Origin of the sequence: Rhodococcus sp. NyZ502 (assembly GCF_041464245.1) — a bacterium.
Classification (GTDB): Bacteria; Actinomycetota; Actinomycetes; order Mycobacteriales; family Mycobacteriaceae; genus Rhodococcus_F; species Rhodococcus_F qingshengii.
The window spans coordinates 5,376,856-5,488,667 of sequence record NZ_CP167155.1; the positions used below are offsets into that span (position 1 = coordinate 5,376,856).

Consider the following 111,812-nt stretch of genomic DNA (forward strand, 5'->3'; position numbering starts at 1 on the left):
GCGCCTGCACAGGCCTACCGCGACGGCATTCCGGTCGGGCATTCGAGCGTGATCGATCTGCGGGCTGGGCAGACCGTCCGCCTGGACTACGCACCGAGTGGACTGCGGACGTATCTGACCGTCCGAGGCGGCATTGTGGTTCCCGAGATCCTGGGATCGCGCAGCACCGACACGATGTCCGGGATCGGTCCGGCGCCTCTCGAGCCTGGTGTTTTTCTCCCGATCGGGCCATCGCCGACCACGTTCTCAGCCGTCGACCTCGCACCGGTGCCGCCGATGGCAAACGAGACTCTCGCCATTCGAGTGGTGTTCGGTCCTCGCGCAGATCGATTCACCAACCCCGAAACACTCCTCCATGGCCGATGGGCGATCTCGACCGACTCGGACCGAATCGGCGCACGCGTCGATCGCGTCGGCGCCGACGAACTACTTCGAAGAACAGACGACACCGAACTGCCCACCGAAGGCGTGGCACTCGGATCGATCCAGGTCCCACCCAGCGGCCAACCTGTCGTGTTTCTCGCCGATCACCCCATCACCGGCGGCTATCCGGTGGTGGGAGTGGTCGCGGACGCAGATATCGACCGACTCGGCCAAGCCCGCCCGGGTCAACACATCCGGTTCGTCAGGGCCTGAGCACGCCGAGCGATGGCGTGTCGGACCCAGCCGTCACACTGATGTCGTGCGAGTTGTCCTGGTCCCCGGTAGTACGACGTCCACGGGAGCTGTGACGGCAACTGTCCTACGGACCGATCCCGCTGGAACGCCGCTCGCCGATCCCGTCGAATACCCCGCCCTGATCGCAGCGGTACGCACCATCGAGGAAGCCGAGCACCCGCGGTGGGTGTGGCCGAGTACGGCGACCGTGTACCCACCGCTACTGCGGGCAGGCGTACGGGTTCAACGGTGCCACGACATCTCCCTGACCCGCGCGATACTCGGAATGCGCGCCGGCAAACCGTCACCGCCCGCCGAGGAGTTCGACGACGATCGACTCGGACTCTTCGACACTGCACCCGTTCTCGATCCCCTCGCCGTCGTCACCGAATTCGCCGAGCAGCGCGCAACCATCGGCACGGACGCTCGACTGGACTTGTTGATCGCAGCAGAATCGGCCGGCGCTCTCAGCGCCGCCGAGATGACGCACACGGGCCTTCCGTTCTCGACGCAGAAGCATCGCAAACTCCTCGAAGAACGGCTGGGGCCGCGGCCGACGGGATACGACCTCCCCGCACGCATGCAGGAACTTGCCGCACAGATCAGTGAGGTCTTCGGGCGCACCGTCAATCCTTCGTCTTCGGTGGAGATCACCGAGGCGTTCGGGCGTCAGGGCATCGAACTTCCGTCGACGCGCAAGTGGTTTCTGCAGGAGATCGATCATCCGGCTGTGCCGCTACTCCTTCGTCATCGCGAACTCGCCAAGCTGTACAGCACCAACGGTTGGCAGTGGATGGACAGTTGGGTGCGGGGAGATCGATTCCGTCCGATCTACGTTCCTGGTGGTGTCGTGTCCGGCAGGTGGGCGAGTCGAGGCGGCGGGGCCCTCCAGATTCCGAAGACAATGCGCTCGAGCGTCGTCGCCGATCCGGGCCACGTGTTCGTCGTCGCCGACGCCGGTCAGCTCGAGCCCCGAATTCTGGCCGCCATGTCCGGCGACCGCCGCATGATGGCCGCCGCCGGGGACGACGACCTGTACGCACTTGTCGGTGCCGAAGCCTTCGGCGGTGATCGCGCAAAAGCCAAGGTCGCAATCCTCGGAGTCCTGTACGGGGCGACGGCGGGTGAAGCCAAAGCACTGCTCATCTTGTTGCGGAAGCGATTCCCGGTCGCCGTCGAGTACGTCGAGCAAGCTGCCAAGGCAGGTGAGCGCGGCGAGGTGGTGAAGTCACTGCTCGGCCGGGCCTGTCCCCCACCGTCTCCCGACTTCTACTCCCACGGCGACGCTCACGCCCGCGGTCGTTTCACGCGCAACTTCGTCGTGCAGGCCACTGCGTCCGAGTGGGCGCTGTGCCTCCTGGCCGACCTCAGGCGCCGCCTCGCCGAAGACCCGGACGGCGAGTTGGTCTTCTTCCAGCACGACGAGGTAGTCGTGCATACCCGCAACCCCGAAACCGGTACCGCGCACGTGCTGGCCGCAGCTGCTTCGGCAACTCGATTGTTGTTCGGCGACACAGTCGTCCGTTTTCCCATGGACGTCGCAGCCCGCGAGACATACGGCAAAGGCACTTCGTAGCGTCGTCAATTCCACGCCAAGTGGTTCCACCGCGCCCGTATTGCGTGTTCTACTGGAAAACGTTGCTTTGTTGGTGCTGGTCGACTGCGTTCGAGGAGAACCATGACCAAGCTGGACACAACTGACGCAGAACGGAACGAGCGCGGAGCCGTGAAGCGCCTTCGCGTGCCGATCTTCACCGTGATCGCCCTTGCGATCTTCGCCTTCTTCGCAGGCGGATTCGGCGGTTCTTTCCAGGGCAAACTCGCCGAGGTTCAAAAGAACGACAACGCCTCGTACCTCCCGAGTTCCGCCGAATCGACAATCGTCAGCAACCAATCCGCGAACTTCCTCGCAGTCGAGACGATCCCTGGATTTGTTCTGTTCCATCGAGATTCGGCCCTCACCGAGGCGGACAAATCTGCAATCAACTCGGCCTACGGCGCCATTGCCGGCATCTCCGGGGTAGACGCCGACGGTATGCAGCCCACTCAGTACTCCGCCGACGGCACAACTGCGTCGATCTTCGTGCCACTCGTCGCCAAGGACGGAGACACATCCGTGGCAGGCGATGTCCTGGCGACCACCGAGCAGAACGTCATCGACGCCGCAAAACAAGCAGCTGGTGATGTCGAGGTACTCCCAGCCGGGCCAGGTGGGCTACTCGTTGCGTTCATCGACGCCTTTGCCGGTCTGGACGGAGCGCTCCTTGGCGCGGCACTCCTGGTCGTGATCCTCATCCTGCTTGTCGTGTACCGATCGCCGGTGTTGTGGTTCTTCCCGCTGTTCTCCGCGCTCCTCGCCATCGGTTTGTCGTCGATGGTGATCTATTTTCTCGCGAAAGCCGAATTACTCACTCTGACCGGACAGTCTCAAGGCATCCTTTTCGTGTTGGTGATCGGTGCCGGTACCGACTACGCCCTACTCTTGATCTCTCGCTATCGCGAAGAATTGCACACGTATCCCAACCGCTTCGACGCGATGATCAAGGCCTGGCGCGAGTCTGCGCCGGCCATCACCGCTTCGGCTGTCACCGTGATTCTCGGTCTGCTTTGCCTGACGTTCTCTCAACTCAACTCCAACAAGAGCCTCGGACCCGTCGCCGCCATCGGGATCGCCTGCACCTATCTGGTGATGATGACGTTCATGCCGGTCGCTCTGGCCGCCACCGGACGGTGGGTCTTCTGGCCGCGCAAGCCCAAGGTCGATCACGCCGCAGACCTTACGACGCACGGGATGTGGGGCAAGATCGCCGAGGCCGTCGGTAGCAAGGACCGCCCACTGTGGATCGGCGCCACAGTGTTGTTGATCATCCTGTTCGCGGCCGGGATCGGCAGTCTCAAAACCGATGGCCTGACATCCACCGAAAGCTTCACCAATCGTCCCGACGCTGTTGTCGGACAAGAACTCTACGACTCGAAGTTCGATCCCGGAGCCGGCGCACCGGCCGTGATCACCGCAAACGCCGACCAGGCCGACGCCGTCATCAAAGCAGCCAGCGGCGTCGAAGGTATCTCGCAGGATCCCGGCGCCGTCTGCACCCAGGTGGACGTCGCAAAGGTCAGCGATTTGATCAAGACCAACCCCGCTGCCGTCGCACAAGCCGCCGCTGCGGGTTGCGCCCCTGCGGCTTTCACCGTTGCACCGATCGACGGCCGAACCATGATCAATGCAACCCTCGCCGACTCCTACGATTCGCCGCAGGCACTCGAAACTGTCAAGCGACTGCGGACTGCCGTCCACGACGTGCCCGGCGCCGACGCGCTCGTCGGCGGCAGCACGGCCACCACCCTTGATGTCCAGGCGGCCTCGGTCCGCGACAGAAACCTGATCATCCCGATCGTGCTGGTGGTGATCTTCCTGGTTCTGGCCGCTTTGCTCCGTGCTCTGCTGATCCCGGTGATTCTCATTGTCACCGTGGTGCTTTCCTTCGCGGCGACCCTCGGTGTGAGCGGATTCTTCTTCACACACGTATTCGGGTTCGCCGGGGCGGATCAATCGTTCCCGCTGTTCGCCTTCGTCTTCCTCGTCGCGCTGGGTATCGACTACAACATCTTCCTGATGACCAGAGTCCGGGAGGAGACCGGAGAATTCGGCACCCGTGCAGGTGTACTGCGCGGTCTTGCGGTGACGGGCGGCGTGATCACGTCAGCCGGAATCGTCTTGGCCGCAACGTTTGCCGTACTGGGAATCCTGCCACTGGTCTTCCTCGCCGAGATCGGATTTGCCGTGGCCTTCGGCGTGCTGCTCGATACGATCATCGTGCGCAGCGTCCTGGTGCCGGCACTCTCTCACGACATCGGGAAACGTATTTGGTGGCCGTCCGAACTGGCCCGCGCGAAAGACTGACCGACTACAGAAACGCTTCCTTGGTCCACAGATGAAAGAGCGCGTAGGCTCGCCAGGGTCGCCAGCGCTCGGACAACGCTGTGGCTTCTTTGGCCGTCGAGACCCCCAGCGCACGTTTCAACACCAGATCATCGGGTACGAATGCGTCGCGATCACCGAGAATCCGGACGGTGAGATAGTCAGCGGTCCACGGTCCGATCCCCTTTAGCGCCAACAGCTCTCGCCGAAATTGGACAGGATCCGCATTCCAGGAGAGGTCGAGGCCGTTCGCTGCCGCAGTTGCCAGCGTGTGCACTGTTCTTGCGCGCGCTGTGGTCAATCCGACGGCTTTCTGTATGCCCTCGGTTGATTGCGCTGCAACCACGTCCGGATCAGGGAAGGCAAGAAAATCCCCTTGCACCGGCGCTCCGAATGCGCTGACAAAACGACCACCGAACGTCCTCGCCGCGCCGAGCGAAACCTGTTGTCCCAGAACAGTGAGCACTGCGGTCTCGAACCCGTCCACCGAACCGAGCACACGCAATCCTGGACGGGCGGCAACAAGTGGGGCCAACAACTCATCACTACCGAACGCCGCTTCGACAGCAGTGTGATCGGCGTCGAGGTCGAGCCAACGGCGCACGATCACCTCCAGCACTGCGGAATCCGCTACCGGCACATCGGAATCCACGACGACACCGTCGTCGGTCCACGACACCGACACGACAACGGGTCCGGAAGGCAACGGTACGACTCTGGTGTGAACACCGTCGTCGTGACGCTCGAGGCCTGCGACGCAGTGAGCCCGCAGGGCACCGGTGAGCGGTTCGACTGCATAGGGCGCCTGAAAGCGCAGCGTCACTGCGCTCACCGGCCGGCTTCCAGATCCAGCAGAATCGCTTTCAGTTCGGGGCCACCCGCGTACTGCCCGAGGCTGCCGTCGCTGCGCACCACCCGGTGACACGGGACCACCAACGGCAGCGGGTTCTTTGCACATGCGGTCCCGACGGCACGCACCGCACGTGGGCTTCCCGATGCTGCCGCGACCACCGAATAGCTTGCAGTGTGGCCGTATTCGATCTCGGGAAGATGACGCAACACTTCGCGTCGGAACCCCTTCGCGAGTTGGAAGTCCAAGCGCAGATCGAATTCTCGACGCGCACCGGCAAAGTACTCGTCCAACTCGCGAGCGACAGTGTCCAGCCTGCGCGGGTAATGAAGCACACGGGGGCTGACGGTGTCCGCCAAACGTTCCAGAACGAGGTCGTGCCCTTCGACGGCAAAGGCAACCCGCACCAGGCCGACATCGGTCGCCGCCAGGAGCAGCTTTCCGACCGGCGAATCGACGGTTCGATATGCCACGTCGATCAATTCAGCTTCGGACGCCTGAGCAGCCAGGCGCGCCCGTAGGCGGATCATGGCGTCAGCGTCAACGGCTGGAAGCGCCTCGAACACATCGTTACTCATGAGTGACTCCCTTCCGCAGCGGTAGCGGACAAGTAGGTTCTTCGTAGGGTGGCGATACCGTCGGCACCCGCGCGTCTGGCGGCCGCCGGGGTGTTGCCGAGGATGTCCGCGATCTCTGCGTACGGCAGCCCACCCAGAAAGTGATAGGCGACTGCCGCACGTTGTTTGAGCGGTAGCTGTTCGAGTGCGTCCCAGAGTTCGTGATCCCACGTTCCGGGTACGCCGATTCGCGTCGGCAACTCCGGAACCTCGTCTGTCGGCACGGCCACGCGGGCGCGCACTCGGGTGATGTCGATTGCCTTGCGGTGCGCGATGGTCACCAGCCAGGCTTCGATGTTCGCGTCCGGATTCAGATCCGGATATGCCCGCATCGCTGCGATGAACGTCTCGGACCACGCGTCCTCGGCGTCGACGGGACCGACCACCGCGCGGCAGACACGGAGGACCACTGCACCGTATTCGGTCACGACGTCTTCGAACGGTTTGAGTCTCACGATCGGTAGACGTTCCCGATCACCGAATTGTGAGCCGAGCGCATCAGAAGAGGACATCCGATTCGCCGCCGTGCTCGCGGTCGAGCAGGAACCGCTTGCGTTCGAGGCCGCCGGCGAAACCGGTCAGACTTCCGTCGCTACCGACCACGCGATGACAGGGAACGATGATGCTGATCGGATTCTTGCCGTTTGCCGCGGCGGCAGCACGGATCGCAAGCGGGTTACCCAAAGTTTGCGCGAGCTCCATGTAGGTCCAGGTTTCGCCGTACGGGATCGTTCGCAAGGTATCCCACACCCGCTTCTGGAACTCGGTACCCACGGGCGCCAGCGGCACGGAGAACTCCGTGCGATCACCCTCGAAGTACTCGGTGAGCTGCGATTCGACTTCACCGAAGACCGCCGAGGAACGATCACCGAACGTGGACTCGTCCGGCTTGTGGCGATGCTCCGCCATGTACAGACCGCAGAGGTCGTCACCTGCTGCTACCAGCGTCAACGCTCCGATCGGCGAGTCGATCACAGTGTGCGTACGGATAGCCGTCATGTCTCGATCCTTCCAGGTTGCGCGGTGCGGCAGGCAGCGGGTGAATTGATTGTCCGCGCCGGCACCGACACCTCGAAGACGCCGCTGGCCTCGTGAATGTGAGATTTACCTGTACTTTGACGTCACATCAGGCAGTATCGAGGGATGGCTCTAGTTTTGCCCGGCAGCTCCACCGTCGTCCGCTCCGTCGGCGACGTGGTGCACTGGTCCCTGTCCACGGTCGCTTTTGCGGTCACCCTGCCCACTCGACTCGAGGCGCTCCTCTTCTCGGTCGAGAGGTTGGTGGCACGCATCAACCAGATCGCCGACAACGCCGACCGCGTCGTCATCGGAGCCGCCGCCGTGACCGTTCGCGCTGAGACGCTGGTCGAGGCCGTCGAGCAGACCTCGGACATCGCGGGACAACTCCTCGAGATCTACGAGCCCATCGCCCTACAGCTCGCGCCGCTGGCTGCCAGGTTCGCCGACGACCTTTCCGAGGCAGAGGTCAGCGCCGCGATCAAGCTGATCGACCAACTACCGGAGCTCACCGACCGGGTGGCCGCGGTGCTGCCCATCCTCGGAACCCTCGACTCCGTCTCACCCGAGATCCACGAACTCCTCGGAGTGGTCAAGGACCTGCGGCAGGCGATCGTCGGAGTGCCCGGCTTTCACTTCTTTCGCAAGCGGGGCGAAGCCAAGCTGGATTGAAATTTCAGGCGGAGTAGCCGTTGGTCCCAGCACGCGTCATGACGACCTTCGGAACTACCGCTCGAGACGAGAGCTTGAGCAGACCGTCCACCAACTCCACGATGTCGTCGACCTTGATCATGGTGTCCGGTGTGATCCGATCGTGCGTCCACGCCGACATGTCGGTATCGACGTAACCGGGAGCGATGGCCGTCGCACTGACGCCGTTTCCGGATTCCTCGGCGTTGAGTGCTTCGACCATCGAAATGAGTGCAGCTTTGGTGGCTCCGTAGACGGCCAGACCGCTCTCGGCATACACACCGGCCATCGAGGCGAGAGCGATCACCTTCGCTCCGCCGGCAAGGTCCGCGTCCGCCGCTGTACGCAGGAGCGGCAGCGACGCTTGCAATAGTGCAAACGGTGTTCGGAGATTGACGGCAACGGTCTTGTCGAAACGTCGCATCGGGTAATCCGCTACTCGCCCACTGGTTCCCACTCCGGCGTTGAGGACGAGAGCCCTCATGGAGCCGAATCGCTCATTGTGTGTGGCGACGAGTGCTGCGGCGAAGTTCTCGTCCGCCATGTCGCCGGCCGAGACGACGACGTCCGGCGATCCGGCGCGCGTAAGTTCTTCGGCGACAACGGCGAGCCGTTCGGCATCACGCGCCGTGATGGTCAGCCCGTACCCTTGCGAAGCCAAGCGTGTTGCGATGCCGAGCCCGATTCCCTTGGAGGCGCCGGTGACCAGTGCTGATCGAGTCATTCGAATTTCCCTTGCAGTGCATTGAGTCCGGCCGAGATCAGTTCCGGCACAGAAGATCCAGCCTTGTCGAATCCCCCACCGACGGTGGCGCCTGCTCGGTATCGGTGATCGATGCCCTGCGCCACGACTGCGAGTTTGAAGAACCCGAGCGCCATGTAGAAGTTCCAGTGCGCCAGCTCTCGACCCGAAACGGACGAATACCGTTGCGCCAGATCGACAACGGACGGTAGCGACGGGCTCGTCCACGCGGCAGGCTCACCCAGAACCAGATCCAGCGCGGGATGCCGATAGACGCACATCATCGCGATGTCCGCCAGCGGATCTCCCAGCGTCGACAGTTCCCAGTCCACCACTGCGGCAACCTTGGTGACGTCGTTCGCCGCGAGAATCGTGTTGTCGATCCGGTAGTCGCCGTGCACGATCGACGAAGCCGATTCAGCCGGAATCAATTCCGCGAGGCTCGACGCCAACCTGTCCACATCGGCCGAGTCCTCGGTCTTGACGCGTGACCATTGACCGGCCCACAACTTCACCTGGCGGGCTACGTAACCGTCGGGTCGGCCGAGTTCGCCGAGACCCACTGCGTTGTAGTCGACGTCGTGCAGGGCAGCGAGAACACGCACCAACTCGTCGGTGCACTGCGTGACCAGCTCTGCCGGAACAGCTTCCAACTCGGTTTTGGTCCGGATCACTTGACCGGTGACGAACTCGACCACCGTGAACGACGCACCCATCACCGAGGCGTCCTCGCACAGCACGACGGTCGGCGCGACCGGCACGGCGGTGTTCTGCAACGCCGAGGTGATTCGGAACTCACGCGCAACGTCGTGCGCCGACGGCGTGAGGCCGGCCGTGGGTGGACGACGGAGAATCCACTTCGAGTTGTCGTCGAAGATTCCGTAGGTGAGATTGGATTTGCCGCCTGAAATCAGTTCGGCTCGCAACTCTCCGCTCACCTCGACGCCAGCGGCTTGCAGATACTTGTGGAGCGCCGCGAGATCGAGTCCTGGAAAGTCCGTCACTTCGACTCCTCCCGAGCAGCGCGCTTCGCAGCTCCGACAACACGTTTCGCAATTGCCCAGCGATGAACCTCGGACGGGCCGTCGTAGACGCGGAAGGGACGCACTTCGCGGGACAAGCGTGCCAGCGGCAGATCGCCGGACACGCCCATTCCGCCACACATCTGAATGGAGCGGTCCACGATCCGGAAGATCGCCTCGGCAGCGTAAGTCTTGGCGATGGACGTCGCGTTGCTCGCGTGCCCGCCCTGATCGAGTTCGAAGCAGGCCTGCACCAGAAGTGCGCGGCTGGCTGCGATGTCGATCTCGTTGTCGGCGACCATCTTCTGGATCATTCCGAGATCACCGAGTTTCGAGCCGAAGCCTTCTCGTTCGGCAACTCTGGCCACGGCGACGTCGTGGCCGCGGCGCGCTGCACCGAGCCAGCGCATCACGTGCGTCATGCGGGCGGGACCGAGGCGAACCTGCGCGTAGGCGAAACCTTGATCGACCTCACCGAGAACGGCCTCGTCGGGTACGAAGAGATCCTCGAACGTGACCTCGCAGTGCCCGCCGATCATGGCCTTGTCGAGGGTGTCGATGTGTCGACCCACTACCAGGCCGGGAGTGTCCGTCGGCGCCAGGAACATGGTCGCTCCGCCGCGCTGCCCGGGCTCACCGGACGTGCGCGCCATGATGATGAAGAACCCGGCGCCGTCGGCGCCGGTGATGAACCATTTCTTACCGTTGATCTTCCAGCCACCGGGGACTTTCTCGGCGCGGGTGTTCAAAGCCGAAGGATCGGATCCCGCTCCCGGCGCGGGTTCGGTCATGGCGAATGCCGACCGCATGTCCCCGCTTGCGAGCGGCGCGAGGAACTGCTGCTTCTGTGCTTCGTTCGCCACGTGGGCCAGCATGTGAACGTTGCCCTCGTCCGGCGCCGCGATGTTGAGCGCCGTCGGCCCGAATAGCGAGTAGCCGGCTTCCTCGAAGACCGGCGCGCGATCACTCATGTTGAGTCCGTGTCCGCCGTACTCGATCGGCGCATGCGGGGCGAAGACACCGGCTTCTTTTGCTGCCGACTGCATCTCGATGCGGATTGCATCGCCACCCGCTACAGCGATGTCACCGGCGTGTTCGTCTTCGATGGGGAGCACTACGTTGCGCGTGAAGTCGCGCGTCTTCTCGATCAGCGCCACCACCTCGGGCGCGTACGTCAGATCGATTGCCACCAGCCACCTCCGAAAGAACATCCCGACCGAGCGATCGCTCGGTATCAGCACTCTCGCACACGCCGACGCGTCGGGTCAACAATCCTCGAGCATTGCCTGGCCCTGATCGAGCCGGCCGGCAACCACCATGTCGCGGTACAGATCGTCCTTGTCCATGAGCTCGTCATGGTTGCCGATGTTGCGGATCCGACCGTCTTCCATGACCACGATCCAGTCGGCGTCACGCACCGTCGAGAGCCGGTGAGCGATAGTCACCACGGCCCCGGTGCGCGCACGTTCGTTGATCGCGTCGACAATCGCGGCTTCGGTGAGCGTGTCGACCTGGGCAGTGGCTTCGTCGAGCAGAAGCAAAGCACTCGGCCGCAGAACTGCGCGCGCCATCGCGATCCGCTGACGTTGGCCGCCCGACAGCGAGGTGGCCGTCAGAGCGGTGTCGAGTCCGTTGGGCAGGGCCTCGATCGCGTCGTCGAGCCGGAGCAAGCGCAGAACGGCCTGGACTTCTTCGTCCGTCGCATCGGGATGGCTGAAGACGACGTTCTCCCGAATCGTTCCGGGCACCACCGGTGTCTCCTGCTCCACGTACGCGAGACTCTCGCGCACAGCGCGGTGATCGAGCGCGTCGTAACCGACTCCATGCAGGAGAACCTCACCCGATCGAGGTTCGACAAATCGCAGCACGGTCGAGAGCAAGGTCGTCTTTCCTGCACCCGACGGGCCGACGATGGCCATGTGCCCACGCGTCGGAATGACCAGCGAGACATCGCGCAACGCCGGCTGGTTCGATCCGTGGTAGCTCACGGTGACGTCGCGCAACTCGATCAGCGGCGCGGCAGCGCTCGTTTTCGCGACCACGTCCACGACCTCGTCGTACTGCTCGGTGGGCAACGACTGCATCTCGCGAATCCGGATAGCTGCCGCGATTCCCGACTGAACGGAGGTCACGTTCTGCGCAAGCTCCGACACCGGCCCCATCAGGGTGAAGGCGTAGAGCAGAAACGCGATGAGCGTCGAGACTGCCATTTCGCCGTCGGCGACTCGCCACGCACCAAAGCCGAGGATGGCAATGATCGATCCTTGAATGGCGGTCCACGCGACAGTCCACGCGGTTGCCGACACTCGAACTGCCGTGATCGCATGCTTTTTCGCATCGGACGCATTGTTCGTCACCAGAGCGCCGACGCGATCCTCGGCGAGGGAAACTTTGACCGTCCGGATCGCACGCAAGCCACCCTCGAGTACGCCGCCGAGCTGACCGAGCGATTCCTGGGTTCGCGCTTCGGCTGCGGAAATCCGAGGCATCAGAACGGCAAAGAGTATGGAGGCGAACACGATTGCCACCATGGTGACGCCCAACAACGGCAGATCCAGTACGCCCATCAGAACAATCGTTCCGATGGTCAACGCGGCTGCGTTCAGAATATTCACCGCGGCCGACGACGCAGCCTCCCGCAGCAGCAAGGTGTCAGACGTGACCCGGGTGACCAATTCACCCACGGATCGCGATTGCAGCGAAGGTACGGTCGCCGCCAGGAATCGCTTCACCAGCGACGACCTGGCGTCGAAGACAACCTTCTCGGCGGCGGTTCCGAGAACGATCCACTGAGCACAACCGAGCACGGCACCGACGATCAGAAGGACGACGAGCGTGAGGATAGGTCCTTTCAGCGACGCACCGGTATCGAGGGTGTCGAGAACCCACTTGGTGACCATGGGCGTTGCCAGCGTCGCCGCGGAGCCGCACAGCGCCAGTACCAATCCGAGAAGGAGCGACGGCAGATGCGGTCGAGCGAACTCCGAGAGGACGCGGAGATTGCTCCATTTCGGTGCGGGCTGAGAAGCGTCGGATTCAAGCATGAATTTATGGAACACGAATGTTCCATAAAGGGCAAGAGAAATTCCGATTCGGAAACACTGGATACCGAAACCGGACACGGCTACGCTTCGGATTCGTGACAACGATCCACAGCGCACCAGAACAAAGCGCGACCCGCGAGCGCACACGGAAGGCCATCCTCGATGCTGCCGTTTCGGTGTTCGCATCCAAGCCTGCTGCGACCCTCAGCGAGATCGCTTCGGCCGCAAAGGTCGGCCGGACCACTTTGCACCGCTACTTTCCCGAACGGTCAGACCTGGTCGACGCAGTCGCGGCCGAGGCCACCCGCGCCGTCGGAGAGGCAGCAGCAGCAGCTCGACTCGGCGAGGGCACCGGAGCCGAAGCACTGGTTCGCCTGTGCCATGAATACTTCGAACTGGCCGACCTCTTGACGGTCCTGTTCTTCACTCCCGGTGTGTATCAAGAAGATTCGTTTGCCGAGTCCGCGTCGAACGACGACTCAGTCACCGATGCCATCGAGCGCGGACACTCCGACGGTTCCATCGACCCCGACATGGGTTCGGACTGGGTGCAGAACCTGCTGTGGTCACTGCTCTACACGTCGATGGACTACGTGAACCGCGGTTCCGGGACGCGACTACAAGCCTTGGATCTGACGGTTCGCAGCCTCCGCCGCGGAATCGCCCCCGATCCCGCGGTCTAGGTTGTCGGCTGCTTGAACAGCGGCACGCCGTTTGGTCACGCCTAGTTTGCGGTAGATCGAGCGAATGTGAGTCTTCACAGTGGGATAGGCGATGCCGAGGTGCGCAGCGATCTCGTCTGCAGTCATCGTAGTTCGCAGAAAAGTGAGGATCTCTTTCTCACGTTCCGTCAGGACTCCGGCGAGCTTGGCAGAGAGCTGGCCCCGTTTTTCCAGAATCGTGCGTAGGAGCTCCTGGTGTCTCGACCCCTGTGTTGCGTGCGCGTTCAACAGATCGACGACTACCGGATCGCCGCTCAGAAATGGGGCGAGAATCCGCTCGGGGATTGCTTCCGCCAGCGCACGATCCAACTGCTCGTGCGCCTGCGGTCCACGCCCGGCGACGGAGCTCAGGGCGGCAGACGTGACAAGGGTGCTCACCAGCGCATATCGCGGCAGCGCGGCCGAGGTTGCCAAGCGAAGCGCTTGAGCCGACGGTTCCGGATCCCCCATGACTCGGTAGAGCTCCGCGAGAAGCGCGTGAGCGACCGCAGCACCTGTTCTGGTCAGCGTGGGCATTGCGATGCGGCGAGCTTGCTCGTCCTGTCCTTGAGCGTGGGCGAGCCAGGCCGTGGTGACGCGCCGCAGCGTATCCCAAGGAATGCCGTGCTTGTCCGCAGTGCTCACGCCTCGCAGCAGACGAGCGGCGTTGTGGTACCGGTCTTCCCGGTTCAGAGCGATCAGGCTCATCACCAGGTACAGACGGGCGAGCGCCTCGAAATTGGTTCCGGGGCTGCCCTCCTCGATGATCGAATCGAACTGAGCGATCGCCTCCTCGAAGTCGCCACGCCAGTAGGCGATGCACCCCCGATTCGACTGTGGGAGCCCACCTTCGAAGCGTTCCCAATCGGACGCCACCTCTCGCGCAGGAAGGCCGTCGAGGATCTGTTCGGCTTCCGTGAATGCTCCCGCGTGGGTCAGCGCAAAGGCCAAGTTGGACTGTGCAAGACGCAATGTCTCCGTGCGCGACTGCAACTGCGCCTCGTCGCCGGCGGAGCGAAGTAGCGCGATGGCACGAGGAAGGTCACGACGAAGCCTGACCTCGGTCCATCCGAGGAGGAAAAGCGCGGACGGGTAATCGTCCTCGGGCTCGCACTGGGCGAGCGCGTGACGCGCGCGATCGGCGATGACGGCCTTGGTCGAGGTGTCCGGAGCGAGCAGCAGGTCGGTGAAGCAGACGACAAAATCGTCGGACGCCACCCGCAGACCCTGCCCGCGGAGAAACTCAGCGCCGTACGGATCACCGCTGAGATCGCGGCAGCACGCTCGTATCAGCAGGATGTGCGGATCGTGGGGATCGGGATGAGCAAGGCAGAGCTGCTCGAGTTCCCTGGTGTGAGATTCGAGAATCAAACGAAGCCAGTTTTTCCGCAGGACTCGTCGAGCCTGCTCCGCCTCACCAGAGGCGAGTGCGTCACGCACGGCTTCGATCATGTGTCGAAGATACTCGAGACGTTCGATGTCCGTGGAAATCCGGTCTCATCCGCTTCGGATTAGGCCGCGATCGAAGCCCGCCGATACCGGTGAGAATTGCCGGAATCAACCGAAATGCGTGAGTCAGCGGAATACCGTGTGCGCAGGCCTTACACGAAACGGATAAGACACATGAGCTTCTGGGAAAGCCTCGGCTGGATGCTGTGGGCGACCGTCTTCATCGGATATCTCTTCGCACTGTTCGCGATCATCGCCGACCTGTTCCGCGACCACAAGCTGAACGGCTGGTTGAAGGCCGTTTGGGTGTTCTTCCTGCTCTTCCTACCGATCCTGACCGCCCTCGTCTATCTCGTCGCCCGCGGCGAAGGGATGACGGAACGCAGCAACAAGGCCGCACGCGACGCCGAGAAGGCCGCCGAATCGTATATCCGCGAGGTCGCGGGGAAGAGCCCCAGCGAGGAGATCGCCGCAGCCGCAGCACTGCTCGAAGCCGGAGCGATCAGCGAGGACGAGTTCGCCGCACTCAAGCTGAAGGTCCTCTCGTGAGTGCCGCGCGTTTCGGCCCCGTCGACTTCTACCTTCTCGGCCTGCCTGGGCAGAGCCTCGACCCGGCCGCGCTCTCCGCACTGACCGACCTTACGGATACCGGCCTGGTGCGGCTGCTCGATCTGATCGTCATCTCCAAGTCCGAGGACGATGAACTCACCCTCATCGAAGTCGAGGAGTTGCCGAACGGCTTCGAGATCAACGTCGAGATGCTCGGCGCGTCCGGTCTGCTCGGGCATGAGGACATCACCGAACTCGCGGCAGCCATTCCCACCGGCGCTGCAGCGCTGCTGGTCGCGCTCGAGCTGGTCTATCAGCGCGAACTCGCCGCCCGCACCGCTGCGTCAGGCGCGGTGCTACTGGGTTACGAGCGGATACCCGCACCCGTCGTCAATGCCCTCATGGACACGATCATCCCGGAATTGGAGGTCTGACATGCCGTACATCCCGAGACGAGGCCGCCCCGGACTACTGGGCCTCGCCGCCCGCACCGCGGTCGTCACCGGTACCGCGACCGCCGTCAGCGACGGTATGGCCACCCGCCGGCAAAGGAGAGCTCAGGCCGACTACGAGCAGGCGCAGTACGAATTCGCCCAGCAGCATGCCGCACTCCCGATGCCCACACCCGCACCCGCGGCCCCGGTCGATCTCGTCACCGAGTTGCAGAAACTCGGCGACCTCAAATCACAAGGCCTGCTGAGTGAGGCCGAGTTCCAAGCCGCCAAAGCGCGACTGCTCGGCTGATTCACCCCGACAGAGGCGAGGGATTCCCGCTCTCGCTTCCATACCCGACACCGAATGGAACCCGCTATGTCCACGATCGCCGTCAACGTCCTGAACTTCAATCGGGCAGAATCCGATCTCATGTTCGCTCGCCTGGCCGCGGGCGTCGGCCTGGGCACGTGGAACCACACTCGTGATCTCGGGTCACTCGACAACCAGCCGATCATCCGCCAGAACCGCGACACTCTGTACAGCAGCGCGATCATCGACGTGCGCGAGAACGTCACGATCACGGTGCCCGATACCGGCAAGCGCTACATCTCCGTGTGGGTGGTCAGTCAAGATCATTACGGTCCCGTCATCCTGCGCGACCCGGGAGAGCACCTGCTCACGCGTGAATTGGTCGGGACCGACTACGCCGCACTGATCGTGCGCATCCTCGTCGATCCGAACAGCCCCGAAGACGTCGCCGAGGTGAACCGGTTGCAAGACGCCCTCAACATCGACGGCGGCGGAACGGGAGAGTTCCCGTTGCCCGACTACGACGAGCAATCGCAGACCGAGACCCGCGACGCACTCCTCGCACTCGCGCGTGGCATCACCACGTACGACCATTCATTCGGTACCGCTGCGGAAGTCGATCCGATCAGGCACCTGCTCGGTACCGCATCCGGCTGGGGTGGCCTTCCCGAGTACGAGGCCACCTACGTCAACTTCGACGAACGTCTCCCGGTCGGGGAATACCGTCTCCGCCTGAACGATGTTCCCGTGGATGCGTTCTGGTCGGTCTCGCTGTACAACGCGGCCGGATACTTCGAAGAGAACGCTCTGGGCGTCAACAGCATCAACAGCCTCACGGCCACCCCAGACTCCGACGGCAGCACCACCATTCGCTTCGGGGTCCATCTCGACGGCGTCGCGAACGCACTGCCCATCATGCCCGGGTGGAACTACGTACTGCGCCTGTACCGCCCCCGTCCCTCCGTGCTCGACGGCACCTGGACGGCGCCTCGTCCCGAAGCCCTGCAGCAAAGCGTTCCCCACGCACACACCACTCTCGGGTGACTCGACCTGATCACGGAGGTACAAGCCATGCGTCTGTTATTTCAGCTCGTTTCGCAATGTGTTCTCGGCGCGATCGCGCTGATCGTCGTGCATTTTGCTCTTCCCGGGGTCAGCCTGAGCGTGAACGGCTTCTTGGCCGCTATCGGTGTATTCACCCTCGCACACATGATCCTCGGCCCATTCGTGCTCAGCGTGGCACTGCACTACGCGGCTCCGCTCGCGGGTGGTGTCGGCTTGGTCGCCACACTGCTCGCGCTCTGGGTTGCGACCCTGGTCCCCGACGGTATCGAGATCAGCGGCGTCGGGTCCTGGATCCTCGCCCCGATCATCGTGTGGGTGATCACGGCATTGGGCGGGTGGATCTTCATGGCTCTCGTCATCGACAAGTGGATCAAGAGACGCAATGCCGAAAAGCTCGTGCGCAGTGTACAGAAGGCATGAATGATCAGTTCGGAAACGGAACCCACAAGGAGTCAGCCATGCCAACTCACCCGCTCGATCGCCGCGTTCTCCTGAAGACCGCTCCGAACTTCCGGGACCTCGGTGGCATTCCTGTTGCGGCCGGCACCGTCCGCGCGGGCGCGCTCTATCGTTCGGCGACTCTGGCGAAACTCGACGGCGACGACCTTGCCGCGGTCGCCGACTTGGACGTCCGGACGGTATACGACCTGAGGACCGCCGCCGAGCGCGACGGCGCACTCGACAATCTCCCTGACTCGACGCGCACAGTCTGGCTCGACGTACTTGCCGACAATGCCCAAAACGCCGCGGCCACTGGACTACTCATGACGGACCCGGTCGCATACGCCGAGACCATCAGCGATGGACGTGGGATCGCACAGATGGAGGAAGCCAACCGCAACTTCGTCAGCCTGCCGTCCGCTCTCGACGCCTATCGCACGTTCTACCTCGACCTCATCGACGAAAAACGCACCGGGGCAGCACTTTTCCACTGCACCACCGGCAAGGATCGAACCGGGTGGGCCGCGACCTCTTTCCTACTCCTCCTCGGGGCCGACGAAGCCGATGTACGCGCCGACTACCTGGAGACGAACACCGATCTGGCCCCCATGACAGAACCGATCCTCGACTTCGCCGCGAGCAAAGGCGTTGACGCAGAAGTGCTACGACCCCTCCTCGGAGTCCGTGACAGCTATTTCGACGCAGCTCTCGACGAAATGCGCACGCACTTCGGCACCGTCGAGGACTACGCAATCAACGGACTGAAGCTCACCGCAGAGCAACTCACCGCGCTCCGCGAGCGGTTCACATCCCGATCGGCCTTCATCAGCGCGACGTGATCGAAGCTCTCGGCGGGCAGGAATCCGTGCCCTCGTCCTGCTTCTTCGGGCGATTGCCCACCCGGGTGACCACGACGACGGCGACGATGCCCACCGCCAAGCCGAGCGCGGTGAACGGAGTGAAGGATTCTCCGAACATCAGTGCACCCCAGACCGCGGTGACGGGGGCGATCAAGAACATCAGGGTGTTGACGGACGTAATGCCGATGCGGCGGAGCAACAGCCAGTACAGCCCGTAACCACCGAAGGTGGACAACACGATCAACCAGAGCAACGCGATCCAGAATGTGCTGACACTCGGCGGTACGGCAGCATCCGAGACGATCGCCAGAGTTGTGAAAACTATTGCGCTGGTTGAGCAGTGGATGACCAAAGCCTGCAGTGGCGGTGTGGACGTGGGAGCGCGTTGCTGGACGAAGGTGGATGCAACCAGGCTGAGCATCCCCAGGAACGGAATCGCGTACGCCCACCACTGCGCCGATGTGCCGGCCCCGGCATCGGCTGCCGTGACCATCACGACGCCGCCCATTCCGATGGCCAACCCGATCCACTGCATACGCGGGACTGCGACACCGAGGACCGGACCGAGCAGTGCGGCAGCCACCAGCGGCTGAATACCGTCGATCAGCGCTGTGGTTCCGGTGTTCACGCCGAGATCGACTGCCCAGTACACCGACAACAGGTAGCCACTCTGGGAGAGCATCCCGATCACCACCTGCCTGCCGAGAGCCCGCGGTGCGGGCATCGTGTTCCGGCGCCGGGCGGAGAGCCAGACAATCGGGAGCAGTACCACCGCGAGCGGGAGAAAACGCCACATCAGCAGTGTGGGGACCTCGGCACTGCCGGCGCCGAGTTTGGCCCCGATGAATCCCGAACTCCAGCACGCGACGAACAGGACCGACAAGGTAGCCGTCACGGCAGATCTCGAGGTCACGATCCGAGGTATACCGATCTGTTTACTCATGAGCCCGACTATACAGATCGGTATACTTTTGTCCATGGCAGAGGAATCCACACCCGAATTGACTCCGAAAGCGCGTCGCATTCTGGAGTCTGCGTCGAAGCTGTTCTACGAAAAGGGGATTCATGCCGTAGGCGTGGATACCGTCGCACTGGACGCCGGGGTCACGAAGAAGACTTTGTACGAACGGTTCGGCTCGAAAGACGGTCTCGTCGTGGAATACCTGAGGGCTCGAGATCGGCGGTGGCGAATCTTTCGCGACGAGAAGCTCGCATCAGCCGGAGCTAGCCGCGCCGAACAGTTGAGTGCGGTATTCGACGCTTCCGCCTCCTGGTCCAAGGCGAGCGGAGGCAAGGGGTGCAGCATGATCAACGCGCACGCCGAGTTCAGCGATCACTCACATCCGGTGTTCGCTGTCATCGCCGAACAAAAGCGGGAGATGTCAGACCTTTTCCGGCGCATTCTGGCGACGGACGGACTAGCCGACGAACGTCTCGTCGAGGCAATCATGCTGCTTCACGAAGGTGCCCTCGTCGCAGACGGGATCGGTATCGGCACCGACCCCTTCGGTGCCGGCCGGAACGCAGCGCTCGAATTGCTCAAAAATTCAGACTGATTCGCGCAGTTGCGTCAACAGATCACTCCCCCATCCGCTTCGCCCCCACAGTCACTCCCTCACCCGCTTCGCCCCCACCATCCGACGCGCTATCTCCAGATACCTCTCCACCAACTCGTCCGGAGACAACTCACCGTCCGCTCGGTACCAGACCGCGACGGCGACGCACATCGTCACCACGGCTCGGCTGGCGTCCTCGGGATGGTCGGCTTCGAACACGCCCGAGGCGACGCCGTCGAGGACGATCCGGTCCACCTGCTTCTGCTGTTCGTCGCGCTGGGCGATGTAACCAGCCCGGCTGTCGGGCTCCATGCTGCGGATCTCGGAGGAGGCGACGAACGACTGCTCGCGTCGAAACATGTGGAACCGCAACAGAGATTCGATCACCGCGTCGAAGCGATCAGAGGGATCGTCCCCGGCATCGAGTTCGGCGGCGCGGCTTCGCTCCAACAACTCCGTCATCACAACGGTCGCCAGACCGATCAGCAGAGCCTGCTTGGACGGGTAGTGGTGGTAGAGCCCCGGCACCGACAGCCCGGACCGCGACGCGACGTCACGGATCGAAGTCCCGTGATAGCCCTGCTCGACGAACGCCTCCAACGCCGCAGCGAGCGGTTTCGGTAGTCCCAGGTCTTCGTAATCGCGCCAGGACCCGCGTACCGGAAGCTCGTTCGTCATACCGATACCGTAGATCGCTCTTGCGCCGCCGCCGAACACGTCGGAGCCATTGGTTAGAGTCGGTGTTCACCGAAAGACAGGGACCAGTCATGATCCATGTTCGCCACACCGCGGTTGCTGCCGTGCCGGTTGATGTCGCCTTCGACTACATCGACAACTACCGCAATGTCCCGACGTGGATGTTCGGTGTTTCCGAGTTCACCCCGTTCGGAGAGTTCGATCAGGGACTCGGCGCCACGTTCGACGCGGCCATGCAGATCGGGCCGAGCACGTTGCGCTCCAAACTCGAGGTCACCGAGTGGGAGAAGAATCGGATCATCAAGCTGTCCTCGCTCGGCGGTGTATCCAACTCGTCCACGTGGGAGTTCGCCGCGATCGACGATTCCAAGACCGAGCTTTCCGTCGACTTCGCCTACAAACTGCCCGGCGGCATTGCCGGCAAGGCACTCGGCCGATTGATCGGGCCGTTCGTCGAAAACGCTGTCAAGAACAGCGAGGAAACACTGCGCCACAGCCTCGAGGAGCAGTTCGCGGCCCGCGGCGAAGGCTGAAACTACCCGCGGTCGCCTTCGAGTCCCAGCGCGTTGGCCCACACCTGAGTAGCCGTCTTGACGACGTCCTCGAACGGGACGGGGTTGCCGTCGGCGCCAGGTTCCTCGGAGACGAATGAACTGTAGGCAAGACGGCTCACCATCGCCGACAGTGCTCGGGAAGCCAACAGCGGGTCCAACGAGGCGTCTGCCTTGCCAGCTGCTTGCAAGCGTTCGATGGCTCGGGCATTGCGAGAAATGAAGGTCTCGGCTCGGTCCCGACGCAGTTTCGCGAAGGCCGGGTCGATGTGCGATACCTGCTCGAGTAGGCCCATGAGTTTGGCGTTGCGGCGAAAAGCCGTCAGGTAGGCACGGTTGCTCGATTCGAGGACCGCATACGGATTGTCGACGTCGCGGACCCGTCCCATGCCTGGGTGCAGCATGTCTTCCTGCGCGACCTCGAGAACTGCGGCGAAGATCTGCTCTTTGTTGTCGAAGTAGGTGTAGAACGTGCCGGTGGAGCAGTTCGCTTCCTTGGTGATGTCCGTGAGACGGGCGTCGAGATACCCTGCGCGCTCGAACACCGTTCGAGCCGCTGCGACCAGAGAAGCCCTGGTCCGGACGCCGCGGGCAGTCACCGGCAGGTCACGCAGAAGCTCCGTCGCAGCCATGGATGGTGGCGGACGGTCTTCCCAGTTCTCCTGAGGTTCGGCGCGAGAGGTCACCAGCTACTTATACGGCAAAGCCGGCGACATCTCGGCATCGGCGTCAGGTGATGGTGATTCCTCCGTCGACGGCGATGGTCTGACCGGTGACGTATCCGCCGGCCTCGGACGCGAGCCACACCATGGTGGCCGCGAGCTCTTCCGGATCGCCCATGCGGCCGAGGATCAGGCGCGGAGCCATCGCGTCCAAGTAACCGTCGTTGTATTGGTCTGTCATTTCCGACTTGAAGAAGCCGGGCGCGATCGCGTTGACGCGAATGCCCTTGCGCGTTCCCCACTGCTGTGCGAGGTCGCGGGTCAATCCGACGACGCCTGCCTTGCTCGCCGCATAGGCGGCCTGCGGGAGTCCGGCGGTCGTCAATCCGAGAATGCTCGAGATGTTGACGATGGAGCTGCCCGGGAGCATGACGCGGCCGCAGGCCTGCGCTGCCCAGTAGGACCCGTTGAGGTTGATGTCGATGACGGCGCGGAACTGGTCCGGGGTCTCGCGGGTCGCCGGAACGGCAGTTCCGACGCCGGCATTGTTGACCAGCACGTCCACGCGGCCGAACTTCTCCATCGCGGCGTCGACCATGTTCTGAGCCTGAGCCGGATCGACGATGTCGGTGGCCACGCACAATGCTTCGCGGCCTGCGTCACGCACGAGCTTGGCCGTGTCTTCGAGCTTGTCGACGCGGCGAGCAGCGAGGACGACGTCCGCGCCGGCCTCTGCTGCGGCTTTCGCAAACGCCACCCCGAGGCCCGACGACGCACCGGTCACGATGACCACTCGATCGGTCAGAGAGAACTTGTCGAGAACAGACATGCGCGGTGATGCTCCTGTGTCGTCGGGTTCGGGAAGTGGCGGTTGCAGTGACGTATCGACTGCAGTTGCGAAATTACAGGCCGAGATCGCGGCCGATGAGTTCCTTCATGATCTCGTTGGATCCGGCCCAGATCTTGGTGACGCGGGCGTCCATCCACGCGCGAGCGGCGCGGTACTCGGTCATGAAGCCGTAGCCACCGTGCAACTGAACGCAGTGATCGAGGACCTCGTTCTGCACCTGCGCGGTCCACCACTTAGCCTTGGCGGCGTCGATGGCGGTCAGCTCGCCGGCAGCGTGTGCCGCGACGCAGTTGTCGACGTAGGCCTGGGTGACCTCGATGCGGGTGACGAGATCCGCGAGAAGGAATTTGTTCCACTGCAACGAGCCGATCGGCTGACCGAAAGCCTTGCGGTCCTTGGCATATTGCAGCGTCTCTTCGAGGATCGGAGCGGCGTGCGCGATGTTGGACACCGCAGCGCCGACGCGCTCCTGCGGCAGCATTTCCATCATGTGGATGAAGCCGCGGTCGATCTCACCGATGATGTTGGTGGACGGCACGCGAACGTTCTCGAAGAACAGTTCGGCGGTATCGGACTCGTGCTGGCCGACCTTGTCGAGCTTGCGTCCGCGCTCGAAGCCTTCCATGCCGGTCTCGACGGCAAAGAGGGTGATGCCCTTGGACTTCTTCTCGGGACTGGTCCGAGCCGCCACGATCACGAGGTCGGCGTTGTAGCCGTTGGTGATGAAGGTCTTGGAGCCGTTGATGATCCAGTCGTCGCCGTCCTTGACCGCAGTGGTCTTGAGCGAGGCGAGGTCGGATCCACCGGAAGGCTCGGTCATGCCGATGGCCGTCAGCATCTCACCGGTGCAGAACTTGGGCAGCCAACGCTGCTTCTGCTCTTCGGTGGTGAGCTGAACGAGGTAGGGAGCAACGACGTCGGCGTGAATGCCGAAGCTCGAGGCAACAGCCGCACTGGCGCGCGAGAGCTCTTCGGCCAGAACCGCGTTGAAGCGGTAGTCGCCGGCTTCGCTTCCGCCGTACGCCTCCGGAACCTCGAGTCCGAGGAAGCCGTTGCGTCCCGCTTCGAGCCAGATTTCACGATCGATGAAGCGCTGGTCGATCAGCTTCTCTGCGACCGGAAGGATGTTCCGGTTGACGAATTCGCGAGCAGATTCGCGAAATGCCTCGTGATCGGGTCCGTACAGAGTGCGACGCATGACGAGTTGCTTCCTTTCGGCGTGGCAAAGCCACACGTAACGATGTTCCTAAGCATTCGCTTAGAATCTAAGCACCTGCTTATAGTGAATCGAGAGCGGGATATTGTCAACATCGAAATCCGTCACACCTGGAGGAAACCGTGAGCGATTCACCTGACGTGGTGATCAGCCCCTCCAAAGCTGCGGCCCGTATCCGCGCGGCAGCCGTGGACGCTTTTGCCTCTGCCGGCTACGGCGGCACCACCACCCGTGACATCGCCGCGCGACTCGACATGAGTCCCGCCGCCATGTACCCGCACTACCGCTCGAAAGAAGAACTGCTTTTCGCGATCAGCTTCGAAGGCCACACCGAAGCGTTGAAGGTGGTCGAGGGCGCCGACCGACCTGGTGAAGAACCGTCCGTTCGTTTGCAGGAACTGATCAGCACCTTCGCCAGTTGGCAGGCCGGGCACCATTCACTCGCTCGCGTTGTCCAGTACGAACTCACTGCCCTCACACCAGAGCACTACCGAACCGTCGTCGCGCTTCGCCGCAGCACGACGCGGGTGGTCCGGGAGGTTGTCGATGCCGGCGTGCAGTCGGGCGATTTCACGATCCCCGATGCCGAAGGCGTCACCCTCGCCTTGATGTCCCTGTGCGTCGACGTGTGCCGCTGGTTCCCGGCCGGCAACTACACGAATCCGGAAGACATCGGAAAACTGTACGGAGACCTGGCATTGAGGATGGTGGGCGCCGCCCGAATCAGGTGACGCCGACCGCAGAAAGGACTCGGCCAGTGGCCAACCGCACCTATCTCTACTCGACCCCTGTTGCCCCGCATGAGAATCCGGCTGCCGCTCGCACCCGTGGACTCCAAGGAATCTCGGAGTGGTCGTACGCGATACCGCTGGTCCCCCGGATCCTTGTGTCCGTGAATCCGCTCCCCCGCCAGTCGATCATCTGGGACGACACCCCCGACCTGATCGCGGTCACCGCGCCCTGTGGTCCTGGTATCGCCCGGCTCGAAGACTTCCTCGGCCGCATCGATCACCCCGCACTCGGCACGATGGCCGGCGATGCGCTGCGTTTCCTGCACAGCCAAACCGAACCCGACCACTACTTCGTCCTCGAGTGCGGCGAGATCTTCGACATGGACGACGAACCGTTCGCCGAACAGGGCGCGGCCCTGATGGCCGGTCTGGCGGACATCGACGCCGAGATGGAAGCGGCGCTGGCCACACTCGCACCCGCCAAGCCGCGCTTCTGGGAGCGACTGTTCACGCCTACTCAGGAGAGCGTCGAGGAACCGCTACGCGAGCTCGGCCTCGGTTACTGGTCCGAGACCCTGTACTTCGATCTCGACGTCCCGCGATAGGCGAACCGAGCATCCATCGGTTTCAGACCAGTTGGTCCGCAAACAGGTACCCTCGGATTTCGTGTCCGACTACGCCACCGATCTGCCAACCGCTGCGTCCACCGTCCTCGGCGGTTGGGGTCGCACAGCCCGAACTACCTCGCATGTCGTTTCGACTCCTGATGTAGAGGCGATCGCAAAGGCCGTCGCCCGCGTCGCAGACGACAACGCGGACAAGCCGTTGCACCTCCGACGTGGAGTCATCGCTCGTGGCCTGGGCCGGTCTTACGGAGACAACGCGCAGAACACCGGCGGCTTGGTCATCGACATGACGGCCTTCCGTCGAATTCTCAAGATCGATGCCGAGTCCCGTCTCGTGGAGATGGACGCGGGAGTCTCTCTCGATCAGCTGATGCGCGCGGCGCTACCATTCGGTCTCTGGGTACCGGTACTCCCCGGAACACGCCAGGTAACCATCGGCGGAGCGATCGCCTGCGATATTCACGGCAAGAACCACCACACCGAGGGCAGCTTCGGAAATCATGTCCGCTCGATGGATCTGCTCACTGCTGACGGAAGTATCCGAACACTGGAGCCGCAAGGCCCGACATCCGAGCTCTTCTGGGCTACCGTCGGCGGGATCGGACTGACCGGGATCATCCTGCGCGTCACCCTCGAGATGACACCGACCGAAACGGCGTATTTCGCCAACGACGGCGCTCTGACCGCGAGTCTTGATGAAACCGTCGCTTTTCACAGCGACGGCAGCGAAGCCGACTACACGTATTCGAGCGCCTGGTTCGATGCAGTCAGTGCGCCGCCGAAGCTCGGCCGGGCCTCGATCACGCGTGGTTCGTTGGCGACCGTCGACCAGCTTCCGCTGAAATTGCAGAAGAATCCGTTGAAATTCGATGCGCCACAACTGTTCACGACACCGGATGTTTTCCCCAACGGCTTGATGAACAAGCTTTCGGCGTCAGCGATCGGCGAGTTCTACTACCGCACCGGCGACAACTACGTCGGGAAGGTGCAGAACCTGACGCAGTTCTACCATCCGCTCGACCTCATCGGTGAGTGGAACCGTGCCTACGGGTCCAAGGGATTCCTGCAATACCAGTTCGTGGTGCCCGTCGACGCGGTGGACGAATTCAAGAGCATCATCCGCGATATCCAGCGTTCGGGACACTACTCAGCTCTCAACGTCTTCAAACTTTTCGGCGAGGGAAACGCAGCGCCACTGAGCTTTCCGATGTCCGGGTGGAACGTCGCCTTCGACTTCCCGATCAAGTCCGGCCTGGGTGAGTTCGTCGCCTCCCTCGACAAACGGGTACTCGAATTCGGCGGTCGCCTCTACACCGCCAAGGACTCTCGGACTACCGCAGCAAGCTTCCACTCGATGTATCCGCGAATCGACGAGTGGATCCAGATACGCAGAAATATCGATCCGACAGGTGTTTTCGTGTCCGACATGGCCCGAAGACTCGAATTGGTCTGAGGAGCCGATCAGTCCGAGATCTCACCCAACCGACGCTCCAGGTAGGCCCGCTCCGGTTCCGTACCAACGAGTTTCAGAGCTTGTCGGTACGCGGATGCCGCTGCGTCGGTGCGCCCCAACCGAGCAAGTAGTTCGGCTCGTGCAAGGTGATACGGATGGTAGTCGGCAAGTTTGGGCTCCGCTGCCAGTTCCTCCAGCGCAGTCAGCCCGACTTCCTCGCCGTCGCGCATCGCCAACGCTACTGCCCGATTGACGGCCACGACCGGCGACGGAGTCAGCGTGAGGAGCACTCCGTAGAGAGCGCAGATCTGTGGCCAGTCGGTGCTCTCCACATCGGCGGCCTCGTCGTGCAATGCGGCGATGGCGGCCTGCACCCCGTACGGCCCCGGCGCTCCCCCGGTCAACGCGACTACGACGAGGTCGCTGCCTTCCTCGATCATCGGCTGGTCCCAAAACCCGCGATCCTGGTCTTCGAGGAGCACGATCCCGCCGGCGGCGTCGGTACGGGCATCCCGACGCGCGTGGACGAGAAGCATCAATGCAAGCAACCCGGCGATCTCGCGCTCATCGGGAAGCAATGCGCGCAAGATCCTCGCCAGCCTGATCGCCTCCACCGCCAGGTCGACGCGTTGCAGATCCGGACCCGAACTCGCTGCGTACCCCTCGGTGAACACCGAGTAGATCACCTGCAGAACACCGGGCAAACGTTCCGGGAGTTCTTCGGCGCTGGGAGTGCGGAAGGGAATCCGAGCCTGACGGATTTTCTTCTTCGCGCGCACGATCCGCTGCGCCATCGTCGCCGAAGGAACGAGGAAGGCCCGAGCGACTTCGGGCGTCGTCAACCCGCCGAGGCAACGCAAGGTGAGTGCGATTCGGTCGTCCTCGGCCAGCGCTGGGTGCGAGCAGGTGAAGAACAGCTGCAACCGCTCGTCGGGAAGTTCTCCGTCGACCGTGGGCGGCGCCGGGTCGGCACGATCGGCGTCCACCTGCATCACCGCCAATCGCGCCGCATAGGCCTGATCACGACGAAGCCTGTCGACGGCTTTACGACGCGCCGTGGTCAGCAGCCAGGCGCCCGGTTTAGCCGGCACTCCGTCCACGGGCCAGTGCACCAACGCGGCCTCGACGGCTTCGGAGGTGACTTCCTCGGCCAGATCCAGATCACCGAAGCGGCGGACGAGCGAGGCCAAGAGTCGTCCGCGTTCCTCCCGGAACACTGACTCGATGGAGTTCTCGGCCTGCTCGTCCACGGCGAATCAGTCCCCGAACCCGGCCAGTGGACGCACCTCGACGCTGCCGCCGTCGCGCGCGCCGGGGCACCGCGCGGCCCAGGAAAGCGCCGCATCCAGATCGGGAACGTCGATGACGTCGTAGCCGCCGAGGATTTCACGGGTTTCTGCGAAGGGTCCGTCGGTGACAGTCTTTTCTCCGGACTGCGAGACCCGAACCGTCGTCGTTGTCGTCAGGTCGGCGAGGGCATCGCCGGACACCCAGATCCCGGCATCCTTCATTTCCTTGTCGTATTGCTGCCAGTCCTCGAACGTGCACTGGGGTTCGGTGTCTCCGCCGGGTGCGGTGTAGATGAGCAACATGTACTTCATGACTGACTCCTTGGTCTGTTGTTTTTCTTGCGGCTTTCTTGCCTTACAACATGACGACGAACGGTTCTCCCCGGAATCGACAGGCGACTCGAAAAAACTTTTGGCGAGTTCGTCCGGGGCGCTGCCGTTAGGCTGAGTGTATGACCGAACGCGACCGGGACGCCGCTGGGAAACCCCTCAATTCGCGGCCCCGTGACGGACTCGGACGTCCACTGCCACGCGACGCAGCGGGCGGTGTCCCGCGCATTCCGGACGATGTACGCCTGCCACCAGACGAGTCGATCACCGAGGCTCAGCGCCTCCTCGACCACGGCATGCCTTTCCATGCACACGAGATTCTCGAAGGAACGTGGAAAGGCGCGCCGCCCGAGGAACGTGACCTGTGGCAGGGACTGGCTCAGCTGGCCGTCGGGCTCACCCATCTGCTTCGGGGCAACAACACCGGCGCCGTCTCACTCCTCGGCCAGGGTCACGACCGCATCAGGCACTACGAGGTCGAGAGTCCGCACGGCCTCGATATCCCCGGTCTACTGACGTGGTCCGAACACCTGCTCGCCGAAATCGATCGCCCCGGCGATTTCCCCGCCCCTCCGATTCCGAGGTTGAGAATCCCCTGATGCCCATCTTCCCCATGTTTCCGCTCGGCTCCGCTTTGCTACCGGGTGAGGTGTTGCCCCTGAACATCTTCGAACCTCGGTATCGCGCACTGGTCGAGAACGTTCTCGAAGCTGCCGACGGCCCACTGTTCGGAGTCGTGCTCATCGCTCGTGGCCACGAGGTCGGTGGCGGCGAATCACGTCACGACGTCGGCACTCTGGCTCGGATCGAGTCTCATGTCGCCATGGGTGCCGGGCGGTATCAGTTGTATTGCCGGACCGAAGACCGCATCCGGGTCAATCGATGGCTGCCAGACGATCCCTACCCACTTGCCGAGGTCGAATTGTGGCCTGACGAGAACAACGGAACACCAGTCACTGCTTACGAATACGACTCGCTCCTCGAGCGCATCGAGTTCATGTACGGAATGCTGGGAAAGCTCGCACTTCGGGCCGGCGAACAGACTCCGCGAATGCCCGTCCCACCGGATCCCTTGGATCCGCTGGGTTCTCGGCTGTATGCCCTCGCCAGGAGCATTCCAATGGGTGACGCCGATCGCCTGGCGATTTTGACCGCGCCAGGCGCCGACGAACGTATTCGCACACTCTCGGAGGCAGTCGAGAACACCATCGAGGTCGCGCAGTTCAATCTCCTCTGAGCGCAACTACGCCATCGTCTGACCCATGTCGATGACGATCTTCGTCCCGGTGACCGCGCGGGAGAGGTCCGTCGCGAGGTAGACGACGGCGTTGGAGATGTCCTCGACGGTGGTGCGCGGGACGGACGTGAGCGGCCACTTGTACGAGTTCATGTACTCCGGATGAGTAGTGAGCACTTTACCCACGTTGGGATCGTTACCCATCTCGGTCTCCACCGCGCCAGGGTGGATGCTGTTGACTCGAATGTCGAAGCTTCCCAATTCCGTTGCAGCAGTGCGAGCCAAACCCACGAGGCCGTGCTTGGCCGCCGAGTAGTGCGCGCAGCCGGGCGCTTCGGCGACGCCGGCAGCACTGCTCACAATCACGATGGAACCACCGTTGCCGGCTTCGATCATTGCAGGAACCGCAGCTGTCATCGTGCGCCAGACACCATTGAGATTGATGTCCACCAGCGTCGACCACTGCTCTTCAGGCATCTCCCAGAAACGGTTCCACGTAGCGATGCCCGCATTGGCAATCACGACGTCGAGGCGACCGAACTTGTCGACGCCCGACGCCACCGCCGCACGCAGTGCCTCGAGGTCACGGACGTCCGCTACAGCGGTGACGATCTCGCGCCCCTCCGCTCGCACGAGACGAGCCGTTTCTTCGAGGTCGGCTTCAGTCGCGGCCGCGTAACCCACGTCTTCGGACACCGACGCGCACACGTCGACAGCGATGACGTCTGCACCTTCCTGCGCGAGTCGAATCGCGTGATTGCGTCCCTGACCCCGCGCTGCACCGGTGATGAAAACGACCTTGCCTGCCAACAGTTGTGTCATGGCCGGGACGTTAGACGCTGATGTGGCCCGCTGCCTGCGAGTTCCCGCTCGACGGGAATCAACCGTCGACGATGACGACGTGAAGATTCCTCGGACCATGGACACCTTCGACGCGCTCGAGTTCGATGTCGGAGGTCGCCGACGGGCCGCTGATCATGGTGGTGGGGCGCTCCGGTGTCAGATTCGCAATCGCCTCCGGCACTCCCACTTCCACACTGCTGCGATACACGACGCAGATGTGTGTGTCCGGTACCAGTGTCAACGCACGGCGTCCCTGCGATGGACCGGCGTCGAGGAAGATGGTGCCGGTTTCGGCGCACGCTACCTTCGAGCCGGTGACAACGGCGTCGAGGTTCTCGAGTTCAGGAGCCGGTACGTCCGGGCTGTCCACCACCAGCGTTCCGTCGAATCCGGCTACCCATGATCGGTCGAGGCCGGCGGGGATCCCCAGAGTGTGTAGTCCGTGCTCTCTCACTATTCCGGTGACGGCCTCAGCGATTTCTGTTGCAGCGCAATGGTGAACGTGCGCCTTGTAGTCCACCAGACGGTCGACGAACAAATCGATGAGTTCCTCGTCGGACATGGTTCTGCCAGTCCGGTAGTTTCGCGGTATCTCGCCTTCGCGGGCGGGCGCCAAGGTGATGGCATCAAGAATGCGTCCGAGCACCACCTCACGTGAATTCATCTGTCCGCCTTCCCGCCACGACGAGCCTCGTCCAATGCCGCGCGGCCTTCGTCGGAGTCCCACCAGGATCGGAAGGTCTGCTTGGGCGGTGCGGGAATGTCTCTGGCAGCTGTCCAACCGTTCAATGGAGGTGGCAACGTAGAGATCTTCCCTTTCCTGCCGGCCACGACGCGTCCGAGCCCGGCAGCTTTCTGAGCCAACGTCCACCGGCCCTCGGTCGACATCGCCAGAGAGGCGGCTTTCATCGCCAAAGACTCTGCTGTGACACCGGATTGCTCGACCTTCTGGTGCCGCAATTCGACGAGCAGCGAGGGTATGTCGATCTTGACCGGGCAGGCGTCGAAGCACGCACCGCACAGACTCGAGGCAAAGGGAAGCGTCGAGTTGGGATCGTCTTTGCCATGCATGCCCGCGAGCTGCGGAGTCAGCACCGCGCCGATCGGTCCCGGATAGGTCGATCCGTAGGCGTGACCGCCGGTGCGCTCGTAGACCGGGCACACGTTCAGACACGCCGAGCACCGTATGCAGCTCAGGGCTTCCCTCCCGATCTTGTCGGCAAGCGCGGCAGTCCGACCGTTGTCGAGGAGGACCAGGTGGAACTCCTGTGGACCGTCGTCGGGCGTGACGCCGGTCCACATGGAGGTGTACGGGTTCATCCGCTCCCCCGTCGAGGACCGCGGCAGCAGTTGCAGGAAGACCTCCAGATCCTGATACGTCGGCAGAATCTTCTCGATGCCCATCACGGTGATCAGTGTTTTCGGCAGCGTCAGGCACATTCGCCCGTTGCCCTCCGACTCCACGACGGTCAGAGTGCCCGTGTCCGCGATGCCGAAATTGGCGCCGGAGACGGCGACCGGCGTCGTCATGAACTTGTGGCGCAGAAACTTTCGTGCAGCAGCGGCAAGTTCGGCCGGGTTCTCCCCGAGGTTCGGATCGACATCTGGCATCTCTCGAAGAAATATCTCGCGAATCTCGGACCTGTTGCGATGGATCGCGGGAACCAGGATGTGCGACGGTTTGTCGTGGCCGAGTTGGACGATCAATTCCGCGAGATCGGTCTCGTAGGCGGTGATTCCGTGGGCTTCGAGATGCTCGTTGAGACCGATCTCCTGCGTGGCCATCGACTTGACCTTGATGACCTCGTCGGAGCCGGTGGCTTTGACAAGTTCGGTCACAATGGCGTTGGCCTCGTTGGCATCCGCCGCCCAATGCACCTGCCCACCGCGCGCGATGACTGCAGCTTCGAACTGTTCGAGCAGTTCCGGCAACCGCGCCATGACGTCGGCCTTGATCGCCGAACCCGCATCACGCAGGTCTTCCCAATCGGGAAGCTCTCCAGTCACGTTGATGCGCTTGGCACGGATGGTGTGCGTCGCCTTGCCGATATTGCGTCGCAGTTGCGCGTTGGCCAGCTCGTGATGTGCTGCGACGGGGAATTTCTCAGTACCTCGCAGGAACCCTGCACCCTCGGGCGACCTCGGCGGGAAGCTGGGCAGACCCAGCGTCACAGCGCTCATGCGTGCACCCGGCTTTCCACCGACGCCAGAATCTCCGCGAGGTGAATGGTCTTGGCGCCCATCTGCAGTCGTGACATACCGCCGCCGATGTGCATGAGGCAGGACGAGTCTCCGGCGCTGCAGAATTCGGCGCCGGTGTCCGCAACGTGGCGAATCTTGTCCGCCAGCATGGCCGTCGAAGTCTCCGCATTCTTGATGGCGAAGGTGCCGCCGAATCCACAGCAGGAATCTGCTTCGGGGAGTTCGACCAGATCGATGTCGCGGACGTTGCGCAGCAACTGAAGTGGCTTGTCCCCTACCCTCAGCATCCGCAGTGAGTGACAGGTCGGGTGATAGGTGACCCGGTGCGGGAAGTACGCGCCCACATCGGTGACCCCGAGAACGTCCACGAGGAATTCGGAAAGCTCGTACGTCTTTGCCTTCACGGTCTGCACCTGTCCACACAGCGACGCGGTGCCGTAGCGCTCGGCGACGATCTCGTGTTGATGACGGACCGAGCCGACGCACGACCCCGATGGTGCGACAACCGCGTCGATCGACGCATCACCGAAGGTATCGGCGTAGTTCGCGACCAGCGGTAGTGCGCCCGGCTGATAGCCGGTATTGACGTGCATCTGCCCGCAGCAAGTCTGCCCGGACGGAAACACGACGTCGTGCCCGAGACGGGTGAGCAGGAGGGCGGTGGCCTTGACGGCGTCGGGAAACATCGTGTCCCCGATGCAGGTGGCGAACAGCGCTACTCGCATGTGGTTCCCCGCAATCTGTCGGTGTGGTCTGACCACAGTAATACATCCCCGGACAGGCCACCCCATAAACGGCGTCCACCCGGTTATGCTCTTGCCTCATGCCGACCGAGCCGAGCCCGCGAGCGTGGGAACAAGTACTGAGCCATCTCGAACGTCGGCTGGTTTCAGGCGAGGTGTCTCCTGGCCAGCGCCTGCCGGGAGAGAGAATTCTGGCAGCAGAGTTGGGCGTCGGACGGTCATCGGTCCGAGAAGCGTTGCGGGTCATGGAAGCACTCGGCCTCCTGAAGGCGCAGACTGGATCCGGCCCGACGTCCGGCGCGATGATCGTCGCCAAACCGACCGGCGGTATGACCATGCTGATGCGGATGCAGGTTGCAGCACAGGGCTTTCCGGTATCGGACGTAGTGAAGACACGACTCGTACTCGAATCCGAGGTGATGCAGTCCCTGGCATCGCGGACCCCGGCACCCGACCTCCGCGCGGCCGTCGAACTGCTCGACTCGATGGAGGACGCAGCTCTCTCGGCCGAGGAATTCTTGCTACTCGACGCACAGTTCCACGTGGCGCTCGCCGACGCGGCGGGCAATCAGGTGATCGCAGCCATGATGACCGGCCTGCGCGAGTCCATCGAGGCCTACGTTCTCGCGGGCGTCCAGATCGACAGCTGGCCGAGCACCTGCATGCGACTGCGTGACGAACACCGAGGATTGGTGGATGCGGTCAACGCGGGTGACGGCGAACTCGCACGTCAGCGCATAGTCGGCCACATCCGCGGTTACTACTCGGAAAGCGCGCACTCCGGCCGGTGACAGGGGGTGGTAATTGCGCCTCCAGAAGTCGTGTACTGTTGGTTTCACACCGACGCGGGGTGGAGCAGCTCGGTAGCTCGCTGGGCTCATAACCCAGAGGTCGCAGGTTCAAATCCTGTCCCCGCTACAAAGAAGAGGCCCGTAGGTTGCGAAAGCGACCTACGGGCCTTTTGCTGTGCGCCTTTATTAACCGCCGGGGGTTAATAAAGGCGCACAGCAGTACCTCACACCGCCACGTTGTGAAAATCGATCTCCGCGGCCAGCATGCCTGAGAACCACCGATCCAGGTCCTCGTCGGTGACGGACTCGGGCATGGCGTCCACCTCGCACGCCAGCACCGCCACCTGAGACACGAACGGCGGAGCGACATGCATGTCCACCCAGTCCTGCAACGCTGGTTCGCGATCTACCTTCACTGCCGCCGCCTCCCGGCACCACGACAGATACAGGGTTTCCGCGGCGTACATGCCCACCAGCGCCGCCGCCCTGCCCTCTTCGCGAGCGAGGGCCAAGGCGTGCGTGGACAGCACGGCCGACTCCTCGACCAGCGCCGCTGCGTCACCCTCGTACGGGAAGCGGGAACGCAACTGCGCGAAATACTCGCGCTGCTCGCCCACCAGGTTCGACATCGACGTCACGTGGTCGAGCGCGTCGTCGAGCGTCGGGGATTCGGCGACCACCAACCCCAACACCTTGACGGCCGTCAGTACGAATGCCTCTTCGATCACGAGGTACCGGCGGAATCCCTCATCACTCAACGTCCCGCCGATGGTGTCCTCGATGAATGGAACCGCCCGCGCGGCAGCGAGATTACTCTGCTGCCGCGCGAGCAGGTCTGAGGAGCGACTCATTCGCCGGCGACCCAACTGATCAAGCCGTCGAACAGGTCGGTGTATCCGGGCCACTGCTCACAGAACTCCGGCGGAGCCCAGTGCGGCGAGCAGTCCGAGGTGAAGACGATCGACCGTCCGGCGCCGTATTCACCGGCAGCGACAAGCGGGTCGCCGTTGATGGTGGCGGGAACCACGGCACCGTCCTTCGCGACGACGCGGTTGTATCCCAGGAGCGCCGGCCAGGAATCGCCGGCACCACCGATAGCCGGGTGAGCAGCATCGACGACGGTGGGAACGATCCCGGCCGGTGTCTCGACGCGATCGTCCTCGGCCAGCATCGTCACGGGCAGTACCTCGGCGATCGCGGTCTGGCGGAAAGCTGCTCGCGCCTGGAACCCGGAGAACGAGAGGTAACCACCGATCATCATCAGTGAGCCGCCGGCGTTCACCCAGTCACGTAGCGCGACAAGACGATCCTCGCCGGCGCGGAACTGGTCGAACACGCCGGGAGCCAGCTGCAGCGAGTTCGCTCCGATGTCGGAGAGAACGACGACGTCGAACTGGGACAACGCTTCTGCGGTACCGGGGAACTGCGTCGGCACCAGGTGTGCGGGCATGTGTGTCACGTCGTGGCCACGTGAGGTGAGCGCATCCCGAAGCGGACCGACACCCTCGACGTAGGAATGGACACTGAACTCGTCGACGCCCTTGACGTGCGTCGACGTCGTCATCCAGCTCTCGCCGGCGATCAGTACTCGTTTACCCATGACTGCTTCTGTTTCCTTTCGCGGCCTGCTCGAAGAGCGACCTCGGGTTGTCTCGCATCAACGCGGACACTTGCTGGGGATCTACGCCTGCGCGCACCAATCGGGCGGCGAAGGCGAGTGGTACGTAGGAGAATCCGTTTCCGCCGTGCTTTCTGAGCATTGATTTGAGGAAGAGGTCGTGACTGAGCAGGAGCTGTGATGCGTGACCGGAGGTGACCAATCCGGCTACCGCAGTGGCTGTTTCCGCCGGATGCGGCGAAAGACCCTCGCCGGGGAAATCGAAAGGCATCCCGATCATGTCGAATTCGAGAAAGACACCGCGGTCGGCGAGCGATCGTTGGTAGTCGGCGTCGTGTCCGGACGGGTCCATGTGGCACAGCACCACTGCTTGCGGATCGACGCCCATCTCGTCGACCACGATGTCGACGACGTGATGTCCCACGCGCTGCCAGCCCGGAAGGTGGACGAACAGGGGCACGTCCACCTCGCGCTGGGCGATGCATGCCGCCCTCAACGCTTTCGCCTCGTTCTGAGTGAAGAGCGGGGAGACTCCGATCTCCCCGATCACGCCAGGTGCCAATTCCTTTGCCGGATCGAACTCCTCGACGAGCGAACCTGCCAGATCGTCGACACCGAGTTCGTGGACCTCGACCGGATGGGTCGTCTCGAGGTACCACCCTGAACCCATGATCACTCGCACGTCTGACTTTCGCGAGAACTCCGCCAACTTCTCCGGTGCCCGGCCCAGTCCCGGCGGTGTCAGATCGACGATCGTCCGACCACCGAGGCGGGCGAAGTCCGCAAGGTCTTCCACCACGGCCGATCCGTCGTCGACTCGACAATTGTCGAGACTGTAGTACGGATTGTCGTGAAGAAGCCAGGCATCCTCGGCGCGTACCGGACCGGCCAACCGCTGTGCCACAACCGGATCCGGGGCCTCGGTGTACGCACCGGTGACGTCGTTGTGCAGATGTTCGTGTGGGAGAACCAGTCCGAGTTCCGAGCTGTCCACAGTTCCCGTGACAGTACGAACCTTGCTCATGAGCGTGCAGGCCCCGACGGTGCGGACTGCAGGTGTCGCCACAGCGCGCTCAGTGTATGTCCGCGCATGTTGATCCAGATGGCCAGTAGCAGAACGACACCGGTGATGATCGGCGTCAGGAACGGGCTCACGCCGAGCAGGGTCAGTCCGTTCGCGATGATTCCGGTCAGGACGGCGCCGATGACGGTACCGATCACGGTGCCGCGACCGCCGAAGAGATTGGTGCCACCGAGAACCACCGCGGTGATCACCGTGAGCTCGAATCCCGTTGCGGAGTTGGCCGAACCCGAGCCCAGTCGAGCCGCGATCAGCAGTCCCGCGATACCGGCAGCCAAGCCGGTGAAGACGAGCGTCATCATGAGCACACGACGCGTGTTGACGCCGGACCGTCGCACGGATTCGACGTTGGAGCCGATACCGGTGACGTAGCGCCCGAAGCGCATGCGGTTGAGCGCAATTGCTCCGATGACCACGACGACGAGAGCAATCCAGGCGCTGGCGGAGAACCCGAGGAACTCTGCAGTTCCGAGCTTCGCGAAGTAGGTGTCTGCCGGGACCGGAACGGAGAACCCTTCGGTCCGGTACAGCGCGATGCCGCGGATGACGGACATCGTCGCCAGAGTCACGATGAACGGCGGAATACCCTGATAGGCGGCCAGCCAACCGTTGACCAGACCCCAGGCCGCACCCATCACCGGGGCGGCGACGAAGACCAGGGACGAATCGACGCCCGCCTGGATCAGTTCGGCACTCATCGCCGCGACGAACGCGACGATCGCACCGACGGACAGGTCGATCTGTCCGGCCGTGATCACGAAAGTCATTGCTACCGCGATGATCAGAACCGGAGCGATCTGGGTTGCCAGGTTCGACAGGTTCGTGAATGTCAGGAACGACGACGTGGTCGCCGAGAAGACAGCTGCGACAGCAATTGTCACCGCGAGCATCGCAAGCGTCGGCTTGTTGACGCTGTCCCACAACGACGGCTTGGCGGCAAGCTTTCGCTCGACCGGTGCCTGGGTCTTCTCGAGAGTGGTCATGCCGTGACTCCCTGGGCTGCTGCCGGTGTCCGTTGCGGCACCGGAGTTCGAGTGATGAGTCCGACGAGAGACTCGATGTTGAGGTCGCCGATCGGAACGTCGTCGACGCTCTGCCCCTCGTACATGACCGTGATTCGGTCACACACGCGGAACAGATCCTGCAGGCGGTGCGTCACGAGAATGACGCCCACCCCGGCCGCTGCCACGTCCGTGATCAGCTTGAGCACCGACTCGACCTCGGCGACGGCAAGCGCAGCGGTGGGCTCGTCGAGGATCAATACGTCGGGCCGGAAAGAGACCGCGCGGGCGATCGCGACGGTTTGCCGCTGTCCACCGGACAGCTGCCCGATCTCCTGGTAGGTCGACTTCACCTTGACATGAAGGTCAGCAAGAATGTGAGCCGCCTTCTCGTGCATAGCATGCCGGTCGAGGAAGGGACCTTTTCGCGGTTCTCGGCCGAGGAACAGGTTGCTGGCGACGTCGAGCGTGTCGCACAGAGCCAGGTCCTGGTAGACGATTCCGATCTTCTTCTGCTGCGCGTCGAGCGGCGTCGAAAAGCGTACTGGTTCACCGTTGACTCGCATTTCACCGCCGTCGTGCTGAACCGCGCCGGCGAGAATCTTCATCAGAGTGGACTTACCGGCGCCGTTGTCGCCGACCACTCCGAGTACTTCACCCTTCGCCAGCCGAAGGTCCACTCCTTGAAGGGACTTCACCGGTCCGTACGACTTGGTGATGCCCGAGAGTTCGATCAGTGGAGGTGCCATGATTACTTCTCCAAGTAGTACATGTAGTCGGCCACGTTCTCCGGAGTCACGATCTGGGTGGGAACGGGGATGTTTGCCGGAGCGCCGCGGCCACAAGCCAGGTCGATTGCCGAATTCATTGCCTCGTGGCCGAATTCGAAGGTGTTCTGCTGGACCACGCCTTTAAGCCAACCGGCTTTGAGTCCGCCTACCGCCTGATCCGAAAGATCCCAACCGACTGCTTCGATGCGATCCTGCGCCTTCTGACTGTTGACCGCCGCGACGAGTCCGATCAAGGCCGGCTCACCGGTTGCGTAGACGTACTTCATGTCGCCGCCGCCGGTCAGCAGGTTCTCCGCTGCGGTCTGTGCGTTCTCCTGAATGTTACGTCCGTCCACGACAGTGCCGACGGTCATTCCGCGGCCGGTCACGGTCTCGGTGAAGCCCTTCTGCCGCTCCAGCTGGACTGTGCTGTTGAGCGCGCCGACGATACCGACCGTTCCGGTGTTGTTCGCGACATCGACCAAGGTGTTTCCGATCTTGGCACCGCCCTCGGCGTTGGCCGTACCGACCTGAGTCGACAGTGCCGGATCGTCGATGGTCGCGTCGACCGCGACGACGGGGATGCCCGCGTTCTTGGCCTTGACCACCGACGGCTTGATTCCGTCCGTGTCGATTGCATCGACGATGATCGCGTCGACACCGGCGGCGATCAGATTGTCGAAGGCGTTGGCCTGCGCGACGGAATCGTCGTTGCCGCTGATGATCTGCAGGTCGACGCCTGCCTTGTCCGCGACGTTCTTCGCGGCATTGTTGATCTGGTTGAAGTACAGCGCCTGGAGATTGATGGTCACCAGGCCGACCTTGAGCTTGCCGTTCGTCCCGTCACAGCTTTCGGCGACCCGGGTCGGCTGCGGGATGGACGAGCCCCCCGATGCGTCCTTCGAGTCACTCGACGAAGCCGAGTCACAAGCGGTGAGCGTGAGCGCGACTGCAGCTCCCAGCGCCAGAGGCAAAGCACGTTTCATCATCGAGTCTCCAAAAGGGTGTGAGGGGTCAATGTTGCTGTGAAGCTGTCCAATTCATCTCGGGTGGGGCATCCGCGGGGTCCTGCGGTGGCGCAAGCCAAGGCAGCCGAGGCTCCCGCGAGTCGTGCGGCGTCCACCGGTGAGCGCCCGGCGTCGACAAAAGCGATGTACGTACCGCCGAAGCAATCGCCGGCCCCGACTGCATCGACGACGTCGACCACTACTGCCGGTTCGCTCGTCACCTCGCCGTCCGGTGTGGCCAGTGTCCAACCTCGCGAGCCGTCGGTCACCAGCAGGTGGGTGTGGTGCTCGGCGGCCAGAGTCTGCCACTGGTCGAATCCGATCCCGAACGCGCCTTCCCACAGGGCACGCCCTACGACGACGTGGTCGGCCAGAGCGAACGCGCGCAGTGCCGCGGCTTTGTTTTCACAACCGTCCAAATCAATTACCAGACTTACGCTTCCCGGTAATTCATCCGGGAGGAAGACCGCACGGTATCCGTCGAGGAACAGTCGTCCTCCGCCGGCAGCGGCCAATCGGGTAACGACAACTCCGATGCGTTCGGCATCGTTCGGGTCGTCCTGGCTGATGATGGAGCGATCGCCGTCCTGCGCGATGAGAACAACTGCCGTCGACAGGAACGCATCTCGCGGCGACCAACTGGTGTCGACGCCATCTGCCTCGAGGGCTTCGAGAAACTCGGTGGACCGCGCGTCCGGGCCCACGGCACCGGCAAAGATCACCTGCGCGCCCATTCGGGCCGCGGATACCGCAGCATTTGCATTCATTCCACCGTCGATCTGACTGATGGCCGTTGCCTGAACGCGCTCCCCGAGTACCGGTACGTGTGGGACATGCACCGTCACATCGTTGTTGGCGTATCCACAAAAGACAATCATGGTTACTTTCCTGCAGCCCGGGACAGTTCGCGGACCTTCTCGCCTGCGACCCGTCCCCACCAGCGTCCATTGTCCTTCACCGAAGATGCAACTATGGCACCGTCGCATTCCTTCATCAGCGCTGCGACATTGGCAGCCGTGATGCCGGATCCGATGATCACCGGAAGAACGGTGTTGTCTCGGATCACGGAAACCTCGTCGACCGAAGCGGCGTCACCGGTGCGCGAACCCGTCGCGATCAGAACGTCTGCGTCGAAGAACTCGGCGTCTTCGGTCTGTTCCGCGACAGTGCGGTCCGCGACAATGGCATGCGCACCGTGTTTGACGTGCACGTCAGCGAAGATCCGGACCGGGTCGGCGCCGATGCGATGGCGGAAGCGCGTCGTCTTGGCGGCCTGGCCCTCGATGAAGCCCTCATTGGCAATGTAGGCATTTGCCCACTGATTGACGCGCACAAAACTCGCGCCTGCCGCCCACGCTGCGGCCACTCCGCACTCGCCGGCGTTGGACAGGATGCTGACGCCGACGGCCTTGCCGAACTCGCCGACCACCGCTGCCGTGATGACTCCCATGCTCGCGGCGGTTTCGTATCCGTGTTCGCCGGGCTTGAGGAACGGTATGTCCCAGTGATTTTCGACGATCACACCGTCGAAACCGTTGTCGACATACGCGTGTGCTTCCTCGACGGCGAAGCGAGCAATTTCCGAAACCGGCTGCCCGGTGTAGTGCGGGCTGCCCGGCAGGGCCGGGAGGTGAATGGCCCCGATGAGAGATGGCGTGCCAGTGAACATCTCTGCCAGCGCCGAGGGCTTGGGCGGAAAGACTCCGAGCGGTGATGCGGTCACTTCAGCTACCCCATTCCATGCGCAAGATTTGCGCTGTATGTCCATGCACAAGATCTGCACACGATGTAATCGATTGCCTTGATGAATTAGCAGGTTATGCGATCAACACCGGGTTGTGTCAAGGATTTCACAATTCGAATTTGTAAACGATTGCCTCAATCGCGTTACATGCGGGACACTGGACCGTGCGGTTCGATAACCTCGGACCCGAATCGAGCAGAAAACGGGGGACGCATGCGCAAGGCGACCATTCGCGATGTCGCGGAACTGGCCGGGGTGTCGACGGCCACCGTGTCGCGGGCACTGTCCGGATCCCGCCCTGTCTCGGACGAGCTTGCAGCGACGATCAAACGAGCCGCGGATTCTCTCGGATACTCGGGAAACATCATCGCCAGCTCACTGCGTCGTAATCGGACGGACACTGTCGGAATGGTGGTTCCGAGTATCGCGAACCCCTTCTTCACTTCGCTGGTGGTCAACGTCGAACACGTCCTCGCTCGGCGCGGCCTACAACTGTTCCTGTGCGATTCTCGTTCCGATCCCGACGTGGAAGCGCAGCGGCTCAAGTCGCTCGTCTCCCGGCAAGTGGACGGAATCATCATCAGCCCGTGCCACGGCGAACTGAGTGCCGAGGCCGTCCGAGCCAGCGCGGCAACGCTTCCGGTCGTTCAACTGGACCGGTTTGCAATGGATACCCAGACGGACTGGGTCGGCGTCGACGACGACGCCGCTCAATCCCTGGTGATGGAGCATCTGTCGGAGCGTGGCGCGCAATCAGCTGCCTTCATCAGTTCCGAGCTGACCAATTCGTCAACAGAACTTCGCCGGGCCGGCTTCTTCCGCCACGCGGATCGAATGGGCATCGAAACTCGTGACGAGTGGACACAACTCGGCGAGTATTCGATCGAGTGGGGGCGCACGGCATCCAACATCATCCTGACCGGCAAAACTCGCCCCGACGCCCTGGTCTGCGCCGACGACTTGATCGCACTCGGCGTGTTGCAGACCTGTCACGCATTGGGCATCGACGTTCCCGGCGACGTTCTGGTCACCGGTTTCGACAACATCCCGTTCTCTGAATTGTGCAACCCTCCGTTGACCACCGTCGGGCAGCCGCAGGAAAGAATCGCGGAAGAAGCTGTGCGACTTCTGGATCAGGCGATGAACAACTCTTCCGAGTCGACAGCCCACATCGCGCTTGCTCCTGAACTGATTGTCCGTCAGTCCACCGTCGGCCAAGCGGCGGCAACCGCACCGTAAGCAGCGATCGCATCGTCCAGTTCGGAGACCTTGACGCTTTCGTTGGCCGCATGCATCAGCGAGGGAGTGCCAGGGCCCCAGATCACGACGGGAGCACCAGGGGCGGCGGCGGCCAGTACCGAAGCGTCGGTGAAGTACGAAACCGGTTCGGTTGCAACAGGGATAGGCAGGGTGGCCAACCACGGGTCCGACGCGTCGGTACGCACACCTCCCAGATGAATCGACGTCTCCACCGAGTCGACTTCTGGTTGGGCTCGCCACCACGCGAGCAGGTCGGCGCCGTCTCCCACCGTGCGGTGATCGATCACCGCACGTGCACTGTCCGGCACGATGTTCGGAGCCGAACCCCCGCCGACCAAGCCGAGGTTCCAGGTTTCGGCACCCAGAAACGCGTCGGACGACAGCGGAAGCTCACGCCGGGCTCGGTCGACGACGTCAAGCAGTTTGAGGACGGCGTTGGTTCCTCGCTGCGGTGTACTCCCGTGCGCGGCTTTTCCTTTGACGGACACTTCGAGCCACAGTGCGCCGCGGTGCCCCAGGTTGATGCGATTGCCGGTCGCCTCGGGAACGATGACGGCCCCGACCTCGAGATTCGCAACGGCGTCGGCCGAACGAACAGCCCCGAGCGATCCGATTTCCTCGTCGCTCGTCAGCAACAGCGCGACCGGGACTCCACGTTCGAAAGCGTCGACAACCGCGGCAGTAGCGGCAACAAGGCCGGCCTTCATATCCGATGTCCCTCTGCCGAGGAACAATTCGCCGTCGACCTGTGCGGCATACGGATCGAACTCCCAGTCGGAGACAGTGCCCACCGGCACCGTGTCCACGTGGCAGGCGAACAGGAGTCTGGCTGCCGAGGGTGCAGCTTCGTTGGTGATCAAGGCCCAGGGATGATTGCCGGTCAGGTCTGACTCCACCTTCGCCTGTGGCGCACGTGAGAGAACCAACGAGACAATCGAATCCATCGCCCGCCGTTGAGGAGCGGCCTCCCCCGAGACCGTGTCGAGAGCTACCAGTTCCGAGAGAAGTCCGAGGGAATCCATGTACCTATTCTTGCACTGCCACGGGATCAGTGCGCTGCCAGCTGGGCGATGACGACGTAATTGTCGTCGGTCGACTCTCCTTCGACGACATCACAATTGGCGAGGATCAGCCGTCCCGGAACCGATTCGCGCAACTCGTGAGCGCCCAGCAGCGAACCTTTGTGCAGCGGCCCGACTGTTTCGACGTCGTACTCGAGTGCGCCGTTCGGTGTACCCAGGAGAATTCGATCGCCCGGCTCCACTACCCGGAGCGCCCGGAACGGTGCTTCGCGAGTGGTGTAGTTGTGGCCGACCACGACAACTGTTTGTGTGGTCGATGTTCCCGGCATTCCGCTTTCACCCCACCACACCGGCAGTTCGTCGACAGGATTCAGTTGCTGCCCACTCTCGCCGCCGCGCATCAGCTTCTCCGAGTGCAACGGACTGCTCAGGTACGTGACCCCGGACGCAGACCTCAACTCGATCCGCTCGGGTTCTGCCGGATCGACGGTCACCGAAGCCGGTGCAGCCGCGATATGCGACTGCACCGGCGAGCGGTCTGGTAGCGATCCTGCGTTCTCGCCCGAACATCCGGATGCGAGGAGGGCGAGGATCGCTACCGCCGAGAGGCCGGCGCTACGCAGACGTGTTGCCCGGGCCGTCATGACGCTTGCGACGAACAACCACCGTCGTAGCTGCTGCGGCGGCAGCGCCGACGACTCCGACGCCGATCAATACAGCCGGCAGGTTGGAGTTGCTGCTACCGCTGGTGCTGCTGCTTGCGGTGTCGCCGAGAGCAAGATCGACCGGGGGCAGGCTTCCAGCGAGTGCCGGATCGCCGTCGGCGTCGGTGACGTAGTAGTCGACGACGTCGAAGGCTCCCTTGTTGTTGTAGTAGCCGACCAGCTTGACGCCGGTCTTGTTCACTACAGCGGTGGTCTCGTCGACCTTCGTGACTCCGGAGCCGTCGTCGGTGTGCTCACCGATGATCACCTCACCGCCGACGCCTGTTCCGTTGTCGATCTCCTTCTCGCCCTTTGCCTTGAGCTCGTCGACGATCTTCTGCGCTGCATCCGCTTCAGCCTTTGCGGCAGCTGCGGCGGCCTGAGCTTCCTTGGCCTTTGCTGCTGCGGCGTCGGCCGCCGCCTTCGCGTCTTCGGCGGCCAGGTAGAGATCCTGCGCCTTCTTACTCGCTGCTTCGGCAGCTTCGGCCTTCTTGGCGGCTTCGGCAGCCTTTTCGTCGGCGATTGCTCGCTTGTCGGTGGCCGCCTCCCCTGCAGCATCGGCCTCGGCCTGCGCCGTCTCCGCGGCCTTCTGTGCAGCGGCAGCGTCCTTCTGTGCGGAAGCTGCGGTAGCTGCCGCTTCATCTGCGGCCTTACGGGCGGCGGTGGCAGCTTCTACCTCGGTGGCGGCTGCGGACTCGGCTGCCTTGGCGGTGGTTTCGGCGGCGGTGGCCACCTTCTGAGTTTCCTTGACGGTGATCGCGAGCTGCTTGGCATTCCAAGCTGCGGCCAACGCCTGAGCCTTAGCGACGGCTGCCTTCGCGAAATCCCAGTTCTTGAAGGCTTCCTCGGCTTCCTTGTTCTTGTCCGCTACCAGTTTGGCGTTTGCATCCGCGGCAGCCTTCGCCTCATCGGCCTTGGCCTGCAGAGCATTAGCCTCGGCGCGCGCCTTTGCTGCCTCTTCGGTCTTGGGCCCCGAACCGGCGGCCTTCGCAGCCTCCTCGAGTTCAGCAGCCTTGGCTGCAGCCGCGTCGGCTTCTGCCTGAGCTGTTTTTGCTACCTCTTTCGCATCGGCCGCCGCGGACTCCGCAACCTTGGCTGCCTCTTCGGCTTCCTTGGCAGACTGTTCCGCGGCCCCGGCCTCCGCCTTGGCCTTGGTCGATTCGACCGCCGCCTTGGTTGCCTCGACGCTCGCCTGGGTCATTGCCTCGGTCGCCTTCACCGAAGTGTCTGTCGCTGCGGACGAGTCGACCCCTGCCGTCGCGGCTGCTTCGGCGGCCTTCGCTGCCGCGTCGGCAGCTGCCTTGGCTTTTGCTTCGGCTTCCGCCAGTGCTGCAGCGTCCGTACCAGCGGTTTCGGCACTGCCCGTGCCCGCGACCCCGGCTTCAACCTTCTCCGGCGTGGTCTCGGTGCTCGTCGCCGCGTCGGCGTCGGTGGTGGCAGCTGCCTCTTCCTCGGCGCAGGTCACCACCGGATCAGCGCTCGGGGTACACACGGTTTCCGGCTCTGCCGATGCAATTCCCGTGCCGCCCACCGCCAATCCGAGAGCTAGTACGGCACCGGCGGCCGCAGAGCGGACCCTCCGAGAATGGGCGATGGACTTCTCCGACATAGCGCTCAACCTTTCGGCCTTCTTTACGAAGACGGCAATTCCGGCGTGGACAGCCTTTACTTCGTCGGCTGACTTCCAGACGTTACGACCGGTCGGTCCGAAAAATTGAGAGCTGCTGCGCTAACCGCAGGAATCAGGACCGCGGAACGCGCCCCATCAGGTAGAACTCCGGATTGGGCAGCATGCCGGAGAAACTCGCCATGCGATTGCTGAGCCCGAAGAATGCAGTGATCGCGGCGATGTCCCACGCGTCCTCGTCGCCGAAGCCGTGCACACGAAGGGCGTCGAAGTCGGCGTCGGCGATTTCGTGTGAGGCGGAGTTCACCTTGGTGGCGAAGTCGAGCATCGCGCGCTGACGATCGGAGATCTCTGCGGTGCGATAGTTGACCGCAACCTGATCGGCAACCAGCGGCTTCTTCTCGTAGATACGCAGAATCGCGCCGTGCGCGACAACGCAGTACGTACATTTGTTGGCCGCAGAGATCGTGGTGACGATCATTTCTCGATCGCCCTTGGTGAGTGCGGAATCTTCCTTGAGCATGATCGCGTCGTGGTATGCGAAGAATGCCCGGAACTCGGCTGGGCGCCGAGCGAACATCAGGAAGACGTTGGGCACGAACCCCGACTTCTCCTGGATCTCGAGAATCTTGGCGGCGATGTCCTCGGGCACCTCGGTCAATTCAGCCTGCGGAAAACGGGTGCTCACTGTACCTCCTGGTCAACCATCGATGTTCGATTCAAGATAATGATGATTAACTGAGTTGTCCAGATGCATTTCCTGCCCTACTTTTTCGGGCACGGATAGTCGGGTACGGCCCAAGTGATCTGCGTAGCGTGAAACCCGTGAACAGGAAGACACGATGATCGACGGACTGAACCGCGCGCTCGACTACATCGAAAGCAATCTGAGCGGCGAGATCGAGACAGCCGAGATGGCAAGGCTGGCAACCACCTCGGAGTATCACTTTCGGAGGATGTTCTCAGCCCTGGCCGGCATTCCCGTATCCGAATACATCCGTCGACGTCGACTCACCCTGGCCGGTGCCGAGTTGTCCGTCAGCAGATCCGGAGTGTTGGAGACCGCCGTGAAGTACGGCTACTCGTCCGCGGAGGCCTTCACACGAGCGTTCACCGCATTTCACGGCGTGAGCCCCGGCGCGGTCACACGCGCTCCCGCCGTTCTCAAATCACAACCGAAACTTGTCATTCACGTGACACTGGAAGGAGCCACACCGATGGACTACATACTTGTGGACAAACCTGCCCTGACGGTAGTCGGGTTCAAGACCCGGGTTCCATTGGTTCACGAAGGTCCCAATTCTGCGATCGAAGATTTCACCCGCTCCGTGGACAAGGTTGCGTTGCGAGGGTTGCGCGAGCTCTCCGATCAGGACCCGGCGGGAATCGTCAGTGTCGTCGACAATTTGGCGCATCCCAGAACCGAAGGCACAGAACTGGATTACTACCTGGGAGTGGTCACCGGCAAACCTTCACCCACGGGTTTCGATCTGCTGACGGTCGACGCACACACGTGGGCCGTCTTCACCGCCGACGGGTCGGAAATCGAATCTGTGCAGTATTTGTGGCGAGATATCTACACGGAATGGTTCCCTGCCAACCCTTTTCGCTCCGTACCTGGTCCCGAGATCATGCGTACCGAATACAACGACGATTTCACCGTCGCACGGTTCGAGCTCTGGATTCCGGTCGAGAGCGAGCTGAGCGACGTCGGGGCGTAAAACAGCCGCCAGGTCGGATGGAAGTCACGACCCGGCGGCTGAGCCATCAGATGAAACAGACTGTCAAAGAATCAGTTTCGCTCCGGTAGCAGCAACCACGTCCTCGACGCTGATGCCCGGCGCCGTCTCCACCAGGCGGAGACCGTCGTCAGTCACGTCGATCACGGCCATGTCGGTGATGATTCGCTGGACGCAGCCCTTACCGGTCAGCGGAAGCGAGCACTTCTCGACGATCTTGTGCTCACCCTTCTTCGAGACGTGCTCCATCATCACGATGACGCGCTTTGCGCCGTGGACCAGATCCATCGCGCCGCCCATGCCTTTGACCATGTGGCCAGGGATCATCCAGTTCGCGAGGTCTCCGGTGGCACTGACCTGCATGGCACCGAGCACGGCAACGTCGACCTGGCCGCCGCGGATCATGCCGAACGACGCTGAGGAGTCGAAGAACGACGCACCGCGGAGAACGGTGATGGTCTCCTTGCCCGCATTGATCAGCTCAGGATCGAGTTCGTCCTCGGTCGGGTACGGCCCCACGCCCAGAACGCCGTTCTCCGAGTGCAATACAACGGTGATGTCGGTCGGGAGGTAGTTCGGAACCAGCGTCGGCATACCGATGCCGAGGTTCACGTACTGCCCGTCCTCGAGTTCGCGCGCGACGCGGGCCGCCATCTCTTCGCGGGTGAGTTTGGTGGGTAGTACAGAAGTCATGCTCGTACCGTCCGATTCTCGATGCCGACCGTCACGGGGCCGACGTGGACAACACGCTGAACGTGAATGCCCGGCGTGTGGATCTCGGCGGGGTCGAGCTCACCCGGCTCTACGAGGTGCTCGACCTGCGCAATGGTGATGCGCCCCGACGTTGCTGCAGCCGGATTGAAGTTCTGGGTACTCGCGCGGTAGACGAGGTTGCCGTGCCGGTCACCTTTCCAGGCATGGACCAGTGCATAGTCGGCGACGATGCCGCGCTCCATCACGTAGGTGACGCCGTCGAAGTCACGAGTTTCCTTGGGCGGACTGGCAACTGCGATGCCGCCGCTGCCGTCGTAACGCAGTGGCAGGCCGCCGTCGGCGACCTGGGTGCCGACGCCGGCCGGGGTGAAGAACGCGGGGATGCCCGCTCCCCCGGCGCGCATGCGCTCGGCGAGCGTGCCCTGCGGCGTGAGTTCGACTTCCAGCTCACCGGAAAGGTACTGACGCGCGAACTCCTTGTTGGAGCCGACGTACGAGCTGACAGTACGACGGATACGCCCCTTCTCAAGAAGCACTCCGAGCCCGAACCCGTCGGTGCCGCAGTTGTTGCTCACCGTTTCGAGTGATGTCGCGCCCTGCTCGAGGAGCGCATCGATGAGGATTTCCGGCACTCCGACGAGCCCGAAACCTCCGACAGCGATCGTGACGCCGTCCGGCACGTCGGCGACGGCCTCGGCAGCAGTGGGAATGACTTTGTCCATCATGTCGATCACAGTAGCGCGACCCGTACGTATTGTGAACCCCCGTCCGCATAACGAACATTTTTCGCCCCCGGCATTGCCTGGGTCACATCTACGAACTATTCTGTTCGCAGAGCGCAACACATGTACACATTGCGAACAACTTCACGTAACCGAACGACGAGGTTCCCTATGCTGCATCTACCGCCGAGGTACCAGCGGCCGACTGGCGTCAACGCCCCGGCCGATTTCGCGGACTACAAGACGACTTCCCTTCGCCACCCGAAGCAGCCGCTGAAGCTGCTCCCCCAGCGGCTCACGGAGCTCACCGGGCCGGTATTCGGCGAGGATCGCGTCGGCGCCGGCGAAAACGACCTGACCATTGCCAACGGCGGCGAAGCACAGGGACAGCGCATCGTCGTTCACGGCCGCGTACTCGACGGCGACGGAAAACCCGTCCCCCACACACTGCTCGAGGTCTGGCAGGCAAACGCAGGCGGACGCTACCGCCACACCGGCGACAACTGGCCCGCGCCGCTGGATCCGTTCTTCAACGGCCTGGGTCGCTGCGTCACCGACGCGAACGGCCACTACAGCTTCACCACGATCAAGCCGGGCGCCTACCCGTGGATGAACCACGACAACGCCTGGCGACCGGCACACATCCATTTCTCGCTGTTCGGCACGGCATTCACGCAGCGCCTCGTGACGCAGATGTACTTCCCCGACGATCCGATGTTCTTCCAGGACCCGATCTACAACGCAGTACCCGAAGCAGCACGTCACCGCATGGTCAGCGTCTTCGACTACGACGCCACAGTCCCCAACTGGGCTCTCGGGTTCCGCTTCGACATCGTCCTGCGCGGCCGTAACGCCTCCGTATTCGAGAACGAGGAAGACCACGATGACTGATCACACCGCGAAGCCCGCACCCACTTATCCGGTCGTCCCCGGCGACTTCACCACCGCCCCCTTCGGTGTCACGCCCTCTCAGACCGTCGGGCCGTACTGGCACATCGGCCTCCCCTGGACGGACGGCCCCGACGCCGCTCCCGCCGATACCCCCGGACGAATCACGCTGGCCATCACGGTGATCGACGGCGCCCGTACACCCGTCGCCGACGCGATGATCGAAACATGGCAGGCCGATACACTCGGACGCTTCAACCATCCGGACGATCCCCGTGGCGCAGTGGAGCTCACTCCGGCTGGTTTTCGCGGATTCGCCCGCAGCGCAGCGGATCCCACGGGCACTGCATTGGTCCACACTGTCAAGCCCGGTGCGCAGCCCACTGAAACGGATGCGGACGAGGCCCCACACGTGAACGTGTCGGTCTTCGCTCGCGGCATGCTCGACCGCCTGGTCACCCGCTTGTACTTCCCCGAAGACGCCGACGCACACGCAACAGATCCGGTGCTGTCCTCACTGAGCGAAACCGAACGCGCGAAGTTGGTTGCAACCAAGGTCGACGGTGGGTACTCCTGGACGGTCTATGTTCAGGACGAGGACGCGAACGGCGTCGAGACGCCCTTCTTCGAACTGTAAGAGGAGTACACATGCCCACTCGCGGCGCACTGTTCGACCCGGTGTTCGGGGCCACCCGCGTATCGGAGCACCTGTCCGACCAGGCGTGGGTCACCGCGTTGCTCGACGTGGAGGCCGCACTGAGTTGTGCGATGGCCACCGTCGGATTGGCGGACGGGGAACATTGCGCCGCGGTGGCTGCTGCTGCGGCCGAACTCTCACAACCGGGCGGTCTGGACATCGTGGCGCTCGGCCGCGCGTCGGCCGCCGGCGGAAATCCCGTCATTCCGCTGGTGAAGATGCTGCGCGAAAGGGTCGGACAGGAAGGTGTGCCTGCCTCCGTGGTGCACCCGGGCGCCACCAGTCAGGACATCATGGACTGTGCGCTGATGCTGTTGACGCGACGCGCGGGCGCGGTGGTTCTGGCCGACCTGACCCGCGCCGCCGATTCCGCCGCCCACCTCGCCCGCCTCCATCGCTCCACTCCGATGGTCGCGAGAACTCTGGGCCAGCAAGCACTTCCGACCACTTTCGGCCTTCTGGCCTCGAGTTGGTTCACCGCACTCGACGCCGCCGCGATCCGCCTCGAGATCGTGCTGTCCACGTTGCCGGTTCAGTTCGGCGGCGCCGCAGGCACACTCGCTGCGTTGTATCCCGATGGGCTCAGGATCGCCGATGCACTGGCAGACGAACTCGGCCTGGCCAGGCAGGTCACTCCCTGGCACACCGACCGCGTGACCATCGCAGAACTCGCGACCACGCTCGGTATCGTCGCCGGCGCTGTTTCCAAGCCCGCCACCGACATCACCGTCATGGCGTCCACCGAACTCTCCGAGGTCGCCGAAAGCGCTCCGGGCGGCTCATCGGCCATGCCGCACAAGCAGAATCCCGTCGCGGCCATCACCGCCCGCGCAGCAGCGCGACGTGCTCCCGCACTGGTCGCCACAGCCCTGTCGAACATGGATCACGAATTCGCCCGCGCTGCAGGCCCCTGGCACGCCGAGTGGGAAACCGTCACCGATCTCCTGCGTCTGGCAGGCGGAGCGGCGCACCAACTGTCCGTGAGCCTCACCGGCCTGCAAGTACACACCGAGTCGATGGCTCGCAATCTCGACATCACCGGTGGCCTGATTCTCGCCGAGCGTGTCACCAAGGCCCTGTCCGCACACACTGATCGAGCGCGCGACATCGTCACCGCGGCAGCCACTTCCGGAACCAGATTGGATCGTGATCCCGCCATCGCAGAGCACCTGAGCGAAACCGAGATCGCCGAACTACTCGACCCCGCACACTATCTGGGCCACGCCACCGATCTGGTCGACCGCGCCCTCGCCGAACGCCCCACAGGAGGATCTCGATGAGCGTCGCGCTCAACTTTCAACAGACCGGCAATCTCGATGCCCCGGCAGTGGTTCTCCTGGGTTCACTCGGATCCGATCTGTCCATGTGGCAGCCGCAGATTCACGCGCTGTCGAATCGCTACCGCGTCATCGCCGTCGACCATCGCGGCCACGGCAAGTCACCGGTGCCTACGGGCCCCTACTCAATTGCCGATCTCGCCGGCGATGTCATCGCTCTCCTCGATTCGCTCGAACTCGAGTCCGTACATCTCGTCGGGCTCTCCCTCGGCGGCGCTGTCAGCCAATGGATCGCCGCGCACCACCCCACTCGCGTCGAGACGTTGACATTGATGTGCACGTCCTCGCAGTTCGCCCCGGCTCAACCGTGGATCGATCGTGCTCGGGCTGTCCGTGCGGACGGTATTGCATCCATCGCGGCCGCCGTCGTCGGACGCTGGTTCACGCCGGGACTGGCCGAGAACGATCCGGAGCTTGTCGCCCGTCACGTCGCGATGGTCGAAGCCACACCCGACGAGGGCTATGCCGCCTGCTGCGAGGCGCTTTCGACGTGGGACGGCCGCAACGACCTGGCCCGCATCGTCGCTCCGACGCTCCTCGTCGCGGGCGAGCAGGATCCGGCGACGCCTCCGTCGACGTTGGGTGCGATCGCCGACGGCATCGCCGATGCGGTACTGCACGTGGTCGATCCGGGCGCACACCTGGCCAACGTCGAACAAGCCGGGCGCGTCACCAAACTACTTGCAACGCATATTGCCTCGCACACATCTGCGCTCGCCCAACGTAGCGCCGCGGTGTCGGCCGGCATGACCGTACGACGCCAGGTGCTCGGCGACGCCCACGTCGACCGTTCCATTGCCGGTGCCACCGAGTTCACCGCCCCTTTCCAGGACTTCATCACTCGCACGGCGTGGGGTGACATCTGGTCGCGCCCCGGCCTCGATCACCACACCCGCAGGCTCCTCACTCTCGCGATCCTCACTGCCGTCGGCAACGAACACGAACTCGACATGCACATTCGCGCTGCGCTGCGTGCCGGGATCGATCCCGACGAACTCGTGGAAGTATTTCTCCATACCGCGGTCTATGCGGGTGTGCCGAACAGCAACTTGGCTTTTGCGCTGGGAAAGCAAGCACTCGCGGACCTCTCGGCCGAACCTGAGGAGAACGAGACAACATGAGTGAGAACAGCAGCGAGCAGGCGCCGGGACCGTCCCCGGACTACGTGCAGTCGCTGGCCCGTGGGCTTTCCGTCATCAAGGCTTTCGACGGTGAGCACCCGCGTCGCACCCTCAGCGAGGTTGCCCGGCACACCGATCTCACGCGTGCGACTGCTCGCCGCTTCCTACTCACGCTCGTCGAACTCGAATACGTACGTACTGACGGTTCGGTGTTCTGGTTGACGCCCCGTGTCCTCGAACTCGGCTACAGCTACCTCTCCAGTCTGTCCCTTCCCGAGATCGCCGGGCCGCATCTGGAAGCCTTGTCCGCCAAGGTCCGTGAATCCACGTCCGTGTCGATCCTCGACGGTGACGACGTCGTGTACGTGGCTCGTGTTCCGGTCAGCCGCATCATGACGGTGTCCATCACCATCGGCACGCGCTTTCCCGCGTACGCCACATCCATGGGTCGAGTTCTGCTCGCCGGCTTGCCCGACGACGCACTGGACGCCTACCTCGCCCGAGTGTCCTTCGCCCGCCTGACCGGCAAGACCATCTCCACCGCCGACGGACTGCGTGCCGAACTCGAGAAGATTCGCGCCGACGGGTTCGCGATTGTCGATCAGGAACTCGAAGAGGGTCTGCGCTCGCTCGCCGCACCCATCCGGGACGCGACCGGTGACGTGGTCGCGGCCGTCAACATCTCCACCCAAGCCGCCCGCTACAGCGCCGAAGCTGTTCGCGGTGAACTGGTTCCGGCCGCAGTCGCCACCGCGGACGCCATCTCCGTCGATCTCGGACGTACTCAGTCGTCCAACAATCACTCGGCTGCCACCCGCTGACCGAGCAGACCCAAGGAAGAACTAATGCCTGACGTTGTCATCTGTGAACCGCTCCGTACCCCTGTCGGCCGCTTCGGCGGTGTCTTCCGTGACGTAGCCCCGGAAGATCTCGCCTCGACGCTGATCACCGAACTCGTCACGCGTACCGGCATTTCCGGCGCGGAGATCGACGACGTCATTCTCGGCCAGGCTTCGCCGAACGGTGAGGCTCCGGCGATCGGACGCATCGCGGCGCTCAACGCGGGTCTGGGCATCGATGTTCCCGGCATGCAGGTGGATCGCCGGTGCGGGTCGGGATTACAGGCAGTCATCCAGGCCGTCATGCAGGTTCAGTCCGGTGGCAGTGACCTGGTCCTCGCCGGCGGTGCCGAGTCGATGAGCCAGGCCGAGTTCTACGCAACCGGAATGCGTTGGGGCGTCAAGGGTGAAGGAGTTGCGCTCAGCGATCGTCTCGCGCGCGCCCGCGTCGCAGCCGGCGGACGTGACTTCCCGGTTCCCGGCGGAATGATCGAAACGGCAGAGAACCTGCGCGCCGAGTTCTCCATCAGCCGCGAGGATCAGGATGCACTCGCGGTTCAGTCCCATCAGCGTGCAGTCGCAGCACAGAAGAACGGCGTCTTCGCCGAGGAAATCGTTCCGGTATCCGTTCCGCAGCGCAAGGGCGAGACCCTGCTCGTCGACACCGACGAGCATCCACGCGCCGACACCTCGATGGAATCGCTTGCGCGCCTTCGTCCCATGCGCGCAAAGATCGACCCGGACTCCACCGTGACTGCAGGTAATGCCAGCGGGCAGAACGACGGCGCAGCACTGGCGATCGTCACCACCGCCGACAAAGCTCGTACCCTCGGACTGCGACCGCTCGCACGCCTCGCGAGTTGGAGCGTTGCGGGCGTTCCGCCGCGCACCATGGGCATCGGCCCCGTACCGGCGTCGGAGAAGGCACTCGGCCGCCTCGGATTGACCCTGGCGGACATGGACGTCATCGAACTCAACGAAGCCTTTGCGGCACAAGCACTTGCAGTCCTGCAGAGCTGGAATCTCGAGGCCGACGACCCACGCATCAACCCCAACGGCTCCGGCATCTCCCTCGGACATCCGGTCGGTGCCACGGGTGGACGAATCCTGGCCACCCTGTTGCGCGAGATGGACCGTCGCGAAGCGCGTTACGGCCTCGAGACGATGTGCATCGGCGGCGGGCAGGGCCTGGCTGCGGTCTTCGAGCGCCTGTCCTGATCAAGCCCCGACGTGCGCGACGCCGGAGTCACCGAGTTCGCCGCGTAGGCCGTCGAGAAAGACACGCAGCAGGTCGGTGAGTTCGGCCTGCTGCTGCTCGGTGAGAATCGACGTCAGTTCGGCTTCACGGCCGAGGACTCGGTCCACCAATTGCTCCACCAGTTCGTGACCGGCGGCAGTGAGGGTCACGAGCACTATTCGTGACCCTTCCGCGGCGGAAGACCTCTCCACCAGACCCGCGTTCTCCGCGCGCGCGAGTCGCTGCGAGATCGCACCGGCCGTGACTCCGGTCTGCTCGGTGATCTGGCGAGTCGTCAACTGATACGGCTCGCCGGATCGCCGCAGGACACTGAGCAGGTCCAGAGTCGCGGTGTCCGCACCGGCCGAGGCGAGTACCCGTCGGCGATCCTCACCGAGCAGCTTGGCGCACATCCACAGCCTGGTGACGATGCCGATACCCTCTACGGGCGTGCCCGGCCGTTCGCGAAGCCACGCCAAGGCAACCGCGTCCACCGCGTCGTCCGGGTTGTAGTCGCCCACCACTGCACACCTCGTTTAGCTCTAAATGATACGTTCTTCGTATAGGTCTAAACGTAGCTCACGGAGGTAGGCATGACACGCACAGTTCTGGTAACCGGCGGCGGAACAGGGATCGGACGCGCAGTTGCAGCGGCGTTCGCCCGAGACGGAGACACCGTTTTTGTCACCGGCCGACGCACGGAACCACTCGAAAAGACCGCGGAGGAGTTGGGCGATAATGTTCACGCCTTGACTTGTGACAATTCCGACCCGAAAGACCTGAAGCGGCTGCAGGATTCACTTCCGGGAACCATCGACGTCGTGGTGCACTGCGCCGGCGGTAACACGGACTTCGATCGCGAAGCGCCGTCAGATCTGGAATCCCTGGCCGCCGGGTGGCGGGCCAATCTGGACTCCAATCTGATCTCGGCAGTGTTGACCACAGCAGCAGTTCGAGATCGAATCCCCAGTGGCGGTGCCGTCATCACCATCGGATCGATTGCCGCCGACAAGGGAGCTGGAGCGTACGGCGCTGCCAAAGCAGCAGTTGCCACGTGGAATGTCGATCTGGCCGCCGAACTGGGCCCAGAAGGCATCACGGCGAACATCGTCTCCCCCGGTTACATCGCCGACACCGAGTTCTTCCGGGACTTTCTGACGGACGAGCGTCGCGCGATGCTGATCGAATCCACCAGCACCAAGCGCGCCGGAACCCCGGACGACATCGCATCAGCCGTCCATTTCTTGGCCTCACCGGGTGCCCGGCAGATCACCGGTCAGGTATTGGCAGTCAACGGCGGTGAGAGAACCAGTCGCTGATCACGCCAGGTGGCGCTCGAAGAACGAGTCGATTCGCTTCCAGGCATCCTGCGCTGCAACAGGATCGGGACCGATTCCGAGGATGCGCTCCAAAGGACGAAGCACCTTGGGTCCGGCCTCCGCGTCGTTGAGGAACGCGTGGCCGGCGGTGGGGTACTCCTTGACGTCGTTCTCGATACCGGCATTGCTGAGCGCCGTCTCCAGCTTCGCTGCCGCGCCCCGGAGCGAAAAGTCCTTGCCTCCGAAACTCCCGACGATCGGGCACGCATCCACCACGGCCTCATCGAGTTTGCGTGGAAGCTGACCGTAATTGACCGAGGCAGCGTCGAAATCTCCGGCGCTGACCATCGCGAAGCCGCCGCCCATGCAGAATCCGATGACACCGATCTTTCCGGTGCAGTCCGGGGATTCCACCAGCCAACTGCGAGCGACTTCGATGTCGGTGAACGCCTTGCCGTGTCCTCGAAGCATCGACGTCATGGTGGGCACTAGGCACCGCTTCGCCCCGCCCGCGCTGTAGAGGTCGACAGCGAGCGTCAGGAATCCCGCAGCGGCCAGCCGCTTGGCTTGCCGCTGCATCACCTCCTCGAGCCCGAAGGCCTCGTGAATCATCACTACCCCCGGCCACGGGCCGGGGGTAGTGGGGGTTTCGAGTATCGCTCGCAGCGGTTGTGATCCGCCGACTACTGCGGCGCGGCCCGTCAGATCTATGTCCACCATGTTTCGATGCTAGGCCGACGCGGCGTCAATAGGCTCGGAAGCGAGGTCAGGGGAGCTGTTTTCCCTGGCCCGCCGCAAGCCCGGTCAAGACCCCGGCGAGCTGCGGCAAGGCGTACGGCGCGCTCAGTGGACCGAAATTATCGACAAAGGCATTCGAGAGCAGAAGTTCGACCGGCGCATAGGATCGCGCCTTCACCGCGGGGAGGTTCTGGAAAACTGCGAAGTTCTCCAACCTCGTCGTCGCTTCCTGATCAGAAGCGAGGCTGAGCAAAATGTCTGCGGGTGCGAGTACCTCCGCCTGCTCCATCGACAGCGCAGTCATCTGCTCGGCGTTGTATCCGCGATAGTCGAGTCCGAGTTCGCGCAGCAGAACCCCGGGCGCACTGGCATCCCCCTGCACATACAACTGATCGCCGTACATCGAGCCGATCATGATCGTCTTGCCACCCAAGCCGTTCAGGGAAGCTGCGGTGTCGGAGATCAGAGCGTCGGTCCGGGCGATCGCTGCAGCAGCAGCCTCGTCGACAAAAGCTGCCTGCCCGACCGTGGCGACGCCGTCACGCCACGAGGTGGTCCAGTCCAGCGCGATGACCGGAGCGATCTGACTGAGCCTCTCGGCGGCAGGTTCGAGATAAGTCTTCATTCCGATGATGAGGTCCGGCGAGTAGCGCGCGATGATTTCCGGGTTGATTTCGCCTGTGGTGCCGAAGCTTTCGAGGTCGGCTATTCCCGCGGTGCTCTGCCAAGGCAGTGAACCGCGGTCCCACGATCCTGTGTTGCCGTAGGCGACTGGGTGAACGCCGAGCGAGAGCAGGAATTCCAGATCCGTGAAGTCGCTGGCAACAACGATCCTTTCCGGCTTTCCCGAGATCGTGGTGGTTCCGAGCGCATTGATCACCTCACGTTGTTCGCCGGCATCAGAAGCATCTGATGTAGTCGAACACCCCGCAAGGATGGCGGCCGCTGCCACTGCGCCGACCCCGAAGAACCCACGGCGGCTGAGCTGGTCCACAAGTTCAGCGGTCGTCGGTGATTCGCGAATCGTTCCGTACACGTGTGCACTCTCCTTCTCGGCATCTGCTGCGCGCGCCGAGGGCACAGCGAATGCGAGATTAGCCCACCCTGAGCACGAGTGGGGCTCCTACGTTTTGGTGTACGGCAACCATTGACGTTTAAATATATCGATTGATATATTTAAACGAAAGTTGTACTGCCCATCGAAACGGAGACCGTATGAGCGCGCCGGCCACCACCCCGCCAACAATTGCCAAGTCCGAACTGGAACTTCGCCGCGAACTCGCCGCCGTCTACCGGTTGCTCGCCCACTTCAAGATGACGGACCTCATCTTCACGCACGTCTCGGTGCGCCTACCAGGACCCGAACATCACTTCCTCATCAATCCGTACGGCCTTCTCTTCGAAGAGATCACAGCATCCAACCTGGTCAAGATCGATCTCGACGGGAACCTCGTCGAGCCGTCCGAATATCAGGTCAACCCAGCAGGATTCGTAATCCATGGGGCAGTGCACTCCGCGCGGTCAGACGCACAGTGCGTCCTTCATACCCACACCAAGGCCGGCTGCGCCGTCGCAGCACAGGAAGACGGTCTGCTGCCGCTCAACCAGATCTCGATGGAGTTCTACAATCGGGTCGGCTACCACGACTACGAGGGCATCGCTCTCAACACCGTCGAGCGTGAGCGGTTGGTGAAGGATCTCGGCACCCACCCCGCGCTGATTCTCCGCAATCACGGCCTGCTGACTGTCGGCGAGACTGCGTCGGAAGCATTTCTGCGAATGTTCTACCTGGAGAAAGCATGCGACATCCAGATCGCCGCACAGGCTTCCGGCAGTCTGCGCCTACCCTCCCCTGAACTGGCGGAGTACACCGCCAGACAATTCGCGGGCGAGGTGAAAGACGAGTTCAGTGACGACCAGGCTTACGAATTAGCCTGGGCTGCACTACTTCGCCTTCTCGATCGAATCGATCCGGAATACAAGAACTGAGGCGAGCGCCCCTCAGGACCCCGGTGCGGCTACAACGCCCACCGGGGACTTTCCCGTCAGCACCGCAACGACGTTGAGTGCGGACTGTCTGGCCAGGGTCCCCGAGACCGCCGACGAATACCAGGCAGAATGAGGAGTGATCGTCAGGTTCGGAATCTGCAGTATCGGATCATCAGCAGTCGGCGGTTCTGCCGGTAGCACGTCGACCGCAGCGCCGGCCAATCTGCCGCTACGCAAAGCACTTCCGAGCGCTTCGTGATCGACGAGGCCTCCGCGCGAGACGTTGACCAGGAACGATCCCGGCTTCATCGACGCCAAAGCCTGAGCGTCCACGATACCGGCGGTCTCCGGAGTCAACGGCACATGCAGGCTCAGCACGTCCGATCGACGCAGAAGCTCGTCCCACTCCACGACCTCGACGCCGGGCGCTCCGGCCGAGAGCGAACGCCCCGCTGCCAAGACCGTCATCCCCAGCGCTGCTGCACGGCTGGCAAGTGCCTGAGCGATCAGTCCGAATCCATAGAGGCCCAGAACTGTTCCTGCGATCCGACGTGGCGGATACTCCACGACACTCCAACGACCTTGGTGCACTGCGGCATCAAGCGGACCGATGGAGCGCAGCAAGGACAGGATCGACGCCAGCGCATGATCGGCCACCTCCTCGGTGCAGTAGTCGACCGCGCGAGTGACGGTGACGCCCCGATCATGCGCCGCGCCCACCGGCAGGTGATCGAACCCGGCCGAGGTGGCCGCGAGGAGACGCAGATCCGGCAAGGAGTCGAGATGATGTGCGTCGAGCCCTACAGTCTCCGGCCCCACCAGTAGCGCGATTATGCCTGCGCCGCTCGGGATCTCGGAACTGAACTCGACGCCGACGTCGATCCCGGCGGCGCCGAGAGTTTCTCGCAGAGTGCCGAGGTCGATGAAATCGTCGAGCACCACGATTCGATCCGTCACGTCCGAGCCTCCGCGGTAATCGCTTGCAAGACTGCGTCGACGCCTCGGGCCACCGCGCCGGGAGCCCGAATGGCGTCCATCATGAAGGGATCAAGAATCGACTGCATGGCAAGGCCGTCGGTGAGTCCGACCAACCTGATCGTCACGAGGTCGGGGTCGACATCTGCCGGCACCGATCCCTCCTGTTGCGCCTCCAGAACCGTCTCGAGAACGATCCGGCGCCACCGAGCGAGAAAGCCCGCGATCTCACTGCGAGCCTTCTCTTCCTGTGCGCCTTCGGCGTAGAAGAAGAGGAACACGCGCGTCATCGCCAGGCGTCGATCGTCGAGCGGCAAGACACTGGCGGTGATTCCCCGCAACTTTTCGAGCGCCGAGTTGTCGACCTGATCCAGGATGACCTGATACTGATCACCTTGGATGTCCGCTGCCCGGCGCAGCGCGGCGAGGAGAAGTTCGTGTCGAGAATTGAAGTAGTGGTTCAACACTCCGGTCGACCATCCACTCTCCTCGGCAACCGCCCTGGTGGTCACCGCCGAGATACCCTCGCGGGCGATCAGGCTGAGGACAGCGTCGGCCAGCACCAACCGTCGCTCGTCGTGATCAACGACCTTGGGCACGATCTACCTCCTTGTGGCGTGCACTCCTGCACGCACCGACCTTCAGGCTATCGGGGCAACTTCCGGTTCGGCCGTCTCCGTGTCCTTTCCGGAAACTCGCTCGTTCCAGATCTTCATCACCGCGGGCGGAGTCGGCGCCGTGGTCAGACTCAGCGCAACGAAGACAACGAGTGCACTCACCAGACCGACGTACACCGGTTCGTTGGCCAGCACGTCGCCGACGACGAACATCGTGATCAGAGTCGCCGCCGTTCCCACCGCCATCGAAGCCATTGCCGCGGTTCCGGTGGCCCTCTTCCACACCAGACCACCGAGGATGGGGACGAGCAGGCCACCCACGAGGATGTCGTACGCAATCGTGAGCGCCGCGACGATGTCGTTGATCAGGGCAGCGAGAACGATACTGACGAGGCCGATCACGATGACGTACAGGCGGTTTCCGCGCACATCTGCTTCCGGATCGGACGTATCCAGGCCAGGCTGTGTACGCCCGAAGATCTTCGAGACGAGAGGCAAGACGTCTTGCCGAGCCACTGTGGCAGTGGCGATCAGTGCGCCGGAAGCGGTCGACATCATCGCTGCGACGGCGGCTGCCAGCACAATTCCGCTGAGACCGATCGGGAGAACGTGAACGGCGACGTCGGCGTAGACGTCGTCGGACGAACCGATGTCGGGCATCAGAGCCGAAGCCGCCAGACCGATCAGCGCACCTGCCACACCGTAAAGCAGGCAGTAAACGCCCGCAGCGACGCCGCCCCAGCGCGCAACTTCGGGCGACTTGGCCGTGAACACGCGCTGCCAGATGTCCTGCCCGATAAGGATTCCGAGCGTGTACACGACGAAGAAGGTGATGATCGTGCCGGTGCCGATAGTGCCGAGTGAGAACGCTGCGTCGCCCACACGCTCCTTGATCCCGTCGTACCCACCCGCTTTCGACCAGGTGAACGGGAGCAGGAGGAAGAAGATTCCGATCGTCTTGATGACGAACTGAACAACGTCGGTCAGCGTGATCGACCACATGCCGCCCATCGCGGAGTACGCGACGACGATCAATCCACCGAGGACTACGGAGAGCGTCCGGTCGAAACCGAAGAGCACGTTGAAGATAGTGGCGTAGGCGATGGTGGACGTGACGGTGAGCATCAACGTGTAGGCCATCATCACGATGCCGGACGCGCCGGTTGCGTCGATTCCGTAGCGCAACTTCAGCATTCCCGAAACCGTGTACACCTTCAGACGCTGAATCCGGGAGGCGAACAACAAACTCAGCAGGAGCACACCAGCGGCGATGGAGACAACCAACCACATACCGGAGATTCCGTATTTGTAGCCGAGGCCGACACCGCCGACCGTCGACGCTCCGCCGATGACGACGGCGGCCATCGTGCTCGTGTAGAGAACTCCACCGAGCCTTCGACCGGCGACGAGGTACTCACTGGAGTTGCTCGCGCGGCGTTTGCCCCACCAACCGAAAGCCAGCATTGCGGCCAGGTAGGTCAGGATTATGGCTATGTCCATGGTGACGATTCCTTCGTGAAGTACCAGCAGGTCCGAGAGCAGACGCCGGTCTCGTCAGACCGCCTGAGGAAACCGTAGAAGACGATTGACGTGAAATAAATCACTTGATACAAATAATCACTTCAGAAATTTCTGATGTATCTGTTCTCGACTCTGCCGAGGTACCCGATGCGTAGCACACTTCCCGATCTGAAACTGCTTCGGATCTTCACCTCCGTGGTGCGCCATCAGGGCTTCGCGCCGGCACAGCAGGATCTAGGACTGTCCGCCTCGGCGATCAGCACCTACATGAGCCAACTCGAACGCCAACTCGGCATCGTCCTGTGCCACCGCGGTCGCAGCGGGTTCAGCCTGACCAGCAAGGGCGAGCTCTACCACCAGGAATGCGTCCGCATCCTCGGCGAGCTGGAGGGGTTCGAGCGGTATGCCACCGCACTCCAAGGCGAACTTCGGGGAACGATGACCGTCGGGGTACTGGATTCGACTGTCACGGATTCGACGCTCCCGCTCGCCGACGTCATCGGTGAATTCAGCCGAACACACCCCGGTGTCTATCTCGACCTCAAAATCCAAACTCCGCACGAGCTTCAGGTAGGCGTTCTCGACGACCGCATCGACGTGGCGATCGGAGCGTTCGCCTCGCCCATGAACGGCCTGACAGCGCAGGCTCTACACCGCGAGCAGCACTGGCTCTACTGCAGCGACAAACATCCGCTCTTCTCGAGCAAGCGGGTGCACCCGGACGTCATCACCCGTCAACGAATGGTCACCAGGGGTTATTGGAGCGAAGCCGAGTTGGCTCGCCAAGGATTCACCGAGAGATCGGCCACCGTCGAGAACATGGAGGCCCAACTCATTCTGATCCTCTCGGGCGGATACATCGGATATTTGCCCGAGCACTACGCCGGATATTGGGTCGACCAGCAACGATTGCGCCCACTCTTGCCCGCCTCCTTCGGATATCAGGCACCGTTCTCCCTGATCTATCGCCGCGGACGGGCACGCGAACCACTGGTCCTCGCTTTCCGTGAATTGGTCAGAACCAGCGTCGAAGATCAGTAGCGCAGCCACCTCCGATAGTCCTGACAACTCGCTTTCTGCACGTCGCCCACCGTTCGACTTGCGCGGCGTGGGAGGATAGACATATCGAGATCGGGACTTCGATGTGAGGGCCCGGATCGAGTTTGTAGGGAGTATCGGTATGGCACAGGGCATCGTGAAGTGGTTCAACGGCGAAAAGGGCTTTGGTTTCATCGCTCCCGACGACGGAACACCGGACGTGTTCGTTCATTACTCTGAAATCTCGGGCAACGGCTACAAGTCGCTCGACGAGAACCAGCGTGTGGAGTTCGAGGTTGGCCAGGGCCAGAAGGGTCCTCAGGCCACCAATGTGCGCGCTGTCTAATCAGTGACACAAGAAGAGGGCCGCACCCGCAAGGGTGCGGCCCTCTTCTGCATCAGATTCACCCCTGAATCACTGATCCTGAATGGCGGCCAGCGCTCCCACGATGTTGGACTCCGCAACCGATTTCAAGATTCCGAGGTCAGCCAGAACCCCTGATCCGTCTTCGAGTTCGAGCAGTGCCAGCAGGATGTGCTCGGTGCCGATGTAGTTGTGGCCCAGGCGAAGAGCCTCACGGAACGTCAGTTCCAAAACCTTGCGCGCACGAGCGTCGTACGGAATAAGTTCTGGTAGTTCGGAAGTCGGAGCCGGTAGTACACCGGCCACCGCGTCCCGAACGGAGCCAAGCTCCACCCCCTGCGCGACTATCGCCTTCGCAGCCAACCCGGCAGGCTCCTCGACAAGCCCCAGGAGCAGGTGCTCAGGCTGGATCTCTGCGTTGCCGGCAGCGCGGGCTTCGTTCTGCGAGGCCATGACGACGTTCTTCGCCCGGGGAGTGAACCGGTTGAACCCTTCGTTCGGATCCATCGGCTTCTGATCACTCGGCGTCTTGGGAACAAAACGCTTCTGCGCAGCCTGCTTCGAGACACCCATGCTCGCGCCGATCTCCGTCCACGACGCTCCCGACCTGCGCGCCTGGTCGACGAAGTGGCCGATCAGGTGATCGGCAACTTCACCGAGATGATCAGCGGCAATCACGGCGTCGGAGAGTTGGTCGAGAGCATCGGTGTGCACCTTCTTGATCGCGTCGATGAGGTCGTCGAGTCGAACCGTGTTGGTCATTTCCACTGGTTTGCTCATGCGTCAACCATAGGTTGACGCAATCGAAAGCGTCAACCCTAGGTTGACGATCGTTTTCGCCGCCCAGTGCTCAGCCGGAAAAGAATTCACGCAGAGCCGGGACAATAGCGTCGTCGGCGACGCCGTGGCCCTGACCGGGGATCTCCAGAGTCTTTGTCCCCGAGACTTGTGCGGCAATTCGCATTGCCGAAGCAGGCGCCCATTGACCACTGCCACCGCCGTACATGACCAACGTGGGGACGGTAATCGAGGCCAGCCAATCGAGCGACTCGCAGCCGTGATCACACACCGCGACGTCGTAAGGCAAGGTGTGCGCGATGGCGCACATGTCGGGCCAATCGGCACTCCGCTTGATCTCGTCGACCATCTCCGGAGACGCGCCGGTCAGATCCAGAAAACGCGTCACAGCACCTTCCCTGTCGCCGCCCGCAATCAATCGCTCCAGGTCACTTTGGGCAGTCTCGTCACGCTGGTCGTCGTCCATGTACGGCGCCTCGTAGACGGCGAGCTTACGCATCGGAACGGCCTGCGCAGCGGCCTCCAAAGCCAGCGCGGCACCCGACGACAATCCGTAAACGAGCGGTGTTTCACCGGTGGCAGCGACGACCGCCCGCAAGTCCTCCACCTCGGCGTCGATCGAGAACGCGCGACTGTCACCGCTGTCCCCGCGTCCGCGCCTGTCGTACGAGTACACCGTGAAGTCCGCCGCCAACTCTGCAGCCAGGGAATCGAACCATCCGCGGTCGCAGAACGCTCCGGCGACCAGGACCACTGCTGGTCCGGCACCGGAGCGTTCGTATGCGATGGTCGTACCGTCGCGGGATTGCACTACCGCTGGGGATTGCTCTGTTTGCACGTCGATCTCCTCAGGTCTGGTCAATGCCTACCTGATTAGACCGCCCGCGTTACCTAAACTCATCGGTCCGGTCGGCAGAGGCTTCAGCTGATCTTGTTGTACAGGGCATCCCAACCCTGTGCCACGTACGAAATCGTGTAGATCGAACCGTAGAACGTAGAGCCACCCAGACTGGTGACGTTGCCCGCCTGCACTGCCGGGAGTCGCTGCCACAGCTTGCTCGCCACCAATGCCTGGTACGCGGCACTGTCCTCGTTCTCGGTGATCATGAAGCCGTCGACGCCGGCCAGCACGTCGAGGCCTTCGAGGCTGACGCCGCCCTCGGGATCGAGCCCCTCCGAGGTGGCGGTTTTGCCACCGATGTCGCCGAGCGTCATGTCGCTGGGCTTGTCGCCCTTCTCGGAGGTACGGATGCTCGTGACGTACAGCGTGTTCGTGTCCGGCATGAACGAGACACTGGCGACGGTCTTGGACGCAATCTTCTCGGCATGACGACTGCGGATGTCGGAAATCAGATTGTCGTAGTCGAGCGTCAATCGATCGAGTGTGGCCGTTCGACCGAGCCAGCCCGACAACCGCGAGAGGTTTGTGCGCCAGTCGTCGGTGAACTCTGTCGTCAGAACCGGTGCGATGGTGGACATCTCGGCCACCGGCCACCACTCGCTCTCGTAGTTCAGGCACACGATCAGGTCGGGCTCGAGCGCCAAGATCTGCTCGCGGTTGGGGATCTCCGACAGGAACGGTACCGACGAATCGATAGGCACCCACGGTGTCGCCTGGGCGTACGTGTAGCCGACGAGCGGAAGTTCCAGAGCTACAGCAGGTTCGAGGTCGAGCCGAGAGTCGATCGCGACAACTCTCTTCGGATTGACAGGAATGTCGTACGTTCCGAGAGGTGTCGTCACGGAACGCATTTCGGTTTCGCCCGAACTGCTTCCGCTGTCACCGCACGCCGCCAGGAACGCGCCCAGTCCGGCGATTCCGGCGCCGAAGCCGAATTGCCGACGAGTGAGATCCGAGACGAGGCGGTTGTCGGAGTAACCCTCGGGAAGCAAGAGCGTGGATTGAGCGGGCATGCGTGTCGAACCTCCAAAAGAAATGAATCATCCACTGTTGCGAGCGGATAAGGATGCCCTAACAGCGTACGCAGGGAGGGTCGTCGCGATCGGCCCAGAAATAGTCGAATCAGGCCAATTCGCACCCCTTACTTGTCGAGTTTGCGCATCTCGACGAAGTAGACCGCACTGAACGCGAGGTAGGTGCCGACGATTCCGAGGACCGAGATGATCAGGACGAGGGCGAGAAACATAGCCATGATGGTCTCCACTGACACGGGTTGTTCACGATGTCGATCGAGAGAAAATGGCTTCGAACTGCGGCGCTGCGACTCGAAGCGGGGCCGAAACTTTCGGTTACACACACCACGCTAGCCCCAGGCGTCTCGAGTTTTGATGAACTCGAGGTGAACTCTCCTACGGCTACGTCACACTTTTCTGTCGGACGGTCAGTTCGGTCCGAGCACCTGTCCGGACCATTCGACCAAAGGCGTCAGTGCGCGCCACGCTGTGCGAACTTCCTTCAATGTCCTGGCGCTGTCTAGCCACGACGGGCTTGGGTAACTACGACCAGCGGTCAGCGACTTGTGACGCAGCAATTCGATCCGCGGGTGATCGACCGTGTATCCGCGAGGCGCCGTCTTGAGCTTGTCGCCGCCGATCGTGAATCCGGCCTTCTCGACGGAGGCCAGGATCTTCTCGAGCTCCGGCCCTCGAACGTCGTCGTCGACAGCCGCACGATAACGCGCGATGGTCTCCGAACTGCTGGCGTAGAAACCACCGGCCACCATCAACCCTGCCGCGTCGATCTGCACGTAGTAGCCACAGCTCTCGGCGAGACCGACGAACGCTCCCTGGTGCGTCTTGTACGGGATCTTGTCCTTCGAGAATCGAACGTCACGATACGGCCGAAAGAGCTTGGCCGTGCCGAATTCGTCCTCCAACGCCGCGGTCAACGACGCCATCGGACGACGAACCACTTCGTCGTACGTCTCCTTGTGCGCTGCCCACCAGGTCTTGCTGTTGTCGGCTTCCAGGTCTTCGTAGAAGTCGAGTGCAGCAACGGGTATGCCAGTGAACGCAGCCATGGCGTAAGCCTAGCTGCCTGTTCGGCTTTGGACCGTCTGCCCTGCACCGATGCCCGGATCGGCCCGAATCCGTAGACTGTATGGAGATGATTTCCGAAATACAAGCATGGGAACTGACCGATACCAACCGAGACTGGTTGATTCACCGACCCGTCGAGATCGCGATCTACGTGGCACTCGCAGTCGTTCTGCGCTTCGCACTGCACCGCGGGATCGATCGAATGTCGAAGCCTCGCAAGTCTCCGAACGCCAAGGTGAACGAGCGCAGATCGCAGCGAGCCCGGACCATCGGTTCGGTACTCAAATCGACGGTGTCCATCGTCATCCTGGTCTGGTGTGTGCTGCAGATTCTCGGCATCCTCGGGATCAACGTCGCGCCGTTCATCGCATCCGCCGGCGTCATCGGCCTTGCCATCGGTTTCGGTGCACAAAACCTGGTGCGTGACTTCCTCTCCGGCATCTTCATGTTGCTCGAGGATCAGTACGGTGTCGGCGACGTCGTCGATCTCGGCGACGCGGTCGGCACCGTCGAAACAGTGGGCCTGCGCGTCACCACGATTCGAGATGTCAACGGCACCTTGTGGTATTGCCGCAACGGCGAAATCCTGCGAGTGGGCAACATGAGTCAGGGTTACGCCACTGCAGTTCTCGATCTCCCGATCGCCCACAATGCGAACGTGCACAAAGCGTGTGAGGTGGCGACGCGAGCTGTCCTCGAGGCGGCAGAGTCCGAACCGATCAGGGCGGACATGATCGACAAGCCGGAGATGCTGGGAGTCAATTCGGTTACTGCCGAGGCAATTACCATTCGAGTGACGGCGCAGGTCAAGCCTGGGCGCCAATGGGCAGTCCAGCGCGCATTTGCGCGCTCGGCGCTGACTGCGTTCGAAGAGCAGGGAATCGAGGCACCTTACCTGCCTGTTCTGCGCTGACGGTTGAGACGGAATCGTCTACCCTTTCCATCAATTACGCGAGCCCCCGGCGCGGTCGATACCGCCGGGGGCTCGCTGGTGCCTGAAGCATGATTCAGACGGTGGAGGTCGAGACCTCCCGATCTGCCGATCTGTTGCCAAACGCCTTGTGCAGGAACATCGTCAGAGCAATGGCTACCACGATTCCGATCAGCGGTGGGATTCCCACCTCGAACTCACCGGAAAGCCAAGCGAGGAACGCTGCGACGGCATAGACGGCCAGGTTTCGCCAGTGGACCGGCTGCGGGGTGTATCCCTCGGGAATGCCTCGCCGCCACCGGCACAGGAAGTCAGCGATGATCACGCCGCCCAATGGCGGGATGAAAGTTCCGAGCAGACTCAGGTAGTCGACCAGATGGTTGTGCACACCGGTCAGAGCGAGCGCCGTGCCGATCACACATCCACCGATGACGAACGGGGTCTTGCGAGGCTTTCTGAACAGTTCGGCACCGGCCACTCCGAAGGCGTATGCGGTGTCTGCGTTGCTCTTCCAGAGGTTTCCGAACAGCAAGACCAGGCCCCAGCCGACAAGCCCGAGGTTGTAGAGGATCAACACGAAGTCACCCTCGTGGAACGTGATGGCTCCGATGGCGCCGAACAGGATCATCAATCCGTTTCCGAGGAGGAACCCGATAACGCAGGCCCACACCGCTTGTGATCCGGAGCGAGCAAATCTGGTCCAGTTGGGCGCTTGCGTTCCCGCCGATACAAACGTGCCGACGACAGTGGTGATTGCGAGCGCGATCGTCATGGTCGTCTGCGGTTGAACCGAGACCAGGCCGGAGAATCCACCGACCTCTTCGAGGGACCGGAACACGACCCAGCAGGCCAACGCCAGGATCAAGGGCGTCGAGACGAGCGAAACCCAGTACATTCCGCGGTAGCCGTAGCAGGCGGTGACGCACATCAAGATGCTCGCCGCGATCATCACCGACGCCCGCGCGAGATAGGACTCCCAGCCCAATGCCTGCGCGGTGAGATCACCGATCGTGCCGATGATGACTCCGTACCAGCCGATCTGAGTACCGCCCAGCAGGATCGAAGCGAGCTTGGACCCGCGAGTGCCGAAACTGTAGCGCGCCATCACAACTGTAGTCAGTCCGGTTCGGGCTCCGACGAACCCCATCATGGCGACGTAGACCCCCAAGATGGCGGATCCGGCGGCGATCACCACCATCAGTTTCCAGAACGAGAACGCGGTACCGAGCGCTGCTCCGGCCAACATCGTCGGCGTGAAGATGGTGAACCCCAACAACACGACTGCGAGCGAGAAGAACGGCTTTCGTGCATGAAGCGGAACCGGAGTGACGGGATAGTCTGGATCGATCGGGGGGCCTGCGCTCTCCGAATCGCCTGCGACCGTGGCAGGTTCGACGGCGCTGCTCATACAACTTCGCCGATGTCTTCGAGCCACAGGCTCGGGCGCTCGGCCAGCATGCGGTCCATCAGTGCCACACACTCCGCGTCGTCGACGACGTCGACCTGAATTCCGCTGCTGCGCAACCATTCCTCCGACGCCTCGAACGAACGATTTTCGCCGACCACGATTCGAGGGATCTCGTACAGGCGCGCAGTTCCGGCGCACATGAAGCACGGCGACAAAGTCGTGTAGAGGACACACTCGCGATACACCGAGGCCGGCAGTCGTCCGGCGCGCTCGATGCAGTCGGTCTCGCCATGACGGATGGCGCTGTTCATCTGGACCCGACGGTTACGTCCGACTGCGAGAACCTCGCCCCGGTGAATCAGCGCCGCGCCGATCGGCACGCCGCCCTCCTCCCAACCGATCTTCGCCTGTTCGATCGCAAGTCCGAGAAAATACTCATCGGTGTGTGCCGGATGATTCATGTGCGCTCCTGGAGTCTGACCAAAATCGTCGATTGTGGCTCGTGTCACAATCCGACCACGGTGGTAACAGCCCGACAAGGGACAACCTGTCAGTTCGGCAGAACTAGCTCTATGACGAAGTGCCCCCTCGGCGGACGATATAGAAATGCTCCCGACTCTGCGACAAGTTCTTGCGATGCCCTCGTTCAAGGCCGCCGCAATCGAGGTGCTCGCGGGCGACGTCGATACCGCGGTGGTCCGCTGGGTCCATTCGTCCGAGGTGTACGAGATGGGTGGGCTGCTGTCCGGAGGTGAGGTCCTTCTGACCACGGGCCTCGGTCTGCACGGGCGATCTCCCGAGCAGCTCACCGCCTACATCGACCAATTGGCGGACGCGGGATGCGTCGCACTCGCGATGGAAGTCGGGCGCTCGTTCCTCACGGCCCCTCCCGAACTCGTCGAAGCTTCGCGCCGACGGGGACTCGCGTTCTTGGCCCTGCACGCAGTAGTGCCCTTCGAGCGGATGGTCGAAGACTTTCACGACCTCATGCTCCGCCGCACTCTCGGTTCGGCGCAAGCGGGCGAGCCTGTCTGGCAAGAACTTCTGAGTCTCGTGGTTGCAGGCCAGGGCATGACCGCGCTGCTCGACAAGGTGTCACGACTCGCGGGGTGCGGCGTCGATCTGCTCGACGCGGATGGCAGAACCGTCGAGCGCAGCACAACCGGCGCAGAGCGATCCGAGACCGAACGCACTATCCACGACGTACGCGGCCCGACGAACTCACTCGGTCGACTTGTCCTGTGCGGGCCGGCAACCACACGCCGAACCGCCGTCGCAAACTGCGCCGCCGTCGCGGTAGCTCTGGAACTCGGCCGTCACGGCGATCTCGGCCCAAGACAGTCACTCGCCCAATCGGTGATCACCGACGTGGTGGGCGGTGTGCTCACATCGCACGGCGACTTGTCCGAGCGACTGACAGCCGCCGGGTGGACGCCGTTGTCGGAGGGGCACCACGTCCTCGTCGCCGCTGTCGACATCGATCGGCAAACGCCGGTTCGAGAGCTCGCTGACCAAGTACGCGACGCCGTACGGGCCGTGCTCGGCTCCTGTGTCGTCGGGACTGCGGCCAATCACGTCATCGTGCTCGCGCATGGGTGGGCGTCCGCATCCCCCGCTCGAGTGCGGACTGCGTTCACCGAAGCCGACGAGCTGCTACGCCGCGGGCCGGGCGGTTCCGCGGTACGCACGCTCGGAGTGGCGACGCCGGTCGAGGATCTGTCGGGCGTCGGTGCGGCGGTCGCGCAAGCTCGCGAAGTCGTCCAGATCGCACGGCGTTTCGGCACCCGGACCGGAGTGATCCTCGCCAGGGACGTCGGCGTCCAACGACTGCTCGCCGCCGGCACGACGCCCGCTTCCTTGTCCTCGTTCGTCACGGAGCAACTCGGTTCGCTGATCGCTTACGACACAGCACATTCCGCCGACCTCGTCCGAACGCTCGACGCGTACCTCGCACATCGGGGCGGCAAGGCGAGAACCGCGGATTTCCTCGGCATTCGGCGTCAGTCGCTTTATGCACGGCTCACGCGTATCGAGAAGCTGATGGGTGTTTCCCTCGACGATCCGGCACAGGTGGTCTGCCTCGGGCTTGCGCTGACCGCATGGCGCATGCGCACCGGCCTTGATCCACAAGCAGCGTTCGAGCGTCTCCCCGGGTGAGCGACAACCTCTGCGATGATGAACGAATGACCGGAGCAGCGGAGTTGATGATCGAGATCCCTGCCGGCGAGGTGCACCTTCGGGACGACCGCAAAGGTACTTCGTGGACCTCGAAAGTCGAATCCTTCCGCCTCGCAAGCCATCTCACCACCAGGGCGCTGCTTCACGGAGATTCGTCGGACGATTCGAGCAAACCAGCGGTCGACCTTTCATGGAAGGACGCCATCGCAACCTGCAACACACTTTCGGCCGCGGACGGTCTGACACCCGCATATCGAGACGTCGACACCGATTCTCCGCAGTGGGACCGGGGCGCAACTGGCTACCGGCTCGCCACCGAGGCCGAGTGGCAGTACGCATGCAAGGCTGGCACCTCCGGCTACCGCTACGGCGAGATCGACGAGATTGCCTGGTACAGCGACAATTCAGAGGGTAGAGCGCATCCCGTCGGAACCAAGACACCCAACAACTGGGGCCTGTACGACATGATCGGCAATGTCTGGGAATGGTGCTGGGATCTCTACGACCCCGAGGTTTACGGCACGTACCGGATCTTCCGCGGCGGCAGTTGGGCCGAAAGTGAGCGCGGTTGCGGCGCTACCGTAAGGAGGCGAAGCCACCCGACGTTTGCTATCGACGACTTGGGATTTCGCCTAGCTCAGACGATCTGAGGGCAGACGGCCGAGGACTTCGAGCACAGCCTCGATCTCTTCTCGACTGCGAAGCCTAACTATCGGCAACGACGGCACATCGACAAGAACCGTGGCCATTCGCTCCTCGTTGCGTCCGTCGGTTCGCCAGGCCCAGCGCACCACGTGATCCGGATCGAACAGAATGGTATGCAGCGGCGGCTCCATGTTGCGATTCCACAACACCTCTCGCTGCAATCGCCGACGCACGGTTCGTGTGATCACCTGGCGCATCACCGTCCGCCGAGGCAGATCCAACCACAGCATCAGGTCCGCACGCTCGGCCAGAAGCTCACGCACCGCACCGCACCGTACTGCCACTCGGTCACCCAGGCCGGCTCGCTGGAAAAGCGTCGTACTTCGGTTTCGAAACTGTCGAGCGGAATCCAGTCGGGCCCGTGGAACAGCGAGTCCAGCTCAGTGTGTTCGATCTCGAGAAGCCGCCCGATTCGACCGGCGAGAGTCGTCTTTCCGGCACCGGAAGTCCCCGCGACAAGGATCTTCTGCGGACGAATCGTCAGCGCGGCGGGGTCTACGAAAGGCACCGATACACCCAGGCCTTACACTTCGCAGTCCACCCATTCGATGTAACCGGTACCGTTGATCGACGCACCGTCGAAGCTTCCCCGGTAGGTGTACGCGCCGACGTATCCCTTGCCGTGACCGTAGCGCCACTCCGAGTCGATCTCCGCCTCGAACTCCACGACCGTCCTACCGTAATCGCGCACCTGCCAACGCAGTACGCGCGGCACACGCATCTCGCGACCCTGTGGGTCGACGTGCAATGCGTCGGCGTACTCGAGCACGTCGAACTCGACGTCGTCGAAGACCTTCGCACTACCGTCGACAGTCCGAATGTAGGCGAGCTTGCACGCCGAAACCCCTGACGCTCGAACATCGGTGAGCAACAACTGATGCCGGTCGTCCAGTTGAACGATCTGGTAGGTGAAAAAGTCGGCCGGGAGCTTCCACGACTCGGGAAGCGCGCGGCGAGTCAACGATTGCGGTGTCATGCACCGCGCGTACTCGACGGTGCACGGAGCCGAAATACTCATCGGTCCATCCGGACTCGCAATTGTTCCGGAGCACTGTGCCAGCAGACTGACGTGGTCGTAGACGGGATTACGCACGAACCACGACGCTTGGTCCGTTGCCACGATCTCGAGATCGACGTCGAATGAGTCGTATCGCCCGGTGACTCGGAAGTTCGGATAGCTGTTCTCGATGATCAGGTTGTCACCGAAGGCGATTCGCGAACCATCTTCTTCGAATGCACACTCATCGGCAGCGTCGTACGCCCGGTAGAAGTGATGGCCCGGCGCTGCGGTGGAACTCAGCACGGTTGCGGTGTTTCGCGCGTCTGGTGCAGCGAGATAGTCGTTGTCGAACACCACCGTCCCGGTTGCACCGATCAACGTCATGGTGTTGAGGTAACGGAGAGGCCCTGGCAGCCGGGGAACGAAGATCCCGTAGTGCGTCCACGCGAACTTCCGCGAAGCCAGGTGCGGACGCATCATGTCGGGCCGATCGAACGGGCGTACCGATTCCGCCATTCGCTTGTCGATCAGCGGTAGCGCGGCGTCCAGCAAGGCCCGAACCGCGGGTCGCCACAATCGGCGCGAGCGGGTGGCGGGAACAGGGTCGGAACGATCAACGGTTTGTCCGGTCACGCCCCTAAGTTAATGTAACCAGACGTAACAAACAAGTGTCGAATTTTCCTCGACGACCTCACACCCTGAACACCCGCGCCCTGCGCACGCGGCGAATAGCATGTGAGAATCCGCGTACCGGAACCGGTCGCAGAGAGGGCGCAACAATGCAGCACGAAGAGTCGTCGTTCACCGGAGTGGCCGGCACCAAGATCGTCTACGACGTGTGGACACCGGACCGCGAACCCACCGGGGTTCTCGTCCTGTGCCACGGACTCGGCGAACATGCGAGGCGCTACGACCACGTGGCTGCGCGACTCGGGGAACTCGGGCTCATCGTGTACGCACCCGACCATCGCGGGCACGGACGCTCTGGCGGCAAGCGCGTTCACCTCAAGGAATTCTCCGACTTCACCGACGACGTCCACACGTTGTTCTCGATCGTGACGGCGGCACATCCCGGCAAGGACAAGTTCCTGCTCGGGCACAGCATGGGCGGCGCGATCGCCCTTTCCTACGCCCTCGACCATCAGGCCGATCTCAAAGCCCTCGCCCTGTCCGGACCTGCGGTGATCATCGCAACCGGCACTCCGAAGATCGTGATGCAGTTGGGCAAGATCGTCGGCAAATACCTCCCGGACGTGCCCGTCGAGAACCTGGAAGCTGCTGCCGTATCGCGTGATCAGAAGGTCGTCGACAAGTACAACGCCGACCCGCTGGTTCACCACGGCAAGGTTCCCGCCGGCATCGCGCGCGGCATGATCACCGCCGCGGAAGGCTTCCCGGCGCGGCTGCCCTCGCTCACCATTCCCGTACTGCTTCAACACGGCTCGGACGACCGTTTGACGGACCCGGCCGGCAGCAAGCTCGTCGCAGATCTGGCCGGCTCTTCGGATGTCACCTTGAAGGTGTACGACGGCCTGTACCACGAGATCTTCAACGAGCCTGAGCAGGAAGAAGTTCTGAACGATCTGATCGAGTGGCTGCGTCCGCGGGTCACCGGAGCATAGTCATGTCTACGTGCGGGATCCTGCTGGCGGCCGGGGCCGGATCCCGCATGGGCAAACCCAAAGCGCTCGTCACAAACACCGAGGGTCAGTCTTGGCTCCACCACGGGGTGACGACACTGCAGTCCGCAGGCCTCTCACCGGTCATCGTGGTCCTCGGCGCGCAGGCAGAGGACGCCCTCGAACTACTGCGCACCACCGATGTCATTGTGGTGATATCGGATTGGCAACACGGAATGAGCGCGTCACTGCGCTGCGGACTCGAGGCCGCCATGCGAATCGACGACGCAGATGCGGCAGCGATCTCTCTGGTCGACGTCCCGGACCTCAACGCCGACACCGTGACGCGGATCGTGGGTCACAGCTCCCCATCACGAAACATACTGCGAAGAGCTGTCTTTCACGGCCGTCCCGGCCATCCCGTCCTGATCGGACGCGACCACTGGCCGACGCTTGCAAAGTCACTCACCGGGGACGGCGGCGCCAACACCTACCTACGCGAACACGGGGTCGAGTTGGTGGAGTGCAGCGACCTCAGCAGCGGCGTCGACGTCGACTATCCCGAAGCCTGATCGCACGTCACAATCCTCCCAGGTGGTGGGTGTCCGTATTCGGTGTAAAGATGGCCCGATGAAACGTACCGTCGCCGCCCTGCTCGACATCGAGATCGACGAGGCGACCAACCTGGAGTTCAAGATCGCGGTGACGCGCGCGCCGGGTGTCGAACTGCTGGAAACGATGTCGTTCGTCCATGACGGCAATCCGCTCGAACCCCGCGAGATCACCGCCGAACACGGTACCCGGATCCACCTACTCGACTGTGCCCCAGGCAAACTGATTGTCAGCTACGACGCAACCGTCATCGGCCGCGCAGAACCGTTGTCGGTCAGCGACTACGACGTGTCGAAATATCTGCGCCCCAGCCGGTATGCCGAGGCCGACAAGTTCTTCGGTTTTGTCGCCGGGCAATTCGATCTCGCCACTCCCCCGGCCGAACTCCTCCTCGAAGTCACTCGCTGGGTGAGTACACATTTGAGTTATGTTCCCGGCACCAGTCGCGGCACCGACAGTGCGGTAGACACCTTGCTCGCCGGCGCCGGAGTGTGCCGCGACTACTCGCACCTGACCATCTCACTGCTGCGCGCCGTGGGGATTCCCGCTCGACTGGTGGCCGTCTACGCGCCGGGCTGCGATCCGATGGATTTTCACGCCGTAGTCGAAGCCAATATCGACCACGTCTGGCGCGTGGTCGATGCAACGCAGTTGGCGCCGCGCAGCAATCTTGTGCGCATCTCGACCGGCCGAGATGCCGCAGACACAGCCTTCCTCGACAATCACGGCGGATCGATCACGTTGCATGCCTCGGAAGTTCGCGCAGTCGTCGACGGCGTTCTCGACAACGACGACTACGCAACACTCACATCGATCGGCTGAAAAGCAGCGTCAGGCGCTGATCTGGTTCTGCGAGGCCATCGTTCGCTCGAGGAACTTGATCGTGAGATCGACGATCGCCTTACCCTCCCGAAGAGCTTTCCCGATCACCGGGAAAGCATGGATCTGCCCACTCCAGATGTGCGTTTCGACGGCTTGTCCTGCCTTGATCAAGTTTTCGGTCATGATCTCGACGTCCGGACGCATCAGTTCGTATTCGGCGGACACCAGGAACGACGGCGGAATCAGACTGGCGTCGGCGTTGATCGGCGACTGCGCACCAGGAATCTCGTCCGGCCCCTCGAGCCACCGGTCCTTGAGCTTTTCCACCTGTGACATCGGTAGGTAGGCATCACGTTTCATGAAATCGGGATCATGGTCCTCGAGGTTCACGTTGAGAAGAGGGGAATATCCCACCACGGCAGCGGGCCGCGTGATTCCGCGCAGTGCGGCAATTTCGGCGACCTTCATGGCCAGGTATCCGCCCGCCGAGTCACCGGCAACCACAATCTTGTTCGGGTCTTCGGCTGTCTCGAGCAACGCGGTGTACGCGGCCATTGCGTCCTTGACGGAGGTGCCGATGGAACCTTCCGGCAGCTGGCGGTAGCGCACGGAGATCACCGGTACTCCGGCCTTCGCAGAGAGCAAACCGCACAGTGCCCGGTGCGTTGCCAGACCGCAGAAGACGAATCCCCCTCCATGGAAGTAGAGGATCGTGGCGCCGGCCAACTCGCCCTGCGCTTTGCGTGGATGCTGCACCTTCTCGCTGGGCACACCACCCAGCGTGAAAGGCTCGATATCGAGGTTCTTCGGCTTCGGCAGTTTGTCCGCCATCGCGTCGAGTCGCTCGAGTTGGCGGATACCACGTTCGGTGGTCGGCCAGAGGGTGAACATCGGCTTCACGAACGTCCTGGTCAGGCAGAAGGTGACCCGCGCTCGCGGACTCACGTTCCAATGCCATACCGTCGAATCTCGCGTCCGCATAGCGTCCTCCCAGGTCAAGCCGTTTTGTGCATTTGAGTTACACATACTTGTCGGCTGCTGATGTGAACGATAACTGACGCTGCGTCAAAATGACACGACGGGTATGGATCAATTGCTCGAGCGTGTGCAAGTTCTGGTCGCGATCACGGCCGGGAGAGATATGCGCACAGTCCGCGGTGCCCTCCACGCATCATCGCTTCATGATTCCACTCGAACAGCGGCTTCGCGACCTTCGCGGCCAGACCAAGCGCTCCGGACACCGCTACCTGTTGCCGAAATTCGGCTGTGCAACCAGATCCAGCGGGGCGCACCGCCCAGCTACTCCACCCTGTCATTGCGCCGGTGAGACGCACTTTCAGAAAGCGGTCAACTGAGTCTTCCACCTCGCGTCGCCCGAAGACCAGCAGCGTCAGAGGGACAGCGCTGCGGATGGACATGGAGCCTGAATGCTCGTCGATCGTCCCGACTCGGCGTATCTGAGGCCACCACTGCGAATACTGTTCGGCATCCGCGAGAACCTCGTAGACGCGGTCAGCAGAGGCAGGAAGCGTCCAGACGCTGTGGAAGTCGAAGTCGGTCACGGCGTCCGAGCTAGCCGGTACGCACGGTGAGATCGCCGAACAACGAATATGCGACGACACGAATAACCGGTGCACCTGGGCCGGGATCCTGTCGACCCCCGTCGAATTCCCGATCTCCGAAAAGGTCGAAGCCACCCAACTCGACTGAAACACCCTCCGGAACCCGCAGCCTCGTGTCCCCGAAGATCGACACGATGGTGATCGTCGAGGAGGACGCTGTGATGGTTGCCGATCGCAGATCGAACTTGACGTCCCCGAACAACAGCAGAGCGAGTGTCTTTTTCGCCAAAGACCAACGGCCGGAGCGCTTCGTGTCACCGAAGACACCGACGATCGTTGCTTGCGGCGGCGACACCACAGCAGGTGGTGCCGCACTGAACGGCACGATCTGCTCGAGCTGCCCTCGATCTGCGGTGGGCGACCACACCACTGCCGCCTTGTCCGAGTACTCCTCGAGGGTCAAACGCCCCTCACCCACCGCGACTTCCAGACGCGCTTGGGCATCGACACGCAATTGATCGACGTCGTGGCCTTCTTCAGCAGCAGTCACCCAAGCACCGTAACCCGAACCTCGGGTGCTTACACGCCGGGCTTGCTCAGTATTCGAATGTCTCCACGCGTCGCAGGATCTCCTCCGCGATCTTGGCGGGACTCCCGCCCACGTCGACGACGATGGCCTGTTCGTCCGGGTCGACGGCCTCGAGTGTCGAGATCTGGGAGTCGAGCAGCGAGGCGGGCATGTAGTGATCGAGGCGAGCGGTCAATCGCTGGCCGATCTGATCCCGCGAACCGGCGAGGTGCACGAACACGACGTGCTCACCGCGAAGCACGTCGCGGTAGCTGCGCTTGAGTGCCGAACACGTGACGATGCCCGGCTGACCGGCGTCGGTATGGCTCTTGATCCAGACGGCGATCTTGTCGAGCCAGGGCCAGCGGTCTTGGTCGTTCAACGGATGCCCGGTCGCCATCTTGTCGATGTTCGCCTGCGGGTGGAGATCGTCGCCTTCTTGAAGGTCCCAACCCATCGCTCCGGCGAGCATGCCGCCGACCGTCGACTTTCCCGAACCCGAGACACCCATCAGGACGAGCACGGGATACTGCTTCTGCTGTGCCGCTTCGCTGTTCATGTGCTCGCCTACCTAGATGAATGCGCTCAACACGAGCACTCCGGCCAGGCCCGATACCGAGATGATGCATTCCATCACGGTCCAGGTCTTGAGGTTCTGTACCACGCTGACGCCCAGATACTCCTTCACCAACCAGAATCCGGCGTCGTTGACGTGCGAGAGGAAGAGCGAGCCCGCACCGATCGCCAAGACCATCAGCGAGACATGTGCGGACGAGAGGTCTGCCGCAACCGGAGCGAGGATGCCCGACGCCGTCACCGTTGCCACCGTTGCCGAACCCGTTGCGACGCGGATCAATACCGCTACCAGCCAGGCCAGGAACAGCACGGGGAGGCTGCTGCCCTTGATCGCGTCGGCGATCACTCCGGCGATACCGGTGTCGATCAGGACCTGCTTGAAACCACCACCGGCGCCGACGATCAACAAGATGCCTGCGATGGGAGGTAGGGAACTCTCGAGTGACTTCGAGATGGCCTTGCGGTCCATTCCGCCGCCGCGACCCAGCAGCACCATACCGACCAGAACCGCGAGACCCAAAGCCACAACGGGTGTTCCGAGGAAGTCGAGGACGGACTTGGGGAGTGCCTCGGAATCGGGTGCGATCACGTCTGCAAATGCCTTGCCCAGCATGAGAACAACCGGCAGGAGGATCGCTGCGAGGGTAGCCGCGAACGAGGGACGCTGCTTCTTCTCTTCCTCGCCTCGATCTTCGCCTGTGACAAAAAGATCCGGGACCTTCACGTCGACCCACCGCGCGGCGTACTTACTGAAGACCGGTCCGGCGAGAACAACCGTGGGGATCGCGACGAGGACACCGAGAGCGAGGGTGAGGCCGAGGTTTGCGTTCAAAGCCGAGACGGCAACCAGTGGCCCGGGGTGCGGCGGAACCAAACCGTGCATGGCCGAGAGGCCGGCGAGGGTGGGGATCGCGATGCGCATCAGGGACAAGCCGGAACGCCGCGCGACGAGGATGATGACCGGCATCAACAGGACGAGACCGATTTCGAAGAACATCGGCAGACCGATCACTGCGCCGACCAGAGCCATGGTCCACGGAAGCGCCTTGGTGCTGGAACGGCCGACCAGCGTGTCGACCACTCGGTCGGCACCGCCGGAATCGGCGAGGAGTTTGCCGAACATCGCGCCGAAACCGATCAGGATTCCAACGCTTCCCATTGTCGACCCGAAGCCTGTCGCGAATGCCGCGACCGACTCGGCCGATCCGAGGCCGGCCGCCAGACCGACGCCCACCGCGCCGATGGACAGCGCGAGGAAGGGATGCAGGTCCAGCCAGGTGATCAACGCGATGATGACCGCGACGCCGGCGACTGCAGCGATGATCAATCGTGCGTCGCTACCAGCGGGGACGACCTCGGCCGCCAGCAATGCTGTGGTGTTCATAGGGACTCCCAGTCCGATGAGTGATTGAGGTCACTGTTCCTTAATTAACCTACAATTTCAAGAGCAGACACTAATTTGTAGTATTTATTCGGCTTCCACCGGGCTTACTCCATACGCATGGGACGATCTACGTATGCCTTCTGTCCCGTTTCAGCAGTTACACGACTCGATGCTGGAACAGCTCGGCCAAGACATAGTCGGTGGTGTGCTCGCTCCGGGAACCACGATCTCCGCCGACGAGGTGGCAACGCGATACGACGTGTCGCGAACCGTCATCCGCGAAGTTGTCCGCGTTCTCGAATCCCTCGGACTCGCCTCGGTTCGTCGACGCGTCGGAATCACCATCCTGGGCTCCGAACACTGGAACTCGCTCGACCCCAACGTCATCCGCTGGCAACTGGCCGGTCCTGATCGGTTCGAGCAACTTTCGATCCTCAGTGAACTCCGTTCCGGCATCGAACCTCTGGCTGCGCGACTCGCCGCAACTCGCGCCACACCTGAGCAGTGCGGCGCTCTCACTGCAGCCGTCATCGGCATGTCAGCTACCTCTCGCGCTGCCGATACCGGCGCCTATCTCGGCCATGACTCCGACTTCCACCGCACCCTGCTCGCCGCCTCCGGTAACCCGATGCTGCGGGCGATGTCGCAGATCGTCGTCGAGATACTCGAAGGCCGCACCCGCCACTCGTTGATGCCCCACGAGGCCGACCCCGAAGCGATTCACCTGCACGGAGTGGTCGCATCTGCTATTCAGGCCGGGGACGCCGACGCCGCGGAAGCCGCCATGCGCTCGATCGTCGCGGAATCCGCAGAAGCGGTCGAAACAATGCGCGAAAGCCCCGAACCGCCGCCTCATCTGTAAGTCGAGCCACAGACTCGGCGGAATTGGCCCGCAACTGCTCCGCAAGTGGAACGCTTGGCGCCATGACAGCACTCGCTACCCAGAACAGCGCACTCTGATGGCCCGCCCGGTACGCGTCGTCGTCCTCGGTGCCGGATCGTGGGGAACCACGGTGGCCGGCCTCGCCGCCCGCAACACCCCGACCCTGTTGTGGGCACGCAATTCCGAAGCAGCCGACGAGATCAATTCGCAACGGACCAACTCCAAATACCTTGGTGAGCGCAAACTTCCCAAGGGGCTCAAGGCAACCTCGGATCTGGTCGAAGCCGCCCGCGAGGCGGATGTACTCGTATGCGGGGTGCCATCGCACGCCGTTCGCTCCACCCTCGCCGAGATCGCCAACGAGGTTCGGGCGTGGGTCCCGGTGTTGTCACTGTCCAAGGGTCTCGAGCCCGGCACCCGGCAGCGCCCCACCGAAGTGATCGCCGAGTGCCTGCCCGGCCATCCCGTCGGACTGCTCGCGGGCCCCAACATCGCTAAAGAAATCGTCGACGGCATGGCCGCGGCATCGGTCGTGGCCACCCAGGACGATCGTGTCGCCGCCGCGCTGCAACCCCTGTTCGCATCGTCGGTCTTCCGCGTCTACCGCAACACCGACGTACTCGGCTGTGAACTCGGCGGCATCCTCAAGAACATCGTTGCCATCGCCTCGGGCATGGCCGACGGTCTGGGAGTCGGTGACAACACTCGTGCGATGGTGCTCGCACGCGGCCTCGCCGAGATGACTCGACTCGGTGAAGCGATGGGCGCCAACCCGCGCACCTTTGCCGGCTTGACGGGCGTCGGCGATCTGATTGCCACCTGCATGGCTCCGACTTCTCGCAATCGTCGCGTCGGCGAAGCTCTGGCGCAGGGATTGACCGTCGAGGAGGCGGTAGCCAAGCTCGGCCAGGTTGCCGAGGGCGTCAAGACTGCCCCCACCGTCATGGATCTGGCCCGTGAATACGGTGTCGACATGCCGATTGCCGCGGAGGTCGAGGCCGTCATCGGCGGTCGCCAAAGTGCCAGCGACGCATATCGCGGACTTCAGAAGGTTGCCCCGGGCGGCGAGCACGAGGTGGCGTGAGGAAGATCTACAGGTATCTAGCGATTTGGCTAGATACCTGTAGATCGCCCGAGATCACGGAATTGGCGCGTCGACGAAGATGTCGATCGCCAACGGTGACCGACCGCCGTACTGCGAGAAATCCGAGATCCCCGCCTCGCGCAAGATCTCGACGTCGAGCACTGTACGACCGGTATCCGTGCCGGCGGGACGCCCGAGAATCTCGACAGCCGCATCGGCCATGATCTCGGGTGAACGCGAGTGCTCGATACTGTCGTCTCCCCCGAGCAGGTTTCCGACAGCGGCCGTGGCGATCATGGTCTCCGGCCACAGGCAATTACTCGAAATCGGTGCACCTGAATACTCTGCGGCGATGCCCAAGGCCGCCAATGTCATTCCGTATTTGGCCAACATGTAGCCCGGATGAGCACCCAACCAGTGCGGCGAAAAGTTGAGCGGTGGCGACAGCGTCAATACGTGCGCATTGGCCGAAACCCGAAGGTACGGAAGGCACGCGCGGGTGAGCGCGAAGGTGCCACGGACGTTGACCTGCTGCATCAGATCGAATCGCTTCATCGCGAGATCTTCGGTTTTCGAGATGTCGAGGACGCTCGCGTTGTTGACCACGATGTCGATGCCACCGAAGTGCTCTACCGCTGCAGCCACGGCCCGCGCGATGTCGTCGTCGTTCCTCACGTCGCCGACGACCGGAACGGCATGACCCTCGAGCTCGTTCAACTCGTCCACAGCCGTGTGGACAGTTCCGGGCAGCCTGGGATCCGGCGTATCGGTCTTGGCGAGCAACACGATGTTTCCGCCGCGGCGCGCTATCGCACGGGCGATGGCAAGTCCGATGCCACGGCTTCCCCCGGACATGATCGCGGTTCGTCCGCGGAAGTTCTTGTCGTCCAAAACGAATCCTTGTCATCGTCGACGGTCTTCGTCGTTGCGGGTGTGGCCGCGTGAAGTCCCCACACGACCACTCGTCGACTTCCACGATATGAGCGCCTTCATGCGATGACTACGTCCGCAGAGCATCAACAATCGTTGGTCCGTTGTCCTGACGGGACAACGGATCAATCCGGTCAGCCACCCACCGGGCGCAGAATCCACCATCCGCCGAGCACGAGCACCGCGACGTTCACGAGCAGGAACAACCCGACCCAGACGATCGCGGGTATCGGTGAGAGCCTGGCCAATTGGTCGGCGTCCGAGTCCGGTGCCCCGCCTCGTCGCATTCGCTGCCGTTGAAGTTCCACGACCGGGCGTGGTCCGGCAAAGAGAAGGAAGAGCGTCAGGAAGTACGCTGCGGCCACTTGCTGCTCCTGGGTCCCCCACCAGACGAGCCCGAACAACACGGCTCCCACCACGGCAAGTGAGAAGACTCCGTAGAGGTTTCGGATCAGGACCATCATCACCGCGATGACGAATACGCCGATCCACAGCACCGAGACCGCACGCTGCGCGCCCAACAACCCGGCCGCGCCGAGTCCGAGAATCGACGGTCCGACGTACCCCGCGAACGTCATCAGAATGACGCCGAAGCCGGTCGGTTTGCCCGACGAAATCGCGACACCCGACGTATCCGAATGCAGGCGAAGACCTTTCAACCTTCGACCGACCAGGACTGCGACGATCAGGTGAGCACCCTCGTGTGCGATGGTGACAACGTTGCGGGCGATCCGCCACAGGTGTGGTTCGAGAACGATGATCACGGCGATCAACGCGGCCAGTTGAACCACCCACGCCGGCGGATTGGGACTGAGCGCCGCCACCCGATCCCACGCGGTTTCGAGCGCGTTCACTCCGCTTGTCCGCGCAGGTATCGGCCGAAGTGCGGGACCGTGAATCCGATGGATCCACGTTCTGCCGAATAGATCAGCCCCTTCTTGATCAGTCCATCGCGTGCCGGCGACAGGGAAGCCGGTTTGCGCCCCAACTCGACGGCGATCTTCGCGGTTGCGACGGGCCCGTCGTCACCGGCGAGATCGGCCATGGCGCGCATGTACTCACGCTCCGCGGGCGTTGCTCGCTCGTACCGCGATCCGAAGAAACCGACAGCGAGTTCTTCCTCCGCCGTCGGCGCGCCGACGCGCACGTCTTCTGCCGTGATCGGACTCGACGCCGCCACATCCCACGTGGCTTTTCCGTAGGCCTGAACGAAGTACGGGTACCCGTCAGCCGCTTCGTACAGAGCGTCGAGCGCGGATTCGGTGAACTCGACCTCCTCACGCTCGGCAGGTGCGATCAGTGCCTGATCTGCAGCTTCACGCTCGAGACGGTCGATCCGGTGGTAGCTGAACAGGCGCTCCGAGTAGCTTTTCGACGCCGACAGCACAGCAGGCAGATGCGGAAGCCCCGCCCCGACGACGATCAGCGGTGCCGCGTCCTGACTCAACTCGTGGCAGGCCCCGCAGATCGCCGAGACATCCGCTGCTCCGAGGTCCTGCATCTCGTCGATGAAGATGGCGATCCCGACGCCGACATCCCTGGCCAGCGACGACGCGTCGAGCAGCAACTCGACCAGGTCGATCTCGATGTCGCCGCTGTCTGCCCGGCCTTTGATCGCGGGTGCGTCGATGCCTGGTTGCCAGCGCTCCCGCATTCCCTTGTCCGCAGTGGCGCGTAGGGCAAACGATTTGAGGACTCCGAGGAACTGCTCGACCCGCTCCGGATCGCGATGGGAGACCGCGATCTCGCGGACCGCCATGTGGAGTGCTGACGAGAGTGGGCGTCGTAAATCCTGGTCGGGGCGCGCCTCGATCTTGCCTGTCCCCCAGCTCCGGGAGATCGCGGCCGAACGCAACTGATTGAGCAGGACGGTCTTGCCGACGCCACGCAAGCCGGTGAGGACAACACTTCGTTCCGGGCGGCCACGCGCAATTCGCTCGAGAACGACGTCGAAGGCGTCGATCTGCTTGTCGCGCCCAGCGAGTTCCGGCGGGCGTTGACCGGCACCGGGGGCATACGGATTGCGCACGGGGTCCATGCCCATCGACGGTACAAGCAGGGTAGACGAATATCCCGCTCTCTAGCGCGTGTCCTAGAGAGAACTAGTAACTGCTATTGCACCCCGTGAACCTCGTACTATCGCCGTATGCAATGGCTTCGGGCGGGGATCGGAATCATCGCGGGGGGCGCGCTATGGGTCATGTCGTTGCTCGCGTCCACACCAGACACGCTTTGCCAGGACGACTATCCCGCCCCCGACTCGCCTGGTCCGGGATACTTTTCAGCTGTGTGGAAGGCACATCGTCTTCCGCTGCCTGTGCCAGCAGCCAGATGCACGACACATCTAGTCGATGTGGACTCCACGGCTACCTCGGTCGTCGTGGACTGGCCGATGGCCAGTTTGGGGGTTCTCGGCATTACCCTCGTGGTGGTCTCGTTGCTAACCCTAAAACGCCCTACCGAAAACTGAGCGCCCAGCATCCCGTCTACCTGTTCGAGCCCGACCGCTAGATGAAGTCCCCGGCCACGTGGGCCCCAATTGCTCCGGCCAGAATGATCGCAGGATGCGCCGCGGCCAGATAGAGCCCCGACACGTCTTCGGCGAAGCCCAGCAGTGGCCGGCCACCGCGTGGAATGGGACGGTCAGCGACTACCGCCTCGATCAGTTCCACGTGTTCACCGCCCACGAGCTGACTGCGGACCGCCTGCAGGGTCGGCTCGGCAAGCTCATGAGTGTCTCCGGAGAACCCGAACGGAACATCCTCAGCCGCAATCAGTGTCGTGTCGTCCAATTGCCTGATCTCGAAGTCCGGGGTGGAGAGGATTCCGCTCACCAATCGGTGCGGCGTCGAGAATCTGATGAGGCAACACGGTGAGGCGCCGACCGCGACGTCGACTCCCGCCGACGCCGCGAGGCCGGGGATAGCAGTGCCCGCGGAAAGGATTGTGGTCGATCCGTAGACGGGACCGTCGGCAGTCACTACTCCGCACACTCTCTTGCCTTCCGTGTACATCGAGAGCGCACTGACATCGGAATGCACTGTGGCACCGTATGCTTCGGCACCCCGCAGGAGCGATCGAGCGAACGCAACCGGGTCAACTCCACCATCGTCAGGCGCATATGCCGCTACCGCGGGCGCTGTGCGCAATCCCGGCTCACGAGCAAAGACCTCATCTTCACCGATGAGTTCGACTGGATGACCGAGTGCGCGATGCGCGTCGACGAACTTTCGAGTCTCCGCTTCCGTCGTCTCCCACGTGATCGCGCCTCTGCGGCGCAGACCGAATGGCTCGACGAGTTCGCGCTCCAGTCGGTCGAGCTCGAGTGCGGCGCCATGTCGGAACGGATCGGAGTAGGTTTCTGCTGCACTCTTCGAGAGGCCGACCCAGGCAAACGAGTTGCCGGTCACCCCTCCCGCCACCGAGCCCCGCTCGAGCACGGTGACTCGGAGACCAACGCGCGCCAGGTGATACGCGATCGACGCGCCGACGACACCGGCACCAATCACCAGGATCGGGCTGTCGTTTCGACCATTCGGATGCGTCACCAGTGGACCATATCTGCGAGCCGCAACCTGGATCCACTCGATTTGGATGCGAGGACTTCGGCGGTTAATGGAGGACTAGGCCTGTTCCCGCTCGGCGGCGAGAGCGACCGCCCGTTCGAAGGTATGGACGAGCACTGCACGCCGAGCACCCTAAACTCGAGCCACTCCCCACGCGGTGAACCTGCGGTCACCAGTCATCGGAGTACACGCAGCAGTTCCCAAAAGTGAACAACAACCGCCCGTGGGCACCGACAGGCCCGCCAGACCGGGCGTAAAGCCCGCCCAGTCTTGTCGCCAAGTCGCCGATCAGGTAACCCGAGGTCATCCGCGCGCTGATGCTTTGAGGCTGTCGACATTGGCGACGGGTCGCACTGGTGAACGCCCAGTCGTGGCCGAGGCCCTAAAGAAGCCCTCCAACAACCGATCCCGACTTCAGGTCGCATCACCCCCAGAACACCGATACTGAATTCCCGGCTTCCGTCTGAACGCGTTGGCGTGCAATCTTTGCTCTGACTCTGTATCTCGGGACTTTCCAAAGCACTCTTCCGATCGTCGAAAAATATCCGCGCTGGATTCGACAATCGTCTAACGATATGTGACCTACATCTCCGTAGCGTTACCCGTCATATCCGGTTGGGTTTTCGTGAACAGGGAGTTGACGCTTGAAGAAGCCAGTTCTACATCGCGCGATGCGCGCTTACACGCGAACCGCCACGTACGCGGTATCGGCAACAGCACTCGTCCTCGTGGTTTCCGCGTGTGGCTCCGCACCGGGCGCCACACAGACTCGAACGATCACCGACGATCCGATACCCGCCTTCACCTTCGCTCTTGCAGCGGCTCCGATCTCCTTAGATATCACTAAGGATTTCGGTCCTTCCATGCAGGTTCAGACCCTGTTCACCGAACCGCTGGAACGGCTTTCCGGTGAAGGAGAGTTGCGACCTCATCTCGCCGAAGCCATATCGGTTCCTGACCCGACGACCATCGACTACGTCATCCGGTCCGACGTGCGATTCTCCGACGGAACTCTACTGACCCCGGAGGACGTGATCTGGAGCCTTCGGCACGTCTCTGATTCCGCAGCCGGGGCGCAAACTGCCGGCGAGCTGGAAAGTCTCGAAAGCATCGAACAAACCGGACCGATGCGGGTGACTGTGAAGTTGTCGCATCCCGATCCGGTTGCCAGGCAGAGCATCGCGCTATTCGGACTGATCCAACAGGCAAGGTTCGCTGAAGAACATGCTGCCGAATTGGGTACTGCGCAAGCGGTTCCGGTGGGCACTGGCCCGTACCGGGTCCAAGAATATTCAAGTTCCGGTGTGCAACTTGTCCGTAACAATGACTACTGGTCGGAGCAACCTGCACCGGAAACGCTGAAGTTCGACGTGATTCCGGACGGCAACACCGCTCAGTTGGCAATGCGATCCGGCGACATCCAAGCTGCGAATGTGGCCGACATCAAGAAGCAGTCACAGTGGAAGCAGATCGGTGGAATCGACACGATCGAGGTCCCTCTGACCAAGCTCACGTATTTGACGTTCGATACCAGTACGAGTCCGTTCGACGATGTCCACGTGCGGAAGGCCGTCGCGCACTCGATCGATCGAAAAGGAATCGCAGAGGCGGCATTCGGCAACGACTCCGCGATATTGAAGGGTTTGGCAACTCCGGAAATGTTGACCGGTGTCGCCGGTTCCCCTGGGAACGCGCAATCCTTCCTGGACGGAATCGGCGGAATCGAGTTCGACAGTAACCTTGCGGCGCAAGAACTTGCCGCCTCGTCGCACCCCCAGGGATTCACGGTGGAGGTCCCCTACACCGACAACGTGAACTGGACGGAACTGACGGTACTCAACCTGCAACAAAACCTGGCGCCACTCGGTGTGACCGTTGTTCCAAAGCCCATCACCCAGACCCAATGGATTTCCGACCTGTACGCCCACAAGGTTCCCGGAATCGGATTCCTGTCGATTACCGCATCGACGCCCGACCCCAAATTGATCGGCTCCGTCGTCGGAAAGGAGAACGCTGTCGCACCGAAATTCAACGCCTCGAATTGGTCTACCGATTCCGTCGAACAGGCGCTGCCCGTCCTGAACGGATCGACCTCACCCCTGGACCGATGGACTGCCGCCCAGACCATCTTGACCGGCATCCACGAACAACTTCCGTACGTCCCGCTGTTCAATCCGAATCTGGTCTACGCAATTGCCGACGGGTTCGCCTTCGATCGCGACATGTCCTTCTACGACTTCGTCAACGGTTCGTGGGTTACCGCAGTGAAGGCAACGTCTTGAACGACTATCTCTCCCACACAACGAGGTTCGATTGAGATGGCAGTAGCGGCGTTCATCGGCAAGCGACTCGTGGTGTCGGCCGCGCTGCTTCTGGTAATCAGTTTTCTGGTGTTCAGTCTGCTGTCGGTGACGCCAGGCTCTGCAATTGCCGTCCTTGTCGGCTCTCGTCCGAGCACACCCGAACTGATCGCGGCCCTGGAGGCACGACATCACCTCAACGATCCTTTCCTTGTTCAGTATTGGCACTGGTTGGTCGATGCACTGCAGCTCGATTTCGGGACGTCGACCAGATCAGGTGCGCCGGTGACCGGCATCATCACCGATCACCTACCGGTCTCGATCCAACTGGCGGTGTACACACTTGTTTTGGTGGTCGGGATCGGGGTCCCCTGCGGAATGTCAGCGGCGTATCAGCGCGATAAATGGGTGGACAGAGGTATCTCGATGGCTTCCGTAATAGGTATGAGTGCACCAGGTTTCGCAGTCGGAATGTTGCTGATTTTCGTATTCGGACTCGAGCTCGGACTGTTCCCCGTTTACGGCGTGGGCAATGGATTCTTCGATCGCTTGGTGCACCTCACCCTGCCAGCAACAGCACTCGGCATCGCGCTCATCGCACTGCTGATCCGGCAGACACGCGCCGGAGCGCTCAACGTGCTCCGGCAGGACTACATGACATTCGCGAAAGCTCGTGGTCTCGACCCCTCACGGGTCTTCTTCCGATATGCGTTACGGAACTCCGCAATGCCGGTGGTGACTGCGGCCGGTCTGATACTGATCGCTGCGCTGTCCGGCGCCGTACTCGTCGAGACCGTGTTCTCCGTACCGGGAGTCGGTTCGCTGATGGTGCAGTCGGTCACCGAAAAGGACCTACCCGTCGTACAAGGGTTGGCCGTGTGTCTCGGCGCCTTCGTGATTGTCGTCAACCTGGCGGTGGACGTGGTAGCTCTCCTCGTCGACCCGCGCATGCGGTACGCAGGAAAGGGATGACATGACTGCACTCACCGATCGCGAAAAGAGCAGGCAGGGATCGCGAATTCCCATCACCGTTGTGATTGCACTGGTGATCCTCGGTGTGATGGTATTCGCGGCTGTCGCCGGTCGGCTCATAAGCCCTTACGACCCTTACACTCAGGATCTTCTCCGCGGTGTGACCGGTTCCGATCGCACACACTGGTTGGGCACCGACGATATGGGACGCGATGTCCTCTCCCGTTTGATCGACGGTACCGGCCGCTCCGTGCTCGGACCGCTGTGCGTAGCGATGGGAACAGTGATAGCCGGCGCATCCGCGGGGCTGGTCGCCGGATATAACGGCGGTGCACTCGACAACGTCCTCAACCGATTCGCAGACCTCGTGTATGCCCTGCCCGCGCTCCTCGTCGCCATCGTGCTCCTGGGGATTCTCGGCGGGAGCTACTGGCTGACTGTGGCGATTCTGGTTTTCCTGTCAGTACCGAGCGCCATCAGAATAGTCGGCAGTGTGACGCGCGTCCAGGTTCGTCTGCCGTACATCGACTCTGCGAAGACCCTCGGATTGACCGACTCACGGATCATGATCCGCCATGTGCTGCCCAACATCGCGCCCACCGTGCTCGCCGTCTTCCTGCTGGATTTCGTCGGAGCGTTGGTCGCCTTCTCGTCGTTGTCATTTCTCGGTATCGGTATCGCCCCCGGGGCTGCAGATTGGGGATCGATGCTCTCCCAGGGGCAATCGATGATCTCCGAGAACCCCTGGGTCGCAGTCGCCCCCGCAGCCTGTCTCATCCTGACCGGCAGCGCCGCAACTATCTTCGGCGACTGGTTCTTCAAACGGCTGTCAGACTCAGGAGAACGGAAGTAGATGACTGTGGAAGATGTGACAGTACAATCGGAAACGGCCGATGCGAATGGCCCCCTCCTGAAAGTTTCCGGGCTATCGGTGTACGCGAACAGGTCGCAGGTGCTCGTCAGCGATGTCAACATCACGGTCCCCCGAGGCGAGACTCTCGGGATAGTCGGCGAGTCTGGCAGTGGAAAATCGATGGCAGTTCGTTCGCTTGTCGGTTTGCTACCGCCGGGAATCTATGCACGAGGAGCAGCAGATTTCGACGGAATCCCGTTGATCGGCACACGCGAACGTGAACTGCGATCGTTACGGGGCTCCCGAATCAGTCTTTTGATGCAGGACCCGTTCAGCATGCTCAACCCCATCCACACGGTAGGCGAGCACGTGCGGGAGACACTCCCGCCAAATGTCAGAAAAGGCGGACGCCAACAAGTTCGGGCCGAAGTTGCTGCGCGTCTCGCGGAGGTTGGCTTGGATCCCGCCGTCGCACAAAACTACCCCTTTCAGCTCTCCGGGGGGATGCGGCAACGAGTTGCCATGGCGGCCGCGCTTGCCGGCGATCCGGAGTTGCTGATCGCCGACGAACCGACAACTGCACTGGACGTGACCACCCAGGACGAAGTCCTCCGACTTCTCGCCGGTCTACAGAAGTCACGAAACATGGCGCTCATCTTGATCACTCATGATCTGCACGTGGCGATGGACGTCTGCGATCGGATCCAGGTCATGTACGCCGGACGCGTGGTGGAGGAGGCTACGGTCGCCGATCTTGCCCGCACCCCGACGCATCCCTACACACGTGGGCTGATGTCGGCCAGTCCCCCTGTCGATCGTCGAGTCGAACGGTTGACGTCGATTCCCGGCAGTGTGCCCAGAGCCGCAGCCGTCGAGGCGATCTGCGCATTCGCTGACCGATGCGAATGGTCTGTCGGCGAATGCTTTTCAGCCCGACCAGCTCTTACTCCCATCACGATCGAACACGCTTCGGCTTGCATCCGGATCGATCGGATTCACGACGAGTTTCCCCGCGGTTCCGAGTTCGAACCACCTCTACCTCAACAATCCGAGTCACGATCTTTCGACACCATCGGCCCACCGATAGTCGAGGTTGCGAACGTACACAAGGTATATCGCGCCAAAGCGATGTTCGGCAAGCCCAAGGACTCGCACGCCCTCCGCTGCGTGACTTTCTCGATCCGCGCCGGCGAATCAGTGGGACTGGTAGGTGAATCCGGCTCAGGGAAGACAACTATCGCTCGTGCTCTCCTAGGTCTGGAGCACGTCACCTCCGGCCGGATATCGGCATTCGGCAGAGAGCTCGCGCCCACTGGATCCACTGCGCGAAAAACCAGAGTCGAGTTGGCCCGGGAGATCCAAGTAGTGTTTCAGGATCCGTACGCAGCGCTCAATCCATCCCGAACCATCGGTGCAGCCTTGCGAGAAGCTATAGCCGTACGAACCGGAGCGGACAAACGCGATAGCGATTCCGTAGCCTCGGAAGTCTCGGAGTTACTCGGCAAGGTGGGACTACCAGGCAGCTACGCCGCTCTCCGTCCGGCTGCGCTCTCGGGTGGCGAACGTCAGCGCGCCGTGATTGCCCGGGCAATTGCCGTTCGACCCAGGCTGCTCATCTGCGACGAACCTGTTGCCGCCCTGGACGTGTCCGTGCAGGCCCAAATTCTCGAGCTGCTTCGCTCTATCAGAGCGGAAAACGGGATGAGCATGCTCTTCATCACTCACGACTTAGCAGTCGTGAGGCAGATGACCGATCGAACAGTGGTTCTCTACCGGGGTGAAATCGTAGAAGCCGGCGAGACAGAGGCCGTGCTCGACGCACCAAATCACCAATACACACAACGACTGCTCGCATCGGTTCCATCCTCCATTTCAGCAGTTGTGCAACGTAGTTCAAATGCAATCCCGAGGTAGCACTGCTGGATACGGCGACCGGGCACCCACTCTTGAACTGCCGGCACGCAACACGAATGCCGACCTCGGATTTGCATGGAACATCCGCCGATCCTGCACCTCCCGACGGACCGACACGGATGCACGGACTGCCACAGAAAACACCACTTCGTGAACCCGAAGCCGTGACGCCGAAAGACATCGACGTACAGCATCGCCAAGGCCTTGCAAGGCTGCAGACGATATCCAGCTTGAGATCGGATAGTCGCCGCGTCCGACGAAAGAGGACCACCCACCGTCATCGGCCATCTCGGCGAGCCCGTAGGTCCGTCCCACGTGGCGGGCGAGCACTGTTGCGCGTTGTACCCAGCGCCCGTCATCTACACCCAGTGACGATCCTGGGCGATCCTGCAAACAGGCTGCCGGTTCCGAACACCACGGGCACGGCAGCGAACCTGAGAAGCATTGCCGTCGAACCGTATCGGAGGCCACCCTGCATCTGGTTAGTGGTGGAACGCGTGTCGGCAAACTGCCGACGAAGCTTGCGCCAGCGGCGAACTTTTCGTTCGGAACGTACGTGACTCGTCTGATTTCGGCTCCGTTGAACCCGACGCCTTCCGCCGGTTCGAGTGCCAGTCGGCTGCAGCAATGCTCTTGCCGAACATCGCGTGAGCGTCGTCGGAGGACGCGTCTACTCGTCGGGATCTCTTGGCGAGAAAATTCGGTCCTCCATCATGCCACCAGTCGGGCCGACGATTGCCGGGCCGGCGATTGTAAGGATGATGGGACGCGACTCGGTGGCCTTGGCCATCAGCGATCACCCTCGTCTGAGTACGTGCGCACGATGCGATCAGTGAGAAGTGGAAGGATCTTGTCCGTGCCGATACATATGAAGTGCGGCGATGTTCGGTGCGCTTCGAAGCCGACTTCGTCGATATACATCTCGAGGATGGTTACGTGTAGCGGATTCTCGACGTTGCGGAAGTACTCGTAGCCGAGATTGGCCGGCTCGTTCCGGCTTGCCTCAGCGAGTTGGGCCAGATGGCCGAGCGCCTCGTCCGCGGCTTCCTCGTCCAGCCGGTATTCGGCGATTACCCGAAAGTTCGACGTAGCACGTTGTGTGCTCTCGGTCATGAAACTTCCTCTCTAGTAGTAGATTACGAGCAGAACACAGTGCCGGACTGCAACTCAACGACGATTACGTTCGGTACGAGTCCTGACGCCTACTGACGCTTTTCGTGCGGTCGATTCAAGTGTCATCGGGGTGTCAATGTGTACTTCGTGGACAAAAACTCGCGAATTCCTTCGAAGCCGCCTTCTCTTCCGATCCCCGAATGCTTGATGCCGCCGAAAGGCGCTGCTGCATTCGAGACGAGACCGGTGTTGAGGCCCATCATCCCGGTTTGAAGTTTTTCTATCATTCGCTGGCTTCGGCCGACGTTCTCTGTGTAGACATAGCTGACCAAGCCGTACTCGGTGTTGTTGGCAATGTGCACGGCCTCGTCCTCGGACGAAAAGCGAGTTATTGCCAGCACTGGTCCGAATATCTCTTCGTTCACCATCCGAGCTTCGGGCCCGATCTTGTCGATCACGGTCGGTTGAAAGAAGTTGCCTGGGCCGACGATGGCCTGACCTCCGGTGACAATCTCCGCGCCGGTGTCCACTGCGTCAGCGACGAGACCTTCTGTCTTCGCGATGGCGTTCTTGTCGACCAGTGCGCCGATGTCGTAACCTTCGTCGGCCCCACGACCAATTTTCAACGCAGCAACCCTTTCACTTACTCGACGAACAAATTCGTCGGCCACGGAATCGTGTACCAATATGCGGTTTGCGGCGGTACATGCCTGACCGATGTTGCGGAATTTTGCGAGCATCACGCCGTCGACCGCTCGGTCGATATCTGAGTCCTCAAAAACCAGGAAGGGTGCGTTGCCGCCGAGCTCCATCGAAGTACGCAATACGTTCTGCGCAGCAGCTTCGAGGAGTTTGACGCCAACCGCCGTCGAGCCTGTGAAGCTCAGCTTGCGAAGGCGTGGATCCGATAGCAGGGCACTGGACTGAGCGCTGGGATTCGACGTGGGCACTACGTTCACCACACCCGGCGGAAGTCCTGCCTCTTCCAGCAGCTGCACCAGGTAGATCGTGGTCAGCGGAGTGAGTTCCGCCGGCTTGATGATAGTGGTGCAACCGGCGGCGAGTGCCGGAGCAATCTTGCGGGTTGCCATCGCGAGTGGGAAGTTCCATGGTGTGATGAAGTAGCAGGGCCCCACAGGGAGGTGCGACACTGTGATGTTGCCTGACCCCTCGGGGTTTCGGCGATAGTCTCCGCTGACGCGTACGGCTTCCTCGGAGTACCACCGAAGGAACTCTCCACCGTAAACGACCTCACCGCGCGCTTCGGCGATCGGCTTCCCCATTTCCAGGGCGATGAGCAGAGCAAACTCTTCTTTGCGATCCATCAGCAAGTCGAATGCTCTGCGGAGGATGTCCGAACGTAGGCGGCTAGGTGTTTCGGCCCACTCTTGTTGTGCTGCAACGGCTGAATCGAGGGCGCGAATGGCGTCGTCGACCGTTGCGTCGGCAATCGTCTTGATCACATGCCCGGTTGCGGGGTCTTCGACGGTGAAGGTCGCGCCCGAACTCGATGTCGCCCATGTTCCGCCGACGCCGATACCGGTTTCGACACGGTTGAGTAGGTCCTGTTCATGTGGCTTCAATGTCATGACTGGCTTTCCTTTGTGGCTGAGGTCGGGGCGTTCGTACGGAATCCGTCGGCCATGACGCGTAGACCTTCGCGTAGCAGTTCGTCCGAAATTGCGAGCGGAGGGAGAAATCGGATGACGTTTCCGTAGGTGCCGCAAGTAAGAACCACTACGCCATGATCCGCGGCGAATTTTGCGACGGAATCGGTCAGCGCCGGGTTCGGATCTGTGCTGTCGGGGTGTACTACTTCGATGGCCTTCATCGCGCCGCGGCCTCGGATGTCACCAATACGGTCGTCCGAGGCGCCCAGTTCGGTGAAGACCTCATCGATGATCGCCGCGATTTCACGTGCACGAACAACCAGGTTGTTCTTTTCGTACGTTTCGATTGTGGAGAGCGCCGCGGCGCAGGAGATTGGGTTTCCGGCGTAGGTGCCCCCGAGAGCGCCGGATTGTGGTGAATCCATGATCTCTGCGCGGCCAGTGACCGCGGCCAGTGGCAATCCACCCGCGATACCTTTTCCTGTTGCGATGAGATCAGGTACGACTCGCTCGTGGTTCGCAGCGAAGAGATCACCGGTACGGGCGAACCCGGTTTGGACTTCGTCGAGGATGAATACGACGCCGTTGGCAGTTGCCCATTCGGATAGAGCAGGCAGAAAACCGGTCGCGGGTTCGATGAATCCACCCTCGCCCTGGATGGGCTCGATGACGATTGCTGCGAGATTGGAAGCGCCGACCTGTCTTTCGATCTGCAGGAGCGCAATTTCTGCCGCCGCCACTCCGCTCAGCCCATCGCGATATGGGTACGAGGTTGGAACACGGTAGATCTCGGGCGTGAACGGACCGAAGCCGTTTTTGTAAGGGGTGTTCTTCGCAGTCATGCCCAAGGTGAGGTTGGTTCTGCCGTGGAACGCGTGATCGAAGACCACAACCGCATGTTTGTTGGTGAAGGAGCGTGCGATCTTGATCGCGTTCTCGACGGCTTCGGAACCGGTGTTGAACAGTGCTGTGCGCTTCTCGTGGTCACCGGGGGTGATCGAGTTGAGCTTCTCGGCGACCGCAACGTAGCCGTCGTATGGGGTGACGGTGAAGCAGGTGTGAGTGAACAGTTTCGCTTGGCGAGTTATGGCTTCGACAACGGCTGGAGCTGAATTGCCGACGCCGGTGACGGCAATGCCCGAACCGAGATCGATCAGAGAATTGCCGTCGGCATCGATCAAGATCCCGCCTCCGGCTGCGACGATCGATATGGGTACAACGTGCCCTACACCGGCCGCAACGGCCGCCTCTTTTCGACGCATAAGCACCTGCGATTGCGGTCCTGGAATTGCGGTTACGAGTTCTCTATGTTGCGACACCAGCGGGCCGCCCGTTACTGACGAGACTGACAATTCGTTCCTCATTTTCGTGTTGTCGATAGTGAGCGTCAGAGCCAGCGCGGAGCTGTCGGGGCTGTGCCGATCTCGCGGCCCGACGTGTCGACCGCGGACACTGCGATGTTTCTGCGGCCGGTCACCCACATCAGCAGATTCGGAAGCGACCCGGACACCGCCGTGCGTGCCGTGGTCGAATCGGCGGTGGTGATGTGACTCGAAGCCGGTTCGAACTCTTCACCGGTGTCCGCAACTGTCATGTGCACGCGATAGTCGTCTCGGGTGGCCCACGTATCCAGGACATTGTGAATTATTCGTCGCTGCACCGCTGGCGGTATGTCCGCTGCACTCGCCGAATAGTTGAGATCGATTGCGTGTAACCACAATTCGCGAGATCGCATCCACACTGTATCGACGACCGGTATCCGCACACCTTGAGCGTTGCTCACCTCGGTAGACCAGCGATTGTCGGGGACTGCGCTCCAGGCGATTTCGAGCGCTCTCGCCTCCCTGTCGCAGAGTTCACGGAGTTCGACATTTGACAGTGGTGCTGCACTGCCGATTTCCCGGCTCCGCGCATGGGCAGACTCGTACATCGGTTTCTCGATGCCTGTCGTCGCCCAATCCACCAGGCGGCCGAGGGCGCGGGCGTTGAAACCGACGTGCGCGATCACGTGCGCGCGAGTCCATCCTGGAAGCAACGAGGGTCCACGTAGTTCGTTGTCACCGAGTTCACGCAACGTCCGGTCGAAGTGCGTTTGTCCGGCTTTCACGTAGCCGAGATCGACGGCGAGTTCGTCAGCCGGCTCTCGCATCACGTTCACGGCATTCTCCTTCACAAGATTACGAGTAATTCTTCAGCGAGTCGGTCGGGCATCATGGGTTAGGTTTCCTCCGAGTATTGTTGCGACGACGTCGATCTCCGATATGTTTGGCGCGGTGAGCGGCGACGACGAGAACACGGCGAAGTCCGCAAGTTTTCCCCGTTCGAGGGTGCCTTTGTCGTCGATCTGACCGGTCGCGCGCGCAGCCCATTCCGTGTGCGTTCGAAGGGCTTCCTCCGGTGTGATCGCCTCGTTCGAGCCCAGGACGAATCCGGTGTCGGTACGACGATCGACGGCCGACTGCATACCTCTACGAAGATTGTTGTCGGCGACAGGAAGGTCTGATGAGCCTGCGAGTATTGCTCCCGCATCGATGACTGATCGCCCACGGTAGAGCCACGGTTCACGGTCGGTCCCGACAAGATCGACAATCTGATCGCCGAGCGGCCCGATGAAACCTGCCTGGGGGGGTCACAGCAATGGCAAGATCGCCGGCACGCCGCACTTGATCCGGTCGAGCGATGCCGAAATGTTCGATACGGCACGGAGCTGTGTGGCGGCCGTAGCTCTTCTGTGCCTCCTCGATCAGGTCCAGGGCCAGGTCTATTGCTGCGTCTCCGATTGCATGCAGCGCAAGCGGCCACCCCGATCGATATGCCGCGAGTGCACGCTCTCGATACAGTTCCGGCGTGTCGAGGAGGTAGCCCCGGTTGTGTTCGTGGCCGCAGAAGTCCTCTGTCACAGCGGCGGTCGCCCCGAGCAAAGAGCCGTCGAGGAAAACCTTGACGTGCCCCAACTGAAGGTGGGAATCGCCGAAGCCGTAACGAATCCCGAGGTCCAAGCCAACTCCTGTGCCCTCGCCGCAGAAGTCCGAGGCGTTCGCAGCAAGGGGATGAAGGGCGTCGATTGCCGGCATCAACTGTGCACGGGCGTGCAGATGATTGCGATCTGCGGCCAATTGATAGGCCGCGATTTCGATGGAGCTGTGGCCGATCCAACCGCCACCGACACCAGCTTCTGTGAAGCTTGTTATCCCCTGTGCAGCAAAGCGTTTGGTTGCTTCGTCGATTGCCTCGGCGAGCCGCTCGGTGGAGTAGGGCAAGAGCAACGCCTGCACCAAACCTTGCGCCGACTCTTCGACTACACCGGTAGGGCGGCCCTCGTCTTCCCGCACGACGACACCTCCGACGGGAACTTCGAACCCGTCGTCAAGCGCACCGATGAGACGCAACGTAGCGGTGTTCGCAATCGCAGCGTGACCAGAGGTGTGCCGTAAGTACAGTGGGCGGTCTCCCGTCACGGCGTCGAGCCGATCGATAGCAGGGAATTCGCCGCCATAGTGCCCCTGGTTGAAACCTGTGCCGTGGACCCAGGCATCGGCGTCATCACCGATACGCTCTACTTCGGCCTCGATCAGCCTGTAGAGATCTTCGAGAGTGGCGGCGCGGCTGAGGTCTATCGACGCCAATCCAAGTCCCCACCAGACGGTGTGACAATGAGCGTCGATCAGACCGGGCGTCACACAGGCGTCTGCGAAGTCCAGGGTTCGTATCGCCTCGATACCGGCGACCTCGTCGTCGAACCCGACGATCCGGTCACCGATTACCCCGACAACCGACGCGATCGGCCGATGAGGATCCATGGTGATGATTTCGCGCGCCCGCACAATGAGGTCGAGTTGCATAAGAGAAATGTCCTTGTCCAGTAATCGAGCCGCGTCTGATCCAGCGGTACGAGGTGCGATGTTTCGAACACCAGCCGCGCTACGTTTCTCAGTGCTTGAAGCCGGGGAGGTCCACGCTGAATTTCGGCGCGATCGCTCCTGCCGATGCGGTGATCAACGAGATCAGCGCGAGAACCAACGCAGCTGGCCACCAGTGATCATGAGCTGCAGCTACGAGGCTGGTAACCAGAAGTGGAACGAATCCTGCAATCATCGCGGCGGTGTTGTTCGCGACGGCAACACCTGTGAATCGGGTTCGCGCCGGAAAGAGTCCGGTCAGAACAGCTCCTGTACCTGCGTAGGGAAACGACAACGTCGCCACTGCCAACGTCATCGACAGAACGATGAGCACGGGAACGCCCGAAGTCAGTAGCAGAAAAGCCGGCAAAGCGACTACGGCAGAGGCGATCCCGCCCCACATGATCACCCGACTCGAACCGAATCGCGCGCCCAACCGCCCGCTCAACAAGATCACGAAGATCTCGACTACGGCCGCGACGATAGTTCCGAGCAGCATCAACGATCGGCTGTATCCGAGTACGTTCACTCCGTACCACACACAGAATGTCGTGACGAGGTAGAACCCGCCCATTCCGAGAAGTGAAGCCGCCATTCCGATCAAAATCTGACGCCAGCTGTGTTTGAAGGCCGTGCTCACGGGATTGGTCGCCAACTCCCCAGCTTCCTCGAGCTGACGGAAGACAGGGGATTCTTCGAGTTTGCGCCGAATGTAAACCGCGACAAGAAGTAACGGTAACGAGAGGAGGAAGGGAATGCGCCAACCCCAGGATTCGAAGTTCTGCTGCGAAATTGCAATGGTGACCAGAAAAAATCCACCAGAAGACAGAATTGTTCCGATCGGAGATCCGATGAGGGGAATCACTGCGTATCGCGCCCGCATATGCAGTGGCGCGTTCTCCACCACCAGGGTCAAGGCACCTGACCATTCCCCTCCTACGAAGAGGCCCTGCACGATTCTCAGCAGCACGAGCAGCACCGGCGCCGCGATGCCGATCGCTGCGTAGGTGGGCAGTATGCCGATCAACGCGGTAATGATGCCGATACCGACGATGGTGATCATCAGCGTCTTTCGGCGGCCGATCCGATCGCCCATTGCACCGAAGACAATGCCGCCGATCGGTCGGGCCGCTACCCCTACCCCGAAAGTGGCGAACGAGGCAAGTGCGGCCAAGGTTGCGTTGCCGCTGGTGAAGTACTGAACATTGAACACGAGAGCGGCCGCGGCACTGAACAGGAAGAAGTCGTAGTACTCGAGCACGGAACCGACCAGAGCGCCGAGTGCGACCTTGTTTGCGCTCTTCTTGTCGAGCTCATGAACGGCTCCGAATTCGATCGACGTCGATTGTGTGTACGTCATAACTCTCCATCAGGGATGAGGGATTCGGTCTGCTTCTGTCCCCAGGGGATTTCGGCCTGTTGCAAGCATTTCAGGTTATTCGCTCACTGTCCCTAGGCATTCCCCGCCGATTACAGCCACGAATTTGTGCATATGCCCTATTCTGACTTGGTGAACCATTTCGCCCCCTCACGACCGGGCAACGAGCCGGACGCCCGCGACTCAGGAAGATGGCAAGAGCTGCTCGACAGCCTCGACGTCGCCGAACTGACCGACACCTTCGTCAAACGTGTCGCCTCGATCGCCGGCTACGACTCGTCGCCGCTACCGACGTCCGAGATCGAACGCACAGGCCGGATGGCCTTCTCCGCCATGCTCCAAGGTCTGCGCGCGGGAGGTCTGCCCGATTTCGTCCCCGTCGCGAACGATGTCGGCATCTCTCGTGCACGGGCAGGGATCCCCATCACCTCATTGATGACCGCGATCCGATTGGACTACAACGTGCTGTGGGAGGCCCTCACCTCCGCGTCGTCACCGAGGGATGCCGAACTGTTGGTCCGACACACGTGGATCGTGCTTCGCACCGTCGACGAGTACGCCGCACAGACACAAGGGGCCTACATGGCCGAACGAGAACGCATGCTTAGAGAGGAATCGTCTGCGCTGCAAGGACGCATCGCAAACCTGTTCCAGGATCCCCGATCCACAGACGCAGATCGACTGGATGCGATCGCAGCCGAACTCCGAATCCCACAACGCGCCCCCCTTCTGGTCATCGGAGCGGCCGGTGACGACATCCCGGCGCTACGAGTGTTCATCTCCGAAACCGAGCGCTCCGGACGAACGGTGTACACCCACTACCTCGGCGACGTCCTGATTGCCTTCACGCGCAGATTCGACCTCGACGGACCGCAAGCTACCGATGTCGGCCGGAACCTCCTCAAGCTTCGAGTCGGAATTGTCAACGCCGACACCGGTCTGTCAGCCCTTCGCGCGGCGGCCAATACCGCACGAGCTCTCACACGAACAATCACCAGCGAAGACCACGCGGCTCTCACCTGGGACCGAGGGTGGGCAAGACTGGCCAAACTAGGCCTACAAGAATCAGGTAGCGGGCTACTCACCTATGTCGACGATGCTTTGGTGACCTGCGGAGACGCGGAGCGGGTCCGTCTCGAAGAATGCGTGCGCAGCTATCTGAAAACAGGCAGTATCGGGGAATCGGCCAACGAGCTGTTCTGTCACCGCAACACCGTTTCCAATCGTCTTCATCGATTTGCGAAACTCACCGGTTTGGACCCCACGATTCCTGAACAATCGGCGAGACTCGTCGTGGGTTGGGCCTAGAAGCACTCGAACGCCTTCCCCTTTACCTTCTCGGGGCGATCGCCGTCGGAAGCGTCACGCAACGAACTGTATGGGCGAGGTCGTTCTACGTGCGCTGGGAGGCTGCCCGGTAACGCGCTTGAAAGCGCGGCTGAACGCAGCTTGAGAGGTGTAACCAAGATTTCGAGCCATGGCTTCCACCGACATCGTGTCCTGGGCCAGCCACTGGCTGGCAAGAAGCATTCTCAGTTCCGTCGCGTACCGCAGAGGCGGTACGCCGATCATCGCATGGAAGCGCTCCGCGAACACCGATCGGGAAACATGGCACTGCGATGCCAACTCCGCTACCGTCCAATGATGTCCGGGATCCCGGTGGACAGCCAAGATGGCTCCCGCCAGTCGCGGATCACGCAGCGCCGCCACCAGTCCAGAGGCATTGTCGCAGCCACATTCAACCCACCCTCGCACGATCATCGCAGCCACGACTTCAGCGAGACGCGCTGAAACACCAGCAAAACCGACACGCGCCGAACAGGTCTCACGCCTCATCGCAGCAAGGATCGGCAAAAGCCCGGGATATCGCTCCCCCTGGGCGTCGGCGATCATGATCTCGGGCATGATACGACTCAGGCCTTGCATCCCGCCGAGATCGAATTCCATGTAACCGGTGAACAATACGGCGCTGGGAGACAGGTCGGCGGCGAGGCCGACATTCACGTCCCCCACCGCATCGCCGAGGGGTTCGGAATCGTAGCTGTCGATGCCCTGAACCACTACGCCTGGCCCGGACAGCCACTGATGGGGTCGACCGTGCGGGATGAACACAGCGTTACCCGCTGACAGTTCATGGACGGTGCCGTTCTCGGCACGCAGGAACGCGTGACCGACTGCGAGAAAGTGGAAATAGGCACGACCCGGTTTCGCATCGAAGCCGATACCGAATCGCGGACCGGCATGAACGCGACGGTACTGCACTCCACGCAACCGCATACTCGTCAACAGTTCGCTGATGAGATCGGAGGGCGAGGCGAACGTCCCGGCAGCCGACTCGGCCGGACTCTTGATCAAAACGGCCGGATCCTCAGTCATAGATCATCCTGAAAGTCGTATCTAGTGTTGACTCAAAGCCTTTCATGCGATCCAGGAGAAGTACAACCGTTGTCCAGTGATGTATGCAGCACCGCGCCCGATACCCGACCAGTCCGAGCAGCCGCAGTTGTCGACCCGCCACCGCTGCCGGTAACACCGAAGTGGATGGCGGTGATGTCACTGGCCCTGGGCGTATTCGGACTGCTTACGGCCGAGTATCTTCCGGCCAGTCTGTTGACCCCGATTGCCGATGATTTGGGTGTGCCGGAAGCACTGGTGGGCCAAGCAGTCACCGTCACGGCTGGAGCAGCAATCCTCTCTGGACTACTGACGGCAAGCCTGACACGACGGATGGACCGGCGGATTGTTCTGCTCAGCTTCACTGTGCTGATGATCGCATCGAACTCGCTCGTGGCCCTGGCCCCGAACATGGTGGTGCTGTTGGCGATGCGGATCCTGCTCGGCATTGCGTTAGGTGGTTTCTGGAGCATGGCGGCTGCCACGGCGATGCGCCTGGTACCGGAATCGTCGGTACCTCGCGCTGTATCAATCATTTTCAGCGGTATCGCCGTAGCAACCATCGTGGCCGTGCCGCTCGGTAGTTACCTCGGTGAACTGTCCGGTTGGCGCAGTGCCTTTTGGGCCACCGCAGCCCTCGGGGTCCTGACGCTTGCCTTCCAGCTGTTCGCGTTGCCCCCGATGGCACCGCGGCACGAGGCACGGTTGAGAACTTTGTGGTCGGTGTTGGTACATCCACGCTTCGGGATCGGCATCGTCGGCATGTTGCTCGTCCATATCGGGCACTATGCACTGTTCACCTACATTCGGCCGGCGCTCGAAACCATGGTCAATGTCGGCGCCTCCACCTTGACTGTTCTATTGTTCGCCTTCGGAGTGGCGAACTTGGCAGGCACACTTGTCGCCGGATGGCTCCTCCAACTCAGCCTGCGTCTGACATTGGCGCTGATGCCCTTACTGATCGGGATAGCTGCCCTGGGTCTGGCACTGGTGCCTGCAACTCAGAGCGTAAGCGCAGCCTTGGTGGTGTTGTGGGGCTTGGCATTCGGCGGAGTTTCGGTGGCGTGGTCGACGTGGGCGACCAGGACCGTGCCCGACAAGGCGGAAAGTGCAGGCGGGATCGTGGTGGTCGGTGTCCAGTCCGGAATCGCTGCAGGTGCCGCAGCAGGCGGTGCGATGTTCGGAGCCGGGGGTGCCATGGCGGTGTTCTCGGTTTTCGGAGTCGTGCTGATTGCGTCAGCATTGTTCATCACATTGTCCGTGAAGAACCCCGATCACCTTGCGTGACATCGGTTACCTGCATGCGGCGGCAGACTGGGACTACGAATCAGCGAGGTCAGCTGATCGGTGCGCGAGCAGCGTGATCTGGCCCGGTCAACTCTCGAACAGCTTCCGCGCCTCGAGCTTCGCTGCGAACGAGAGAAGACCAGCCTCGGTGTATGGGCGTCCGACGAGCTGTACACCGACAGGTAGACCGTCGACGTCGGCTGCTGGAATGGACACTGCGGGCAGTCCGATGAGACTCCACGGCGCGGTGAGTGAGAGCAGACCACTTGGAACGTCGACCGGCTGATCCTCGACACTCACCCGACGGCTGAACAGCGGCGGTGTCGAAAAGGGAATCGTAGGCAGCGCAATGAAATCGACCGCACTCAGTAGCTGAGCAACACCTACACGGAACTGTTCACGAATCGCGATCGCCTGCAAGAACTGCGAATCGGTGTACGTGCCGCCCATCTCGAGACGCTCACGCACCTCTGGGTCGTAGAGATCGGGTGCGAGACTGAGCCTTTCGGCGTGGACCGCGTGAGCTTCACGCCCTTGGATGACACGATAGGAGAAGCGAAGTGCCTCCGCGCCGTGGATATCTATTTCGTCGGTGAGGAACGGTGCGACCAGATCGCGGGCAGAACGGGCAATCGATGGTTGAGTGGCATGAATTGATCTCGGCGATATCCAGCGAACGCGCACACCGGCGACGGAAGTGCACTCGGCCGGTGGTGAGAAATCGTCGATCAACGCTGACAGTACGACGTGTGCATCAGCCGCACAGCGAGCCAGAACACCCACGGTGTCCATCGAACTGGCCAGAGGAAGTACTCCGTGCGTGCTGATCGCCCCTTGTGTGGGGCGAATGCCGACGACGCCGCAGCATGCTGCGGGGATTCGCACGGAACCACCGGTATCGGTGCCGAGTGCGACTGGAACGATGCCGGCAGCGACGGCGGCCGCCGAACCGCTACTAGACCCTCCGGACATGTGCCCTAATGCATGTGGGTTACGAGTGGGTCCAGTAGCAGCACGATCCCCCGTCGGACCGTTCGCGAATTCATGCGTCGTCGTCTTCCCGATCACTATCGCACCTGCTCGTCTGAGCCGCTCGACGCAATCTGCATCGCGAGCGGCGATCCGATTCACGAAATGACGCGAACTGGCGGTCGTCGGCAGACCTCGTACATCGATCATGTCCTTCACCGCTATCGGCACCCCGTGCAGCGGACCCCGGTCAGCACCTGCGGCCAATTCTCGATCGGCTGCGGTTGCGGCTGCACGAGCTCCGGCCACGTCGATGGTGACGAACGCGTTGATTGTCGATTGCGAGCGCTCGGCCTCCTCGATGGCAATCCCGATCAAGTCCGCTGACGTGACCCGACGTGCCCGAAGGTCCGCAGCCAGGTCCGTGATGGTTCTTCGGCTGAAGTAGCCGCCAGTCGCGGATACGTGGACGCCCGAAGGGGGATTCTCCGTCATGCCGCCGACACGGTGAGCGCCGCGATGGCCTCGCGGAAGGGTTCGATCGGGGCGATGAGCAGACCGGCGCCCGCGTGTCCGCCTTCACGCAGGGCGGCACCCATGTGGATACGTGGAGTGATCGCGGTGGAAACCACACGTGCCGCGTCGATTCCGAACGGAACGCCACGAAACCCTAGATACGGAATCTTCCACTGGGGGTGCTCGGTGTGAGTAATGCCGTACATTGCCTCCGTCGTTTCGACCATGTTCTGCGCTGATCCGCCGCTGTAATCCTGGAGCGAAAAGGCTGCCGCCGCTGAAAGGCCGCCGAGCCCCACCGTCTCGGTGATCAGGCTCTCCCCGCCCATGTACGCAGTATCCTCAGCGGTGATCCCGTCGAAATATTTCGCCTGCAACGTGGGAATCGGCGCGCGAAACCATCGCTGGCCGGTGCCAGCTGTACGAATCGCGAACTCCTTCCCGCTCAACGCCATAGCGGTGACGATGCTGCTGTGCGGTGTATCGCTGGCGGTTGTCGCGATGCTCTTACCCGTCGCCATCGCGACATGGAGAAAGAACAGATCGTTCCGGCTGAGGAAGTTCAGAACGTCGCGGGTTGCTGCGGTGAAGCCGTTGGCCTCGAGAACAGACTCGTAGATCTGCTCAAAGAACACCGCTGTTGCCGCTGTATTACGGCTGTGCAAGTCATCGCCCATACCGAGGGCACGCCGAATGATGGGACTGGTGTGTAGACCGCCGTTGTGTCGTAGTGCCGCTGAGAGGGCTGGGCCGAGCACGTCCTTGATCCAGGTCAATTGTTGATGTACAGCCTCGTTCCATACCCCGTAGGTGAGGCGTTCGCGGGCACTTCCCTCGTAGAGAACGCAGTGTCCGCGCGAACCCGACATCGAATCTTCGACAACGAGGACAGGCATCGACGCCGTCGTCACCCCGGTCAGCGAGCCTACGCACCCGTAGTCATGGCACGGCCGGACGAGGATGTCTCCCGCATGCAGTAGAGCGTCGGCCTCTTCCACCGAGTTCGCGAGCCCCTCGAAGAGTGCTGCTCCCAGTATCGCTCGGCGCTGGCCTCCTTCGTATGCGGGCCAGGGCAGCGGGGCTCCCGAGGTGAGGATGGTGTGGCGGGTCATGCCGGGCAGCGCATCGAGCGCCGAGGTGACGTCGATCAAGACGGGGTCTGCTTGCAGCATCGCATTCACTGCGACCGTATTTGCATGAATTCGCCTGTCCGACAATAGGTCTTGCATAGAATCTGCCTTTTGCTCGAGCTGTGTGTCGGTCATGCCCACCGACCGAGGAAATCGATCACAGCAGCATTGACTTCAGCGGGTTTGGACGCACTCAGGAAGTGATGCCCGTTCGGGATCGTCTCGAGGCGGACTTCGGCCGCACGGGTGAACAGTTTGATTTCGTCCTCGGCGTTGGCCACTGAATAAACCTGGTCTGCGGTGCCGTGGAGCCACAGAACCGGCTGCGTCACTTCGTCCAATCGCCCGAACAACCCGTCGCGATCACGGAGATTGATCGTGGCGAGCCGCAGTCGGTGCCGGCCGGCGTCGCCGGAGTAGTTCGTGCGGTAGATCTCGAGCCACCTCACTCGGTCTTCCGGGCTCAAGCCTCCCAGCGCAGCGTCGAAGGTGGCATCGACGAAATCATCGGGAACAACCCAGTCGTCGTCGACCGGCTCGCCGAAGGCCTCGATGTAGGGGGTGCAGAATCCCGGCCCGTCCCAGCACCCGAGGTCGCGGCTGCGTTGACTCTCGACGTCCAGCGAGGTACCCAACGGAATCAGGCCTTTGACTACCTCTGGTGCCAGCAAGCCCATTCGGGTGGCAATCCACCCCCCTTGCGAAGTCCCCAAGACGAATGCGTTCGGAATGTCCAGTGCCGCAAGAGCCTGCAGGTTCGCAACTGCGCTGTCCCAGTAGGTGAAATGCTTGTATGTCGAACGGGTTCGGCCATGACCGTACGGCTCGAGGGCCAGTAGGTTGGCCCTGTCGGTCAGCGCAGTATCCGCGAACTGGTAGCGGTACAACTCCGCAGAGGTGGTGTACGAGTTGATCATGACCAGGGTCGGCAATTCGGGGTTGTAAGGTCGCCCGAACGTGGCCCCTATGACCGAGCCGCCGAGGTGGGGGATGGTGATGGTTTGATCGAACGTGCTCATGAACTCAATTCCTCTTCTTTGTGGGGCAGTCCCGAGATCGGGTCACGGTAAAGGTGCGGGCGCTACCTGGCCGGCACTCGGCATGGGTGTTGTCTGGCCTGGGCTGCGGGACGGCTCTCGGGCCGACTCGAAGAGCTGATCAACTCGTTCCAACTCTTCCCGGTCACTGGCTCGAAGGAGGCTGACCGCGACGAAGACGACAAGATTGGCTACGAGGCCGACCAGTCCGGAACCTAACCCCTCAAGCCACGGCACTGCCCCGCCTTGGTCCATGTACGGAACCGTCAGCGCCAGAGCGATTACCGCACCGACGAGCAGCCCGGCGATTGCGCCGTCCCTGTTACCTTTGCGCCACATGAGTCCGCCGAAGATCGGTACGGCAAGTTGGATGATGGCTTGATACGCCAACTGCGTGACGCCGGCCAAGTTGGGTGAATCGTAGATGCGGTACGCGATGATCGCGGCAACTATTGCGGTAACTGCCATCGCAGCCTTGGCGAGGTAGAGCTCCTGCTTGTCCCGCAGTGGGTGAACGACAGCAACGATGTCGTTCGCAACTTGAGTGCCGATCGCTTGGGTGACGCCGTCGACGAAGCCCATTCCCGCCGCGAAAACTATGACAAGCGCGATCGCCAACAACCAGGTACCACCGGCGTCCTGCGCGATCGCGAAGAACGACGATACTGGATTGGCAGCGGCGAAAGGGATCGGCGCCGCGCACAGCGCGACAAACATGAGTAGAACGCAGAACACGAAGCCGATCGCCATTGTTTGCAGCGAGCCCTTTTTCACTTCACGCACGCTGGCCGCAGTGTAGATTCGCGTGAATATCATAGGCCAGCAAAGACTTCCAATGATTCCGGCGGCAACGATGCCGAAGTAGTAGAGTCCGCCTTCATCGGATCCGAAGCCGGGCAGGCTCAGTTGAGCGTCGGTAAGCTTGCTCATGTTCGAGATGCCACCGAAGTAGAAGAACAACAGGCCCAGGCACAAAATGGCCGATCCGATGTAGGCAACAATCCCCTGGACCATATCGGTGAGGATGAGACCCCTCATACCCATCTGGACGGTCCAGAACTGACGCACGACCAATACTGCAATCCCGATCAGGATGGAGTCGGCGTCAGAGAGTTTACCCAGCGATGCCCACTGAACTACCGCGCCCATTGCAATGAGCCCGAGAACGAGCCAGGGCACGAGGGCGACGACACTGATGGCGCTTCCGATCAACTTCAGGCCGCGGCTGTTGTACCGCAGGTCCAGTAGATCCGCCTGGGTCCGCAGGTCGAACTTCTTACCCCACTTCCATACTGGCCGGGCGATGAAATACATCGCGAGAACACCAAGGACGGAGTAGACGAGAAAGTACAACCCGATCACGCCACTAGCAACGGTCAGACCGAAAACCGCGGTAAAAGTCGAACCGGGCCACCACGAATTCGTGTACGCCATCGACACGAACCAGCTCGAAAACGAGCGCTCGCCGACGGCGTAGTTGCTGAACGTCGCGACGCTTTGCCGGTTCTTGGAGATGTGAAGGACAACAACGATGACGACGAAGAAGACGCCTAAGGCGCCAAAAGTGACGATCATCAGTCCACCGCTCCCTGACGACACTCGGTGACCCAGAGACCGGTGACTGCTGCGATCGCAGCTGCGGACACGAGTATCAGGTACCAGACCGAAATCGGTACGCCGATGACCAGACCGTGCTGGTGGGACATTGCGATGTACAAAGGTGGCCAGAGCGCGATCATATTGATCAGCGCGAATAGTGCGCCGAAGGCGATGTTCCTCGCTGGGGAACGACTGAATAAGCCAGTGCGTTTCATTGATACTCTTTTCGTCTCTGCAGGCCGTCAACAGGGCCGGCTGGGCGGCGTATAGCCAGATGAAAAGCGTATGAACAATCACATTCCTCGACCATCGGTCAGTTGACGTATTTTCCGCATACCTCCGGTCGGACATCGCATGCGGACACGACAAACCGAACGGGCGAAATGTACTGGGGCATCGAGAATTTCATAACCGGAACTGAACTGGTGAGAATCCGCCACTAAAGACGCGGCTGCTGCATCATCAACGGAGATTCATCTCCCCTCACAGCGCCTTTGGCGCTACCGTAGGGCTTTGGTTTACGCCCGTTCCGACTCCCCCGACTCGCTGGTCGTTGCGGTCACCCTGACGACGGTCGCACTCCGGGTCCTCACATCTCGCTCGCGAGCAACAGTCCTGCTTCCACAGCAAGCGCGGCGAGCTGCACACGAGATTGGCTCCCGAGTTTGACGAGAAGATGCTCGACGTGGGTCGAAACGGTTCTAGGACTGATGAACAGCTTCTTCGCGATCTGGGGATTGGAACAGCCTCGGGTGACCCAATGAAGAATTTGCACTTCCCGGCAGCTCAACCCGAACGGCCACGGAATCCGACGTTCAACGACCACGAGGGACGTTCCGGGACCCGCCGACAACTCGATCCGATGGCACGAACCATCCGACTCGGCCCACAAGTACTGCGCCGGTCGGCCAGCCCAATCCCGGATCGCTGACGCCAACCACCTGCGCGCAGACTCTCCAAGAACCGGACCCGCCGTATGACCTGGCAGCTCCGAAATTGCGCCTGTATCGGTGACTATGACGGCGTGCGCTGCCACCCCAGCCCGTTGCACGGCACCATGAGCGCTCCGGAAGAGATCACAGACGTCAGCGAGTACAGGACGGAACCTCTCGATCACGCTAAGAGCCTCGTTACTGGCGTCTTTGGGGCGCGCCCAACTCACGTGCAGAGCACCGGTATATCGCCCACCAGGCAACCTCAGACACATGGTCGCGCCCTCCTTGAACCCAGCGGGAATCAAGAATCCCTCGGCGGACTGAGTCTGCGCGAACGGGATGTGCCAATCCCTCTGCAAGTCCAGCCAACGGAGGGCGTGCGGAACCTGGGTATGCAACAAATGAAAGCCCGGATTCCCGTCGACGAACGCGTCGTTCATATGTT

At 62.2% G+C, this 111,812-nt stretch carries 115 protein-coding genes, 1 tRNA gene and 1 pseudogene (2 of these 117 only partly in view); 46 read left to right on the plus strand and 71 right to left on the minus strand.

What is annotated here, in order from left to right; translation table 11 throughout:
• The 3 genes from ACBG85_RS24795 to ACBG85_RS24805 form a co-directional block, all read left to right on the plus strand.
• Positions 1 to 636: the 3' portion of a biotin-dependent carboxyltransferase family protein gene (locus ACBG85_RS24795; protein ID WP_058037623.1), read on the plus strand. 228 nt of this gene lie to the left of the window's left edge; only the last 636 of its 864 coding nucleotides appear in the window; its start codon lies off the left edge, out of view; the stop codon is at positions 634 to 636.
• A gap of 46 nt (positions 637 to 682) precedes the next feature.
• Complete coding sequence (locus ACBG85_RS24800) at positions 683 to 2,233, plus strand: bifunctional 3'-5' exonuclease/DNA polymerase (RefSeq protein ID WP_372025231.1); 1,551 nt, start codon at positions 683 to 685, stop codon at positions 2,231 to 2,233.
• 102 nt (positions 2,234 to 2,335) lie between these two features.
• Positions 2,336 to 4,561 (plus strand): MMPL family transporter, encoded by a 2,226-nt coding sequence (locus ACBG85_RS24805; RefSeq protein ID WP_283568770.1) that lies wholly within the window; start codon positions 2,336 to 2,338, stop codon positions 4,559 to 4,561.
• Between the two features lie 4 nt (positions 4,562 to 4,565).
• Here ACBG85_RS24805 and ACBG85_RS24810 read toward each other — a convergent pair whose 3' ends face one another.
• From ACBG85_RS24810 to ACBG85_RS24825, 4 genes are read right to left on the minus strand one after another with little or no spacing between them, the layout of a single operon-like run.
• Complete coding sequence (locus ACBG85_RS24810) at positions 4,566 to 5,411, minus strand: DNA-3-methyladenine glycosylase (RefSeq protein ID WP_372025233.1); 846 nt, start codon at positions 5,409 to 5,411, stop codon at positions 4,566 to 4,568.
• Positions 5,408 to 6,007, minus strand: coding sequence for a methylated-DNA--[protein]-cysteine S-methyltransferase (locus ACBG85_RS24815; protein WP_007729599.1), 600 nt, complete (start codon positions 6,005 to 6,007; stop codon positions 5,408 to 5,410). The genes ACBG85_RS24810 and ACBG85_RS24815 overlap by 4 nt, the downstream gene beginning before the upstream one ends.
• Entirely contained in the window at positions 6,004 to 6,558 is a 555-nt protein-coding gene (locus ACBG85_RS24820; RefSeq protein ID WP_020909250.1) for an RNA polymerase sigma factor, read from the minus strand. Before ACBG85_RS24820 ends, ACBG85_RS24815 begins: the two co-directional genes overlap by 4 nt.
• Positions 6,545 to 7,045, minus strand: a complete 501-nt coding sequence (locus ACBG85_RS24825) for a methylated-DNA--[protein]-cysteine S-methyltransferase (protein ID WP_003940613.1) — start codon at positions 7,043 to 7,045, stop codon at positions 6,545 to 6,547. The genes ACBG85_RS24820 and ACBG85_RS24825 overlap by 14 nt, the downstream gene beginning before the upstream one ends.
• A gap of 144 nt (positions 7,046 to 7,189) precedes the next feature.
• Here ACBG85_RS24825 and ACBG85_RS24830 point away from each other — a divergent pair, with 144 nt between their 5' ends.
• Positions 7,190 to 7,735, plus strand: a complete 546-nt coding sequence (locus tag ACBG85_RS24830) for a hypothetical protein (RefSeq protein ID WP_007729604.1) — start codon at positions 7,190 to 7,192, stop codon at positions 7,733 to 7,735.
• A 4-nt stretch (positions 7,736 to 7,739) separates the two neighbouring features.
• Here the strand turns inward: ACBG85_RS24830 and ACBG85_RS24835 are convergent, their stop codons facing one another.
• From ACBG85_RS24835 to ACBG85_RS24850, 4 genes are all read right to left on the minus strand, one after another.
• On the minus strand, positions 7,740 to 8,477 hold the full coding sequence (locus ACBG85_RS24835; RefSeq protein ID WP_372025236.1) for an SDR family NAD(P)-dependent oxidoreductase: 738 nt from the start codon (positions 8,475 to 8,477) through the stop codon (positions 7,740 to 7,742).
• On the minus strand, positions 8,474 to 9,499 hold the full coding sequence (locus ACBG85_RS24840; RefSeq protein ID WP_283376025.1) for a phosphotransferase family protein: 1,026 nt from the start codon (positions 9,497 to 9,499) through the stop codon (positions 8,474 to 8,476). The genes ACBG85_RS24835 and ACBG85_RS24840 overlap by 4 nt, the downstream gene beginning before the upstream one ends.
• Positions 9,496 to 10,707 (minus strand): acyl-CoA dehydrogenase family protein, encoded by a 1,212-nt coding sequence (locus tag ACBG85_RS24845; RefSeq protein WP_003940162.1) that lies wholly within the window; start codon positions 10,705 to 10,707, stop codon positions 9,496 to 9,498. The genes ACBG85_RS24840 and ACBG85_RS24845 overlap by 4 nt, the downstream gene beginning before the upstream one ends.
• 75 nt (positions 10,708 to 10,782) lie before the next feature.
• Positions 10,783 to 12,561, minus strand: a complete 1,779-nt coding sequence (locus ACBG85_RS24850; RefSeq protein ID WP_372025237.1) for an ABC transporter ATP-binding protein — start codon at positions 12,559 to 12,561, stop codon at positions 10,783 to 10,785.
• A 95-nt stretch (positions 12,562 to 12,656) separates the two neighbouring features.
• Between ACBG85_RS24850 and ACBG85_RS24855 the strand changes: the two genes are divergently transcribed.
• The gene (locus ACBG85_RS24855) at positions 12,657 to 13,244 is read left to right on the plus strand and encodes a TetR/AcrR family transcriptional regulator (RefSeq protein WP_030537226.1); all 588 of its coding nucleotides are present in this window, start codon (positions 12,657 to 12,659) and stop codon (positions 13,242 to 13,244) included.
• Here the strand turns inward: ACBG85_RS24855 and ACBG85_RS24860 are convergent.
• The gene (locus ACBG85_RS24860; protein ID WP_372025239.1) at positions 13,179 to 14,714 is read right to left on the minus strand and encodes a LuxR C-terminal-related transcriptional regulator; all 1,536 of its coding nucleotides are present in this window, start codon (positions 14,712 to 14,714) and stop codon (positions 13,179 to 13,181) included. The genes ACBG85_RS24855 and ACBG85_RS24860 overlap by 66 nt on opposite strands.
• Positions 14,715 to 14,885: 171 nt before the next feature.
• Between ACBG85_RS24860 and ACBG85_RS24865 the strand changes: the two genes are divergently transcribed.
• From ACBG85_RS24865 to ACBG85_RS24890, 6 genes are all read left to right on the plus strand, one after another.
• Positions 14,886 to 15,260: a PLDc N-terminal domain-containing protein gene (locus ACBG85_RS24865; RefSeq protein ID WP_007729621.1), complete on the plus strand. Its 375-nt coding sequence runs from the start codon at positions 14,886 to 14,888 to the stop codon at positions 15,258 to 15,260.
• Positions 15,257 to 15,694, plus strand: a complete 438-nt coding sequence (locus ACBG85_RS24870; RefSeq protein ID WP_063315738.1) for a DUF6325 family protein — start codon at positions 15,257 to 15,259, stop codon at positions 15,692 to 15,694. The genes ACBG85_RS24865 and ACBG85_RS24870 overlap by 4 nt, the downstream gene beginning before the upstream one ends.
• A gap of 1 nt (position 15,695) precedes the next feature.
• Positions 15,696 to 16,004 carry an SHOCT domain-containing protein gene (locus ACBG85_RS24875; protein WP_030537230.1) on the plus strand — a complete coding sequence of 103 codons (309 nt, stop codon included), beginning with the start codon at positions 15,696 to 15,698 and terminating at the stop codon, positions 16,002 to 16,004.
• 66 nt (positions 16,005 to 16,070) lie between these two features.
• A complete protein-coding gene (locus ACBG85_RS24880) occupies positions 16,071 to 17,048 on the plus strand; it encodes a DUF1214 domain-containing protein (protein ID WP_030537231.1) in 978 nt (325 codons plus the stop codon).
• Between the two features lie 27 nt (positions 17,049 to 17,075).
• Positions 17,076 to 17,489 carry a phage holin family protein gene (locus ACBG85_RS24885; RefSeq protein WP_003940418.1) on the plus strand — a complete coding sequence of 138 codons (414 nt, stop codon included), beginning with the start codon at positions 17,076 to 17,078 and terminating at the stop codon, positions 17,487 to 17,489.
• A 38-nt stretch (positions 17,490 to 17,527) separates the two neighbouring features.
• Positions 17,528 to 18,349 carry a tyrosine-protein phosphatase gene (locus tag ACBG85_RS24890; protein WP_242692582.1) on the plus strand — a complete coding sequence of 274 codons (822 nt, stop codon included), beginning with the start codon at positions 17,528 to 17,530 and terminating at the stop codon, positions 18,347 to 18,349.
• Here ACBG85_RS24890 and ACBG85_RS24895 read toward each other — a convergent pair.
• Positions 18,336 to 19,313, minus strand: a complete 978-nt coding sequence (locus ACBG85_RS24895) for a DMT family transporter (protein ID WP_372025241.1) — start codon at positions 19,311 to 19,313, stop codon at positions 18,336 to 18,338. The genes ACBG85_RS24890 and ACBG85_RS24895 overlap by 14 nt on opposite strands.
• 34 nt (positions 19,314 to 19,347) lie before the next feature.
• Between ACBG85_RS24895 and ACBG85_RS24900 the strand changes: the two genes are divergently transcribed.
• A complete protein-coding gene (locus ACBG85_RS24900) occupies positions 19,348 to 19,926 on the plus strand; it encodes a TetR/AcrR family transcriptional regulator (protein ID WP_047272072.1) in 579 nt (192 codons plus the stop codon).
• Positions 19,927 to 19,977: 51 nt separating this feature from the next.
• Here the strand turns inward: ACBG85_RS24900 and ACBG85_RS24905 are convergent, their stop codons facing one another.
• Entirely contained in the window at positions 19,978 to 20,604 is a 627-nt protein-coding gene (locus ACBG85_RS24905; RefSeq protein ID WP_099698126.1) for a TetR/AcrR family transcriptional regulator, read from the minus strand.
• A gap of 89 nt (positions 20,605 to 20,693) precedes the next feature.
• Between ACBG85_RS24905 and ACBG85_RS24910 the strand changes: the two genes are divergently transcribed.
• Complete coding sequence (locus ACBG85_RS24910) at positions 20,694 to 21,155, plus strand: SRPBCC family protein (protein WP_003940411.1); 462 nt, start codon at positions 20,694 to 20,696, stop codon at positions 21,153 to 21,155.
• A 2-nt stretch (positions 21,156 to 21,157) separates the two neighbouring features.
• Here ACBG85_RS24910 and ACBG85_RS24915 read toward each other — a convergent pair whose 3' ends face one another.
• The 3 genes from ACBG85_RS24915 to ACBG85_RS24925 all read right to left on the minus strand — a co-directional run bounded on the left by ACBG85_RS24915 (position 21,158) and on the right by ACBG85_RS24925 (position 23,883).
• On the minus strand, positions 21,158 to 21,805 hold the full coding sequence (locus tag ACBG85_RS24915; protein WP_256082592.1) for a TetR/AcrR family transcriptional regulator: 648 nt from the start codon (positions 21,803 to 21,805) through the stop codon (positions 21,158 to 21,160).
• Between the two features lie 97 nt (positions 21,806 to 21,902).
• Complete coding sequence (locus ACBG85_RS24920; protein WP_003939707.1) at positions 21,903 to 22,664, minus strand: SDR family NAD(P)-dependent oxidoreductase; 762 nt, start codon at positions 22,662 to 22,664, stop codon at positions 21,903 to 21,905.
• A gap of 73 nt (positions 22,665 to 22,737) precedes the next feature.
• Entirely contained in the window at positions 22,738 to 23,883 is a 1,146-nt protein-coding gene (locus ACBG85_RS24925) for an acyl-CoA dehydrogenase family protein (protein WP_007730036.1), read from the minus strand.
• 140 nt (positions 23,884 to 24,023) lie between these two features.
• Between ACBG85_RS24925 and ACBG85_RS24930 the strand changes: the two genes are divergently transcribed.
• The 3 genes from ACBG85_RS24930 to ACBG85_RS24940 all read left to right on the plus strand — a co-directional run bounded on the left by ACBG85_RS24930 (position 24,024) and on the right by ACBG85_RS24940 (position 26,711).
• Positions 24,024 to 24,632, plus strand: coding sequence for a TetR/AcrR family transcriptional regulator (locus tag ACBG85_RS24930; RefSeq protein WP_030536572.1), 609 nt, complete (start codon positions 24,024 to 24,026; stop codon positions 24,630 to 24,632).
• Between the two features lie 26 nt (positions 24,633 to 24,658).
• Positions 24,659 to 25,237, plus strand: a complete 579-nt coding sequence (locus tag ACBG85_RS24935) for a hypothetical protein (RefSeq protein ID WP_311093970.1) — start codon at positions 24,659 to 24,661, stop codon at positions 25,235 to 25,237.
• 61 nt (positions 25,238 to 25,298) lie between these two features.
• On the plus strand, positions 25,299 to 26,711 hold the full coding sequence (locus tag ACBG85_RS24940; RefSeq protein ID WP_372025245.1) for an FAD-binding protein: 1,413 nt from the start codon (positions 25,299 to 25,301) through the stop codon (positions 26,709 to 26,711).
• Between the two features lie 8 nt (positions 26,712 to 26,719).
• On the opposite strand, the gene ACBG85_RS24945 is transcribed toward ACBG85_RS24940, so the two are convergent.
• Positions 26,720 to 27,961, minus strand: coding sequence for an RNA polymerase sigma factor (locus tag ACBG85_RS24945; protein ID WP_064687766.1), 1,242 nt, complete (start codon positions 27,959 to 27,961; stop codon positions 26,720 to 26,722).
• A gap of 6 nt (positions 27,962 to 27,967) precedes the next feature.
• Entirely contained in the window at positions 27,968 to 28,312 is a 345-nt protein-coding gene (locus ACBG85_RS24950) for a YciI family protein (RefSeq protein WP_003939718.1), read from the minus strand.
• A 140-nt stretch (positions 28,313 to 28,452) separates the two neighbouring features.
• Between ACBG85_RS24950 and ACBG85_RS24955 the strand changes: the two genes are divergently transcribed.
• A complete protein-coding gene (locus ACBG85_RS24955) occupies positions 28,453 to 28,929 on the plus strand; it encodes a DUF309 domain-containing protein (RefSeq protein WP_209447989.1) in 477 nt (158 codons plus the stop codon).
• Positions 28,929 to 29,567, plus strand: coding sequence for an LON peptidase substrate-binding domain-containing protein (locus ACBG85_RS24960; RefSeq protein ID WP_003940076.1), 639 nt, complete (start codon positions 28,929 to 28,931; stop codon positions 29,565 to 29,567). Before ACBG85_RS24955 ends, ACBG85_RS24960 begins: the two co-directional genes overlap by 1 nt.
• A 6-nt stretch (positions 29,568 to 29,573) precedes the next feature.
• Here ACBG85_RS24960 and ACBG85_RS24965 read toward each other — a convergent pair whose 3' ends face one another.
• From ACBG85_RS24965 to ACBG85_RS24980, 4 genes are read right to left on the minus strand one after another with little or no spacing between them, the layout of a single operon-like run.
• Positions 29,574 to 30,389 carry a mycofactocin-coupled SDR family oxidoreductase gene (locus ACBG85_RS24965; RefSeq protein WP_042446953.1) on the minus strand — a complete coding sequence of 272 codons (816 nt, stop codon included), beginning with the start codon at positions 30,387 to 30,389 and terminating at the stop codon, positions 29,574 to 29,576.
• A gap of 58 nt (positions 30,390 to 30,447) precedes the next feature.
• Entirely contained in the window at positions 30,448 to 31,074 is a 627-nt protein-coding gene (locus ACBG85_RS24970) for an LUD domain-containing protein (RefSeq protein ID WP_311093971.1), read from the minus strand.
• Positions 31,071 to 32,591 carry a LutB/LldF family L-lactate oxidation iron-sulfur protein gene (locus tag ACBG85_RS24975; protein ID WP_218695753.1) on the minus strand — a complete coding sequence of 507 codons (1,521 nt, stop codon included), beginning with the start codon at positions 32,589 to 32,591 and terminating at the stop codon, positions 31,071 to 31,073. Before ACBG85_RS24975 ends, ACBG85_RS24970 begins: the two co-directional genes overlap by 4 nt.
• The gene (locus tag ACBG85_RS24980) at positions 32,588 to 33,337 is read right to left on the minus strand and encodes a (Fe-S)-binding protein (RefSeq protein WP_003940529.1); all 750 of its coding nucleotides are present in this window, start codon (positions 33,335 to 33,337) and stop codon (positions 32,588 to 32,590) included. The genes ACBG85_RS24975 and ACBG85_RS24980 overlap by 4 nt, the downstream gene beginning before the upstream one ends.
• Positions 33,338 to 33,435: 98 nt before the next feature.
• Here ACBG85_RS24980 and ACBG85_RS24985 point away from each other — a divergent pair, with 98 nt between their 5' ends.
• Positions 33,436 to 34,146: a FadR/GntR family transcriptional regulator gene (locus ACBG85_RS24985; protein ID WP_054831226.1), complete on the plus strand. Its 711-nt coding sequence runs from the start codon at positions 33,436 to 33,438 to the stop codon at positions 34,144 to 34,146.
• 53 nt (positions 34,147 to 34,199) lie between these two features.
• A tRNA-Met gene (locus tag ACBG85_RS24990) sits at positions 34,200 to 34,273 on the plus strand.
• A 97-nt stretch (positions 34,274 to 34,370) separates the two neighbouring features.
• Here the strand turns inward: ACBG85_RS24990 and ACBG85_RS24995 are convergent.
• The 8 genes from ACBG85_RS24995 to ACBG85_RS25030 are packed head-to-tail and all read right to left on the minus strand — an operon-like array spanning position 34,371 to position 41,346.
• Positions 34,371 to 34,997, minus strand: a complete 627-nt coding sequence (locus ACBG85_RS24995; RefSeq protein WP_099698115.1) for a TenA family protein — start codon at positions 34,995 to 34,997, stop codon at positions 34,371 to 34,373.
• Positions 34,994 to 35,746 (minus strand): glutamine amidotransferase, encoded by a 753-nt coding sequence (locus ACBG85_RS25000; protein ID WP_372025250.1) that lies wholly within the window; start codon positions 35,744 to 35,746, stop codon positions 34,994 to 34,996. The genes ACBG85_RS24995 and ACBG85_RS25000 overlap by 4 nt, the downstream gene beginning before the upstream one ends.
• Complete coding sequence (locus ACBG85_RS25005; protein WP_228232250.1) at positions 35,739 to 36,830, minus strand: phosphotriesterase; 1,092 nt, start codon at positions 36,828 to 36,830, stop codon at positions 35,739 to 35,741. The genes ACBG85_RS25000 and ACBG85_RS25005 overlap by 8 nt, the downstream gene beginning before the upstream one ends.
• Entirely contained in the window at positions 36,785 to 37,828 is a 1,044-nt protein-coding gene (locus ACBG85_RS25010) for an ABC transporter permease (protein WP_372025252.1), read from the minus strand. The genes ACBG85_RS25005 and ACBG85_RS25010 overlap by 46 nt, the downstream gene beginning before the upstream one ends.
• Positions 37,825 to 38,595: an ATP-binding cassette domain-containing protein gene (locus ACBG85_RS25015; protein WP_372025254.1), complete on the minus strand. Its 771-nt coding sequence runs from the start codon at positions 38,593 to 38,595 to the stop codon at positions 37,825 to 37,827. Before ACBG85_RS25015 ends, ACBG85_RS25010 begins: the two co-directional genes overlap by 4 nt.
• A 2-nt stretch (positions 38,596 to 38,597) precedes the next feature.
• Entirely contained in the window at positions 38,598 to 39,605 is a 1,008-nt protein-coding gene (locus ACBG85_RS25020) for a substrate-binding domain-containing protein (protein WP_372025256.1), read from the minus strand.
• Positions 39,602 to 40,501 (minus strand): carbohydrate kinase family protein, encoded by a 900-nt coding sequence (locus ACBG85_RS25025; protein ID WP_372025257.1) that lies wholly within the window; start codon positions 40,499 to 40,501, stop codon positions 39,602 to 39,604. The genes ACBG85_RS25020 and ACBG85_RS25025 overlap by 4 nt, the downstream gene beginning before the upstream one ends.
• Before the next feature lie 2 nt (positions 40,502 to 40,503).
• A complete protein-coding gene (locus tag ACBG85_RS25030) occupies positions 40,504 to 41,346 on the minus strand; it encodes a BtpA/SgcQ family protein (RefSeq protein WP_003940276.1) in 843 nt (280 codons plus the stop codon).
• Between the two features lie 234 nt (positions 41,347 to 41,580).
• Here ACBG85_RS25030 and ACBG85_RS25035 point away from each other — a divergent pair, with 234 nt between their 5' ends.
• On the plus strand, positions 41,581 to 42,606 hold the full coding sequence (locus ACBG85_RS25035) for a LacI family DNA-binding transcriptional regulator (RefSeq protein WP_042446970.1): 1,026 nt from the start codon (positions 41,581 to 41,583) through the stop codon (positions 42,604 to 42,606).
• Here ACBG85_RS25035 and ACBG85_RS25040 read toward each other — a convergent pair.
• The 4 genes from ACBG85_RS25040 to ACBG85_RS25055 form a co-directional block, all read right to left on the minus strand.
• Positions 42,567 to 43,649, minus strand: a complete 1,083-nt coding sequence (locus tag ACBG85_RS25040; protein ID WP_054828142.1) for a M20/M25/M40 family metallo-hydrolase — start codon at positions 43,647 to 43,649, stop codon at positions 42,567 to 42,569. The genes ACBG85_RS25035 and ACBG85_RS25040 overlap by 40 nt on opposite strands.
• Positions 43,650 to 43,675: 26 nt before the next feature.
• Entirely contained in the window at positions 43,676 to 44,293 is a 618-nt protein-coding gene (locus ACBG85_RS25045) for a sortase domain-bontaining protein (RefSeq protein WP_054828141.1), read from the minus strand.
• Positions 44,265 to 45,962: a hypothetical protein gene (locus ACBG85_RS25050; protein ID WP_372025260.1), complete on the minus strand. Its 1,698-nt coding sequence runs from the start codon at positions 45,960 to 45,962 to the stop codon at positions 44,265 to 44,267. The genes ACBG85_RS25045 and ACBG85_RS25050 overlap by 29 nt, the downstream gene beginning before the upstream one ends.
• 133 nt (positions 45,963 to 46,095) lie before the next feature.
• The gene (locus ACBG85_RS25055) at positions 46,096 to 46,668 is read right to left on the minus strand and encodes a peroxidase-related enzyme (protein WP_003940498.1); all 573 of its coding nucleotides are present in this window, start codon (positions 46,666 to 46,668) and stop codon (positions 46,096 to 46,098) included.
• Between the two features lie 154 nt (positions 46,669 to 46,822).
• Here ACBG85_RS25055 and ACBG85_RS25060 point away from each other — a divergent pair, with 154 nt between their 5' ends.
• Entirely contained in the window at positions 46,823 to 47,701 is an 879-nt protein-coding gene (locus ACBG85_RS25060) for an AraC family transcriptional regulator (RefSeq protein WP_214923994.1), read from the plus strand.
• A gap of 63 nt (positions 47,702 to 47,764) precedes the next feature.
• On the opposite strand, the gene ACBG85_RS25065 is transcribed toward ACBG85_RS25060, so the two are convergent.
• Together ACBG85_RS25065 and ACBG85_RS25070 are read right to left on the minus strand one after the other, a co-directional pair.
• Positions 47,765 to 48,412, minus strand: coding sequence for a CoA transferase subunit B (locus ACBG85_RS25065; RefSeq protein WP_214923996.1), 648 nt, complete (start codon positions 48,410 to 48,412; stop codon positions 47,765 to 47,767).
• A complete protein-coding gene (locus tag ACBG85_RS25070) occupies positions 48,409 to 49,155 on the minus strand; it encodes a CoA transferase subunit A (RefSeq protein ID WP_030536554.1) in 747 nt (248 codons plus the stop codon). The genes ACBG85_RS25065 and ACBG85_RS25070 overlap by 4 nt, the downstream gene beginning before the upstream one ends.
• 171 nt (positions 49,156 to 49,326) lie before the next feature.
• Here ACBG85_RS25070 and pcaH point away from each other — a divergent pair, with 171 nt between their 5' ends.
• The 6 genes from pcaH to ACBG85_RS25100 are packed head-to-tail and all read left to right on the plus strand — an operon-like array spanning position 49,327 to position 55,255.
• Entirely contained in the window at positions 49,327 to 50,046 is a 720-nt protein-coding gene (pcaH, locus tag ACBG85_RS25075) for a protocatechuate 3,4-dioxygenase subunit beta (protein WP_007730015.1), read from the plus strand.
• Positions 50,039 to 50,680, plus strand: coding sequence for a protocatechuate 3,4-dioxygenase subunit alpha (gene pcaG / locus ACBG85_RS25080; RefSeq protein WP_209909986.1), 642 nt, complete (start codon positions 50,039 to 50,041; stop codon positions 50,678 to 50,680). The genes pcaH and pcaG overlap by 8 nt, the downstream gene beginning before the upstream one ends.
• 11 nt (positions 50,681 to 50,691) lie before the next feature.
• Complete coding sequence (pcaB, locus tag ACBG85_RS25085) at positions 50,692 to 52,020, plus strand: 3-carboxy-cis,cis-muconate cycloisomerase (protein WP_050654574.1); 1,329 nt, start codon at positions 50,692 to 50,694, stop codon at positions 52,018 to 52,020.
• Positions 52,017 to 53,198 (plus strand): 3-oxoadipate enol-lactonase, encoded by a 1,182-nt coding sequence (gene pcaD, locus ACBG85_RS25090; protein ID WP_064114168.1) that lies wholly within the window; start codon positions 52,017 to 52,019, stop codon positions 53,196 to 53,198. Before pcaB ends, pcaD begins: the two co-directional genes overlap by 4 nt.
• Positions 53,195 to 54,019 (plus strand): IclR family transcriptional regulator C-terminal domain-containing protein, encoded by an 825-nt coding sequence (locus tag ACBG85_RS25095; RefSeq protein WP_007730008.1) that lies wholly within the window; start codon positions 53,195 to 53,197, stop codon positions 54,017 to 54,019. The genes pcaD and ACBG85_RS25095 overlap by 4 nt, the downstream gene beginning before the upstream one ends.
• A 24-nt stretch (positions 54,020 to 54,043) precedes the next feature.
• A complete protein-coding gene (locus ACBG85_RS25100) occupies positions 54,044 to 55,255 on the plus strand; it encodes an acetyl-CoA C-acetyltransferase (RefSeq protein WP_064114167.1) in 1,212 nt (403 codons plus the stop codon).
• Here the strand turns inward: ACBG85_RS25100 and ACBG85_RS25105 are convergent, their stop codons facing one another.
• The gene (locus ACBG85_RS25105; RefSeq protein WP_225320148.1) at positions 55,256 to 55,795 is read right to left on the minus strand and encodes a MarR family winged helix-turn-helix transcriptional regulator; all 540 of its coding nucleotides are present in this window, start codon (positions 55,793 to 55,795) and stop codon (positions 55,256 to 55,258) included.
• A 72-nt stretch (positions 55,796 to 55,867) separates the two neighbouring features.
• Between ACBG85_RS25105 and ACBG85_RS25110 the strand changes: the two genes are divergently transcribed.
• The gene (locus ACBG85_RS25110) at positions 55,868 to 56,593 is read left to right on the plus strand and encodes an SDR family NAD(P)-dependent oxidoreductase (RefSeq protein ID WP_030536548.1); all 726 of its coding nucleotides are present in this window, start codon (positions 55,868 to 55,870) and stop codon (positions 56,591 to 56,593) included.
• On the opposite strand, the gene ACBG85_RS25115 is transcribed toward ACBG85_RS25110, so the two are convergent.
• Positions 56,594 to 57,313 (minus strand): dienelactone hydrolase family protein, encoded by a 720-nt coding sequence (locus ACBG85_RS25115; protein WP_030536547.1) that lies wholly within the window; start codon positions 57,311 to 57,313, stop codon positions 56,594 to 56,596. It abuts the gene before it with no gap.
• Positions 57,314 to 57,359: 46 nt separating this feature from the next.
• Complete coding sequence (locus ACBG85_RS25120; protein WP_253741291.1) at positions 57,360 to 58,412, minus strand: ABC transporter substrate-binding protein; 1,053 nt, start codon at positions 58,410 to 58,412, stop codon at positions 57,360 to 57,362.
• Positions 58,413 to 58,546: 134 nt separating this feature from the next.
• Here ACBG85_RS25120 and ACBG85_RS25125 point away from each other — a divergent pair, with 134 nt between their 5' ends.
• Positions 58,547 to 59,320 carry a class II aldolase/adducin family protein gene (locus ACBG85_RS25125; RefSeq protein ID WP_047272043.1) on the plus strand — a complete coding sequence of 258 codons (774 nt, stop codon included), beginning with the start codon at positions 58,547 to 58,549 and terminating at the stop codon, positions 59,318 to 59,320.
• Positions 59,321 to 59,332: 12 nt separating this feature from the next.
• Here the strand turns inward: ACBG85_RS25125 and ACBG85_RS25130 are convergent, their stop codons facing one another.
• The 3 genes from ACBG85_RS25130 to ACBG85_RS25140 are packed head-to-tail and all read right to left on the minus strand — an operon-like array spanning position 59,333 to position 62,412.
• The gene (locus tag ACBG85_RS25130; RefSeq protein ID WP_047272041.1) at positions 59,333 to 60,277 is read right to left on the minus strand and encodes a C-terminal binding protein; all 945 of its coding nucleotides are present in this window, start codon (positions 60,275 to 60,277) and stop codon (positions 59,333 to 59,335) included.
• Positions 60,274 to 60,894, minus strand: a complete 621-nt coding sequence (locus ACBG85_RS25135; protein ID WP_372025267.1) for a TetR/AcrR family transcriptional regulator — start codon at positions 60,892 to 60,894, stop codon at positions 60,274 to 60,276. The genes ACBG85_RS25130 and ACBG85_RS25135 overlap by 4 nt, the downstream gene beginning before the upstream one ends.
• 42 nt (positions 60,895 to 60,936) lie before the next feature.
• Complete coding sequence (locus ACBG85_RS25140; protein WP_003940304.1) at positions 60,937 to 62,412, minus strand: sodium:solute symporter; 1,476 nt, start codon at positions 62,410 to 62,412, stop codon at positions 60,937 to 60,939.
• Positions 62,413 to 62,580: 168 nt separating this feature from the next.
• Here ACBG85_RS25140 and ACBG85_RS25145 point away from each other — a divergent pair, with 168 nt between their 5' ends.
• Positions 62,581 to 63,474 carry a LysR family transcriptional regulator gene (locus tag ACBG85_RS25145; RefSeq protein ID WP_003939834.1) on the plus strand — a complete coding sequence of 298 codons (894 nt, stop codon included), beginning with the start codon at positions 62,581 to 62,583 and terminating at the stop codon, positions 63,472 to 63,474.
• A gap of 139 nt (positions 63,475 to 63,613) precedes the next feature.
• Complete coding sequence (locus ACBG85_RS25150; RefSeq protein WP_003939930.1) at positions 63,614 to 63,817, plus strand: cold-shock protein; 204 nt, start codon at positions 63,614 to 63,616, stop codon at positions 63,815 to 63,817.
• A 69-nt stretch (positions 63,818 to 63,886) separates the two neighbouring features.
• Here ACBG85_RS25150 and ACBG85_RS25155 read toward each other — a convergent pair whose 3' ends face one another.
• The 4 genes from ACBG85_RS25155 to ACBG85_RS25170 all read right to left on the minus strand — a co-directional run bounded on the left by ACBG85_RS25155 (position 63,887) and on the right by ACBG85_RS25170 (position 67,614).
• A complete protein-coding gene (locus ACBG85_RS25155; protein ID WP_372025270.1) occupies positions 63,887 to 64,615 on the minus strand; it encodes a Clp protease N-terminal domain-containing protein in 729 nt (242 codons plus the stop codon).
• Between the two features lie 70 nt (positions 64,616 to 64,685).
• On the minus strand, positions 64,686 to 65,471 hold the full coding sequence (locus ACBG85_RS25160; RefSeq protein WP_063315723.1) for an alpha/beta fold hydrolase: 786 nt from the start codon (positions 65,469 to 65,471) through the stop codon (positions 64,686 to 64,688).
• 83 nt (positions 65,472 to 65,554) lie between these two features.
• A complete protein-coding gene (locus tag ACBG85_RS25165) occupies positions 65,555 to 66,547 on the minus strand; it encodes an ABC transporter substrate-binding protein (protein ID WP_007729992.1) in 993 nt (330 codons plus the stop codon).
• 428 nt (positions 66,548 to 66,975) lie between these two features.
• Positions 66,976 to 67,614 (minus strand): DUF2461 domain-containing protein, encoded by a 639-nt coding sequence (locus ACBG85_RS25170; protein WP_003939783.1) that lies wholly within the window; start codon positions 67,612 to 67,614, stop codon positions 66,976 to 66,978.
• A gap of 86 nt (positions 67,615 to 67,700) precedes the next feature.
• Between ACBG85_RS25170 and ACBG85_RS25175 the strand changes: the two genes are divergently transcribed.
• A complete protein-coding gene (locus tag ACBG85_RS25175; RefSeq protein WP_003939801.1) occupies positions 67,701 to 68,546 on the plus strand; it encodes a mechanosensitive ion channel family protein in 846 nt (281 codons plus the stop codon).
• Positions 68,547 to 68,640: 94 nt separating this feature from the next.
• Here the strand turns inward: ACBG85_RS25175 and codB are convergent, their stop codons facing one another.
• Positions 68,641 to 69,972, minus strand: coding sequence for a cytosine permease (gene codB / locus ACBG85_RS25180; RefSeq protein WP_063315722.1), 1,332 nt, complete (start codon positions 69,970 to 69,972; stop codon positions 68,641 to 68,643).
• Positions 69,969 to 70,433: a nucleoside deaminase gene (locus ACBG85_RS25185; protein ID WP_003940577.1), complete on the minus strand. Its 465-nt coding sequence runs from the start codon at positions 70,431 to 70,433 to the stop codon at positions 69,969 to 69,971. The genes codB and ACBG85_RS25185 overlap by 4 nt, the downstream gene beginning before the upstream one ends.
• 175 nt (positions 70,434 to 70,608) lie before the next feature.
• On the opposite strand from ACBG85_RS25185, the gene ACBG85_RS25190 reads away from it, so the two are divergent.
• Together ACBG85_RS25190 and ACBG85_RS25195 are read left to right on the plus strand one after the other, a co-directional pair.
• Complete coding sequence (locus tag ACBG85_RS25190; RefSeq protein ID WP_223257826.1) at positions 70,609 to 72,129, plus strand: PucR family transcriptional regulator; 1,521 nt, start codon at positions 70,609 to 70,611, stop codon at positions 72,127 to 72,129.
• 26 nt (positions 72,130 to 72,155) lie between these two features.
• Positions 72,156 to 72,800 (plus strand): SUMF1/EgtB/PvdO family nonheme iron enzyme, encoded by a 645-nt coding sequence (locus tag ACBG85_RS25195; protein WP_063316032.1) that lies wholly within the window; start codon positions 72,156 to 72,158, stop codon positions 72,798 to 72,800.
• Here ACBG85_RS25195 and ACBG85_RS25200 read toward each other — a convergent pair.
• Both ACBG85_RS25200 and ACBG85_RS25205 read right to left on the minus strand, forming a co-directional pair.
• Positions 72,783 to 73,363, minus strand: a pseudogene (locus ACBG85_RS25200) (AAA family ATPase). The gene ACBG85_RS25195 and the pseudogene ACBG85_RS25200 sit on opposite strands and share 18 nt — an antisense overlap.
• Positions 73,364 to 73,378: 15 nt before the next feature.
• Positions 73,379 to 74,488: a DUF6670 family protein gene (locus ACBG85_RS25205; protein WP_063315721.1), complete on the minus strand. Its 1,110-nt coding sequence runs from the start codon at positions 74,486 to 74,488 to the stop codon at positions 73,379 to 73,381.
• A 146-nt stretch (positions 74,489 to 74,634) separates the two neighbouring features.
• On the opposite strand from ACBG85_RS25205, the gene ACBG85_RS25210 reads away from it, so the two are divergent.
• Genes ACBG85_RS25210 through ACBG85_RS25220 form a run of 3 tightly spaced genes read left to right on the plus strand, consistent with a single transcriptional unit; the run spans position 74,635 to position 76,908 of the window.
• On the plus strand, positions 74,635 to 75,477 hold the full coding sequence (locus ACBG85_RS25210) for an alpha/beta hydrolase (protein WP_019745522.1): 843 nt from the start codon (positions 74,635 to 74,637) through the stop codon (positions 75,475 to 75,477).
• Between the two features lie 2 nt (positions 75,478 to 75,479).
• A complete protein-coding gene (locus ACBG85_RS25215) occupies positions 75,480 to 76,046 on the plus strand; it encodes an NTP transferase domain-containing protein (RefSeq protein ID WP_054188431.1) in 567 nt (188 codons plus the stop codon).
• A 58-nt stretch (positions 76,047 to 76,104) separates the two neighbouring features.
• A complete protein-coding gene (locus tag ACBG85_RS25220) occupies positions 76,105 to 76,908 on the plus strand; it encodes a transglutaminase family protein (protein ID WP_007729981.1) in 804 nt (267 codons plus the stop codon).
• A gap of 9 nt (positions 76,909 to 76,917) precedes the next feature.
• Here ACBG85_RS25220 and ACBG85_RS25225 read toward each other — a convergent pair whose 3' ends face one another.
• From ACBG85_RS25225 to ACBG85_RS25245, 5 genes are all read right to left on the minus strand, one after another.
• Entirely contained in the window at positions 76,918 to 77,889 is a 972-nt protein-coding gene (locus ACBG85_RS25225) for an alpha/beta hydrolase (protein WP_063315720.1), read from the minus strand.
• Positions 77,890 to 78,032: 143 nt separating this feature from the next.
• Complete coding sequence (locus ACBG85_RS25230; protein ID WP_058226630.1) at positions 78,033 to 78,470, minus strand: SRPBCC family protein; 438 nt, start codon at positions 78,468 to 78,470, stop codon at positions 78,033 to 78,035.
• Positions 78,471 to 78,480: 10 nt separating this feature from the next.
• Entirely contained in the window at positions 78,481 to 79,020 is a 540-nt protein-coding gene (locus ACBG85_RS25235; RefSeq protein WP_030536533.1) for a LiaF domain-containing protein, read from the minus strand.
• 46 nt (positions 79,021 to 79,066) lie between these two features.
• Positions 79,067 to 79,597: a gluconokinase gene (locus tag ACBG85_RS25240; RefSeq protein WP_007729978.1), complete on the minus strand. Its 531-nt coding sequence runs from the start codon at positions 79,595 to 79,597 to the stop codon at positions 79,067 to 79,069.
• Positions 79,598 to 79,609: 12 nt separating this feature from the next.
• Complete coding sequence (locus ACBG85_RS25245; protein ID WP_003939838.1) at positions 79,610 to 80,998, minus strand: GntP family permease; 1,389 nt, start codon at positions 80,996 to 80,998, stop codon at positions 79,610 to 79,612.
• A 133-nt stretch (positions 80,999 to 81,131) separates the two neighbouring features.
• On the opposite strand from ACBG85_RS25245, the gene ACBG85_RS25250 reads away from it, so the two are divergent.
• Both ACBG85_RS25250 and ACBG85_RS25255 read left to right on the plus strand, forming a co-directional pair.
• The gene (locus ACBG85_RS25250) at positions 81,132 to 81,860 is read left to right on the plus strand and encodes a FadR/GntR family transcriptional regulator (RefSeq protein ID WP_030536531.1); all 729 of its coding nucleotides are present in this window, start codon (positions 81,132 to 81,134) and stop codon (positions 81,858 to 81,860) included.
• Positions 81,861 to 81,957: 97 nt separating this feature from the next.
• Positions 81,958 to 82,965, plus strand: a complete 1,008-nt coding sequence (locus ACBG85_RS25255) for an NAD(P)H-dependent glycerol-3-phosphate dehydrogenase (RefSeq protein WP_003940093.1) — start codon at positions 81,958 to 81,960, stop codon at positions 82,963 to 82,965.
• A gap of 54 nt (positions 82,966 to 83,019) precedes the next feature.
• Here the strand turns inward: ACBG85_RS25255 and ACBG85_RS25260 are convergent, their stop codons facing one another.
• From ACBG85_RS25260 to ACBG85_RS25275, 4 genes are all read right to left on the minus strand, one after another.
• Positions 83,020 to 83,856 carry an NAD(P)-dependent oxidoreductase gene (locus ACBG85_RS25260; RefSeq protein ID WP_058226632.1) on the minus strand — a complete coding sequence of 279 codons (837 nt, stop codon included), beginning with the start codon at positions 83,854 to 83,856 and terminating at the stop codon, positions 83,020 to 83,022.
• 173 nt (positions 83,857 to 84,029) lie between these two features.
• A complete protein-coding gene (locus tag ACBG85_RS25265; protein WP_003940327.1) occupies positions 84,030 to 84,749 on the minus strand; it encodes a M50 family metallopeptidase in 720 nt (239 codons plus the stop codon).
• Positions 84,746 to 85,933 (minus strand): ATP-binding protein, encoded by a 1,188-nt coding sequence (locus tag ACBG85_RS25270; RefSeq protein WP_042924931.1) that lies wholly within the window; start codon positions 85,931 to 85,933, stop codon positions 84,746 to 84,748. Before ACBG85_RS25270 ends, ACBG85_RS25265 begins: the two co-directional genes overlap by 4 nt.
• A 469-nt stretch (positions 85,934 to 86,402) precedes the next feature.
• The gene (locus ACBG85_RS25275) at positions 86,403 to 87,443 is read right to left on the minus strand and encodes an NAD(P)/FAD-dependent oxidoreductase (protein WP_372025278.1); all 1,041 of its coding nucleotides are present in this window, start codon (positions 87,441 to 87,443) and stop codon (positions 86,403 to 86,405) included.
• Between the two features lie 662 nt (positions 87,444 to 88,105).
• Here ACBG85_RS25275 and ACBG85_RS25280 point away from each other — a divergent pair.
• From ACBG85_RS25280 to ACBG85_RS25295, 4 genes are read left to right on the plus strand one after another with little or no spacing between them, the layout of a single operon-like run.
• Positions 88,106 to 89,743, plus strand: a complete 1,638-nt coding sequence (locus ACBG85_RS25280) for an ABC transporter substrate-binding protein (protein ID WP_372025279.1) — start codon at positions 88,106 to 88,108, stop codon at positions 89,741 to 89,743.
• 36 nt (positions 89,744 to 89,779) lie between these two features.
• Entirely contained in the window at positions 89,780 to 90,733 is a 954-nt protein-coding gene (locus tag ACBG85_RS25285; RefSeq protein ID WP_047272018.1) for an ABC transporter permease, read from the plus strand.
• Position 90,734: 1 nt separating this feature from the next.
• Positions 90,735 to 91,586 (plus strand): ABC transporter permease, encoded by an 852-nt coding sequence (locus ACBG85_RS25290; protein ID WP_047272016.1) that lies wholly within the window; start codon positions 90,735 to 90,737, stop codon positions 91,584 to 91,586.
• Entirely contained in the window at positions 91,587 to 93,500 is a 1,914-nt protein-coding gene (locus tag ACBG85_RS25295) for a dipeptide ABC transporter ATP-binding protein (protein ID WP_372025282.1), read from the plus strand. It begins immediately after the preceding gene.
• Between the two features lie 789 nt (positions 93,501 to 94,289).
• Here the strand turns inward: ACBG85_RS25295 and ACBG85_RS25300 are convergent.
• The 7 genes from ACBG85_RS25300 to ACBG85_RS25330 form a co-directional block, all read right to left on the minus strand.
• A complete protein-coding gene (locus ACBG85_RS25300; protein WP_083056531.1) occupies positions 94,290 to 94,613 on the minus strand; it encodes a putative quinol monooxygenase in 324 nt (107 codons plus the stop codon).
• A 122-nt stretch (positions 94,614 to 94,735) separates the two neighbouring features.
• Positions 94,736 to 96,202 carry an NAD-dependent succinate-semialdehyde dehydrogenase gene (locus ACBG85_RS25305; RefSeq protein WP_372025284.1) on the minus strand — a complete coding sequence of 489 codons (1,467 nt, stop codon included), beginning with the start codon at positions 96,200 to 96,202 and terminating at the stop codon, positions 94,736 to 94,738.
• A complete protein-coding gene (gene gabT, locus ACBG85_RS25310) occupies positions 96,199 to 97,587 on the minus strand; it encodes a 4-aminobutyrate--2-oxoglutarate transaminase (RefSeq protein WP_372025286.1) in 1,389 nt (462 codons plus the stop codon). Before gabT ends, ACBG85_RS25305 begins: the two co-directional genes overlap by 4 nt.
• 23 nt (positions 97,588 to 97,610) lie before the next feature.
• Positions 97,611 to 98,372, minus strand: a complete 762-nt coding sequence (locus ACBG85_RS25315) for a maleylpyruvate isomerase family mycothiol-dependent enzyme (protein ID WP_235867987.1) — start codon at positions 98,370 to 98,372, stop codon at positions 97,611 to 97,613.
• A 42-nt stretch (positions 98,373 to 98,414) separates the two neighbouring features.
• Complete coding sequence (locus tag ACBG85_RS25320) at positions 98,415 to 98,834, minus strand: amidohydrolase family protein (RefSeq protein ID WP_372027911.1); 420 nt, start codon at positions 98,832 to 98,834, stop codon at positions 98,415 to 98,417.
• Complete coding sequence (locus tag ACBG85_RS25325) at positions 98,785 to 100,065, minus strand: amidohydrolase (RefSeq protein ID WP_372025288.1); 1,281 nt, start codon at positions 100,063 to 100,065, stop codon at positions 98,785 to 98,787. The genes ACBG85_RS25320 and ACBG85_RS25325 overlap by 50 nt, the downstream gene beginning before the upstream one ends.
• A gap of 88 nt (positions 100,066 to 100,153) precedes the next feature.
• On the minus strand, positions 100,154 to 101,482 hold the full coding sequence (locus ACBG85_RS25330; RefSeq protein ID WP_047272007.1) for an MFS transporter: 1,329 nt from the start codon (positions 101,480 to 101,482) through the stop codon (positions 100,154 to 100,156).
• Between the two features lie 150 nt (positions 101,483 to 101,632).
• Here ACBG85_RS25330 and ACBG85_RS25335 point away from each other — a divergent pair, with 150 nt between their 5' ends.
• Positions 101,633 to 102,808 (plus strand): helix-turn-helix domain-containing protein, encoded by a 1,176-nt coding sequence (locus tag ACBG85_RS25335; RefSeq protein ID WP_230691763.1) that lies wholly within the window; start codon positions 101,633 to 101,635, stop codon positions 102,806 to 102,808.
• A 54-nt stretch (positions 102,809 to 102,862) separates the two neighbouring features.
• Here the strand turns inward: ACBG85_RS25335 and ACBG85_RS25340 are convergent, their stop codons facing one another.
• A complete protein-coding gene (locus ACBG85_RS25340; RefSeq protein WP_372025291.1) occupies positions 102,863 to 103,876 on the minus strand; it encodes an AraC family transcriptional regulator in 1,014 nt (337 codons plus the stop codon).
• A gap of 174 nt (positions 103,877 to 104,050) precedes the next feature.
• On the opposite strand from ACBG85_RS25340, the gene ACBG85_RS25345 reads away from it, so the two are divergent.
• On the plus strand, positions 104,051 to 105,181 hold the full coding sequence (locus tag ACBG85_RS25345; RefSeq protein ID WP_372025293.1) for an MFS transporter: 1,131 nt from the start codon (positions 104,051 to 104,053) through the stop codon (positions 105,179 to 105,181).
• Positions 105,182 to 105,268: 87 nt separating this feature from the next.
• Here the strand turns inward: ACBG85_RS25345 and ACBG85_RS25350 are convergent, their stop codons facing one another.
• The 6 genes from ACBG85_RS25350 to ACBG85_RS25375 form a co-directional block, all read right to left on the minus strand.
• On the minus strand, positions 105,269 to 106,645 hold the full coding sequence (locus ACBG85_RS25350) for an amidase (RefSeq protein ID WP_372025295.1): 1,377 nt from the start codon (positions 106,643 to 106,645) through the stop codon (positions 105,269 to 105,271).
• Positions 106,642 to 107,838 carry a DUF1116 domain-containing protein gene (locus ACBG85_RS25355; RefSeq protein WP_372025297.1) on the minus strand — a complete coding sequence of 399 codons (1,197 nt, stop codon included), beginning with the start codon at positions 107,836 to 107,838 and terminating at the stop codon, positions 106,642 to 106,644. The genes ACBG85_RS25350 and ACBG85_RS25355 overlap by 4 nt, the downstream gene beginning before the upstream one ends.
• A gap of 89 nt (positions 107,839 to 107,927) precedes the next feature.
• Positions 107,928 to 108,815, minus strand: coding sequence for an alpha/beta fold hydrolase (locus tag ACBG85_RS25360; RefSeq protein ID WP_372025299.1), 888 nt, complete (start codon positions 108,813 to 108,815; stop codon positions 107,928 to 107,930).
• Between the two features lie 42 nt (positions 108,816 to 108,857).
• On the minus strand, positions 108,858 to 110,408 hold the full coding sequence (locus tag ACBG85_RS25365) for a sodium:solute symporter (RefSeq protein ID WP_372025301.1): 1,551 nt from the start codon (positions 110,406 to 110,408) through the stop codon (positions 108,858 to 108,860).
• Positions 110,408 to 110,539 (minus strand): hypothetical protein, encoded by a 132-nt coding sequence (locus tag ACBG85_RS25370; protein WP_257233137.1) that lies wholly within the window; start codon positions 110,537 to 110,539, stop codon positions 110,408 to 110,410. The genes ACBG85_RS25365 and ACBG85_RS25370 overlap by 1 nt, the downstream gene beginning before the upstream one ends.
• Positions 110,540 to 111,021: 482 nt before the next feature.
• Positions 111,022 to 111,812, minus strand: partial view of a LuxR C-terminal-related transcriptional regulator gene (locus ACBG85_RS25375; protein ID WP_065351475.1) — the 3' portion only. Its footprint extends 214 nt past the window's final position; only the last 791 of its 1,005 coding nucleotides appear in the window; its start codon lies off the right edge, out of view; the stop codon is at positions 111,022 to 111,024.

Excerpts from the sequence above, each read along its gene's own strand:
- ACBG85_RS24815 (WP_007729599.1), bottom strand. The coding sequence starts at position 6,007 with ATGAGTAACGATGTGTTCGAGGCGCTTCCAGCCGTTGACGCTGACGCC.
- ACBG85_RS24820 (WP_020909250.1), bottom strand. The coding sequence starts at position 6,558 with ATGTCCTCTTCTGATGCGCTCGGCTCACAATTCGGTGATCGGGAACGT.
- ACBG85_RS25125 (WP_047272043.1), top strand. The coding sequence starts at position 58,547 with ATGAGCGCGCCGGCCACCACCCCGCCAACAATTGCCAAGTCCGAACTG.
- ACBG85_RS25220 (WP_007729981.1), top strand. The coding sequence starts at position 76,105 with ATGAAACGTACCGTCGCCGCCCTGCTCGACATCGAGATCGACGAGGCG.
- ACBG85_RS24960 (WP_003940076.1), top strand. The coding sequence starts at position 28,929 with ATGCCCATCTTCCCCATGTTTCCGCTCGGCTCCGCTTTGCTACCGGGT.
- ACBG85_RS24825 (WP_003940613.1), bottom strand. The coding sequence starts at position 7,045 with ATGACGGCTATCCGTACGCACACTGTGATCGACTCGCCGATCGGAGCG.
- ACBG85_RS24995 (WP_099698115.1), bottom strand. The coding sequence starts at position 34,997 with ATGAGTCGCTCCTCAGACCTGCTCGCGCGGCAGCAGAGTAATCTCGCT.
- ACBG85_RS24890 (WP_242692582.1), top strand. The coding sequence starts at position 17,528 with ATGCCAACTCACCCGCTCGATCGCCGCGTTCTCCTGAAGACCGCTCCG.
- ACBG85_RS25290 (WP_047272016.1), top strand. The coding sequence starts at position 90,735 with ATGACTGCACTCACCGATCGCGAAAAGAGCAGGCAGGGATCGCGAATT.
- ACBG85_RS25000 (WP_372025250.1), bottom strand. The coding sequence starts at position 35,746 with ATGGGTAAACGAGTACTGATCGCCGGCGAGAGCTGGATGACGACGTCG.
- ACBG85_RS25190 (WP_223257826.1), top strand. The coding sequence starts at position 70,609 with ATGCCCTCGTTCAAGGCCGCCGCAATCGAGGTGCTCGCGGGCGACGTC.
- pcaD (WP_064114168.1), top strand. The coding sequence starts at position 52,017 with ATGAGCGTCGCGCTCAACTTTCAACAGACCGGCAATCTCGATGCCCCG.
- ACBG85_RS25215 (WP_054188431.1), top strand. The coding sequence starts at position 75,480 with ATGTCTACGTGCGGGATCCTGCTGGCGGCCGGGGCCGGATCCCGCATG.
- ACBG85_RS24910 (WP_003940411.1), top strand. The coding sequence starts at position 20,694 with ATGATCCATGTTCGCCACACCGCGGTTGCTGCCGTGCCGGTTGATGTC.
- ACBG85_RS25070 (WP_030536554.1), bottom strand. The coding sequence starts at position 49,155 with ATGGACAAAGTCATTCCCACTGCTGCCGAGGCCGTCGCCGACGTGCCG.
- ACBG85_RS24915 (WP_256082592.1), bottom strand. The coding sequence starts at position 21,805 with ATGGCTGCGACGGAGCTTCTGCGTGACCTGCCGGTGACTGCCCGCGGC.
- ACBG85_RS24895 (WP_372025241.1), bottom strand. The coding sequence starts at position 19,313 with ATGAGTAAACAGATCGGTATACCTCGGATCGTGACCTCGAGATCTGCC.
- pcaH (WP_007730015.1), top strand. The coding sequence starts at position 49,327 with ATGCTGCATCTACCGCCGAGGTACCAGCGGCCGACTGGCGTCAACGCC.
- ACBG85_RS25325 (WP_372025288.1), bottom strand. The coding sequence starts at position 100,065 with ATGCAACTCGACCTCATTGTGCGGGCGCGCGAAATCATCACCATGGAT.
- ACBG85_RS25015 (WP_372025254.1), bottom strand. The coding sequence starts at position 38,595 with ATGGCACCTCCACTGATCGAACTCTCGGGCATCACCAAGTCGTACGGA.
- ACBG85_RS25110 (WP_030536548.1), top strand. The coding sequence starts at position 55,868 with ATGACACGCACAGTTCTGGTAACCGGCGGCGGAACAGGGATCGGACGC.
- ACBG85_RS24925 (WP_007730036.1), bottom strand. The coding sequence starts at position 23,883 with ATGCGTCGCACTCTGTACGGACCCGATCACGAGGCATTTCGCGAATCT.
- ACBG85_RS25240 (WP_007729978.1), bottom strand. The coding sequence starts at position 79,597 with ATGAACAGCGAAGCGGCACAGCAGAAGCAGTATCCCGTGCTCGTCCTG.
- ACBG85_RS25365 (WP_372025301.1), bottom strand. The coding sequence starts at position 110,408 with ATGATCGTCACTTTTGGCGCCTTAGGCGTCTTCTTCGTCGTCATCGTT.
- ACBG85_RS24975 (WP_218695753.1), bottom strand. The coding sequence starts at position 32,591 with ATGAGCGCTGTGACGCTGGGTCTGCCCAGCTTCCCGCCGAGGTCGCCC.
- ACBG85_RS25140 (WP_003940304.1), bottom strand. The coding sequence starts at position 62,412 with ATGGACATAGCCATAATCCTGACCTACCTGGCCGCAATGCTGGCTTTC.
- ACBG85_RS24985 (WP_054831226.1), top strand. The coding sequence starts at position 33,436 with ATGCCGACCGAGCCGAGCCCGCGAGCGTGGGAACAAGTACTGAGCCAT.
- ACBG85_RS25345 (WP_372025293.1), top strand. The coding sequence starts at position 104,051 with ATGTCACTGGCCCTGGGCGTATTCGGACTGCTTACGGCCGAGTATCTT.
- ACBG85_RS24865 (WP_007729621.1), top strand. The coding sequence starts at position 14,886 with ATGAGCTTCTGGGAAAGCCTCGGCTGGATGCTGTGGGCGACCGTCTTC.
- ACBG85_RS24885 (WP_003940418.1), top strand. The coding sequence starts at position 17,076 with ATGCGTCTGTTATTTCAGCTCGTTTCGCAATGTGTTCTCGGCGCGATC.
- ACBG85_RS25050 (WP_372025260.1), bottom strand. The coding sequence starts at position 45,962 with ATGTCGGAGAAGTCCATCGCCCATTCTCGGAGGGTCCGCTCTGCGGCC.
- ACBG85_RS25355 (WP_372025297.1), bottom strand. The coding sequence starts at position 107,838 with ATGCTGCAAGCAGACCCCGTCTTGATCGACGTCACCTCGGCGCTCGAT.
- ACBG85_RS25145 (WP_003939834.1), top strand. The coding sequence starts at position 62,581 with ATGCGTAGCACACTTCCCGATCTGAAACTGCTTCGGATCTTCACCTCC.
- ACBG85_RS25305 (WP_372025284.1), bottom strand. The coding sequence starts at position 96,202 with ATGACATTGAAGCCACATGAACAGGACCTACTCAACCGTGTCGAAACC.
- ACBG85_RS25285 (WP_047272018.1), top strand. The coding sequence starts at position 89,780 with ATGGCAGTAGCGGCGTTCATCGGCAAGCGACTCGTGGTGTCGGCCGCG.
- ACBG85_RS25195 (WP_063316032.1), top strand. The coding sequence starts at position 72,156 with ATGACCGGAGCAGCGGAGTTGATGATCGAGATCCCTGCCGGCGAGGTG.
- ACBG85_RS25330 (WP_047272007.1), bottom strand. The coding sequence starts at position 101,482 with ATGACGTACACACAATCGACGTCGATCGAATTCGGAGCCGTTCATGAG.
- ACBG85_RS24880 (WP_030537231.1), top strand. The coding sequence starts at position 16,071 with ATGTCCACGATCGCCGTCAACGTCCTGAACTTCAATCGGGCAGAATCC.
- ACBG85_RS25025 (WP_372025257.1), bottom strand. The coding sequence starts at position 40,501 with ATGATTGTCTTTTGTGGATACGCCAACAACGATGTGACGGTGCATGTC.
- pcaB (WP_050654574.1), top strand. The coding sequence starts at position 50,692 with ATGCCCACTCGCGGCGCACTGTTCGACCCGGTGTTCGGGGCCACCCGC.
- ACBG85_RS24965 (WP_042446953.1), bottom strand. The coding sequence starts at position 30,389 with ATGACACAACTGTTGGCAGGCAAGGTCGTTTTCATCACCGGTGCAGCG.
- ACBG85_RS24980 (WP_003940529.1), bottom strand. The coding sequence starts at position 33,337 with ATGCGAGTAGCGCTGTTCGCCACCTGCATCGGGGACACGATGTTTCCC.
- ACBG85_RS25060 (WP_214923994.1), top strand. The coding sequence starts at position 46,823 with ATGATCGACGGACTGAACCGCGCGCTCGACTACATCGAAAGCAATCTG.
- ACBG85_RS25170 (WP_003939783.1), bottom strand. The coding sequence starts at position 67,614 with ATGGCTGCGTTCACTGGCATACCCGTTGCTGCACTCGACTTCTACGAA.
- ACBG85_RS25065 (WP_214923996.1), bottom strand. The coding sequence starts at position 48,412 with ATGACTTCTGTACTACCCACCAAACTCACCCGCGAAGAGATGGCGGCC.
- ACBG85_RS24905 (WP_099698126.1), bottom strand. The coding sequence starts at position 20,604 with ATGACGAACGAGCTTCCGGTACGCGGGTCCTGGCGCGATTACGAAGAC.
- ACBG85_RS25245 (WP_003939838.1), bottom strand. The coding sequence starts at position 80,998 with ATGAACACCACAGCATTGCTGGCGGCCGAGGTCGTCCCCGCTGGTAGC.
- codB (WP_063315722.1), bottom strand. The coding sequence starts at position 69,972 with ATGAGCAGCGCCGTCGAACCTGCCACGGTCGCAGGCGATTCGGAGAGC.
- ACBG85_RS25350 (WP_372025295.1), bottom strand. The coding sequence starts at position 106,645 with ATGACGGAGAATCCCCCTTCGGGCGTCCACGTATCCGCGACTGGCGGC.
- ACBG85_RS25315 (WP_235867987.1), bottom strand. The coding sequence starts at position 98,372 with ATGCGAGAGCCGGCTGACGAACTCGCCGTCGATCTCGGCTACGTGAAA.
- ACBG85_RS25165 (WP_007729992.1), bottom strand. The coding sequence starts at position 66,547 with ATGCCCGCTCAATCCACGCTCTTGCTTCCCGAGGGTTACTCCGACAAC.
- ACBG85_RS24875 (WP_030537230.1), top strand. The coding sequence starts at position 15,696 with ATGCCGTACATCCCGAGACGAGGCCGCCCCGGACTACTGGGCCTCGCC.
- ACBG85_RS25250 (WP_030536531.1), top strand. The coding sequence starts at position 81,132 with ATGCCTTCTGTCCCGTTTCAGCAGTTACACGACTCGATGCTGGAACAG.
- ACBG85_RS25020 (WP_372025256.1), bottom strand. The coding sequence starts at position 39,605 with ATGATGAAACGTGCTTTGCCTCTGGCGCTGGGAGCTGCAGTCGCGCTC.
- ACBG85_RS25255 (WP_003940093.1), top strand. The coding sequence starts at position 81,958 with ATGGCCCGCCCGGTACGCGTCGTCGTCCTCGGTGCCGGATCGTGGGGA.
- ACBG85_RS24860 (WP_372025239.1), bottom strand. The coding sequence starts at position 14,714 with ATGATCGAAGCCGTGCGTGACGCACTCGCCTCTGGTGAGGCGGAGCAG.
- ACBG85_RS24950 (WP_003939718.1), bottom strand. The coding sequence starts at position 28,312 with ATGAAGTACATGTTGCTCATCTACACCGCACCCGGCGGAGACACCGAA.
- ACBG85_RS25270 (WP_042924931.1), bottom strand. The coding sequence starts at position 85,933 with ATGGACCCCGTGCGCAATCCGTATGCCCCCGGTGCCGGTCAACGCCCG.
- ACBG85_RS24955 (WP_209447989.1), top strand. The coding sequence starts at position 28,453 with ATGACCGAACGCGACCGGGACGCCGCTGGGAAACCCCTCAATTCGCGG.
- ACBG85_RS24970 (WP_311093971.1), bottom strand. The coding sequence starts at position 31,074 with ATGAATTCACGTGAGGTGGTGCTCGGACGCATTCTTGATGCCATCACC.
- ACBG85_RS25010 (WP_372025252.1), bottom strand. The coding sequence starts at position 37,828 with ATGACCACTCTCGAGAAGACCCAGGCACCGGTCGAGCGAAAGCTTGCC.
- ACBG85_RS24900 (WP_047272072.1), top strand. The coding sequence starts at position 19,348 with ATGGCAGAGGAATCCACACCCGAATTGACTCCGAAAGCGCGTCGCATT.
- ACBG85_RS25210 (WP_019745522.1), top strand. The coding sequence starts at position 74,635 with ATGCAGCACGAAGAGTCGTCGTTCACCGGAGTGGCCGGCACCAAGATC.
- pcaG (WP_209909986.1), top strand. The coding sequence starts at position 50,039 with ATGACTGATCACACCGCGAAGCCCGCACCCACTTATCCGGTCGTCCCC.
- ACBG85_RS25370 (WP_257233137.1), bottom strand. The coding sequence starts at position 110,539 with ATGTCCCACCAGCACGGTCTGGTCATCGGCGTACCGATTTCGGTCTGG.
- ACBG85_RS25100 (WP_064114167.1), top strand. The coding sequence starts at position 54,044 with ATGCCTGACGTTGTCATCTGTGAACCGCTCCGTACCCCTGTCGGCCGC.
- ACBG85_RS25175 (WP_003939801.1), top strand. The coding sequence starts at position 67,701 with ATGATTTCCGAAATACAAGCATGGGAACTGACCGATACCAACCGAGAC.
- ACBG85_RS25095 (WP_007730008.1), top strand. The coding sequence starts at position 53,195 with ATGAGTGAGAACAGCAGCGAGCAGGCGCCGGGACCGTCCCCGGACTAC.
- ACBG85_RS24850 (WP_372025237.1), bottom strand. The coding sequence starts at position 12,561 with ATGCTTGAATCCGACGCTTCTCAGCCCGCACCGAAATGGAGCAATCTC.
- ACBG85_RS25360 (WP_372025299.1), bottom strand. The coding sequence starts at position 108,815 with ATGAGCACGTTCGATCAAACCATCACCATCCCCCACCTCGGCGGCTCG.
- ACBG85_RS25295 (WP_372025282.1), top strand. The coding sequence starts at position 91,587 with ATGACTGTGGAAGATGTGACAGTACAATCGGAAACGGCCGATGCGAAT.
- ACBG85_RS24920 (WP_003939707.1), bottom strand. The coding sequence starts at position 22,664 with ATGTCTGTTCTCGACAAGTTCTCTCTGACCGATCGAGTGGTCATCGTG.
- ACBG85_RS24835 (WP_372025236.1), bottom strand. The coding sequence starts at position 8,477 with ATGACTCGATCAGCACTGGTCACCGGCGCCTCCAAGGGAATCGGGCTC.
- ACBG85_RS24805 (WP_283568770.1), top strand. The coding sequence starts at position 2,336 with ATGACCAAGCTGGACACAACTGACGCAGAACGGAACGAGCGCGGAGCC.
- ACBG85_RS25300 (WP_083056531.1), bottom strand. The coding sequence starts at position 94,613 with ATGACCGAGAGCACACAACGTGCTACGTCGAACTTTCGGGTAATCGCC.
- ACBG85_RS25045 (WP_054828141.1), bottom strand. The coding sequence starts at position 44,293 with ATGACGGCCCGGGCAACACGTCTGCGTAGCGCCGGCCTCTCGGCGGTA.
- ACBG85_RS25035 (WP_042446970.1), top strand. The coding sequence starts at position 41,581 with ATGCGCAAGGCGACCATTCGCGATGTCGCGGAACTGGCCGGGGTGTCG.
- ACBG85_RS25155 (WP_372025270.1), bottom strand. The coding sequence starts at position 64,615 with ATGAGCAAACCAGTGGAAATGACCAACACGGTTCGACTCGACGACCTC.
- gabT (WP_372025286.1), bottom strand. The coding sequence starts at position 97,587 with ATGAGGAACGAATTGTCAGTCTCGTCAGTAACGGGCGGCCCGCTGGTG.
- ACBG85_RS25150 (WP_003939930.1), top strand. The coding sequence starts at position 63,614 with ATGGCACAGGGCATCGTGAAGTGGTTCAACGGCGAAAAGGGCTTTGGT.
- ACBG85_RS25225 (WP_063315720.1), bottom strand. The coding sequence starts at position 77,889 with ATGCGGACGCGAGATTCGACGGTATGGCATTGGAACGTGAGTCCGCGA.
- ACBG85_RS25340 (WP_372025291.1), bottom strand. The coding sequence starts at position 103,876 with ATGACTGAGGATCCGGCCGTTTTGATCAAGAGTCCGGCCGAGTCGGCT.
- ACBG85_RS25185 (WP_003940577.1), bottom strand. The coding sequence starts at position 70,433 with ATGAATCATCCGGCACACACCGATGAGTATTTTCTCGGACTTGCGATC.
- ACBG85_RS25040 (WP_054828142.1), bottom strand. The coding sequence starts at position 43,649 with ATGGATTCCCTCGGACTTCTCTCGGAACTGGTAGCTCTCGACACGGTC.
- ACBG85_RS25115 (WP_030536547.1), bottom strand. The coding sequence starts at position 57,313 with ATGGTGGACATAGATCTGACGGGCCGCGCCGCAGTAGTCGGCGGATCA.
- ACBG85_RS24830 (WP_007729604.1), top strand. The coding sequence starts at position 7,190 with ATGGCTCTAGTTTTGCCCGGCAGCTCCACCGTCGTCCGCTCCGTCGGC.